The 97,503-nt window shown below is 59.1% G+C and carries 87 protein-coding genes (1 of these 87 only partly in view); 56 read left to right on the top strand and 31 right to left on the bottom strand.

The window, feature by feature from the left end; all coding sequences use genetic code 11:
• Positions 1-566: 566 nt before the first annotated feature.
• The 29 genes from rpmH (at position 567) to ACA072_RS29145 (ending at position 29,753) form a co-directional block, all read left to right on the top strand.
• Positions 567-701: a 50S ribosomal protein L34 gene (gene rpmH, locus ACA072_RS29285; protein WP_003213577.1), complete on the top strand. Its 135-nt coding sequence runs from the start codon at positions 567-569 to the stop codon at positions 699-701.
• A 16-nt stretch (positions 702-717) separates the two neighbouring features.
• Positions 718-1,119, top strand: coding sequence for a ribonuclease P protein component (gene rnpA, locus ACA072_RS29280; protein ID WP_497625056.1), 402 nt, complete (start codon positions 718-720; stop codon positions 1,117-1,119).
• Positions 1,112-1,357 carry a membrane protein insertion efficiency factor YidD gene (gene yidD / locus ACA072_RS29275; RefSeq protein ID WP_010465488.1) on the top strand — a complete coding sequence of 82 codons (246 nt, stop codon included), beginning with the start codon at positions 1,112-1,114 and terminating at the stop codon, positions 1,355-1,357. The genes rnpA and yidD overlap by 8 nt, the downstream gene beginning before the upstream one ends.
• 2 nt (positions 1,358-1,359) lie before the next feature.
• The gene (yidC, locus tag ACA072_RS29270; protein ID WP_497622270.1) at positions 1,360-3,045 is read left to right on the top strand and encodes a membrane protein insertase YidC; all 1,686 of its coding nucleotides are present in this window, start codon (positions 1,360-1,362) and stop codon (positions 3,043-3,045) included.
• A gap of 79 nt (positions 3,046-3,124) precedes the next feature.
• A complete protein-coding gene (gene mnmE, locus ACA072_RS29265) occupies positions 3,125-4,495 on the top strand; it encodes a tRNA uridine-5-carboxymethylaminomethyl(34) synthesis GTPase MnmE (RefSeq protein WP_497622268.1) in 1,371 nt (456 codons plus the stop codon).
• A 551-nt stretch (positions 4,496-5,046) separates the two neighbouring features.
• Positions 5,047-6,945, top strand: coding sequence for a tRNA uridine-5-carboxymethylaminomethyl(34) synthesis enzyme MnmG (gene mnmG / locus ACA072_RS29260; RefSeq protein WP_497622266.1), 1,899 nt, complete (start codon positions 5,047-5,049; stop codon positions 6,943-6,945).
• Complete coding sequence (rsmG, locus tag ACA072_RS29255) at positions 6,942-7,586, top strand: 16S rRNA (guanine(527)-N(7))-methyltransferase RsmG (RefSeq protein WP_102594524.1); 645 nt, start codon at positions 6,942-6,944, stop codon at positions 7,584-7,586. Before mnmG ends, rsmG begins: the two co-directional genes overlap by 4 nt.
• A gap of 18 nt (positions 7,587-7,604) precedes the next feature.
• The gene (locus tag ACA072_RS29250) at positions 7,605-8,402 is read left to right on the top strand and encodes a ParA family protein (protein WP_090177596.1); all 798 of its coding nucleotides are present in this window, start codon (positions 7,605-7,607) and stop codon (positions 8,400-8,402) included.
• A gap of 9 nt (positions 8,403-8,411) precedes the next feature.
• Entirely contained in the window at positions 8,412-9,284 is an 873-nt protein-coding gene (locus ACA072_RS29245; protein WP_008027541.1) for a ParB/RepB/Spo0J family partition protein, read from the top strand.
• Positions 9,285-9,432: 148 nt separating this feature from the next.
• Entirely contained in the window at positions 9,433-9,840 is a 408-nt protein-coding gene (locus ACA072_RS29240; protein WP_497622263.1) for a F0F1 ATP synthase subunit I, read from the top strand.
• 16 nt (positions 9,841-9,856) lie between these two features.
• Positions 9,857-10,726 carry a F0F1 ATP synthase subunit A gene (gene atpB, locus ACA072_RS29235; RefSeq protein WP_162437614.1) on the top strand — a complete coding sequence of 290 codons (870 nt, stop codon included), beginning with the start codon at positions 9,857-9,859 and terminating at the stop codon, positions 10,724-10,726.
• A gap of 133 nt (positions 10,727-10,859) precedes the next feature.
• Positions 10,860-11,117 carry a F0F1 ATP synthase subunit C gene (gene atpE / locus ACA072_RS29230; RefSeq protein WP_002555987.1) on the top strand — a complete coding sequence of 86 codons (258 nt, stop codon included), beginning with the start codon at positions 10,860-10,862 and terminating at the stop codon, positions 11,115-11,117.
• A gap of 56 nt (positions 11,118-11,173) precedes the next feature.
• Entirely contained in the window at positions 11,174-11,644 is a 471-nt protein-coding gene (locus ACA072_RS29225; RefSeq protein ID WP_131059033.1) for a F0F1 ATP synthase subunit B, read from the top strand.
• A gap of 12 nt (positions 11,645-11,656) precedes the next feature.
• Positions 11,657-12,193, top strand: coding sequence for a F0F1 ATP synthase subunit delta (locus tag ACA072_RS29220; RefSeq protein ID WP_109626976.1), 537 nt, complete (start codon positions 11,657-11,659; stop codon positions 12,191-12,193).
• 21 nt (positions 12,194-12,214) lie between these two features.
• Positions 12,215-13,759: a F0F1 ATP synthase subunit alpha gene (atpA, locus tag ACA072_RS29215; protein WP_008007884.1), complete on the top strand. Its 1,545-nt coding sequence runs from the start codon at positions 12,215-12,217 to the stop codon at positions 13,757-13,759.
• A gap of 50 nt (positions 13,760-13,809) precedes the next feature.
• Complete coding sequence (gene atpG, locus ACA072_RS29210) at positions 13,810-14,670, top strand: F0F1 ATP synthase subunit gamma (RefSeq protein ID WP_109626974.1); 861 nt, start codon at positions 13,810-13,812, stop codon at positions 14,668-14,670.
• 27 nt (positions 14,671-14,697) lie between these two features.
• On the top strand, positions 14,698-16,077 hold the full coding sequence (atpD, locus tag ACA072_RS29205) for a F0F1 ATP synthase subunit beta (RefSeq protein ID WP_008155715.1): 1,380 nt from the start codon (positions 14,698-14,700) through the stop codon (positions 16,075-16,077).
• A 45-nt stretch (positions 16,078-16,122) separates the two neighbouring features.
• Complete coding sequence (locus ACA072_RS29200) at positions 16,123-16,548, top strand: F0F1 ATP synthase subunit epsilon (RefSeq protein WP_497622259.1); 426 nt, start codon at positions 16,123-16,125, stop codon at positions 16,546-16,548.
• A gap of 116 nt (positions 16,549-16,664) precedes the next feature.
• Positions 16,665-18,032 (top strand): bifunctional UDP-N-acetylglucosamine diphosphorylase/glucosamine-1-phosphate N-acetyltransferase GlmU, encoded by a 1,368-nt coding sequence (glmU, locus tag ACA072_RS29195; RefSeq protein ID WP_497622258.1) that lies wholly within the window; start codon positions 16,665-16,667, stop codon positions 18,030-18,032.
• Positions 18,033-18,245: 213 nt separating this feature from the next.
• Positions 18,246-19,025 (top strand): DeoR/GlpR family DNA-binding transcription regulator, encoded by a 780-nt coding sequence (locus tag ACA072_RS29190; protein ID WP_497625055.1) that lies wholly within the window; start codon positions 18,246-18,248, stop codon positions 19,023-19,025.
• Between the two features lies 1 nt (position 19,026).
• Positions 19,027-20,859, top strand: a complete 1,833-nt coding sequence (gene glmS, locus ACA072_RS29185) for a glutamine--fructose-6-phosphate transaminase (isomerizing) (protein WP_497622257.1) — start codon at positions 19,027-19,029, stop codon at positions 20,857-20,859.
• A gap of 774 nt (positions 20,860-21,633) precedes the next feature.
• The gene (locus tag ACA072_RS29180) at positions 21,634-22,380 is read left to right on the top strand and encodes a response regulator (RefSeq protein ID WP_497622255.1); all 747 of its coding nucleotides are present in this window, start codon (positions 21,634-21,636) and stop codon (positions 22,378-22,380) included.
• A complete protein-coding gene (locus tag ACA072_RS29175) occupies positions 22,377-23,441 on the top strand; it encodes an ATP-binding protein (protein ID WP_497622254.1) in 1,065 nt (354 codons plus the stop codon). Before ACA072_RS29180 ends, ACA072_RS29175 begins: the two co-directional genes overlap by 4 nt.
• Positions 23,442-23,921: 480 nt before the next feature.
• Positions 23,922-24,626, top strand: coding sequence for a glycosyltransferase family 25 protein (locus ACA072_RS29170; RefSeq protein ID WP_497622253.1), 705 nt, complete (start codon positions 23,922-23,924; stop codon positions 24,624-24,626).
• Positions 24,627-24,759: 133 nt separating this feature from the next.
• On the top strand, positions 24,760-25,110 hold the full coding sequence (locus tag ACA072_RS29165; RefSeq protein ID WP_497622252.1) for a YceK/YidQ family lipoprotein: 351 nt from the start codon (positions 24,760-24,762) through the stop codon (positions 25,108-25,110).
• A gap of 40 nt (positions 25,111-25,150) precedes the next feature.
• Entirely contained in the window at positions 25,151-26,053 is a 903-nt protein-coding gene (locus ACA072_RS29160; protein WP_497622250.1) for a LysR family transcriptional regulator, read from the top strand.
• A 130-nt stretch (positions 26,054-26,183) separates the two neighbouring features.
• The gene (locus ACA072_RS29155) at positions 26,184-26,810 is read left to right on the top strand and encodes a glutathione S-transferase family protein (RefSeq protein ID WP_497622248.1); all 627 of its coding nucleotides are present in this window, start codon (positions 26,184-26,186) and stop codon (positions 26,808-26,810) included.
• Between the two features lie 63 nt (positions 26,811-26,873).
• Positions 26,874-28,904 carry a pyridoxamine 5'-phosphate oxidase family protein gene (locus ACA072_RS29150; protein WP_497622246.1) on the top strand — a complete coding sequence of 677 codons (2,031 nt, stop codon included), beginning with the start codon at positions 26,874-26,876 and terminating at the stop codon, positions 28,902-28,904.
• A 471-nt stretch (positions 28,905-29,375) separates the two neighbouring features.
• On the top strand, positions 29,376-29,753 hold the full coding sequence (locus ACA072_RS29145) for a DUF6124 family protein (protein WP_497622244.1): 378 nt from the start codon (positions 29,376-29,378) through the stop codon (positions 29,751-29,753).
• 99 nt (positions 29,754-29,852) lie between these two features.
• On the opposite strand, the gene ACA072_RS29140 is transcribed toward ACA072_RS29145, so the two are convergent.
• The 8 genes from ACA072_RS29140 to ACA072_RS29105 are packed head-to-tail and all read right to left on the bottom strand — an operon-like array spanning position 29,853 to position 38,839.
• Complete coding sequence (locus ACA072_RS29140) at positions 29,853-30,983, bottom strand: glycosyltransferase family 4 protein (RefSeq protein WP_497622242.1); 1,131 nt, start codon at positions 30,981-30,983, stop codon at positions 29,853-29,855.
• A 1-nt stretch (position 30,984) separates the two neighbouring features.
• Complete coding sequence (locus ACA072_RS29135; RefSeq protein ID WP_497622240.1) at positions 30,985-32,115, bottom strand: glycosyltransferase family 4 protein; 1,131 nt, start codon at positions 32,113-32,115, stop codon at positions 30,985-30,987.
• On the bottom strand, positions 32,099-33,466 hold the full coding sequence (locus ACA072_RS29130) for a glycosyltransferase family 4 protein (RefSeq protein WP_497622238.1): 1,368 nt from the start codon (positions 33,464-33,466) through the stop codon (positions 32,099-32,101). Before ACA072_RS29130 ends, ACA072_RS29135 begins: the two co-directional genes overlap by 17 nt.
• Positions 33,463-34,713, bottom strand: a complete 1,251-nt coding sequence (locus ACA072_RS29125) for an ABC transporter ATP-binding protein (protein ID WP_497622236.1) — start codon at positions 34,711-34,713, stop codon at positions 33,463-33,465. Before ACA072_RS29125 ends, ACA072_RS29130 begins: the two co-directional genes overlap by 4 nt.
• Positions 34,713-35,510 (bottom strand): ABC transporter permease, encoded by a 798-nt coding sequence (locus tag ACA072_RS29120; protein WP_497622234.1) that lies wholly within the window; start codon positions 35,508-35,510, stop codon positions 34,713-34,715. Before ACA072_RS29120 ends, ACA072_RS29125 begins: the two co-directional genes overlap by 1 nt.
• On the bottom strand, positions 35,511-36,953 hold the full coding sequence (locus ACA072_RS29115; protein ID WP_497622232.1) for a mannose-1-phosphate guanylyltransferase/mannose-6-phosphate isomerase: 1,443 nt from the start codon (positions 36,951-36,953) through the stop codon (positions 35,511-35,513). It lies immediately after the preceding gene.
• A gap of 3 nt (positions 36,954-36,956) precedes the next feature.
• Complete coding sequence (gene gmd, locus ACA072_RS29110; protein ID WP_109626923.1) at positions 36,957-37,928, bottom strand: GDP-mannose 4,6-dehydratase; 972 nt, start codon at positions 37,926-37,928, stop codon at positions 36,957-36,959.
• The gene (locus ACA072_RS29105) at positions 37,925-38,839 is read right to left on the bottom strand and encodes a GDP-mannose 4,6-dehydratase (protein WP_497622230.1); all 915 of its coding nucleotides are present in this window, start codon (positions 38,837-38,839) and stop codon (positions 37,925-37,927) included. The genes gmd and ACA072_RS29105 overlap by 4 nt, the downstream gene beginning before the upstream one ends.
• Positions 38,840-39,267: 428 nt before the next feature.
• Here ACA072_RS29105 and ACA072_RS29100 point away from each other — a divergent pair, with 428 nt between their 5' ends.
• From ACA072_RS29100 to ACA072_RS29075, 6 genes are all read left to right on the top strand, one after another.
• A complete protein-coding gene (locus ACA072_RS29100) occupies positions 39,268-40,845 on the top strand; it encodes a glycosyltransferase (protein WP_497622228.1) in 1,578 nt (525 codons plus the stop codon).
• Positions 40,839-42,137: a glycosyltransferase gene (locus tag ACA072_RS29095; RefSeq protein ID WP_497622226.1), complete on the top strand. Its 1,299-nt coding sequence runs from the start codon at positions 40,839-40,841 to the stop codon at positions 42,135-42,137. The genes ACA072_RS29100 and ACA072_RS29095 overlap by 7 nt, the downstream gene beginning before the upstream one ends.
• Positions 42,138-42,189: 52 nt before the next feature.
• Positions 42,190-43,347, top strand: coding sequence for an acyltransferase family protein (locus ACA072_RS29090; RefSeq protein ID WP_497622224.1), 1,158 nt, complete (start codon positions 42,190-42,192; stop codon positions 43,345-43,347).
• A complete protein-coding gene (locus tag ACA072_RS29085; protein WP_497622222.1) occupies positions 43,341-44,168 on the top strand; it encodes a class I SAM-dependent methyltransferase in 828 nt (275 codons plus the stop codon). The genes ACA072_RS29090 and ACA072_RS29085 overlap by 7 nt, the downstream gene beginning before the upstream one ends.
• A gap of 170 nt (positions 44,169-44,338) precedes the next feature.
• Complete coding sequence (locus ACA072_RS29080; protein ID WP_497622220.1) at positions 44,339-45,535, top strand: DUF3142 domain-containing protein; 1,197 nt, start codon at positions 44,339-44,341, stop codon at positions 45,533-45,535.
• On the top strand, positions 45,522-47,642 hold the full coding sequence (locus ACA072_RS29075; RefSeq protein WP_497622218.1) for a hypothetical protein: 2,121 nt from the start codon (positions 45,522-45,524) through the stop codon (positions 47,640-47,642). Before ACA072_RS29080 ends, ACA072_RS29075 begins: the two co-directional genes overlap by 14 nt.
• A gap of 3 nt (positions 47,643-47,645) precedes the next feature.
• Here the strand turns inward: ACA072_RS29075 and ACA072_RS29070 are convergent, their stop codons facing one another.
• The gene (locus tag ACA072_RS29070) at positions 47,646-48,275 is read right to left on the bottom strand and encodes a LysE family translocator (RefSeq protein ID WP_497622216.1); all 630 of its coding nucleotides are present in this window, start codon (positions 48,273-48,275) and stop codon (positions 47,646-47,648) included.
• Between the two features lie 145 nt (positions 48,276-48,420).
• On the opposite strand from ACA072_RS29070, the gene ACA072_RS29065 reads away from it, so the two are divergent.
• Positions 48,421-48,894, top strand: a complete 474-nt coding sequence (locus tag ACA072_RS29065) for an Lrp/AsnC family transcriptional regulator (protein WP_497622214.1) — start codon at positions 48,421-48,423, stop codon at positions 48,892-48,894.
• A 121-nt stretch (positions 48,895-49,015) separates the two neighbouring features.
• On the opposite strand, the gene lpdA is transcribed toward ACA072_RS29065, so the two are convergent.
• Positions 49,016-50,416 carry a dihydrolipoyl dehydrogenase gene (gene lpdA / locus ACA072_RS29060; RefSeq protein WP_497622212.1) on the bottom strand — a complete coding sequence of 467 codons (1,401 nt, stop codon included), beginning with the start codon at positions 50,414-50,416 and terminating at the stop codon, positions 49,016-49,018.
• Between the two features lie 217 nt (positions 50,417-50,633).
• Between lpdA and hflK (ACA072_RS29055) the strand changes: the two genes are divergently transcribed.
• The 5 genes from hflK (ACA072_RS29055) to cfaB all read left to right on the top strand — a co-directional run bounded on the left by hflK (ACA072_RS29055) (position 50,634) and on the right by cfaB (position 57,978).
• Positions 50,634-52,592 carry a protease modulator HflK gene (gene hflK / locus ACA072_RS29055; protein ID WP_497625054.1) on the top strand — a complete coding sequence of 653 codons (1,959 nt, stop codon included), beginning with the start codon at positions 50,634-50,636 and terminating at the stop codon, positions 52,590-52,592.
• A complete protein-coding gene (gene hflC, locus ACA072_RS29050; RefSeq protein WP_497622211.1) occupies positions 52,589-53,629 on the top strand; it encodes a protease modulator HflC in 1,041 nt (346 codons plus the stop codon). The genes hflK (ACA072_RS29055) and hflC overlap by 4 nt, the downstream gene beginning before the upstream one ends.
• Positions 53,626-54,684: a protease modulator HflK gene (hflK, locus tag ACA072_RS29045; protein ID WP_497622208.1), complete on the top strand. Its 1,059-nt coding sequence runs from the start codon at positions 53,626-53,628 to the stop codon at positions 54,682-54,684. The genes hflC and hflK (ACA072_RS29045) overlap by 4 nt, the downstream gene beginning before the upstream one ends.
• The gene (locus tag ACA072_RS29040) at positions 54,681-56,591 is read left to right on the top strand and encodes a cation-translocating P-type ATPase (protein WP_497622206.1); all 1,911 of its coding nucleotides are present in this window, start codon (positions 54,681-54,683) and stop codon (positions 56,589-56,591) included. The genes hflK (ACA072_RS29045) and ACA072_RS29040 overlap by 4 nt, the downstream gene beginning before the upstream one ends.
• 205 nt (positions 56,592-56,796) lie before the next feature.
• Positions 56,797-57,978 carry a C17 cyclopropane fatty acid synthase CfaB gene (gene cfaB / locus ACA072_RS29035; RefSeq protein WP_497622205.1) on the top strand — a complete coding sequence of 394 codons (1,182 nt, stop codon included), beginning with the start codon at positions 56,797-56,799 and terminating at the stop codon, positions 57,976-57,978.
• Here cfaB and cls read toward each other — a convergent pair.
• Positions 57,975-59,414 carry a cardiolipin synthase gene (gene cls / locus ACA072_RS29030; protein WP_497622204.1) on the bottom strand — a complete coding sequence of 480 codons (1,440 nt, stop codon included), beginning with the start codon at positions 59,412-59,414 and terminating at the stop codon, positions 57,975-57,977. The genes cfaB and cls overlap by 4 nt on opposite strands.
• Positions 59,415-59,545: 131 nt before the next feature.
• Here cls and ACA072_RS29025 point away from each other — a divergent pair, with 131 nt between their 5' ends.
• Positions 59,546-60,067, top strand: a complete 522-nt coding sequence (locus ACA072_RS29025) for a DUF3617 domain-containing protein (protein ID WP_497622202.1) — start codon at positions 59,546-59,548, stop codon at positions 60,065-60,067.
• 77 nt (positions 60,068-60,144) lie between these two features.
• Here the strand turns inward: ACA072_RS29025 and ACA072_RS29020 are convergent, their stop codons facing one another.
• The 7 genes from ACA072_RS29020 to folE2 are packed head-to-tail and all read right to left on the bottom strand — an operon-like array spanning position 60,145 to position 66,292.
• Positions 60,145-61,050 carry a His/Gly/Thr/Pro-type tRNA ligase C-terminal domain-containing protein gene (locus tag ACA072_RS29020; protein ID WP_497622200.1) on the bottom strand — a complete coding sequence of 302 codons (906 nt, stop codon included), beginning with the start codon at positions 61,048-61,050 and terminating at the stop codon, positions 60,145-60,147.
• A gap of 30 nt (positions 61,051-61,080) precedes the next feature.
• Positions 61,081-62,418 carry a dihydroorotase gene (locus tag ACA072_RS29015; protein ID WP_497622199.1) on the bottom strand — a complete coding sequence of 446 codons (1,338 nt, stop codon included), beginning with the start codon at positions 62,416-62,418 and terminating at the stop codon, positions 61,081-61,083.
• A 2-nt stretch (positions 62,419-62,420) separates the two neighbouring features.
• Positions 62,421-62,981 (bottom strand): gamma carbonic anhydrase family protein, encoded by a 561-nt coding sequence (locus ACA072_RS29010; protein WP_109626881.1) that lies wholly within the window; start codon positions 62,979-62,981, stop codon positions 62,421-62,423.
• Entirely contained in the window at positions 62,978-63,853 is an 876-nt protein-coding gene (locus ACA072_RS29005) for a metal ABC transporter substrate-binding protein (protein ID WP_497622198.1), read from the bottom strand. The genes ACA072_RS29010 and ACA072_RS29005 overlap by 4 nt, the downstream gene beginning before the upstream one ends.
• An 11-nt stretch (positions 63,854-63,864) precedes the next feature.
• Entirely contained in the window at positions 63,865-64,731 is an 867-nt protein-coding gene (locus tag ACA072_RS29000) for a metal ABC transporter permease (RefSeq protein ID WP_497622197.1), read from the bottom strand.
• Positions 64,731-65,399 carry a metal ABC transporter ATP-binding protein gene (locus ACA072_RS28995; RefSeq protein WP_497622195.1) on the bottom strand — a complete coding sequence of 223 codons (669 nt, stop codon included), beginning with the start codon at positions 65,397-65,399 and terminating at the stop codon, positions 64,731-64,733. The genes ACA072_RS29000 and ACA072_RS28995 overlap by 1 nt, the downstream gene beginning before the upstream one ends.
• Positions 65,396-66,292 (bottom strand): GTP cyclohydrolase FolE2, encoded by an 897-nt coding sequence (folE2, locus tag ACA072_RS28990; RefSeq protein ID WP_497622193.1) that lies wholly within the window; start codon positions 66,290-66,292, stop codon positions 65,396-65,398. The genes ACA072_RS28995 and folE2 overlap by 4 nt, the downstream gene beginning before the upstream one ends.
• Before the next feature lie 85 nt (positions 66,293-66,377).
• Between folE2 and ACA072_RS28985 the strand changes: the two genes are divergently transcribed.
• Positions 66,378-67,574 carry an N-acetylmuramoyl-L-alanine amidase gene (locus ACA072_RS28985; protein WP_497622191.1) on the top strand — a complete coding sequence of 399 codons (1,197 nt, stop codon included), beginning with the start codon at positions 66,378-66,380 and terminating at the stop codon, positions 67,572-67,574.
• On the opposite strand, the gene ACA072_RS28980 is transcribed toward ACA072_RS28985, so the two are convergent.
• The gene (locus ACA072_RS28980) at positions 67,571-67,948 is read right to left on the bottom strand and encodes a glutamine synthetase (protein ID WP_497622189.1); all 378 of its coding nucleotides are present in this window, start codon (positions 67,946-67,948) and stop codon (positions 67,571-67,573) included. The two genes, ACA072_RS28985 and ACA072_RS28980, sit on opposite strands and share 4 nt — an antisense overlap.
• A 99-nt stretch (positions 67,949-68,047) precedes the next feature.
• On the opposite strand from ACA072_RS28980, the gene zigA reads away from it, so the two are divergent.
• On the top strand, positions 68,048-69,256 hold the full coding sequence (gene zigA, locus ACA072_RS28975) for a zinc metallochaperone GTPase ZigA (RefSeq protein ID WP_497622188.1): 1,209 nt from the start codon (positions 68,048-68,050) through the stop codon (positions 69,254-69,256).
• Positions 69,256-69,906: a DUF1826 domain-containing protein gene (locus ACA072_RS28970; RefSeq protein WP_497622187.1), complete on the top strand. Its 651-nt coding sequence runs from the start codon at positions 69,256-69,258 to the stop codon at positions 69,904-69,906. The genes zigA and ACA072_RS28970 overlap by 1 nt, the downstream gene beginning before the upstream one ends.
• On the opposite strand, the gene ACA072_RS28965 is transcribed toward ACA072_RS28970, so the two are convergent.
• Positions 69,903-70,259, bottom strand: coding sequence for an NADH:ubiquinone oxidoreductase (locus tag ACA072_RS28965; RefSeq protein WP_497622186.1), 357 nt, complete (start codon positions 70,257-70,259; stop codon positions 69,903-69,905). The genes ACA072_RS28970 and ACA072_RS28965 overlap by 4 nt on opposite strands.
• Before the next feature lie 27 nt (positions 70,260-70,286).
• Here ACA072_RS28965 and ACA072_RS28960 point away from each other — a divergent pair, with 27 nt between their 5' ends.
• The gene (locus ACA072_RS28960; protein WP_497622185.1) at positions 70,287-71,252 is read left to right on the top strand and encodes a CobW family GTP-binding protein; all 966 of its coding nucleotides are present in this window, start codon (positions 70,287-70,289) and stop codon (positions 71,250-71,252) included.
• Here the strand turns inward: ACA072_RS28960 and ACA072_RS28955 are convergent.
• Entirely contained in the window at positions 71,249-71,662 is a 414-nt protein-coding gene (locus ACA072_RS28955; RefSeq protein WP_497622184.1) for a DUF3301 domain-containing protein, read from the bottom strand. The two genes, ACA072_RS28960 and ACA072_RS28955, sit on opposite strands and share 4 nt — an antisense overlap.
• A gap of 118 nt (positions 71,663-71,780) precedes the next feature.
• Between ACA072_RS28955 and pdxY the strand changes: the two genes are divergently transcribed.
• Entirely contained in the window at positions 71,781-72,653 is an 873-nt protein-coding gene (gene pdxY, locus ACA072_RS28950) for a pyridoxal kinase PdxY (protein ID WP_497314605.1), read from the top strand.
• A gap of 117 nt (positions 72,654-72,770) precedes the next feature.
• On the opposite strand, the gene ACA072_RS28945 is transcribed toward pdxY, so the two are convergent.
• The gene (locus tag ACA072_RS28945; protein WP_010465381.1) at positions 72,771-73,253 is read right to left on the bottom strand and encodes an acyl-CoA thioesterase; all 483 of its coding nucleotides are present in this window, start codon (positions 73,251-73,253) and stop codon (positions 72,771-72,773) included.
• Positions 73,254-73,457: 204 nt separating this feature from the next.
• On the opposite strand from ACA072_RS28945, the gene ACA072_RS28940 reads away from it, so the two are divergent.
• Positions 73,458-75,221 (top strand): cation:proton antiporter, encoded by a 1,764-nt coding sequence (locus ACA072_RS28940; protein ID WP_497622181.1) that lies wholly within the window; start codon positions 73,458-73,460, stop codon positions 75,219-75,221.
• 159 nt (positions 75,222-75,380) lie between these two features.
• On the opposite strand, the gene ACA072_RS28935 is transcribed toward ACA072_RS28940, so the two are convergent.
• From ACA072_RS28935 to uvrD, 3 genes are all read right to left on the bottom strand, one after another.
• Entirely contained in the window at positions 75,381-75,788 is a 408-nt protein-coding gene (locus ACA072_RS28935) for an SMI1/KNR4 family protein (protein WP_007943369.1), read from the bottom strand.
• A gap of 271 nt (positions 75,789-76,059) precedes the next feature.
• The gene (locus ACA072_RS28930) at positions 76,060-76,932 is read right to left on the bottom strand and encodes a Tim44 domain-containing protein (protein WP_497449524.1); all 873 of its coding nucleotides are present in this window, start codon (positions 76,930-76,932) and stop codon (positions 76,060-76,062) included.
• Between the two features lie 312 nt (positions 76,933-77,244).
• Positions 77,245-79,428 carry a DNA helicase II gene (uvrD, locus tag ACA072_RS28925; protein ID WP_497622179.1) on the bottom strand — a complete coding sequence of 728 codons (2,184 nt, stop codon included), beginning with the start codon at positions 79,426-79,428 and terminating at the stop codon, positions 77,245-77,247.
• Between the two features lie 258 nt (positions 79,429-79,686).
• On the opposite strand from uvrD, the gene ACA072_RS28920 reads away from it, so the two are divergent.
• The 3 genes from ACA072_RS28920 (at position 79,687) to ACA072_RS28910 (ending at position 84,168) form a co-directional block, all read left to right on the top strand.
• A complete protein-coding gene (locus ACA072_RS28920; RefSeq protein ID WP_497622178.1) occupies positions 79,687-82,560 on the top strand; it encodes an EAL domain-containing protein in 2,874 nt (957 codons plus the stop codon).
• Between the two features lie 280 nt (positions 82,561-82,840).
• Positions 82,841-83,707 (top strand): transcriptional regulator HexR, encoded by an 867-nt coding sequence (gene hexR / locus ACA072_RS28915; protein WP_008027445.1) that lies wholly within the window; start codon positions 82,841-82,843, stop codon positions 83,705-83,707.
• A 251-nt stretch (positions 83,708-83,958) separates the two neighbouring features.
• Positions 83,959-84,168, top strand: a complete 210-nt coding sequence (locus tag ACA072_RS28910) for a PA3496 family putative envelope integrity protein (RefSeq protein WP_401361616.1) — start codon at positions 83,959-83,961, stop codon at positions 84,166-84,168.
• Here the strand turns inward: ACA072_RS28910 and ACA072_RS28905 are convergent.
• Positions 84,110-85,072 (bottom strand): LysR family transcriptional regulator, encoded by a 963-nt coding sequence (locus ACA072_RS28905; protein WP_497622176.1) that lies wholly within the window; start codon positions 85,070-85,072, stop codon positions 84,110-84,112. The two genes, ACA072_RS28910 and ACA072_RS28905, sit on opposite strands and share 59 nt — an antisense overlap.
• A gap of 190 nt (positions 85,073-85,262) precedes the next feature.
• Between ACA072_RS28905 and ACA072_RS28900 the strand changes: the two genes are divergently transcribed.
• Both ACA072_RS28900 and oadA read left to right on the top strand, forming a co-directional pair.
• Complete coding sequence (locus ACA072_RS28900) at positions 85,263-86,678, top strand: acetyl-CoA carboxylase biotin carboxylase subunit (protein WP_462032624.1); 1,416 nt, start codon at positions 85,263-85,265, stop codon at positions 86,676-86,678.
• Positions 86,679-86,689: 11 nt separating this feature from the next.
• Positions 86,690-88,498 carry a sodium-extruding oxaloacetate decarboxylase subunit alpha gene (gene oadA, locus ACA072_RS28895; RefSeq protein WP_497622174.1) on the top strand — a complete coding sequence of 603 codons (1,809 nt, stop codon included), beginning with the start codon at positions 86,690-86,692 and terminating at the stop codon, positions 88,496-88,498.
• A 96-nt stretch (positions 88,499-88,594) separates the two neighbouring features.
• Here the strand turns inward: oadA and ACA072_RS28890 are convergent, their stop codons facing one another.
• On the bottom strand, positions 88,595-90,823 hold the full coding sequence (locus tag ACA072_RS28890; RefSeq protein ID WP_497622173.1) for an autotransporter outer membrane beta-barrel domain-containing protein: 2,229 nt from the start codon (positions 90,821-90,823) through the stop codon (positions 88,595-88,597).
• 198 nt (positions 90,824-91,021) lie between these two features.
• Positions 91,022-93,985 (bottom strand): autotransporter outer membrane beta-barrel domain-containing protein, encoded by a 2,964-nt coding sequence (locus tag ACA072_RS28885; protein ID WP_497622171.1) that lies wholly within the window; start codon positions 93,983-93,985, stop codon positions 91,022-91,024.
• A gap of 207 nt (positions 93,986-94,192) precedes the next feature.
• On the opposite strand from ACA072_RS28885, the gene ACA072_RS28880 reads away from it, so the two are divergent.
• Positions 94,193-94,471 carry a helix-turn-helix domain-containing protein gene (locus tag ACA072_RS28880; protein WP_497622170.1) on the top strand — a complete coding sequence of 93 codons (279 nt, stop codon included), beginning with the start codon at positions 94,193-94,195 and terminating at the stop codon, positions 94,469-94,471.
• A 380-nt stretch (positions 94,472-94,851) separates the two neighbouring features.
• Positions 94,852-95,121: a hypothetical protein gene (locus tag ACA072_RS28875; protein ID WP_497622168.1), complete on the top strand. Its 270-nt coding sequence runs from the start codon at positions 94,852-94,854 to the stop codon at positions 95,119-95,121.
• Positions 95,122-95,262: 141 nt separating this feature from the next.
• Here ACA072_RS28875 and ACA072_RS28870 read toward each other — a convergent pair whose 3' ends face one another.
• Genes ACA072_RS28870 through ACA072_RS28860 form a run of 3 tightly spaced genes read right to left on the bottom strand, consistent with a single transcriptional unit; the run spans position 95,263 to position 97,031 of the window.
• The gene (locus ACA072_RS28870; RefSeq protein WP_497622166.1) at positions 95,263-95,934 is read right to left on the bottom strand and encodes a GNAT family N-acetyltransferase; all 672 of its coding nucleotides are present in this window, start codon (positions 95,932-95,934) and stop codon (positions 95,263-95,265) included.
• Between the two features lie 17 nt (positions 95,935-95,951).
• Entirely contained in the window at positions 95,952-96,398 is a 447-nt protein-coding gene (locus tag ACA072_RS28865) for a GNAT family N-acetyltransferase (protein WP_497622165.1), read from the bottom strand.
• Between the two features lie 9 nt (positions 96,399-96,407).
• Positions 96,408-97,031 carry an FMN-binding negative transcriptional regulator gene (locus ACA072_RS28860; RefSeq protein WP_497622163.1) on the bottom strand — a complete coding sequence of 208 codons (624 nt, stop codon included), beginning with the start codon at positions 97,029-97,031 and terminating at the stop codon, positions 96,408-96,410.
• Positions 97,032-97,121: 90 nt separating this feature from the next.
• Between ACA072_RS28860 and pdxR the strand changes: the two genes are divergently transcribed.
• Positions 97,122-97,503, top strand: partial view of a MocR-like pyridoxine biosynthesis transcription factor PdxR gene (pdxR, locus tag ACA072_RS28855; RefSeq protein ID WP_497622161.1) — the 5' portion only. It continues 1,169 nt past the right edge of the window; the window shows 382 of its 1,551 coding nt (coding positions 1-382); it begins with the start codon at positions 97,122-97,124; its stop codon lies beyond the right edge, outside the window.

Below are 97,503 nucleotides of genomic sequence, written 5' to 3'. Positions count from 1 at the left end.
GGATATCCCCTAAGTTGAAAGCCGGTGAGGCAAAAACAAGCGGCCATTGTAGCGACCAGACGTCCACTTATCCACATGCAGGTTGCGCACAGACCATGAATTATCAACGCTTTAACCATAAAAAAGACGACCAATGGTATGTGCATAAGCTCTGTGGATAACCGCCCATGAGGGCACTGGACAAGTGGGGGTGAAACTCGGTGGATAACCTGCCTGTGGATAACCAGCCATTCCACACACAGCTTATCCGACAGCGCAGCACAGGCTGCCCCCCGTTTTCCACCGTAGTTGTCATTCTCTGTACAGTGCGAGATAGAAGGGCTCAAGGTAGTTATCCACAGATGATCGCCTCCCTAGCTTTTATAAGCTTTACAGAAAAGCTTTAAATAACTTCCTTCTTTATTTCTATATCTAGCGAGCACCTGCGGACGAGAAATCACCTGGAGATCTATTTATAAGGAAACGCTGGTTGGAAATTGACCTAGAGGCTTGCTTTCTCTAGAATCCCCGGTCTCTTAAAACGGGGGCCATTCCGGCCCGTTGTGGACGAACCAGGTAACACGACAATGAAACGTACTTTCCAACCAAGCACTATCAAACGCGCTCGTACCCACGGTTTCCGTGCTCGCATGGCTACCAAGAACGGTCGTGCCGTCCTGTCGCGTCGTCGCGCCAAAGGTCGTGCGCGTCTGGCAGTTTGATAATCCGGCACTGGAGGTGAGTCAGGACTTCAGTCGGGAAAAGCGTTTGCTTACCCCCCGGCATTTCAAGGCAGTCTTTGACTCCCCTACCGGCAAGGTTCCGGGGAAAAATCTCCTGCTCCTTGCGCGCAACAACGATCTCGATCACCCCCGTCTCGGGCTGGTTATCGGGAAAAAGAGCGTAAAGCTCTCCGTCGAGCGCAATCGCCTCAAACGTCTGATGCGCGAATCGTTTCGCCTGAACCAGGATTCACTGGTCGGATGGGACATCGTTATCGTCGCGCGCAAAGGTTTGGGTGACGTAGAAAACCCCGAATTGATTCAGCATTTCGGCAAACTCTGGAAGCGTCTGGCACGTAGCAAGCCGGTACCAGCAGTCAAAAACGAAACTGTAGGGGTAGACAGTCCCGATGCGTAAACTGGCACTCGTTCCGATCCAGTTCTATCGCTATGCCATTAGTCCTCTGATGGCCAGTCACTGTCGTTTCTACCCCAGTTGTTCCTGCTACGCGTATGAAGCCATAGAAAATCATGGCCTTCTGCGCGGTGGCTGGCTGACCTTTCGTCGTTTAGGTCGCTGTCATCCGTGGAATCCCGGTGGTTATGACCCGGTTCCACCTATCCCTACCTCCCGTTCTTCTTCGATGGCCGAGTAATCATGGATATCAAACGCACGATCCTGATCGTCGCCCTGGCAATCGTGTCCTACGTTATGGTTCTTAAGTGGAACCAGGACTATGGCCAGACTGCCCTGCCGACTCAGAATGTTGCTTCCAGTACTACCGCACCGGGCCTACCGGACACGGCGACTGGCAATAATGCTTCTGTCAGTGACGACATTCCACGCGCCGCAAGTGATACCAGTGCAACTGCACCTACTGAAGCACCCGTAGCTGCAAGCAAGGATCTCATCCAGATCAAAACGGATGTGCTCAACCTGGCTATCGATCCACAGGGTGGTGATGTTGCCCAGCTGACGTTGCCGCTGTATCCACGTCGCCAGGACCATCCGGAAATTCCATTCCAGTTGTTCGATAACGGCAACGAGCGGACTTATCTGGCCCAGAGCGGTTTGATCGGCACCGACGGTCCGGACGCAAGTCCAGCCGGTCGTCCGGTTTACTCCTCGGAGAAGAAGATTTACCAACTGGCTGACGGTCAGGACCAATTGGTCGTAGACCTCAAGTTCAGCAAGGACGGCGTCAACTACATCAAGCGTTTCACCGTGAAACGTGGCCTGTATGACGTAACCGTTTCCTACCTGATCGACAACGAAAGCGCCAAGCCTTGGTCGGGTGCGATGTTCGCCCAGCTGAAGCGTGATGCCAGCGGCGATCCTTCCTCAACTACCGCCACCGGCACCGCCACTTACCTGGGCGCTGCCCTGTGGACAAGTAACGAGCCGTACAAGAAAGTGTCCATGAAGGACATGGACAAGGCGCAGTTGAAAGAAACCGTCAGTGGTGGTTGGGTTGCCTGGCTGCAACACTACTTCGTCACCGCATGGATTCCGGCCAAGGGCGAAAACAACGTCGTCCAGACCCGTAAAGACAGCAAAGGCAACTACATCATCGGTTATACCGGCCCGGCAATGAGCGTTGCGCCAGGTGCAAAAGCCGAAACCAGCGCTGTTCTCTACGCTGGTCCGAAAAGCCAAGCCGTGCTGAAAGAGTTGTCCCCAGGTCTGGAACTGACCGTCGACTACGGCATTCTGTGGTTCATTGCCCAGCCAATCTTCTGGCTACTGGGACACATCCACGCCATCGTCGGTAACTGGGGCTGGTCGATCATCTTCCTGACCATGCTGATCAAAGGGATTTTCTTCCCGCTGTCGGCTGCCAGCTACAAATCCATGGCGCGCATGCGTGCAGTGGCACCGAAACTGGCTGCGCTGAAAGAGCAACATGGCGATGACCGGCAGAAAATGTCGCAAGCCATGATGGAGCTGTACAAGAAAGAGAAGATCAATCCGCTGGGTGGTTGCTTGCCAATCCTCGTGCAGATGCCGGTTTTCCTTTCGCTGTACTGGGTTCTGCTGGAAAGCGTTGAAATGCGCCAAGCGCCGTTCATGCTGTGGATTACTGACTTGTCGATCAAGGATCCGTTCTTCATTCTGCCGATCATCATGGGTGCAACCATGTTCATCCAGCAGCAGTTGAACCCGACTCCTCCGGATCCGATGCAGGCCAAGGTCATGAAGCTGATGCCAATCATCTTCACCTTCTTCTTCCTGTGGTTCCCGGCTGGTCTGGTGCTGTACTGGGTAGTGAACAACTGCCTGTCCATCGCCCAACAGTGGTACATCACGCGTAAAGTCGAAGCGGCTACTAAAGCAGCTGCCTGATTTACACTGTGGATAACCACTCAAAACGCCCCCTAGTGGGGCGTTTTGCTATCTGTCACTTTTGTCTGGATACCGGTTTATGAGCGTTCCTCGGGAAACCATCGCAGCTGTCGCCACCGCTCAAGGTCGTGGCGGTGTGGGCATCGTCCGTATTTCCGGGCCGTTGGCGAGCATTGCCGCCAAGGCGATCAGCGGTCGCGAGCTGAAACCCCGATTTGCCCACTACGGCCCCTTTCTCAATGAAAACGAAGAGGTGCTGGACGAAGGCATCGCGCTGTATTTCCCGGGACCGAACTCTTTCACCGGCGAAGACGTGCTTGAGCTGCAGGGACATGGCGGGCCGATTGTTCTGGATATGTTGCTCAAACGTTGCCTGGAACTGGGCTGTCGTCTGGCACGGCCAGGTGAATTCAGTGAGCGCGCCTTCCTCAATGACAAACTCGACCTGGCCCAGGCGGAAGCCATCGCCGATTTGATCGAGGCCAGTTCTGCACAGGCCGCGCGCAACGCGCTGCGCTCCTTGCAGGGCGCTTTCTCCCTGCGTGTGCATAACCTCACCGAGCAGTTGATCGGCCTGCGCATCTACGTCGAGGCGGCCATCGATTTCCCAGAAGAAGAGATCGACTTCCTGGCTGACGGCCACGTACTGGCGATGCTCGATAAGGTGCGCGATGAACTATCCACAGTGCTTCGCGAAGCAGGGCAAGGTGCCTTGTTGCGCGATGGGATGACCGTGGTCATCGCCGGCCGTCCGAATGCCGGCAAGTCCAGTCTGCTGAATGCCCTGGCCGGTCGAGAGGCCGCGATCGTGACCGAGATTGCCGGCACCACCCGGGACATTCTTCGTGAACATATCCACATCGATGGCATGCCGCTGCACGTGGTCGACACCGCCGGTTTGCGGGATACCGATGACCAAGTGGAAAAAATCGGCGTCGAGCGGGCGTTGAAAGCCATCGGCGAGGCAGATCGCGTACTGCTGGTAGTCGATGCGACCGCGCCTGAAGCACTTGATCCGTTCGCGTTATGGCCGGAGTTCCTGGAAACACGCCCGGATCCGGCAAAGGTTACGCTGATCCGTAACAAGGCTGACCTGACGGGAGAAGCGATTGCCCTGGAAGTCAGCGACGATGGCCACGTCACCATAAGCCTTAGTGCGAAATCCGCCGGCATGGGACTGGAACTCCTGCGCGAACATCTCAAGGCCTGCATGGGCTACGAGCAGACCTCGGAAAGTAGCTTCAGTGCTCGCAGGCGTCACCTTGAAGCCTTGCGCCATGCAAGCGCGTCCCTTGAGCATGGCCGAGCACAGCTGACCCTCGCGGGTGCCGGTGAACTGCTGGCTGAAGATTTACGCCAGGCTCAGCACTCGTTAGGTGAAATCACCGGTGCATTCAGCTCCGATGACCTGCTGGGGCGCATCTTTTCCAGCTTCTGCATCGGTAAATAGCCTTTCCGTTGTCCACAGACAGGCCATTTGCGCCTGTCTGTTCCCTCCCTTTTCTTAGACCTTCCTCCAGTGCCGAGCGGATTTTTTCTGCTTGAGCGAATTTTTCGTGCCCGAGATTTGTTAGATCCCGGCTTTTCTGTGGATTAAGCCCTGTGAGTAACTGCCTCTAAGGGCAGTTGATAACAGGGCCTGAAAACTGAAGATAACCGTCCCTGTGGATAACCAGCACTTTCATCCACAGGCTTAAGCCAGTTATCCAAGGGCCTCCCTGGCACATGACCACAGGGTTTTGAATGTCTGTACATATTGAATTTAAAGGTCTGTAGCGATCTATCCACAGAAAGGTGCCTCAGTAGAAATAAACATAAAAACAAAGATTTAATAAATTTCTCTCTTTTTAATTTCTATAAACCCGACTTCTCCACAGCTGGTTAAATTTTGTGCAAAGGGTTCTTTAGGAAGGGCGAAGTCCCTATACTTGCCGACCAGGTATAGAAACCTGAGCTCAAACTATTCCTGATTACCTGACTGAAGCAGGCACGAGGTGCGTGGTGGATTTCCCTTCCCGTTTTGAAGTGATCGTCATCGGCGGCGGTCATGCCGGTACCGAGGCAGCACTGGCCTCAGCACGCATGGGTGCAAAAACCCTGTTGCTGACGCATAACGTGGAAACCCTCGGTGCCATGAGTTGCAACCCTGCGATTGGCGGGATCGGCAAAAGCCATCTGGTCAAGGAAATCGATGCCCTCGGCGGCGCGATGGCCATGGCTACCGACAAAGGTGGTATTCAATTTCGCGTATTGAACAGCCGTAAAGGCCCGGCCGTGCGTGCTACTCGCGCTCAGGCAGACCGGGTTCTGTACAAGGCCGCTGTCCGCGAAGCATTGGAAAACCAGCCGAACCTGTGGATATTTCAGCAAGCCGCTGATGACCTGATCGTCGAACAGGAACAAGTGCGCGGTGTTGTCACCCAGATGGGCCTGCGTTTCCTCGCGGATTCCGTGGTGTTGACCACTGGCACCTTCCTCGGTGGACTTATCCACATCGGCATGCAGAATTATTCCGGTGGCCGCGCGGGTGATCCGCCATCGATCGCCTTGGCTCACCGTCTACGTGAATTGCCGCTGCGCGTTGGTCGTTTGAAAACCGGTACACCACCGCGTATCGACGGACGTACCGTGGATTTCTCGGTGATGACTGAGCAAGCAGGCGATACACCGATCCCGGTCATGTCGTTCATGGGTTCCAAAGAGCAGCATCCGAAACAGGTGAGCTGCTGGATTACCCACACCAACGCCCGCACACACGAAATCATTGCCGCCAACCTTGATCGTTCGCCGATGTATTCCGATGCAGGGCAGATCGAAGGCATCGGCCCGCGTTATTGCCCGTCGATCGAAGACAAGATCCACCGCTTTGCCGACAAGGAAAGCCACCAGGTCTTCATCGAGCCGGAAGGTTTGACCACGCACGAGCTGTACCCGAACGGGATTTCCACATCCTTGCCGTTCGACGTGCAATTGCAGATCGTGCAATCGATCCGCGGCATGGAAAACGCGCACATTGTTCGTCCGGGTTACGCCATCGAATACGACTACTTCGACCCGCGTGACCTGAAGTACAACCTCGAAACCAAAGTCATCGGCGGTCTGTTTTTCGCCGGGCAAATCAACGGCACCACCGGTTACGAAGAAGCCGGGGCCCAGGGTTTGCTGGCTGGCGCCAACGCTGCACTGCGTGCACAGGGCAAAGACGCCTGGTGCCCGCGTCGCGACGAGGCGTATATCGGGGTGTTGGTCGACGACCTGATTACCCTCGGTACTCAAGAGCCGTACCGGATGTTCACGTCCCGCGCCGAGTACCGTTTGATCCTGCGTGAAGACAACGCCGACCTGCGCCTGACTGAAAAAGGTCGCGAGCTGGGACTGGTCGATGACGCGCGTTGGGCTGCGTTCTGCAAAAAACGCGAAAGCATCGATCTCGAAGAGCAACGCCTGAAAAGTACCTGGGTCCGCCCGGGTACCGAGCAGGGCGATGCGATTTCCGAGAAGTTCGGCACGCCGCTGACCCACGAATACAATTTGCTCAACCTGCTGAGCCGTCCGGAAATCGACTACGCTGGTCTGATCGCCGTGACCGGTGGGGGCGCAGAAGATCCACAAGTCGCCGAGCAGGTCGAAATCAAGACCAAATACGCTGGTTACATTGATCGTCAACAGGATGAAATCGCTCGTCTGCGGGCCAGTGAAGATACAAAATTGCCTGTGGATATCGATTACACAAACATTTCGGGTCTCTCCAAAGAGATCCAGAGCAAGCTCGGTGCGACCCGTCCAGAAACCTTGGGCCAGGCGTCACGTATCCCGGGCGTCACGCCGGCAGCGATTTCGCTGTTGATGATTCATTTGAAAAAACGCGGCGCGGGCCGTCAGTTGGAGCAAAGCGCTTGAGTTCGTTGGTCACCTCGCAACATGCCGAAGAGTTATCCACAGGTGCTCGCCAGCTCGGTGTCACACTGACAGAAGCCCAGCACGCGCAGCTGCTGGGTTACCTGGCCCTGTTGATCAAATGGAACAAGGCTTACAACCTGACTGCCGTGCGGGATCCGGACGAAATGGTCTCCCGTCACCTGCTCGATAGTTTGAGCGTGATGTCGTTTGTCGAAAACGGTCGCTGGCTGGACGTTGGCAGCGGCGGCGGCATGCCGGGTATACCGTTGGCCATCCTGTTTCCAGAGTCGCAAGTGACCTGCCTGGACAGCAACGGCAAAAAAACCCGCTTCCTGACCCAGGTCAAACTCGAACTCAAACTCGATAATCTGCAAGTTATCCACAGCCGTGTCGAAGCGTTTCAGCCTGCCCAGCCGTTCAACGGGATCATTTCCCGGGCATTCAGCAGCATGGAAAACTTCAGTAACTGGACTCGCCACTTGGGTGATGCCGATACACGCTGGCTGGCAATGAAGGGCGTTCATCCGGCCGATGAGCTGGTAGCATTGCCGGCAGACTTCCACCTCGATAGCGAACACGCCCTGGCCGTACCTGGTTGCCAAGGCCAACGCCATCTGCTGATACTGCGCCGCACGGCATGATTGGGAACACAAGCAAGAATGGCTAAGGTATTCGCGATAGCGAACCAGAAAGGTGGTGTGGGTAAAACCACCACCTGCATCAACCTCGCAGCTTCCCTGGTCGCTACCAAGCGCCGGGTGCTGTTGATCGATCTCGATCCACAGGGCAACGCCACCATGGGTAGCGGTGTGGATAAACACGGGCTGGAAAACTCGGTCTATGACCTGCTGATCGGCGAGTGCGACCTGGCCCAGGCCATGCACTACTCCGAGCATGGCGGTTACCAGTTGTTGCCGGCCAACCGTGACCTGACGGCTGCGGAAGTTGTTCTGCTGGAAATGCAGATGAAGGAAAGCCGTCTGCGTAGCGCGCTGGCGCCGATCCGTGAAAACTACGACTACATTTTGATCGACTGCCCGCCGTCATTGTCGATGCTCACATTGAACGCATTGGTCGCGGCTGACGGGGTCATTATCCCCATGCAGTGCGAGTACTTCGCGCTCGAAGGCTTGAGCGACCTTGTGGATAACATCAAGCGCATCGCTGAATTGCTCAACCCGAACCTGAAAGTCGAAGGCTTGTTGCGGACCATGTATGACCCGCGCCTGAGCCTGATGAACGACGTGTCGGCGCAGCTCAAGGAACACTTCGGCGAGCAGCTGTACGACACCGTCATCCCCCGCAACATCCGTCTGGCCGAAGCACCCAGTTACGGCATGCCGGCACTGGCTTACGACAAAGCATCGCGTGGCGCTATCGCCTATCTGGCATTGGCCGGCGAGCTGGTTCGTCGTCAACGCAAAAACTCACGCACCGCCGCCGCTCAGGCAACTTAAGGAATCCCCATGGCCGTCAAGAAACGAGGTCTCGGACGTGGACTGGATGCACTGCTGAGTGGTCCGACTGTCAGCTCGCTGGAAGAACAAGCGGTGCAGGCCGATCAGCGTGAGCTGCAACACCTGCCCCTGGACCTGATCCAGCGCGGCAAGTATCAGCCGCGTCGGGACATGGATCCTCAGGCGCTGGAAGAGCTGGCACAGTCGATCAAGGCCCAGGGTGTGATGCAGCCGATCGTGGTTCGTCCGATCGGTAGCGGTCGCTTCGAAATCATCGCCGGTGAACGTCGCTGGCGTGCCAGCCAGCAGGCTGGCCAGGAAACCATCCCGGCGATGGTTCGCGACGTGCCGGATGAAACCGCGATCGCCATGGCGCTGATCGAGAACATCCAGCGCGAAGACCTCAATCCGATCGAAGAAGCCGTGGCCCTGCAGCGTTTGCAGCAGGAATTCCAGCTGACTCAGCAACAAGTGGCCGAAGCCGTGGGCAAATCCCGCGTAACCGTGGCCAACCTGCTACGCTTGATCGCGTTGCCGGAAGTTATCAAAACCATGCTGTCGCACGGTGACCTGGAAATGGGTCATGCCCGTGCTTTGCTCGGTTTGCCGGAGAATCAACAGGTTGAAGGGGCGCGACATGTTGTCGCACGGGGGCTGACGGTGCGCCAGACTGAGGCACTGGTTCGCCAGTGGTTGAGTGGCAAACAGGAGCCTGCCGAACCGGTCAAACCGGACCCGGATATCGCCCGACTCGAGCAGCGCCTGGCTGAACGCCTAGGCTCTGCGGTGCAGATCCGCCACGGAAAGAAGGGGAAAGGGCAGTTGGTCATTGGTTACAACTCCCTTGATGAGCTTCAAGGTGTGCTCGCGCACATTCGCTGAAACATTTCCTCATGTAGCGTGCAGTCGGAAATCACTACCTGACAGTTGAATAGGGGCAGAACCGCCCCTATACTCTGCGCGCATTTTGTCGGCACAAATTATGCCAAGTTATTGAATTCTGGCAGCCGATCATTGGGGAGCAAAAACGATGGAGAGCCGCACGCTAAACCGCTTGCCGTTCCATCGCCTGGCAGTTTTTCCGGTATTACTGGCTCAATTTGTCGTTTTGGTACTGGCCGCTTTGGCGCTTTGGTACTGGCATGGAGTCGTAGCCGGGTACTCGGGACTTTGCGGAGGCCTGATAGCCTTGCTGCCCAATGTTTATTTCGCTCACAGGGCCTTTCGGTTTTCCGGCGCCCGAGCAGCTCAAGCCATCGTCCGGTCTTTTTATGCCGGTGAGGCGGGCAAACTGATTTTGACGGCAGTGCTCTTTGCATTGACGTTCGCAGGTGTGAAGCCATTGGCGCCGCTAGCTGTATTCGGCGTCTTCGTGTTGACCCAACTGGTCAGCTGGTTCGCGCCCCTGCTGATGAGAACAAGACTTTCGAGACCTTAGGGCGTTTGAGGCAACCATGGCAGAGACAACCGCTTCGGGCTATATCCAGCACCACTTGCAGAACCTGACCTTCGGTCAGCACCCAACTGGCGGGTGGGGTTTTGCCCACACCGCAGCAGAAGCCAAAGAAATGGGCTTCTGGGCTTTCCACGTCGATACCCTCGGCTGGTCGGTCGCGTTGGGTCTGATCTTCGTTCTTCTTTTCCGCATGGCGGCAAAGAAGGCGACTTCCGGTCAGCCTGGTGCTTTGCAGAACTTCGTTGAAGTATTGGTCGAATTCGTCGATGGCAGCGTGAAAGACAGCTTCCATGGCCGTAGCCCGGTGATTGCACCGTTGGCACTGACCATCTTCGTCTGGGTCTTCCTGATGAACGCCGTCGACCTGATCCCGGTCGACTGGATTCCTCAGCTGGCCATCCTGATCACTGGCGATGCGCACATTCCATTCCGTGCCGTATCGACTACTGACCCGAACGCTACCCTGGGCATGGCCCTGTCGGTGTTCGCGTTGATCATTTTCTACAGCATCAAGGTCAAGGGCATCGGCGGCTTCATCGGCGAACTGACCCTGCACCCGTTCGGCAGCAAGAATATCTTTCTTCAAGCCCTGCTGATTCCGGTGAACTTCCTGCTGGAGTTCGTGACACTGATCGCCAAGCCTATCTCGCTGGCACTGCGTCTGTTCGGCAACATGTACGCCGGCGAACTGGTCTTCATTCTGATTGCTGTGATGTTCGGCAGCGGTCTGCTCTGGCTTAGCGGCCTGGGCGTAGTTCTGCAGTGGGCGTGGGCTGTGTTCCACATCCTGATCATCACCCTGCAGGCGTTTATCTTCATGATGTTGACCATCGTTTACCTGTCGATGGCGCACGAAGAGAACCATTAAGACCAGTCTCGACTAGTCTGATGTCCCACCCGGTCAAACGGGTGGGTGCCCGAACAGGGCTATGAAACGATTTGTTTTACCGCTTTAAAATCTAAAAAACCTAAACCATACGACGTAAAAGTCGGGAGGAAAGATGGAAACTGTAGTTGGTCTAACCGCTATCGCTGTTGCACTGTTGATCGGCCTGGGCGCACTGGGTACCGCAATTGGTTTCGGCCTGTTGGGCGGCAAGTTCCTGGAAGGCGCAGCGCGTCAGCCAGAAATGGTTCCAATGCTGCAAGTTAAAATGTTCATCGTTGCCGGTCTGCTCGACGCCGTAACCATGATCGGTGTTGGTATCGCTCTGTTCTTCACTTTCGCGAACCCATTCGTTGGTCAACTCGCTGGCTAATTACTCGAACCTTCGAGTAATTGGTGTGATGTGCAACGAACGAGCGAGGTGTTGGCGTGAACATTAATGCAACCCTGATTGGCCAGTCCGTTGCGTTCTTCATTTTTGTACTGTTTTGCATGAAGTTCGTGTGGCCTCCGGTCATCGCGGCTTTGCACGAACGTCAGAAGAAGATCGCGGATGGACTGGACGCTGCCGCCCGAGCAGCTCGCGACCTGGAGCTGGCCCAAGATAAAGCGGGTCAGCAACTGCGCGAAGCTAAGGCTCAGGCAGCCGAAATCATTGAGCAAGCCAAGAAACGCGGTAACCAGATCGTTGAAGAGGCTGTTGAAAAAGCCCGTATCGACGCTGACCGTGTGAAGGTTCAGGCTCAGGCCGAGATCGAGCAGGAACTGAACAGTGTCAAAGACGCGCTGCGTACCCAACTGGGTAGCCTGGCAGTCTCTGGCGCCGAGAAGATCCTGGGTTCCACAATCGATCAAAACGCGCACGCGGAGCTGGTAAACAAACTGGCTGCTGAAATTTAAGCGAGGGCGATCATGGCAGAATTGACCACGTTGGCCCGACCTTACGCTAAGGCAGCCTTCGAGCACGCCCAGGCCCACCAGCAACTGGCCTCTTGGTCAGCCATGCTCGGCCTGGCTGCAGCAGTGTCGCAAGACGACACTATGCAGCGCGTGCTCAAGGCCCCGCGACTGACGAGCGCAGACAAGGCCGCCACGTTTATTGACGTGTGCGGCGACAAGTTTGATGCCAAGGCACAGAACTTCATTCACGTCGTTGCCGAAAACGACCGTCTCCCGCTTCTGCCGGAGATCGCCGCTCTGTTTGACCTGTACAAGGCCGAACAAGAGAAATCGGTAGACGTTGAAGTGACCAGTGCTTTTGCATTGAACCAAGAACAGCAAGACAAACTCGCCAAGGTTCTCAGTGCACGACTCAACCGGGAAGTGCGCCTGCAAGTCGAGGAAGACAAATCCCTTATCGGGGGCATTGTCATCCGCGCCGGCGACCTGGTTATCGATGGCTCGGTTCGCGGCAAACTCGCGAGCCTTGCCGAAGCATTGAAATCTTGAGTTTGAAGGGGCAGCAGAGCAATGCAGCAACTCAATCCTTCCGAAATAAGTGAAATTATCAAGGGCCGCATCGACAAGCTCGATGTGACCTCCCAAGCCCGTAACGAAGGCACTGTCGTCAGCGTATCTGACGGTATCGTGCGGATTCACGGTCTGGCCGACGTCATGTACGGCGAGATGATCGAGTTTCCGGGCGGTGTCTTCGGTATGGCTCTCAACCTGGAGCAAGACTCCGTAGGCGCCGTTGTATTGGGCTCTTACCAGTCTCTGGCTGAAGGCATGAGCGCCAAGTGCACCGGCCGCATCCTCGAAGTTCCGGTTGGTAAGGAACTGCTGGGTCGCGTAGTCGACGCACTGGGTAACCCAGTTGATGGCAAAGGTCCGCTGAACAACACCGAGACCGATGCGGTCGAGAAAGTTGCTCCAGGCGTGATCTGGCGTAAGTCGGTAGACCAGCCTGTACAGACTGGCTACAAGGCTGTCGATGCCATGATCCCTGTCGGCCGTGGCCAGCGTGAGCTGATCATCGGTGACCGTCAGATCGGTAAAACCGCTCTGGCGATCGACGCGATCATCAACCAGAAAGACAGCGGCATTTTCTGCGTCTACGTAGCAATCGGTCAGAAACAATCGACCATCGCCAACGTAGTTCGCAAGCTGGAAGAAAACGGCGCACTGGCTAACACCATCGTCGTGGCAGCGAGCGCTTCGGAATCTGCAGCACTGCAATTCCTGGCACCGTACTCCGGTTGCACCATGGGTGAATTCTTCCGCGACCGCGGTGAAGACGCGCTGATCGTTTATGACGATCTGTCCAAGCAAGCAGTGGCTTACCGCCAGATTTCCCTGCTGCTGCGCCGTCCACCAGGCCGTGAAGCTTACCCAGGCGACGTGTTCTATCTCCACTCCCGTCTGCTGGAGCGCGCATCCCGCGTTTCGGAAGAATACGTAGAGAAGTTCACCAACGGCGCAGTGACCGGCAAAACCGGTTCCCTGACCGCACTGCCGATCATCGAAACCCAGGCTGGCGACGTTTCCGCGTTCGTTCCGACCAACGTGATTTCCATCACCGACGGTCAGATCTTCCTGGAATCGGCCATGTTCAACTCCGGGATCCGTCCTGCTGTGAACGCCGGTGTTTCGGTATCCCGTGTGGGTGGTGCCGCTCAGACCAAGATCATCAAGAAGCTCTCCGGTGGTATCCGTACCGCTCTGGCTCAGTACCGTGAACTGGCGGCATTCGCCCAGTTCGCTTCTGACCTGGACGAAGCGACCCGTAAGCAACTTGAGCATGGTCAGCGCGTTACCGAGCTGATGAAGCAGAAGCAATACGCACCAATGTCGATTGCTGACATGGCGCTGTCGCTGTATGCCGCTGAGCGTGGGTTCCTGACTGACGTCGAAATCGCCAAGATCGGCAGCTTTGAACAAGCGCTGATTGCTTTCTTCAACCGCGATCACGCCGATTTGATGGCGAAGATCAACGTGAAGGGTGACTTCAATGACGAAATCGACGCTGGCATGAAAGCCGGTATCGAGAAGTTCAAGGCCACCCAAACCTGGTAAGCCGCAGCGGGGGCCGAAAGGCTCCCGCTTGCTAACCTGATAGGTGTTACATGGCAGGCGCAAAAGAGATTCGCAGTAAGATTGCGAGCATCAAAAGCACGCAAAAGATTACCAGCGCCATGGAAAAAGTGGCGGTCAGTAAAATGCGCAAGGCACAAATGCGCATGGCTGCTAGCCGTCCTTATGCGGAGCGCATCCGCCAGGTTATTGGCCATCTGGCCAACGCCAACCCGGAATATCGCCACCCGTTCATGCTCGACCGCGAAGTAAAGCGCGTCGGTTATGTCGTGGTGAGCAGTGACCGTGGTCTGTGTGGTGGCTTGAACACCAACCTGTTCAAGGCTTTGGTCAAGGACATGGCGGTAAACCGCGAAAACGGCGTCGAGATTGATCTGTGTGTTGTTGGTAGCAAGGGTGCGGCTTTCTTCCGCAACTTCGGCGGTAACGTCGTAGCCGCTATCAGCCACCTGGGTGAAGAACCGTCGATCAATGACCTGATCGGCAGCGTCAAGGTGATGCTGGATGCCTACCTGGACGGCCGTATTGACCGCCTGTCCGTGGTGTCCAACAAGTTCGTCAACACCATGACGCAAACGCCTACCGTGGAGCAATTGATTCCACTGGTGGCAACCCCGGATCAGGAACTCAAGCACCACTGGGATTATCTGTACGAACCGGACGCCAAAGAGCTGCTTGACGGCTTGATGGTCCGTTACGTGGAGTCGCAGGTCTACCAGGCGGTGGTCGAGAACAACGCGGCTGAACAAGCTGCGCGGATGATCGCGATGAAGAACGCTACCGACAACGCCGGTGATTTGATCAGCGATTTGCAGCTGGTCTACAACAAGGCGCGTCAGGCTGCGATCACCCAAGAGATCTCGGAAATCGTCGGCGGCGCTGCCGCGGTTTAACGGTTCAAATATTCAGAGGATCCAGCTATGAGTAGCGGACGTATCGTTCAAATCATCGGCGCCGTTATCGACGTGGAATTTCCACGCGACAGCGTACCGAGCATCTACAACGCGCTGAAAGTAGTGAGCGCGGCTGAAACCACCCTCGAAGTTCAGCAACAGCTGGGCGACGGCGTGGTTCGTACCATTGCGATGGGTTCCACCGAAGGCTTGAAGCGCGGTCTGGAAGTCACCGACTCCGGCGCAGCCATCTCCGTACCGGTCGGTAAAGCGACGCTGGGCCGGATCATGGACGTACTGGGCAACCCGATCGACGAAGCTGGTCCGATCGACACCGAAGAGCGCTGGGGCATTCACCGTCCTGCGCCAACCTTCGCTGAACAAGCGGGCGGCAACGACCTGCTGGAAACCGGCATCAAGGTTATCGACCTGGTTTGCCCGTTCGCCAAGGGTGGTAAAGTCGGTCTGTTCGGTGGTGCCGGTGTAGGCAAAACCGTAAACATGATGGAACTGATCCGTAACATCGCCATCGAGCACAGCGGTTATTCCGTGTTCGCCGGTGTGGGTGAGCGTACTCGTGAGGGTAACGACTTCTACCACGAGATGAAGGATTCCAACGTTCTGGACAAAGTGGCACTGGTTTACGGTCAGATGAACGAGCCGCCGGGTAACCGTCTGCGCGTAGCACTGACCGGCCTGACCATGGCCGAGAAGTTCCGTGACGAAGGTAACGACGTTCTGCTGTTCGTCGACAACATCTATCGTTACACCCTGGCCGGTACTGAAGTATCCGCACTGCTGGGCCGTATGCCTTCCGCAGTAGGTTACCAGCCGACCCTGGCCGAAGAGATGGGTACTCTGCAAGAGCGTATCACTTCGACCAAAAACGGTTCGATCACCTCGATCCAAGCGGTATACGTACCTGCGGATGACTTGACTGACCCGTCGCCAGCGACCACCTTCGCCCACTTGGACGCCACCGTCGTTCTGTCCCGTGACATCGCTTCCCTGGGTATCTACCCGGCGGTCGATCCACTCGACTCGACTTCGCGCCAGCTGGACCCGAACGTAATCGGCCAGGACCACTACGACACCGCTCGCGGCGTACAGTATGTTCTGCAACGTTACAAAGAACTGAAGGACATCATTGCGATCCTGGGTATGGACGAGCTGTCGGAAGCCGACAAGCAGTTGGTAAACCGTGCTCGTAAGATCCAGCGTTTCTTGTCGCAGCCGTTCTTCGTGGCTGAAGTCTTCACCGGTGCATCGGGTAAATACGTTTCCCTGAAGGACACCATTGCTGGCTTCAAAGGCATCCTCAACGGTGACTACGACCACCTGCCAGAACAAGCGTTCTACATGGTCGGCGGCATCGAAGAAGCGATCGAGAAAGCCAAGAAACTGTAATCCCGGCGCCCGGCAACGGGCGCTAATTTAGGTTGAGGCAATCAGATGGCTATGACAGTCCATTGCGATATCGTCAGCGCGGAAGGGGAAATCTTCTCCGGCCTGGTCGAGATGGTGATTGCGCACGGTGCACTGGGTGATCTTGGTATCGCCCTGGGCCACGCGCCGCTGATCACTAATCTCAAGCCTGGCCCGATCCGCCTGGTCAAGCAGGGCGGGGAAGTGGAGGTGTATTACATCTCCGGTGGTTTCCTCGAGGTTCAGCCGAACATGGTCAAGGTTCTTGCCGACACCGTGCAACGTGCTGCCGACCTGGATGAAGCTTCTGCTCAGCAAGCCGTTCAGGCTGCCGAGAAAGCCTTGCATGAACGTGGCGCCGAGTTCGATTACGGTTCTGCTGCTGCACGTCTGGCCGAGGCGACAGCTCAGCTGCGCACCGTCCAGCAGATCCGCAAGAAGTTCGGCCACTAACAGGCCATCACTTGTTGCGCGATTGATTAAAAAGGGTAGCCTCGGCTACCCTTTTTTCTTTTCCGACTTTCATAACCTGGTCGCAGCCGCTGACCACCCAGGATTGGTAGCCAGTCATGTCTCTTGAAATCGTTATCCTCGCTGCCGGCCAAGGCACTCGCATGCGTTCGGCGTTGCCGAAAGTGCTGCATCCGATTGCCGGCAACTCGATGCTTGGTCATGTTATCCACAGCGCCCGGCAACTTGATCCACAGCGCATCCACGTCGTGATCGGCCATGGCGCCGAAGCGGTGCGCGAGCGTCTGGCGGCGGACGATCTGAATTTCGTGCTGCAGGACAAGCAGCTGGGTACCGGTCACGCGGTGGCTCAGGCCGTGCCGTTCATCGAGTCCGACACCGTTCTGATCCTGTACGGTGACGTGCCGTTGATAGAAGTCGAAACCCTCCAGCGTCTGCTCAAGAAAGTCGCCCCGCAGCAACTGGGCTTGCTCACTGTCGAGCTCGATGACCCAACCGGTTATGGCCGCATCGTCCGCGATGCCGCCGGCAAGGTCACGGCCATCGTCGAGCAGAAAGACGCCAACGAAGCCGAGCGCACGATCACCGAAGGCAACACCGGCATTCTGGCGCTGCCTTTCGCGCAACTGGGTGGCTGGATGAGCCGTCTCTCCAACAACAATGCCCAGGGCGAGTACTACCTGACCGACGTGATTGCAATGGCGGTCAGCGATGGTCTGGTGGTGGCCACCGAGCAACCCCACGACGCCATGGAAGTGCAGGGTGCCAACGATCGCAAGCAGCTCGCCGAACTCGAACGTCATTATCAGTTGCGCGCCGGTCGCCGTTTGATGGCTCAAGGCGTGACCCTGCGTGACCCGGCACGTTTCGACGTGCGCGGTGAAGTCACCGTCGGCCGCGACGTGCTGATCGATATCAACGTGATCCTGGAAGGCAAGGTCGTCATTGAAGATGACGTGGTGATCGGTCCGAACTGTGTGATCAAGGACAGCACCCTGCGCAAAGGCGTGGTGATCAAGGCCAACAGCCATATCGAAGGCGCGATCCTTGGCGAAGGCAGCGATGCCGGTCCATTTGCACGCTTGCGCCCGGGTACGGTGCTTGAAGCGCGCGCGCATGTGGGTAACTTTGTCGAGCTGAAAAACGCTCATCTGGGTGAAGGCGCCAAGGCAGGTCATTTGACCTATCTGGGCGATGCCGAGATCGGCGCGCGCACAAACATTGGCGCGGGCACCATCACCTGCAACTACGACGGCGCCAATAAGTGGAAAACCGTGTTGGGTGAAGATGTGTTCATCGGTTCCAACAACTCGTTGGTGGCGCCTGTGGATATCTCTTCCGGTGCCACGACGGCGGCCGGTTCGACGATTACTCAGAATGTGGATAACGCACAGTTGGCGGTGGGTCGCGCGCGTCAGAAGAATATCGATGGCTGGAAACGGCCAGTGAAGATCAAGAAGAGCTGAGTTATCCACATAGCGTATTCAGGTTTTAGTTATACACAGCCTGATTGATCGTCATCGCGGGCTAGCCCGCTCCCACAAGGATTTCGCGACCTTGTGGAAGCGGGCTTGCCCGCGATGCGTTTATCCACAGATATTTTTTCTTACACCCGCTTGACGAAGTTTCGCCGATAGGTTTTGATTGCTTACGTTATCTTTCGAATCGAAACTTACCCGATCATGTCGAAACGCAATACACCCCAACGCCGCCACAACATCCTCGCCTTGGTCAACGAGCAGGGCGAAGTCAGTGTGGATGAACTGGCCAAGCGCTTCGAAACTTCGGAAGTTACGGTTCGCAAGGATTTGGCCGCCCTTGAAAGTCATGGTTTGCTGCTGCGCCGCTATGGCGGAGCGATCACCATGCCTCAGGAGCTGGTCGCCGACATCGGCCAGCCAGTCTCCAAATACAAGCAAGCCATCGCTCGCGCCGCTGTAACGCGGATTCGCGAGCATGCGCGGATCATCATCGACAGCGGTAGCACCACCGCCGCCATGATCCCGGAACTCGGCCAGCAGCCGGGCCTGGTGGTGATGACCAATTCCCTGCATGTGGCCAATGCTTTAAGCGAACTCGAACACGAGCCGGTGCTGTTGATGACCGGCGGCACCTGGGACCCGCATTCCGAGTCCTTTCAGGGGCAGGTCGCCGAGCAAGTACTACGCTCTTACGACTTCGACCAGCTGTTCATCGGTGCCGATGGCATCGACCTGGTTCGCGGTACCACCACCTTCAATGAATTGCTGGGGTTGAGCCGGGTCATGGCTGACGTCGCCCGCGAAGTGATCGTGATGGTGGAGGCCGACAAGATCGGCCGCAAGATTCCCAACCTGGAACTGCCCTGGAGCAGCGTCCATACCCTTATTACCGATGAACGCCTGCCACTCGCGGCACGCGATCAGATTCAGGCCCGCGGCATCAATTTGATTTGCGCGGCTGTCAGTCAGGAGAAATAGCATGTGTGGAATTGTCGGCGCAGTCGCAGAACGTAACATCACCGCCATCCTGCTCGAAGGCCTCAAGCGCCTGGAATACCGTGGCTATGACAGCGCCGGTGTGGCGGTCTTCACCAACGACGAAACGCTTGTGCGCATGCGTCGTCCGGGCAAAGTCAGTGAGCTGGAACTGGCCCTTGAAGCCGAGCCGCTGATCGGTCGCCTCGGCATCGCCCACACCCGTTGGGCAACCCACGGTGCACCGTGCGAGCGCAACGCCCACCCGCATTTCTCCGGCGACCTGGCGGTGGTGCATAACGGCATCATCGAGAACCACGAAGCCCTGCGCGAACAGCTGAAAGCCTTGGGTTATGTGTTCACCTCGGACACTGACACTGAAGTCATCGCTCACTTGCTGAACCACAAACTCAAGGACCTGCGCGATCTGACCGTAGCCCTCAAAGCCACCGTTAAAGAGTTGCACGGTGCTTATGGTCTGGCCGTTATCAGCGCCGATCAACCTGATCGCCTGGTAGCAGCGCGCAGCGGCAGCCCGTTGGTGATCGGTCTGGGCCTGGGTGAAAACTTCCTCGCGTCCGACCAGTTGGCCCTACGCCAGGTCACCGACCGTTTCATGTACCTGGAAGAAGGCGATATCGCCGAGATCCGTCGCGACAGCGTGCACATCTGGGACGTTAACGGCCAAGCCGTCGAGCGCGAAACCGTGCAGTATCGCGACGGCGCCGAAGCGGCTGACAAGGGCGAGTTCCGCCACTTCATGCTCAAGGAAATCCACGAGCAACCAGCCGTGGTTCAACGCACCCTCGAAGGTCGTTTGAGCCCGAACGGTGTGCTGGTACAGGCGTTCGGGCCACAGGCTGCCGAGCTGTTCGCCAAAGTGCGCAACGTGCAGATCGTTGCCTGCGGCACCAGCTACCACGCCGGCATGGTTGCCCGTTACTGGCTGGAAGAACTGGCCGGCATCCCGTGCCAGGTCGAAGTCGCCAGCGAATTCCGCTACCGCAAAGTCGTGGTCCAGCCAGACACCTTGTTCGTGACCATCTCCCAGTCCGGCGAAACCGCCGACACCCTGGCCGCCCTGCGCAACGCCAAGGAACTGGGTTTCCTCGCCAGCCTGGCGATCTGCAACGTCGGCATCAGCTCGCTGGTGCGAGAGTCCGACCTGACCCTGCTGACCCAGGCCGGTCGCGAAATCGGCGTGGCCTCGACCAAAGCGTTCACCACCCAATTGGTCGGCCTGTTGTTGCTGACCCTGTCCCTGGGTCAGGTTCGCGGCACTTTGGCCAAAGGCGTCGAAGCCACCCTGGTCGAAGAACTGCGCCGCCTGCCAACCCGTCTGGGCGAAGCCCTGGCCATGGACAGCACCGTGGAGAAAATCGCCGAGCTGTTCGCCGAGAAGAATCACACGCTGTTCCTCGGTCGTGGCGCGCAATTCCCGGTTGCGATGGAAGGGGCCCTGAAACTCAAGGAAATCTCCTATATCCACGCCGAAGCCTACCCGGCGGGCGAACTGAAGCACGGCCCGTTGGCGCTTGTGGATAACGACATGCCGGTGGTGACTGTGGCGCCGAACAACGAACTGCTGGAGAAGCTGAAGTCCAACCTCCAGGAAGTTCGCGCCCGTGGCGGCCAGTTGATCGTCTTCGCAGACGAAAAGGCTGGCATGACCAACGGCGAAGGCACCCACGTGGTGCAAATGCCGCACATCCACGACATCCTGTCGCCGATCCTCTACACCATCCCGTTGCAGTTGCTGTCGTACTACGTGGCGGTGTTGAAAGGTACGGACGTTGACCAGCCGCGGAACCTGGCGAAGTCGGTGACGGTGGAATAAGTTATCCACAGCTGACTGGCCGAAACCCCCGTATTTACGGGGGTTTCCTTTTTTTGGCTGAGCTGTCTTCCAGATTCTCCGTGTGTGAGTTTCGGAAGATGTTGTGCAGATGCGCGCGCAGTATCTATTGCCGCCACGAGAAGTGCTCAAGCAATCGCTAGCTCTATCGGAGTGCGATCCCCCAGATATCCAAAGACAGTATTTCCTTGCGTTATGACCACGGATTTTTTATTAACAATAAAAAAACCGATGGCAGTTTCAAATCCGTAACGGTTATTACGCCCCCTACCCCGTTCTTAGCAAAAAATCCTCATCTCCACCGTATCTCCACGAAACCTCCCGCAAAACAACATGATCCCCTGCACACAATACAACCCGCTGCAGAAATGCTTGAGACGGGGTTTCTCCGTTGTCAATCGATAACGGCAAGAAATGGAGCAAGTATGTCTTTTAATGGCCCAAGCAGCCTCTATGCAGCCAGCAGAAAGTTGTATGTCACCGGTAATCATATTGCGAACGCTGCAAATACTGGTTTCAAATTCTCGCGCGTAGAAAACGCGGACGTATACTTTGCGAAAAAACCGGGAAGCGGCAGCACCGGTCATTTCTACCGCGAACGAGATGTTAGGCACTCTTTCGCAAGCGCTTCAACCAACTGCATGCCGTACACGCAGTCGCCGGAAAATCTGTAGTTGATTAACGTGCGCGAATTCTGATGGCAGCCACCGTGGGATTACGTGCGCGACAGACGACTTTAAATTCATCGAGCACAATATGAATGACTTCTCTGCTCTATCCCACCTGACGAGAAATGCCAGAGAAACGCACGCACTCATTTTGATTGCGGAAGACGACCCTGATATAGCGGACATTCTGATTGCCTATTTGAAACGCAGTGGCTTTCGCACGGCCCATGCGCTCGACGGGAAACGTGCCCTGCAGATGCATCAGACTCTCAAGCCTGACCTGATGCTACTGGATGTACTGATGCCGAATCTGGACGGCTGGATGGTGCTGGCGGAGGTTCGCCATCGAGGCAACACACCGGTGATCATGCTGACGGCGCAGGATCAGGACGTCGACAAACTGATGGGGCTGCGTATCGGCGCCGACGATTACATTGTCAAACCGTTCAACCCGGCAGAAGTGGTTGCCCGGACCCAGGCAGTGTTACGGCGCTCCATCGATTACAAGTATGGCAGCGGCACGAGCGTGCTGCGGGTGGATGCATTTGAAATCGACATCGAAAGCCATGAAGTTACCGTGTGCATTGACGGTAACAAGGTGCCGCTTGTATTGACGGCAACGGAATTCAAGTTGCTGGTTCAGTTGGCAAAGGCTCCGAAAAAGGTACTCAGTCGGGCAGAGCTTTTAGCCACCAGTTCTCCTGAGAGTGACAGTCTTGAACGTACTGTCGACAGTCACATCAGCAAGTTGCGCAGAAAAATCGAAGATTTGGGTTTACAGGGTGTACCAGCCAGTATCCGAGGCGTTGGCTACCGATTCGGGAGTATCGCGTGAAAATGCTCAATGGCTTGAGCGGCCAGATCATTTTGTCCATGTCAGCCGTGGTGTTGTGCGTTATCACCCTGGCGGTGATCGGCTCGTATGTATTTTATGCATTGTTATGGACGTTCTGGCCGCTCTCCAACGAAGAGCTTGATCAATGGATGCCTTCAAATATTGAATGGGTTTGGATGGGCCTGACCACCTTTGTCAGCCTGGCCGTGGGATGTATCGTTGCCGTGAAGTTATCTCGACGAATTCTCATGCCGTTGAACTCGGTCGCCGCGAGCCTTCGAAAGTTGGCAAATGGCGATCTTGAAGTACAGGCCGTTGCCGGTGATCAATCAATAGGCGAAGCGGCCTTGTTAGTCGATGACTTTAATAGCATGGCCAAGCGATTGAAACGCATGGCGGAAGAACAGGCTTTTTGGAATGCGGCTATTGCACACGAACTGCGCACACCCCTCACTATTTTACGCGGCCGTCTGCAGGGGCTGGCTGAAGGGGTATTCGAATCGGACACTTCGCAGTTCTGCAGCCTGTTGAATCAGGTGGTGGGCTTGACCCGGTTGGTGGAAGACCTTCGGGTGGTCGGCTTGGCGGACAGCGGTTATCTGGAGCTGAACCTGTGCGAAGCCAACTTGGCGAGCGAGATAGAAGACGATATCCGGTTGTTCGAGCCAAGCCTGCAGGCAGCTGGTTTTGTCCTGCAACTGTACCTGCAAAGACGCCCCGTCCGATGCGACCCGGCGAGAATCCGCCAAGCACTATTGGCACTGCTGGACAATATTCGACGGCACGCGACACCAGGAAACGTCGTCGTTCATCTGTCCACCCGAAATCAGATCAATTACCTGAGAGTCAGAGATGACGGCCCCGGCATTGATGAGCACTGTGCCATGCATATATTTGAAGCATTCAAGCGCGGTGACAACTCGCGCTCCCGGGCTCAGTGTGGCAGTGGATTGGGTCTGGCGGTAGTGCGCGCCATCGCCCTCGCACACGGAGGAACCGTTACCTGCCGAAACGTGGAAAACGGAGGAACCTTGTTCGAGCTTAGCTGGCATGCCAGATAATGAAAAAGTACATCTTTATTTTTAGATTCAAGAGAAGAGTCAATTATCGACACTTTGCCTTGCTGGACCCCGATGGTGTTTGTATTGCACTAATGAGCTGTGGCACTAAGCCAAAAAATGGGTACTGGGTAGAAGTCAAAGGCGTCAATCTAACTTGGTTGGGCCGAGCTCTCCCCAGCAAATCCTCGATAGTTTAGGAATTGCGGGAAGTCGAGCAATGGTTGCCGCGCGTCAACGCTAATATTTCATCTCCATCGTATCTCCACACACTCTCCCATAAAAATCCATCTTCTTTCAGCACAATCAACATGTCTATCACCGACCATTACATCAGGTATCTACGTCGGTTATTGACCCTCCGCAAATAAGTGGCGGACACAGGTGATGCGACAGCCGCTCCCCCTTCACAACCAAATCCCGGCTTTTAGCTGAAACAGCACGATCAGGACTTGCTATGTCTTTTAAAACTGGAGCTTTCTCATGAACGCAGTTATTGACAACGGATTGCCGAAAACGAAGGATTTGAGTCAATTGCAAATTGATGGCGTTTTCTGCATCAGTCTTCGGAAGCGGGCTGATCGCCGTGTGCTGTTGAGTCTCCAGTTCGAAGGAAGTGGACTGGACATTGAGTTTGTGGTTGTCGACCGTGACGACGAAAATCCAGAACGAGGCTGTTTTGAATCCCACATCAAATGCGCGACCTTAGCGCTGCAGCGAAACTACCGGCGCGTGCTGATTCTCGAGGATGATGCAACGCTGGTTTCATTTAACCAGAGTCAAGTAAAGCAGATGAACGCGTTTATGAACCTGCGCGAGCCCGAGTTGCTCTACTTGGGCGCGAACCTTGGGAAAGTTTGGTTAACCTGGAAAAGAGGAATTGCACGAGTCCGGGCAAAGGGAACACATGCCTACATTCTGTCCAATAGGGGATGCCGACATCTGTTAGGACACGCCCCCTATACTGGCATCGCGATCGACAACGTTTATTCCAAAAATTTTAAGGCCTATATGGCGTTCCCGATGCTGAGCCAGCAGCAGCCCGGGGAAGTTGTTTCAAGCGACGTACAAGTTCAATCCGCAGATGGGAAGTCTCCCTCTGCAGCCTACTGGCGGGAGAACTGGCGGAAGCAGTACACACAGGCATTCAAAAATATCGGGAAGACGATATTGTTCCATAAACTTTGAACTGACATGGACGTGGTTGTCGATACTGTAGACACAGGCGAGGTAGTTGAACGTTGGCGTAATAAGCGTCCACTGACTGAGCTATCCCAGCTCACATATCGCACCGCATTAAACTATGGGTTCCTGCTTATAGATGGAGTTGAGCATCATAAATACACGTAGCATGTTACTCGTCGCTATAGGTTTGGTTCTTTCGGGGTGCGGTACAATCAATACGGTTTTTCGTTCGGATGAGGTGGCGGGGCTTAATCTCAAAGAGTGGAAAACAAATTGTGACTCCATTCCGCGCGTTTACAGTGGTTTTTTTTACGACTTTTGTGTTCTGAATGGCCCACCTGATGTGGATGAGAGGGATCCCGCCGCGCCTGCATTGATTCCGTTACAGCTGATAGATTTTATACCGTCTGTTATTTTTGACACACTTGTCCTGCCTTATACGATTTATCGTCAGAATGCGGATGGAAATATAGAAATTCCTAATTAGAGATGATCTGGTATCAACTCCCTCCCACTAGGACTTTGCCATGGATCGATTCCAGGAAATGCAGGTCTTCGCCGCCGTCGCTCAGGACCAAGGCTTCTCTGCGGCAGCACGGCGTTTGGGGATGTCGGCGGCCAGTGTCACCCGGGCCGTGGCGGCGCTGGAGAAGCGCATTGGCACGCAGTTGTTGACGCGTACCACCCGCAGTGTGCATTTGAGCGAGGCGGGGCAGCGTTTTCTGGAGGACTGTCGGAGGATTCTCGCCGAGGTGCAGGAAGCGGAAGATTCGGCGGCGGGCAGTCACGCCCAGCCCCGTGGGCAACTGACGATCACCGCACCGGTATTGTTCGGTGAGTTGTTCGTCACTCCGCTGACGGTCGGTTACCTCAATCAGTTTCCTGAAGTCACCGTCAATGCGTTGCTCGTAGACCGGGTGGTGAGCATGGTCGAGGAGGGCATCGATGTAGCGGTGCGCATTGGTGAATTGCCTGACAGCAACCAGCATGCGATTCGTGTGGGCGAGGTACGGCGGGTGATTTGCGCTTCTCCGGCGTTCCTGGCGAAGCGCGGCAAGCCCCGGCACCCTGATGATTTGAATGGGGCGCCGGTTATCGCCACCTCGTCCATTGGCCAACTGAGAACCTGGCCGTTCCTTGAGGCGGGGGAGCTGCTGAGTGTCCGCCCCGAACCGCGGCTTGTGGTCACGGCCAATCAGGCAGCCATTACCGCTGCGTGCCTGGGCCTGGGCCTGACCCGAGTCCTGTCGTATCAAGTGGCAAGCAAGATTGCTTCCGGTGAGCTGGAAATCGTTCTGGCTGACTACGAATTGCCGCCATTGCCCATTCATGTGGTCTACCAAGGAGGACGCAAGGCTCCAGTACGGGTTCGCAGCTTTGTGGACTTCGCGGTGAAGGCGTTGCGTGAGCACCCGGCCCTGCACAGCTGACGGTTTATTGCGTTGGTTGAAATAATGGATTGCGTTTGCTGGTTATTCTGTTGTTTTGGTTGATGACGGAAGATAGCTCCCATCGGCGCTGATCTTTCCTGAACGGCGCCACTACTAAGCGGAGTCGACCATGCAAGCCATCAAACTCTACAACTTCCCTCGCTCTGGCCATGCTCACCGTGTGGAGCTGATGCTGTCCCTGCTGCAACTGCCGACCGAGCTGATCTTCGTTGATTTGGCCAAGGGCGCGCACAAGCAGGCGGATTATCTGGCACTCAATCCGTTAGGTCAGGTGCCCGCGATTGATGATCAAGGCGTGGTGCTGGCCGATTCCAACGCGATTCTGGTGTACTTGGCGCAGAAATACGGCAACGGTCGCTGGCTGCCAGCCGATCCGGTCGGTGCGGCCAGAGTTCAGCGCTGGTTGTCGATCGTCGCCGGGCCGATTGCCTTTGGCCCGGCAAGAGCCAGGTTGATCACAGTGTTTGGCGCGTCTTACAACGCCGAAGAAGTGATCGCCTACTCCCACACCTGGCTCAAAGCGATCGATAAGGAACTGGCCGCCACGCAATACCTTGTCGGCAACGAGCCAACCATCGCCGATGTCTCGGCCTACAGCTACATCGCCCATGCTCCCGAAGGCAACGTGTCGCTGGAGGACTACGCCAACATCCGCGCCTGGCTGGCGCGCATCGAAGCTTTGCCAGGGTTTGTCGGCATGCCGCGCACCGTCGCCGGTTTGCAAAAAACTGCCTGAGGTTTACGGCCCGACTGAGTCGGGCCGTTTTTGTTGCGCGATGAGCGCAGGGGAGAAGCCGTTATGGACCGTTCACCTTGGCACGCTGGCGAGAAACAGTTGCAGGCTCACGTGGGTGTGGCCGAGCGAATGGACACATTAGGTCGTAGGGTGATTCGCGGCGAGATGCCGGATCAGCACCGCCTGTTCTATCAGCAACTGCCGTTCATGCTGTACGGCGCGGTGGATGCCGACGGCAACCCTTGGGCCAGCATTCTTGAAGGGCCGCCAGGGTTTGCTCATTCTCCAGCACCTGCGTTGTTGCAGTTCGCCAGCCTGCCCGGCAGCGACGACCCTGCGCAATTGCAAGAAGGCGCGGCGATCGGTCTGCTCGGCATCGAGCTGCACACCCGGCGTCGCAATCGTATGAATGGCCGAGTCGGCGCTGTTACGGCGAACGGCTTCGGGGTGGCGGTGGAGCAATCTTTCGGCAATTGTCCGCAATACATCCAATTGCGCCAGTTCCGTTCGGTGCCCTTGGCGGATCCGGCGACCCGTGTCGCGCAGCACTTCGATGGGCTGGATGAAGCGGCCCAAGCGATGATCGCCGGCGCCGATACCTTCTTTGTCGCCAGTTATGTGGACGTCGATGGCCAACGCTCGGTGGACGTTTCTCATCGGGGTGGCCAGGCCGGTTTCGTACAGGTGGAAGGCAATCGCCTGACCATTCCGGACTTCGCCGGCAACCTGTTCTTCAACACCTTGGGCAACCTGCTGATCAATCCTCGGGCCGGTTTGCTGTTCATCGATTTCAATACGGGCGACCTGCTGCACCTCAATGGTCGCGCGCAAGTCATCCTCGAAGGCCCGCAGGTCGAAGCCTTCCAAGGAGCCGAGCGGCTGTGGACCTTCGACGTGGAGCGTGTGGTGCGTCGGCCTGCGGCGCTGGCCTTGCGCTGGCGCTTTGACGGCGTGTCGCCCACCAGTTTGCTGACCGGCACCTGGGCCCAGGCCAACGCTCGTCTGCAAGCCAAGGCCCTGGGCGATCACTGGCGGCCGTTGCGGGTGGCGCGCATCGAACGGGAAAGCCACAACATCCGTTCGATTTATCTGGAGCCTGCCGATGACGCTGGGTTGCCGGTGTTTCAGGCCGGACAGCATCTGCCCCTGCGATTCAACATTGCCGGCGATGTGCATATCCGCACGTACAGCCTGTCGAGCGCGCCGTCCGATGACTTTTTCCGTATCAGTGTGAAGCGGGACGGGGTGGTGTCTTCGCATTTGCATGACCAGATCCGTGTCGGCGATGTGTTGGAAGCCCGGGCGCCTCAGGGGCATTTCACCGTGGCAGCCAATGAGCGTCGGCCGCTGGTGCTGCTGGCCGCCGGCGTCGGTATCACGCCGCTGCTGTCGATGGTGCGCGAAGTGGTTTATCAAGGCCTGCGCACGCGGGGCATCCGCCCGACCTGGTTTTTCCAGAGTTCGCGAACCTTGGCCGATCAACCGTTTCGTCCTGAGCTGGACCGCTTGCTTGATGGTCTCGGTGACGCGGTGCGCGTGCTGCGGTTGCTCAGTCAGCCGGAGCCGGATGCCCGCGAGGGTGAAGATTTTGACCTGACAGGGCGGATTGACGGCGACCTGCTCAAGACGATGCTTGCGGTGGAAGATTACGACCAGGTGGACTTCGTCCTCTGCGGCCCGGGCAGTTTTACCCAGGGGCTGTACGACACCCTTCGGGATCTGGACATTCGCGACTCGAGGATTCATGCCGAAACCTTTGGGCCTTCGACGTTGCGTCGCACGCCGGACCCGGACGCGGTGGTCATCGAGCAACCACCGGCCGCCACGGTTTCGGTGCCCGTGGTGTTCCAGCGCTCGGCCAAAGAGGCGCGCTGGCAGCCGGAGGGCAGGAGTTTGCTGGAGTTGGCGGAAAGCCGCGGATTGCGCCCGGAATTCAGTTGTCGCGGTGGTTCCTGTGGCACCTGCAAGACCCGCCTCATCAGCGGCGCAGTGAATTATCCACAGCCCCCGGCGGAGGTGCCTGATGCGGGAGAGGTGCTGATTTGTTGTGCGGTGCCGGCGCAGGGTTCGCAGCCGTTGGTGCTGGATCTGTAACCAATCCGGAAAGCACAGGAGATCCCCTGTGGGAGCGGGCTTGCTCGCGAAAGCGATGCGTCAGACAACTTCCATGTTGAATGTTAAACAGCCTTCGCGAGCAAGCCCGCTCCCACATTGGGACCGATGTCGGGCTGAAATTTACTGCGAACGTCCTACAGACTTGAGCGTTCCTGGGGATGATTCCGACACGTTCTAGCGGTTGTTGTGTCGGAAGCCTGAGGGATAGGCTTTGGGTGTCGCTGCACATCAGCGATCGGGTCTGGAAAACCCGAGGAATGGGATCAAAGCACATGACATAATGCGGCGCTTTTTCAGCTCCGCACTTGAGTTATGGCGGCTGTACGTGGGAGACCTTCGGGTCTGCCGGGTTTTGATCCTTTTCTCGGTTTTTCCAGTCCGCGTACAGCTGCCACCCTTATCGTCTGGAAAACGAAAAGTGGCAGTTCCTCAACCTTAAGGATCTTTGCCATGATTAAAGAAACACCAAATCCCCCGGAAACCGACGACGTTTCCCCCTACGAATCCCTCGATTCCAAAAAACTCAACGATGCCGCCGAACGCGCGCTCGATCACTACCTAAACCCCGCAGCCCTCAAATCCCCTGCCATCCGCAAACCCAGCACGATGTTTGTGATTGCACCGGACATCAAAGACGAAGACCTGCTGGCCCACACCTGTGAATCGTTGGCCCAGGCGAGTGTGATGGCGAGTGATTTTGCGGGGTATCTGGAAGGGCCGCACCGGCACACGGCGATGGCGATTCAACAGATCGTCATGCTGGCCGAGCTGGCGGTGAACCGGATGCTGGATAACGTCGCCGTACCAAACTCCGCGCCACACCGCTGACCCCTTGTAGGAGCGGGCTTGCTCGCGAAAGCGGTGCGTCATTCTGCATTAATGCCGACTGAACCACCGCCCTCGCGAGCAAGCCCGCTCCCACATTGGTTACGCGTAAGACAGGGATTTTTCTTCCAGCAGTTCTTCGTACAACGCCGTCCACTTGCGGCCCATTTCATCGGCTGTGAATAACTGCCGATACCGTGCCTCAGCCTTCACGCCCATTTCTGCCGCACGCGTCGGGTTTTCCCACAACGTACGCATCGCTTCACGGAACGCCTGTGGATTACTCGGCGGCACCACCAGCCCGGTTTCGTTGTGGATGTTGATGTAGCTGGTGCCGGTGCCGATTTCGCTGGAGATCATCGGTTTGCCGTACATCGCGCCTTCGAGCAGCGAGATGCCGAACGCTTCCGAGCGCAGGTGCGACGGAAACACGACGGCGTAACTCAACTCCAGCAAGGCCACCTTGTCCTCGTCACCCAAACGCCCCAGGAAGTGCAAATTCTGCAAGCCCAAGGCCTTCGCCTGAGCATGCAGTTCGACTTCCAGCGGTCCGGCACCGACGATGACCACCGGATAATTCAGCCCTTGCATCGCGTCCAGCAGAATATGCAGCCCTTTGTAGTAGCGCATGACGCCGACGAACAGGAAGAACCGGTCGCCCACCTGTTTGCGCCAGCGTTCGGTGCGTTCAGCGTCGGGCTGTGGATAACCTGACTTGTCCAGCCCGTAGGTGATGACGCGGGTTTTCTCGCGGTACTCCTGAAGCACATCACTGGTATGAAAGTAGTTGGGGGAGGCTGCGACGATTCGGTCGGCGCTGTCCAGAAAACGACGCATCAAGGGACGGTAGAGTTTGAGCAAATGGCGCTGGCGAATGATGTCCGAGTGGTAACTCACCACGCAGGGTTTTTTAGTGGCGCTGAGAAAATGCACCAGGTCCATGAAGGGCCAGGGGAAGTGGTAGTTGACCACGTCGGCCTCAGCCGCCAACTCACGAAATTGCTTGAAGACGCTGTAGGAAAAACCGGTGGAGGCCATCTGGAAATCCATTCTGGCCTGATGAACCTGATGCTGACGGATCTGTATCGCGCCAGGCGCGGGATTGTTGCTCAACGTCAGTACCGTGCTGTCGACCGAGTGGCGCGCGCCACTCTCGCAGAGTTGGAAAATGACCTGTTCGATGCCACCCATCGAATCCGGCAGGTAGGTCTTGTAAAAGTGCAGTACGCGCATATCAGTCTCCCATAGCCTGGCGGTAAGCGCGGGCCGTGGCCTTCGCGCAACGCTCCCAGGAAAAAAGCTTCGCTTGTTGCAAACCGGCTTCGCGACAGAACTGCCAATGCAGCGGGTCGTCGATGAGCCGGCTCATGGCATCGCGCAAGTTGTCCGGATCCTCCGGTGCCATGTAGTTGCCAGCGGCGCCCGCGACTTCCGGCATGGCCGAATGCCGGGTGAGGATCACCGGCGTGCCGCTGGCCATGGCTTCCAGGACGGGCAAGCCGAACCCTTCGTACAACGAGGGAAAGATCAATGCCCGGGCACCGGCCAGCAGGTGTGCCAGCGCTTCATCGGGCAGATACCCCAGCAGGCACACATCGCCGGTGGCCAGGGCTGCGCGCAATTCATCACTGAACTGTTCGCCCTGCCAACCGGCCATGCCGGCGATTAGCAGTGGAAAACGCTGGCGAACGGCTTCCGGCAATCGGGCATGGGCGCGCAGGGCCAGCGTCAGGTTCTTGCGCGGCTCCAGGGTGCCGACGCACAGGAAGTATTCCCGCGCCTCGACGCCGTGGGCCTTGAGCACTGCGTCGATGGCTTCAGGTTCCCGCGGATGGAAACGTGCGGCCACGCCCAGCGGCGCGACGACAAAACGCTCGGCCGGCAGCGCGAAATACGCCTGGGCTTCGTCGGCAATGTACTGCGAGTCGGTGAGAATCAGACTCGCCCGCTGCACGCCGTCGGCCAGCCGGCGCTCGATTTCCCGCAAACGCGAAGGTGGCTGCGTCTCGGGGTAATGCAGGTGCGTCAGGTCATGCAGGGTGATGACCGTCGGGCCGTCGAACGACAGCGGCCACAGGCTCGGTTCGTGATAGAGGTCGATGGTCTTCGAGCGACCCTGGTCGAAGCGTTTCTGCTCCAGCCAGCGCCGCGCCTGATAAGCGCCCGGAATCTGTCGCAGCAACGGCGTCAGTCGCGAATAACCCGGCATGGCGGCTTCCGGCAAATCCGAACTCCAGCCCCAGCCGTGGAACAACGCCAGCTCGACATCGGGCTCATCAGCAAGGGCGCTCGCCAGTTCGGCGACGTAATGGCCGATGCCGGTGCGCGGGGCTTGCAGGATCCGGGCGTTAAGGGCAATTCGCATGTTGCCTCTCTTGCTCGACCGGCGCCTCTACAAGGTTGCGCAGGGTTCGTTCGGCCAGTTGCGCACTGGCTTCACGCCAGCCGATCCACTGCCAGTCCGCCACGCTGCGAGCGGCCGGGAATTGCCCGGAACGTTCGAAACCGGTGACCAGGTCCGCCAGGCTTTGCGGCTCGGCCAGGTCAAAGTAGGCCATGAACTCGCCGCCGATTTCACGGAAGATCGGAATGTCGCTGCCCATCGCCGGTAAACCGCGTTGCATCGCTTCGACCAGGGGCAGGCCGAAGCCTTCGACCCAGGACGGAAACACCAGTGCGCTGGCGTGGGAATAGGCGTGTTCGAGGCTGGTGTCGCTCAGGTCGTTGAACATGAACAGGCGTTTGTTCAGCTGCGGGTGGTTGCGTACGCGGGCGAGCAGGGCGCCGCACTTCCAGCCGATGCGCCCGGCGATGCACAGCCTGGCGTGCGAACCCGAGGCCCAGGCGCGTTCGAAAGCGTCGAGCAGGTAATCGTGGTTTTTACGGGGCTCGATGGTGCTGACCATCAAAAACACCGGTTCCGGTGTTTCGAATACGCGCGTCAGTCGTGGCTCGACGGCAGCGTTGGCTTCGCTCAGGTCCAGCTCGGAACCGAGGTGAAAATAATCGAACCACAACGTATTGGCTTTGGCCGGACCCAGCCGACGCTGCAGTTCTTCACGCACCTGATCGCGCACCGTGGCGGAGATCGCTACGTAGCCATCGGCGGTTTGAGTGACCCAGTTGAACCACTCGTTGAAAATCTGCACCAGCCGCGTGTCGTAGAACTGTGGGTGAGTCAGCGGGATGAGGTCGTAGATCACCGAAACGATGCCCACGCCTTCACGCTTGAGTTGTTCGGCAAACGGGAAGAAATCGCTGTGCCAGGAAGAGTCCAGCAACACCAGTTGATCGCCCGGCTGATGTTGCAGCGGCGAGCAGCGTTTGGGCAGTTGATACTGGTTGATGGCCTCGATCAGCCGTATCGGCAGGCTGAAACAGGTAATGGCCGTGAGGCGGTAGACCACGTGCAGCAGGCGTTTGATCACTCGCGAGTTGCTGCGATTGTGCAAGCGCTGATGCAGTTGCCAGAAGCGATGAGCCAGCCGTCCCAGGCGTCCGCCGAAGGTCATCAAGCCATCGAAAAACGGGATGTTCAACGCGCCGAGTTTCAGCACTCGGTAGAGTTTGCCCTTGAGCATCACGACCGGAATGCACTCGACACCGTCCACACTGTCCGGCAGCTGATTGATGACGTTGCGCACCACCCGCTGAATGCCCGAATTGACCTTGGGGTGCTGGAATACGTGGGTGCATTCGACCAGGAGGCGGGTCATGGCGTGCGCTCCGAAACAATCGACTCGGCGCGGGTAATGGTGGTTTTCGCCGCCAGCCACGAGCAGCCGACGAAGTCTTCATGCCGGTTGTTGATCACGTGGAACACCAGCCCGTAATCGCGCCATTCGTAGTTGCGATCCAGGTGCGAGTCCAGCCGCGACAGGCTCAGGGACACGGAATAGTTGCCCTTGCCCAGGCCCATGACGAAGGAAAAACGGTACGTGTAGCGTTCACCGGCGTGTAGATCGGTCAGGGCCTTGTCCTGACGATGAGTGTTGATGCCATACATCATCTGACCCAGGCGGTCCTTGAGGATGAAGCCGAGCACCAAGCGCTCGATGTCCTGACGGACTTCGACCTGGACTTCCAGCACCACGGGCTGACCGACCTCGGCGGCGTCGATGGAACGATCATTCTCGTCCAGCAACCGCACACTGAGGATGCCCGCTTCACCGGTGCCGGAAATGGTTTGCACTTCTCCGTCCGCAAGCATTTCCTGACGCACGATCTGGCCTTCACGCTCGGCCATCATGGCGTTGTAATAGTCGAGGACCGCTTCGGGTTTGCCGTGCATGGCCATGCGGCCGTCCTTGAGCAGGATCGCCGAATCGCAAATTGCCTGGATGGCCGAACGGTCGTGGGACACGATCAGCAAAGTGGTGCCGGCCTTGCGGAAGCTGCGGATGCGTTCGAAGCTTTTGTGCTGGAAGTAGGCATCGCCCACGGACAGGGCTTCGTCGACGATCAGGATGTCCGGACGCCGTGCGGTGGCCACGCTGAACGCCAGGCGCATCTGCATGCCGCTGGAGTAGGTACGCACCGGATGGTCGATGGCGTCGCCGATTTCCGCGAAATGTTCGATCTCGGGCATCAGCGCTTCAATTTCATCGACCTGCATGCCCAGCAATTGCCCGGCCATGACTGCGTTCTGTCGGCCGGTAAAGTCCGGGTGAAACCCCATGCCCAGTTCCAGCAGCGCCGCTACCCGGCCTTCGAGCTCGATCGTGCCGCACGTAGCCTGGGTGGTGCCGGTGATCATCTTCAGCAAGGTGCTTTTGCCCGCGCCGTTGACCCCGACGATGCCCACCGCTTCACCGGGGGCAATCTCGAATTCGACGTCTTGCAGCACCCAGTGCTGGTGGTGGCGCAGGGGCGAAAACGGGATCAGCCACTCGGCCAGTCGGCTCCAGCGGGTCGGGTATTGCTTGTAGGCCTTGCCCAGGCCGGTGACGCGAATATGCCCCATCAGAGTTCATCCACCATTTCGCCGACGCGCTGGCGAAACAGCCGCAGCCCGATCAGACAGAACACCACGCCGGTGACAAAAATCGGCAGCAGCGAACTCCAGACCGGCCATTGCCCATACAGAAACATGTTTTGATAGCTGACGATCAGGTTGGTCAGGGGGTTGAGTTGCAGCAGGCGCTGAACCCAGTCCGGCAGGATGCTCATCGGGTACACGATGGGCGTCAGCCAGAACCAGAATTGCAGGCAGATGCCGAAGAGCTGTCCGACATCACGAAAGAATACGTTCAGCACGCCGAGTACCATCCCCAGCCCGGCACAGAACATCATTTGCAACGCCATCAGCGGTATTAACGCCAGCAATGCCATGCCCGGCCAACGACCAGTAAACAGCAGAAAAACCAGGAAAAGGCCGATGATGATCGCGAAGTTGATGCCCGCGTTGATCAATACAATCACCGGCAGGCAGACCCGCGGGAAGCTGATTTTCTTCAACAGGTTGGCGTTTTCCAGAAACATGTTCTGGCTGCGCAGGGTGATTTCCGCAAACAGCCCCCAAGCGAGCAAACCGGCACACAAGTAAACGCTGTAGGCCATGCTGTCATCCACACCCGGCAGGCGGGCGCGCATGATGTGCGAAAAAACCACGGTGTAGACGATGATCATCGACAGCGGATTGAGCACGGGCCACAGGGCACCGAACAGCGAATTGCGATAACGCGCCTGAAACTCTCGCTGGACGCTACCGAGGATGAACCCTCGATGGCTGCACAGTGAGCGGTATAGGGAAAGCAGCATTCAAACCGTCCTGCCGTATTGGTCTTCGAAGCGAACGATATCGTCCTCCCCCAGGTATTCGCCGCTTTGCACTTCAATGATCACCAGGTCGATCACGCCCGGGTTTTCCAGGCGATGCTTGTGACCGGCGGCAATGAAGGTCGATTCGTTCTTGGCCACCAGGTGGGTGCCGGTGCCGTTGTTGGTGACCTTGGCCATGCCTTCGACGACCACCCAGTGTTCATTGCGGTGGTGGTGCATTTGCAGCGACAGCTTGGCGCCGGGCTTGACCACGATGCGCTTGATCTTGAAGCGCGGGCCTTCCTCGAGCACGGTGTAGGTGCCCCAAGGTCGGCTGACCGTGCGGTGCAGGCGATAGGCCTCGTGCTTTTTATCCTTGAGCTGCTTGGCCACCCGGCGCACATCCTGCGCACGATCGGCGTGGGCCACCAGCACCGCGTCGGCGGTGTCGATGATGATCAAGTTATCCACACCCACCGCCGCCACGAGCCGGTCTTCACTCTGGACAAAATTGTTGTGGCTGTCGATGAACACCGCGTCACCGCTGGCACGGTTGTTTTGCGCGTCCGCCGGCACCAGCGCGGCCACCGCGCTCCAGGAGCCGATGTCGCTCCAGTCGAAACCGGCGGGCACCACGACCACTTTGTCGGAGCGTTCCATCAAGGCGTAGTCGATGGAAATATCCGTGATCTCGGCAAACAACGACGGGGACAATTCCTGTTGCAGGCACCCGGCCGTTTCCACGGGGGCGCTTTGCGCCATGCAGGTTTGCGTCTGCTCCAGCAGTTCGGGGGCATGAATCTGCAATTCGGCCAGCACGGTCGCGACCGAGAAGCAGAACATTCCCGAGTTCCACAGGAATTTGCCGCTTTCCAGGTAATGGGTGGCGGTTTGCAGATCCGGTTTTTCAACGAAGCGCTGCACCTTCGTGGCGCCTTTTCCATCCAGCGCCGCGCCGGTCTCGATGTAGCCGAAACCGGTTTCCGGGGCAGTCGGCACCACGCCGAATGTCACCAGGAATCCATCCTTGGCCAGTGCCACGGCGTGTTCGACCGCCGTTTTCAAAGCGTCTTCGTTGAGGATCAAATGGTCGGCGGGCATCACCACCATGATCGCTTCATCGCCGTGCAAGGCTTGCAGCGACAGGGCCGCGGCCGCGATGGCCGGGGCCGTATTGCGGCCTGTCGGCTCAAGTAGAAAGTGCCCGCGATGGCGACTTAGCTGCGCCTCCTGATAGTGATCCTTGCTCTGGAAGTAGTAGTCGCGGTTGGTCACCGTGACGATATCGCCCCAGCCATCGAGCAAACCGGCCGCACGCCGATAGGTCTTGCCCAGCAGCGACTGACCGTCGGGCAGGGTCATGAACGGCTTGGGATGGCCCTCGCGGGACACCGGCCACAAGCGAGTACCGGCACCGCCGGAGAGAATCACAGGAATCAGCATGGCCTACTCCTTGGCAACGCGTTTCATGTCCGCATCCATCATCATGCGGATCAAGGTATCCAGATCGGTTTTTGGCTTCCAGCCCAATACACGCTGGGCTTTGGCCGGGTTACCGAGCAGCACTTCGACTTCGGCCGGGCGGAAGAACGCCGGGTCGATCTTGACGAAGTCGCGGTAGTTCAGGCCCACGTGGTCGAAGGCGATGCGGCACATCTCGCGCACGGTGGTGGTCACGCCGGTGGCGACCACGAAGTCGTCAGGCTTGTCCTGTTGCAGCATCAGCCACATGGCTTCGACGTAGTCGCCGGCAAACCCCCAGTCGCGTTTGGCGTCGATGTTGCCCAGGCTCAGCTCCTGCTGTTTGCCCTGCTTGATGCGGGCGGCGGCGTCGGTCACTTTGCGGGTCACGAACTCGATACCGCGCAGGGGCGATTCGTGGTTGAACAGGATGCCGCTGCTGGCGTGCAGGTTGAAGCTTTCGCGGTAGTTCACGGTGATCCAGTGGCCGTACAGCTTGGCCACGCCGTAAGGGCTGCGCGGGTAGAACGGCGTGTTCTCGTCCTGTTGCTCGGCCTGGATCAGGCCAAACATTTCGCTGGTCGACGCCTGATAAAAACGCGTGTGCGGACTGAACTGGCGGATCGCTTCGAGCAGATGCGTCACGCCCAACCCATCGACGATGCCGGTGGTGACCGGTTGATCCCAGGAGGCCGCGACAAAGCTTTGTGCCGCCAGGTTGTAGATTTCGTCCGGGGCGGATTTGATCACCGCGCGCTGCACCGAGCAGGCATCGGCCATGTCGCCGTCCAGGTAAACGATGTCGCCCTCGACCCCCATCTCGCGCAGGCGCCAGCGCGCATCGCTGCTGCGCCGTGCCACCAGGCCGTGGACCTTGTAGCCCTTGTCGAGCAGCAGTTTGGCCAGATACGCGCCGTCCTGACCGGTGATCCCCGTGATCAATGCACTTTTTGTCATTCTTCTTTTACTCGTTTCTCCCAGTCGGACAGGATCGCCCGCAGGGATTGTTGTGTTGTGATTTCAGGCGTCCATCCTGTGGTCTGGGCAAGCTTGGCATGGCTGCCACAAACGCGACGCTGATCCGCGCGGCGAAGACGCGCCGGATCCTGAATCAATTGCATGTCGACCTGGGCGAGGTCCCCCAGTTGTTCGATCAGACTGCGGATGCTCTGCTCGCGCCCCGAGCAAATGTTGTACACCTGCCCCGGCGTGCCCTTTTCCAGCAGCGCCAGATAGGCCGACACCACGTCGCCCACATCCAGGAAATCACGTGTGACATCGATGTCACCGACTTCTAGTTGCGGGGCTTGCAGGCCTTGTTTGATGCGGTTGATTTGCCGTGCGGCGCTGGCGATGACGAAGCTGTCTTTCTGACCGGTGCCGATGTGGTTGAACGGGCGCGCGACCAATACCGGCCAGCCTTCGCTCAAGCCCCATTGCAGGCTCAGGAACTCGGCCGACAGTTTACTCACGGCATAGGGATTGCGCGGGCAGGGTGGCTGAAGCTCGGTAATCGGCAGGTGTGATTCGGTCACCTGGCCATAGACATCGCCGGAGCTGACATACAGGAAGGTCCCGCTGAAGCCGCGTGCCTTGAGTGCCTGAAGCAGGTTCAAGGTGCCGAGCAGGTTGATGTTCAGCGTGCGTGCCGGGTCGCGGAAGGCTTCGGGAACGAAGGTCTGGCCGGCCAGGTGAATGACTGCGTCGGGCATCTCGGGCCAGAGGCCGTCGAGGGTGCCGGGCTCACCGAGATCGTAGCGGGAGGCGACAGGCAGAAGCTCCCATTCCGAGGCATCAGCCTTCAGGCGAGATTGGATGTGTTGTCCTACGAATCCACTGAGACCCGTAACGAACAGACGCTTTTTCAAACAGCGGCCCCTTGGTCATGCATTTCGTCCATTCCCCACAGGCTTTATGGAGATGTCTGACAGACCGGGTGGATTCCTTGGTCGAAAGACAGGCGAAACGTTTGTTGTAGTTGTTTGGTAGCCAATCTGTGCCAATTGCGCGGCAATTTCAACAGGTCCCACCGTGACCGGTCAGTTCTCGTTAGCGTAGCCCGATTTATTCTCGCCGGGCGGTTCACGAATCCTCAGCGGATGTGTTTAGAATGCCCCTCGTCACGATTACCCAGGGTTCGGCCGGGTGGTATTCACACCCCGCGAAGCTGACCATTAAAACAAGAACGTAGACGGGCAAGAAGACGATGGACGACGACCGGCAACCCCCGGGTCGATCCGTGGCTTTGCCGTCATAGAGTGAGGCTGCCGGGATGGCGGTTTCATCGTGGGATGCCATGAATTTCATTCTTTACTCGGACGTCAACGACAGCTCCATCAGCCAGAGCCTCGGTCGTCCTGAATACAGTTATTACTTCGTGCTCAAGGCGTATCGCCCGGTGCTCGAAAGCCTCGGGCGGGTGCATGTGGTGTCCTCCACCGCCGAGGTCGATCCTCTTTATCGACAATTGTTGGCCTCCGGCGAAGACAGCCTGTTCCTGTCATTCACCCCGCCGCAGAAAACCCCGAACGACCTTGAATGCCCGACGATCTGCGTGGTGGCCTGGGAATTCGACTCGATTCCTGATGAACAGTGGGACAACGACCCGCGCCAGGACTGGACGCGGATGCTGGCGCGCCAGGGCCGGGTCATCACGCTTTCCAGCCACACCGCCCGGGCAATTCGGCGGGCCATGGGCGAAGACTTCCCCGTGCTGGTTTTGCCCACACCGGTGTGGGAAAACTTCGCCGCCATCCGCAGCAGCCACACCAGCGTCCCGGTCAATGCCGGTTCGACACTGGAGATCAAGGGCTGCATTTTCGACACTCGTACCCTCGGGCTCAGCGCCGACGCACTGATCCCTGTCGTGCCTACGGCCGAAGAAATTGCCGCGCGAGAGGCTGCAGCGGAAGCAGCGAAGCCACCGCCGCTGACCTTGAAACGCCGTTTCGTCATTGCTCGCCACTACCTGCACATGTGGCGCCGGGACATGGGCAAAACCCTGCCCGTCCCGGTGCATCGCACGCACTTTCTGAGCCAGTGGTATTGGGAAGGCATTCGCGACCTTCTTTCAGAGACCGCCCATGAACGGCTTGCCGGATTTTTGCCGGCCATCGCTGGCCCGCAGACGATGGCCGTGCACGAGCCTGAACCGCGCCAATGGCCGGACACCACCGCCCAGGTCGAGACTCAGGTTGACGGCGTGGTTTACGTCACGGTGTTCAATCCACGTGACGGCCGCAAGAACTGGCATCAACTGATCACCGCCTTCTGCTGGGCTTTCCGCGAAACGGATGACGCCACGCTGGTGCTGAAGATTACCCAGAGCGATCTGTCGTCCTACTACGACGAGCTGATGACCTTGCTCGCGCAACTGTCGCCGTTCGCCTGTCGGGTGGTGGTGATGCACGGCTACCTGGACGATCCGCAATACAGCCGGCTGTACGAAGCGGCCAGTTTTTACGTCAATGCATCGCGCTGCGAGGGGCTGTGCCTGCCGTTGATGGAGTTCATGGCCAGCGGCAAACCGGTGATCGCCCCGGACCACACCGCCATGGAGGATTACATCGATGAGCGTGTGGCGTTTGTGGTCAAGTCCAGCGAAGAGCTGACCATCTGGCCGCAGGACACCCGGATCATCTACCGGACCCTGCGTTACCGGCCGGACTGGGGTTCGCTGAAAATCGCCTACGAAAACAGCTACCGGATGGCCAAGGAGCAACCGCTGGAATACCAGCGCATGTCTCGCGACGCGGTCGAGCGCATGCACGACTACTGCGCCTTCGCCCCGGTGCAGAAGCGCCTGGCGGATTTTTTCGGGCTGACGCCGCAGGCTTTGCCGGCAGCCGCCGTGACGGATAACGCCTCATGCTGATCATCATTCATTCGGAAACCAACCAGCACACGATTGCCCAGAACCTCGGCCGTTCGGAGTACAGCTATTACTTCGTGCTCAAGGAGTACCGGCCGGTGCTGGAACGCCTTGGGCGCGTGGTGGAAGTCAGCGACCCGCAGACCGAAGTCGATGCCTTTTACCTCGATGCGCTGTCCCGTGGTGAAGACTGCGTGTTCCTGTCGTTCTCGCCGCCGCATTGCACGCCCGTACATTTCGCCTGTCCGACCTTGCCGGTGTTCGCGTGGGAATTCAGCACCATTCCCAACGAACCCTTCGCCGGTGAGCCGCGCAATGACTGGCGCACGGTTTTGCGTGCTTCAGGCGCGGCGATTACCCATTCCGGCTACACCGTTAACGCGGTGCGCGAGGCGATGGGTGCCGACTATCCGATCGTCGCGGTGCCGGCGCCGGTATGGGACCGATTCTCGGCGCGGGGCGCGCAGTTGCAACGTCAACCGCTGGCCAGCCAGGTGCATCTGAAGATCAAAGGCCTGGTAGCGGACAGCCGCACGCTCGACCTGCGGGCCTTTGGGCCGGCGCAGTTGCGAGAGGGCGAGGGGATCGATTTTGAAGCACCGCCCCGTGAGCACGAGCTGGTGCTCGACGGCGTGATCTACACCTCGGTGTTCAACCCGGGTGACGGGCGCAAGAATTGGGAAGACATGCTCAGTGCCTTCTGCGTGACGTTCCGCGAGGTGGATGACGCGACGCTGGTACTCAAACTGACCCACCACGACGCCGAAGCAGCGCTGACCGACATCCTTCATCATTTGTACAAAAACCAGTCTTATCGCTGCCGCATCGTGCTGATTTACGGCTACCTCGCGGATGCGGATTACGAGCAACTGGTGCAGGCGACCAGCTACGTCGTGAATACGTCCTACGGTGAAGGCCAGTGCCTGCCGCTGATGGAATTCATGTCCTGCGGCAAACCGGCGGTGGCGCCACGCACCACAGCGATGATCGATTACCTGGATGCCGATAATGCGTTCCTGATCGACTCCACCGACGAGCTGACAGCCTGGCCCCATGACCCGCGCCGGGCGTTCCGAACCCTGCGTTACGTCACCAACTGGGCGTCGTTGTGCCGCGCTTATCAGGCCAGCTATGACGTCGCCAAAAACGATGCCGGGCGTTATTCGCAGATGTCCGCGCACTCGGTAGCCAGCCTGGAAAAATTCTGCAGCCAGGCCATCGCCGAGCAACGACTGAAAGCCTTTTTCGCGCAGCTCCTTGAACCCCGCGTCGCTTTGGAGAGCCCCGAAGCATGATCCGCGCAGGATGGAATCGGGTGGATAACGGAGCAGCGTCCAGGAGGACGACATGAGTAACGACCGACGGATCATGGACATCGAGTTGCTGCGCGGCATTGCGGTGCTCGGCGTGTTGTTCCATCACCTGCAAGACAGCCTGTTTGCGGCCCCGGTGCCGCTGTTGCAAGCCATCACCGCGTGGGGTCAGCCGTGGTGGGGCGTGGATCTGTTTTTTGCGATCTCCGGTTTTGTCATCGCACGCAGTTTGATCCCGGCGTTGCAGGGTTGCAGCACACGTCAGGAGTACTGGCAGCAGACGCGCAACTTCTGGCTGCGGCGGGCATTTCGACTGTTGCCGTCGGCGTGGTTGTGGCTGGCGCTAATGTTGCTGGGCTGCCTTTTTCTCAATCGCTCCGGGGCGTTCGGGACGCTGCACGCCAACCTGCAAGCGACCCTGGCCGGGGTCGCTCAATATGCCAACTTCCGCTTCGCCGACAGCTTCTATAACTACGAGTACGGCACCAGTTTCGTGTACTGGAGCCTGTCGCTGGAGGAGCAGTTCTACCTGCTGTTTCCGCTGCTGATTCTGATCTGTCGCAAGCACCTGGTCTGGGCCTTGCTGGCGCTGGTCGCGGTGCAGTTATTCACATTGCGCACGCCGATCCTGATGGTGGTTCGCACCGATGCCCTGGCACTCGGCATCCTGTTGGCAATGTGGAGTGTGCAACCCTCATACCTGCGCTGGGAACCGACGTTTTTGCGCCGCCCATGGGCCGGTGTGACGGCGCTGGTCGCGCTGTCGCTGGTGCTCAGTTTCATGGCGACGGATCGCTTCACTTTCACTAATTACCGTATCGGCGCGATTGCCGTGTTGTGCGCCGTACTGGTGTGGATCGCTTCTTACAATCGCGATTACCTGTTGCCACGGGGCGTGTTCAAAGACCTGATGACGTGGGTCGGCAGTCGTTCCTACGGGATCTACCTGATCCACATTCCGGCGTATTTGCTGGTGCGCGAATTCACCTTCCGCTTGCAGGGCGCCGGTCTGCCCAATCCGGGCGGCCATCCGATCCTGACGTTGATAATTGCTGGCGGCTTGATCGCCTTGTTGAGCGAACTCAACTTCCGCTTTATCGAAATGCCCATGCGCAACCGCGGCGCCTCGCTGGTCAAACGCCTGGGCACGTCCCGAACAGCCGCCCAAACCTCTGGAGCTACCTCATGCTGAGCCTTTTGAAGAAACTCACGGCGGGTACGCCCGCTCCCGTGGCGCCTGTGGCGGACAAGGTCGAGAAGGTCGATCCGTACATGCTCGGCCTGCACGACGCGATGCTCAGTGGCTGGTTCAATCAGCAAACCGGCGAGCTGTTCACCGGGTTCCCGGTCACTGCCGAGGACACGTTGCTGGACGTGGGCTGTGGTGACGGCGGCAACGTGCATTTCTGCGGCATGCGCGGGGCGAAGATCATCATCGCCGACATCGACGCGGCCAAGGTCGAAGCCACCCGCCAGCGCCTGAGCGACACGCCGGCGCGCGAGGTCGAGTGCCACGTCACCGACTGCAATCCGCTGCCGATTGCCGATGCAACGGCCACCCGCGTGGTGTCCACCGAAGTCATCGAACACGTGGACGATCCGGCGCAATTCCTCGATGAATTGGTTCGTGTCGGCAAACCGGGCGCGTTGTATTTGCTCAGCGTCCCGCACCCAAGCTCCGAAGACCTGCAAAAAGACATCGCCGCGCCCGAGTATTTCCAGAAGCCTAACCACATTCGCATCATCAGCGATGAGCAGTTCAAGGCGATGGTCAGCGACGCCGGCCTGGAAGTACTCAGTCACAGCCAGTACGGGTTTTACTGGTCGATGTGGATGCTGTTGTTCTGGGAAGCCAAGGTCGATTTCAGCAATCCCGACCACCCGTTGCTCAACCACTGGGCCGACACGTGGCAGGCCATCCTGGCATCGCCGCGGGGTGCGCAGATCAAGCAGGCGCTGGACGGGGTTGTGGCGAAAAGTCAGGTGATCATTGCCCGTAAGCCTTTGGTCTAGGCACTCTCTGTAGCAGCTGCCGAGCAGCGCGAGGCTGCGTTCGGCTGCGAAGCAGTCGTAAAATCGGGCGCCGCGGTTTTTCAGGTAAATCGTGCATTCTGGTTTCACGACTGCTACGCAGCCGAACGCAGCCTCGCGTTGCTCGGCAGCTGCTACAGAGAAGGGGATTCATGGATTTTTTTGTTCGACTGGCGGCGGTGCTTGCCGCGCTGGTGCTGCTCAGCGGTTGCGAGCAAAAGGACGTGCCAGCGCTCGATCAGCAACTCTATGTGTGGCAACGCCAATGGACGTCGGCCCATGACGCCGCGCTGCAAGACAGTCGCGATGACTTCTCCACTTTGCGGGTGCTGGCCTTGCAGGCTTTTCCCCTGGCGGGCTGGAGCCGGGCGCGGGTCGATCCGGCGCTGCTCAAACGTGATGGCCGACCGCTGATTGCGGTGATTCGTCTTGATGGCCAACTCAAGGCGCTGGATCAGGGCGACGTCACATTGCAAATCCAGCAAGTGCTCAGCGATTGGCAAGGGCAGGGGCTGACGCTCTCCGGTGTGGAAATCGACCACGATGCCGGCAGCGCCCGGCTACCGACTTACCGCGAATTTCTCACGCACCTGCGCGCGGCTTTGCCCACTTCGTTGCCGTTAAGCATCACCGCATTGCCGGCCTGGCTCGACAGCCCCGAGTTGCCGGCGCTCCTGGCGACTGTCGACAGCAGCGTACTGCAGGTGCATGCGGTCAGCGATCCGCGTCGTGGTCTGTTTGATCCGGACCAAGCCAGGCAATGGGCCAAGGCCTGGAGCCGCATCACCTCGAAACCCTTTTACCTGGCGCTGCCGGCCTATGGCGTGGCCCTGTTACCGGGGGCCAGTGGTGCGCCCGTCATTGAAAGCGAAGTGCCCATCGAGCGCACCGGCAAACGTCGGGAATTGCTGGCAGACCCCTTGCAGCTGAGCACACTCGCCGCCGAACTGCGTGCCGATCCACCGGCGCATCTGGTCGGCCTGATCTGGTTTCGCCTGCCGCTGGCGGGTGATCGTCGAGCCTGGAGCCTGAACACGCTGAGGGCCGTCGCTCGCGGAGATTCCCTCGACAGTCGCTTGAGTGTGAAACTCATCGCGCAAGACCACCTCTATGACATCAGCGTCAACAATCAAGGCAACCTCGACAGCGCCTGGCCCGAACGCGTAACGCTGGCGGTCCGGGGCTGCGAGGGCGCCGATGCGCTGGCCGGTTATGCGTTGCAACAAAGCCCGGATCTGCTTACCTTCACCCGCCTGCGCGACGGCCGGATACCGGCCGGCGAGCAGCGCGCCATCGGTTGGGCACGCTGCGCACACATTGATCAAGGAGGTTCGAATGTTCACCCGTAACTGGCCCCGCCATTTGCTTTGCCTGAGCCTCAGCCTGCCGCTGGGTTCGGCGCTCGCCTGTGGGCCGGACTTCCCGATGCGCTTGCTGGACAACCGCGCCCAATCGCTGGCGGAGCTGCCGGAAGGCAACTTCCAGTTCGAGATCAACCGCCTCGGGCACATGATCGCAGGGCTCAAGAACGTCGAGGCGTCCCCTTACAGCATGGAGGCGACCGACTACGCAGCGCAGCGGGACAAGGCCGAGCAGGCCGGTTTGACGGTGGAGCAGCAAGCGCTGGCCAAACAACTGCGCGCGCTGACCGATGCCCATCAAGTTGACATCGACGGCGCGAGCCTGCCTGCCGAGCTTCGGTTTTATCTGGCGGGTGCCGTGGCGTTCAACGCCGGTGATCACGCACTGGCCGCCGAATACTTCCAGAAAGTGCTGGCGCTGCCGGCGGATCAACGCGCCTTGCGCAGCACCTGGGCAGCGTATTCGCTGGGTCGGGCGCTGTTTGCCATGAGCGCCGAAGCAGACGCAACGCCCGACCTGCTGGGGCAGTCGCGAAAGGCTTTTGAGCAGACCCGTCAGCTGAGCATCGACGGCTTCAGCGACCCGCTGGAGCTGGGTGTCGCCAGCCTCGGCGAAGAAGCCCGCGTGGCGCGCACCGCTGGCGATTGGAACAGCGCCATCAACCTGTACGCCACGCAAAATCGTCACGGCTCGGCGGTGGGTTACACCTCGCTGAAGCTGTTGATGGCGGATCTGCTGGCGATGCCTGAAGATCAGTTGACCGAGTTGCTCAAGGGCAAACCGGTGCAGCAACTGGTGACGGCGTCGCTGATCAGTCGCTTGGGCTGGTCATTCGGTGATCAGCCGCCGAACGAACTGAAACTGATCAAACTGCTGCAAAGCAGCACGCGCGGCAGTCTGGATAACGCTGACCGGTTGGCGGCGATGAATTATCAACAGGGCGATTACACCAGCGCCAAGGCGTTCCTTGAACACGCCGGGGACGGCGGCCTGGCGTGGTGGCTGCGGGCGAAACTGGCGCTGCGTGAGGGCGACAAAAACGCAGCGGCTGCGGCGTATGCCAAGGCAGCCCAGGCCTTCCCGCAGAACGAGTCGTGGGGCGAGCGACGCACGCCGGATTACGATTTCGAAAGCCTGCAGCCCAAGTGCCGGGTTGAGGGTGAAAGTGCGATCCTGGCGCTGCAACGCGGCGATTATCTGCAAGCGTTCGATCAGCTCTATCGCAGCCAAAGCATCTATTGGTTCGATGCCGCGACCGTCGCCGAGCGTGTGCTGACCGTCGATGAGCTCAAGCATTACGTCGACACCCAGGTGCCGGCGCCGCCAGTGCTGAGCCAGCAGGATCGTGACAACTACGTGCCGTTGCCGGTGGCGGCACAGCTGCGCAATTTGCTCGGACGGCGGTTGCTGCGCGAAGAGCGCTACGACGAAGCGCTGGCGTATTTCGACAATCCCGATCTACAAAAAAAAGCCCGGTTGTATGCGCAACAGCGGCAGTTGGCCGATGCGGCTTGGTGGCCGACGAAACGTGCGTCTGCTCTGTTCAACGCAGCCTGGACGGCACGCGAGTGGGGCATGGACATTCTCGGTTATGAAATGGCCCCGGACTACGCCACGTTTGGCGGCAATTACAGTCTGGAGACGGCTGAGCTGAAGGTTGGCCCATTGGTGGCCGAAGGTGAAGTCCAGCGCCAGCAAGCCAGCGCCGCGAAGCCCGACGAGCGCTATCACTATCGATTCGTCGCGACGGCCTTGGCCAACCGCGCCGCCGATAACCTGCCTCACACCAGCCAGGCCTTTGCGGCGGTGTTGTGTTCGGCGGCGGGGTGGAACAGCAGCCTTGAAGACCAAAGTGCGCTGTACCAGCGCTACGTCAAAGAGGGCCCCTACGTGGATTGGGCGGTGGATTTCGGCCACCAATGCCCGTATCCCGACTTCGAGAATGCCAGCAAACGTTATGTGACCCAGGCGACTGATGCCACACGTTCGGCGCTGCGGCCGTACAAGTGGCCGTTGCAGATCGGCGGGGTCATTGCGGTGGCGGCAGCGGCGCTGTTGTTGATCAACCGGCGCCGCCGTCGTAAGGCGCAATAAGGTTCAGGCCTGTTGAACAAAGGCCAGCCGCACGGCAAAACCGATCAACAGGCTGCCGAACAACCACTGTTGCAGGCGCTGGGCCGAAGGACTGCGTTGCAGCCAGCGGCCCAGTGCAGCGCCGGTCAAGGCGTAGGCGCTGTCGAACAGCAAACCGACGCCGACCAGCAGCACGCCCAATACCGCAAACTGCGCGAGTACCGGTCCGGCGTGAGGGTTGATGAACTGCGGCAGCAACACCGAGCAGAACAGCAACGCCTTGGGGTTGAGCAGGTTGGTCAGCAAGCCACGCTGGATCGCGTCCTGCCAGCGAGGTTTTTCGAGGGCGGCGTCGCTGCCATTCAGGTTCGGCAACATCGTGGTTCGCAGGCACTGAATGCCGATCCACAGCAGGTACGCGGCCCCCGCCAGGCGCACCACGTCGAAGGTCCACGGCGCGGCTTTGAACAACGCAGCCAGCCCCAACGCGGCCAACGCCACATGACAACCACGAGCAATGCCCAGACCCACCGCCGTCGCCAATGCCGCGCCTTTGCCCTGACGGGCGCCGGTCTGCAGCAGCAGGATCATGTCCGGGCCGGGCAACAGATACACCACCGCCAGCGCCATGAAAAACAGCCAGAGTCCTTCCACGTTGCACCCCATTCGTTGTCGATTCGGTAGCGCCAGTCTAGGGTAGAAGGGTGCGGCATGTGCTTGCGTAGTCAGCTTCTAAATGATCGATATTTGGCATAACCTGCCACTTCGTCACGATCAAACCATCAGGATCTGCCAAACCATGAAACTGGACGCCTACGACCGCAAGATTCTCGCAGCCCTGCAACGGGACGGTCGCCTGAGCAATGTGCAATTGGCCGATGAGATCGGTTTGTCCGCTTCGCCGTGTTTGCGCCGGGTGCGGATGCTGGAGGAGGCCGGCGTGATTCGCGGTTATCAGGCCAATCTTGATCGGGATGAAGTGGGGCTTGGGCTGACGGTGTTTGTCGGGGTCAAAGTGGAGCGCCACAACGATGAACAGGCCGAAGCCTTTCGCCAGGCCGTGACGGCACTGCCGGAGGTGGTTTCGGCGTTTCTGGTATCAGGGGAATCGGATTTTCTGTTGCAAGTGGTGGTACCGGATTTGCGCGGATATGACCGTTTTCTTACGGAGCGATTGCTGAAATTGCCGGGGGTGAGTGACATCCGCAGCAACTTTGCGATTCACACGGTGAAGACACCGGGGGCGTTGCCGTTGGGGCATCTACCAGGTTGAGACCGAGTTGACCGCATCGCGAGCAGGCTCACTCCCACAGGGGATTTGTGGCGTTCACAAAACCAGTGTGGGAGTGAGCCTGCTCGCGATAGCGATAGTCCAGACTCCATCACTCTAAGGCTTACATCTGCGTCGCCATCCCCTCAACATTCATCGCCGCCTGACGCAATGCCTCGGACCGCGTCGGATGCGGATGGCACGTCAGCGCAATGTCTTCCGCCGAAGCGCTGAATTCCATTGCCACGCAATACTCGCCAATCATTTCACTGACACTCGGCCCCACAAGGTGTACGCCGAGAATCTCGTCGGTGCGCTCATCGGCCAGCACTTTGGCGAAGCCTTCGGTCTCGTGGTTGATCTTCGCCCGGCTGTTGGCGGTGAAGGGAAACTTGCCAACTTTGTACGCCCGACCTTCATCCTTGAGCTGTTCTTCAGTCTTGCCGACGCTGGCCAGTTCAGGCTTGGTGTAAATGACGTTGGGGATCAGGTCGTAGTTGACCTCGCCCGCCTTGCCGACGATCTGCTCGATGCAGGCCATGGCTTCATCCTCGGCCTTGTGCGCGAGCATCGGCCCGGAGGTAACGTCGCCGATCACCCATACGCCAGCCGCTTCAGTGCGGTGACCCTTGTTGGCGAGCATGCCGCGTTTGTCGGTGCTGAGGCCGACGTTTTCCAGACCCAGACCTTCGGTGTAAGGCCTACGCCCGATAGAAACCAGCACGTAATCGGCTTCGAGCAACTCGGCGGTACCGCCAGCCGCCGGTTCAACGCTGAGCTGAACGCCATTTGCCGAGGTCGTGGCGCTGGTCACTTTCGAGCTCAACTTGAAGCTGATCCCCTGTTTGCTCAGCGAGCGCTGCAGGGTTTTGCCTGCTTCACCGTCCACCCCGGGGCAGATCCGGTCGAGAAATTCGACAACGGTCACTTGAGCGCCGAGGCGTCGCCACACCGAGCCCAGTTCCAGGCCGATTACACCGGCACCGATCACCACCAGGTGCTTCGGCACTTCGGCCAGTGACAGCGCGCCGGTGGAATCGAGGATGCGTTTGTTATCGATCTCGACGCCTGGCAGGGGAGTGGGCTCGGAGCCGGTGGCGATGATGATGTCCTTGGCACTCAGTTCGGTCTTGCCACCCTGGCTGTCGGTCACCGTCACTTTGCCCGGCCCGTCGATGTGGCCCCAGCCTTTGATCCAGTCGACTTTGTTTTTGCGAAACAGAAATTCGATGCCCTTGGTCAGCCCGGTCACGCTTTCATCTTTCTGCTTCATCATCTGGGCAAGGTTGAGGGTCGGTTTGACCTCGATCCCCAGGTTGGCGAATTCCGTGCCCATGGCCGCGTCGTAGAGTTCCGAGGCATGCAAAAGCGCCTTGGATGGCATGCAACCGACATTAAGGCAGGTCCCGCCGAGCGTCGCCCGGCCTTCCACGCACGCTGCTTTCAGCCCTAGCTGACCTGCACGGATTGCTGCGTTGTAACCGCCGGGGCCACCGCCCAGAATCACGACGTCATAAGTGCTCATGGATGTACTCCTGGACTGAAAGGGAAGTGGGCTGGGTAACCGTAGCCTTTGATTAAAATTACGAACGTAATATGTGCGTTTATGGCTATTTCGGTCAAGGCTTCAGCAAGGCGACAGGTTGAGCGTCTTTAGATAGAGCGAATTAGTACAAAAATTTCACTGCTTTCGTTATATCGTAACGAATTGCGATGTGGCCAATGATAAGTACTGGGGTGGTATGCAAGTCGATCTCGAAGTCGATGGAACGCAGGTAGCAGGGCTGCTGCGCTTTCAGCAGGCGGTTTTTCAAGGGCGGCGATTGCGTCAGTTCGCCATCGGCCTGAGCGCCTTGGCGGCGGTCGGTCTGGTGCTGGCGTTTTTCGTCGGGCTGTTTGCGCCGCTGTCGCTGTGGGCTCCGTTGCTGGTCAGTCAGAGTGCCGGTTTGCTGGTGCTGATTGCCGCTCTGCAATCGGCGTGGTGGGTGACTCAGTGGCGTGCTCGGGCAATGAGTCCGCCGCCGCCGGTGGTGGTGGCGGACGACACCGTTGCCCCGGAAGGCTGGTATGATCGATTGCTGGAGCGACTCAGTCAGCGCTGGGTGCGCATGCTCGGGCAGATCGGCGCACCGACGCTCTGGCTCGCCGGCTGGGCGCTGTTGACGATCTTCAGCATCAGTCAGTTCTGGAGCCTCGCGTTGCCGCCCGCTGCGTTGGGCCTGTCGGCGAGCGTCGGCGCCGCGCTGTCGTTATTGCTGGCCTTCGGTTTGCTGGTGCTTGAGCGTCAGCTCGCCCAGGAAAACGTCGCCCAATGGCCAGAAGCGGGGCAGTTGGCGCAGATGAGCCGGGTGGCAATCATTTGCCTGGTGCTCAGCGCGTTGTGTTTGTTGTTCGGCAGCGAAACTTCGGTCTGGCCGGTGCGGTTGGCGGTGCTGATCGGCTTGTTGCCAGGGCTGGTCGCGGCCGAGTTGTTGCTGCGCGCGGTCCTGTCGCTGTTCAGTCCTCGCCGTGAACAACTTGAACCGACGTTGCTGGCGCGTAGTTTTGTCGCCGACATGCTGCGTTGGCCGCCACAACCGTTGTTGGCGTTGCAGCACGAACTGCATAACCGCTTCGGCATCGACCTGCGGCAAATTTGGGCCTTCACCTACATGCGCCGAGCGTTTTTGCCGGTGATGGCGGTGGTGGCAATCGTCGGGTGGTCGCTCACCGGCATTCACGAAATACCGCTGCAAGGGCGGGGCATCTACGAGCGTTTCGGCAAACCGGTGGAAGTGTTCGGCCCGGGATTGCACGCCGGTTTGCCGTGGCCTTTGGGCCGGGTGTTGAGCGTTGAAAACGGCGTGGTTCATGAGTTGGCGACCAGCGTTGGCGAAACGTCGGCGCCGGTCGTCCTGGAGCCTGCGGAAGGCCCGGCGCCGGCGATTGCCAATCGCTTGTGGGACGCCAGCCATGTGAACGATAAATCCCAGGTCATCGCCAGCAGCCGTGCCGACAAACAGAGCTTTCAAATCGTCAACATGGACGTGCGTTTTGTCTATCGCATCGGTTTGACCGATCAAGCGGCGTTGGCCGCGACGTACAACAGCGCCGATGTACCGACGCTGATTCGCAGCACCGCCAGCCGGATTCTGGTTCATGACTTCGCCTCGCGGACCCTCGATGGTTTGCTCGGCGAAGACAGGGTAGGGCTGGCTGAAGAGATTGGTCGCGCCGTGCAGGCTGATTTGCACAAACTGGACAGCGGCGTGGAAATTCTCGCCACGGTGGTTGAGGCCATTCACCCGCCGGCCGGAGCGGCGAACGCTTATCACGGTGTTCAGGCGGCGCAGATTGGTGCCCAGGCATTGATCTCCCGCGAGCGCGGTGCGGCAGCGGAGGCGACCAATCAGGCGCAATTGCAGGCCAGCATTGCTCGCGATCAAGCGACAGCCAGTGCGCATGAAATCAATTCCACTGCTCAGGCGGCGGATCTGAAATTCACCGCTGAGCAAAAAGCGTATGCCAGTGCCGGACAGGCGTTCGTGCTGGAACAGTATTTCAGCCAACTGACCCAAGGCCTGACCAACGCCAAGTTGCTGGTTCTCGATCATCGCCTGGGCGGCAGCAGCAATGCGCCGACCATCGACCTACGTACTTTCACGCTGCCGGCCGATCCTGCGTCGCCGCGCAATAGCGCTCAGCCAGGAGCTGCCAATTGAGCCAGTCGCACACTCACGATCACGACGACCACGCGGGCCACGATCACGGCCATGGCGGACATCACCACGGTCACCACCACCATCATCACGGTGATCCACAAGAAGCCGGCCCGTTCCCGTGGCGGCGCATGGGCTGGGCGGCATTGCTCGTGGCATTTGCCATCGCGGCGGCGAGTCTGGTGCAAGTGCGCTCGGGGGAGGCCACGGTGATCACTCGCTTCGGCAATCCGTCGCGGGTGTTGCTGGAGCCGGGTCTTGGCTGGCGCTGGCCGGCACCGTTTGAAGCGGCCATTCCTGTCGACTTGCGCCTGCGGACCACCTCCAGCGGTTTGCAGGATGTGGGTACGCGCGACGGTTTGCGCATCATTGTTCAGGCGTACGTGGCGTGGCAGGTGCAGGGCGATCCGGATAACGTGCAGCGTTTTATGCGAGCCGTGCAGAATCAGCCGGACGAAGCGGCGCGGCAGATTCGTACGTTTGTGGGGTCTGCACTGGAAACCACCGCGAGCAGTTTCGATCTGGCCAACCTGGTGAACACCGACGCCAATCAGGTTCACATCGCAGATTTCGAGGCGCAGTTGCGTCAGCAGATCGATCAGCAGTTGCTGACCACGTATGGGGTTCGGGTGCTGCAAGTGGGCATCGAGCGTTTGACCCTGCCGTCGGTGACGCTCACCGCCACAGTCGACCGCATGCGTGCCGAGCGTGAAACAATTGCCACTGAACGCACCGCGATCGGCAAACGAGAAGCCGCGCAAATCCGATCCGCTGCCGAACGTGATGCGCGCATCGTGCAAGCCGATGCGACGGTGAAAGCGGCTGATATCGAAGCTCAATCCCGCGTTGAAGCCGCGCAGATTTATGGCCGTGCCTACGCCGGTTCGCCGCAGCTTTACAACTTGCTGCGCTCCCTCGACACCTTGGGCACGATCGTCACCCCGGGCACCAAACTGATTTTGCGCACCGATGCCGCGCCTTTCCGGGTGTTGGTTGACGGTCCACCGACCCTCGACAATAAGCCCGGGTCGCAGCCATGAATTTAGTTCCACGTGGAACACTTGAGTTAAGTAGCCCCTGGATTCAGGCTGGGCGATTGGCTTTTCTGGCGCTTTACGGCGTGACAATTCTCGCCGCGCTAGCTTGGGCATTCTCCAATGTGCGGCAGATCGATCCACAGAATCGGGCGGTCGTCCTGCACTTCGGTGCGCTGGATCGCATCCAGAATGCCGGGTTGCTGTTGGCGTGGCCGCGCCCCTTTGAGCAAGTGATTTTGTTGCCGGCGGCCGACCGGGTGATCGAACGTCGGGTGGAGAATCTGCTGCGCAGTGATGCTGCGTTGCAGGCCGACCGACTAGCGTCTTTCGCGACTCCGCTGAGCGATGCGCTTGCTGGCTCGGGTTATTTGCTGACCGGTGATGCGGGCGTGGTGCAACTGGATGTGCGGGTTTTCTACAAGGTCACTGAACCTTATGCCTTCGTGCTTCAAGGCGAGCATGTGCTGCCGGCACTCGATCGGCTGGTCACTCGCAGCGCCGTTGCACTGACCGCTGCGCGAGACCTCGATACCATTTTGGTGGCTCGACCGGAGCTTATCGGCACCGATAACCAGGCGGCCGAACGTCGCGAACGTCTGCGCGGTGACTTGGTGCAAGGCATCAATCAACGTCTTGCCGAGCTGACTGCAACGGGGCAGGGACTGGGCATCGAAGTGGCACGAGTCGATGTGCAATCGAGTCTGCCCGGTCCCGCGGTGAATGCGTTCAATGCGGTGCTGACCGCCAGCCAGCAAGCGGACAAAGCCGTCGCCAATGCACGCACTGAGGCTGAGAAACTGACCCAGACAGCCAATGAACAAGGCGACCGAACGCTACAAGTCGCCCACGCCCAGGCGAGCGAGCGGCTGGCGAAAGCCTCGGCCGATACGGCCACGGTGTTGAGCCTGGCCAAGGCGCAACAACAGGGTACCGACCCGCAAATGTTGCTGCGCATTTACCGTGAGCAGATGCCGAAGATTCTCGGTCAGGCCGGTTCGGTGACGACGGTCAACCCGAAAGACGATACCCGCCTGATCATTCAGGGAGCAACGCAATGACCGCCCAGACCGCCGCCGCACCGAGCCTGTTGTCCTCGGCTGAACAACGCAGCGCTGCACGCCAATTGACCCTGGCCATGCTCGCACTTGGCTTGCTCAGCCTCGGTTTGGTCTGGCGCTGGCTGTCTCCGGAACAGACGGGCGTCAGTCAATTGCTGTTGGGTTTTGCTTCCTTGCTGGTGGCCGTGCCGGTGATGCGCTCGGCGTGGTACAGCCTGCGGTATCCAAGCTTGCACGGGATCACCGATCAGCTGATCGCCCTCGCCATGCTCGGCGCCTGGGCGACGGGTGATCTGCTGACCGCCGCGTTGCTACCCATCATCATGATCTTCGGCCACGTACTGGAAGAGCGCAGTGTGATCGGTTCCCAGGAAGCGATTCGCGCCCTCGGCAAATTGACCCGTAGCCACGCACGTAAGGTTCAGGCGGACGGTGCCATCGTCGAGGTCGACAACGGCACACTTAAAACCGGCGACATTGTCGAAGTAAGAGCGGGTGATCGGGTGCCGGCCGATGGTCGGGTGTTGTCCGGTCAGGCGAGCCTCGACACGGCATCCATCACCGGTGAGTCGGTGCCTATCGAGGCGGGCGTTGGTATGCAGGTCTTTGGCGGGGCGATCAACCTCGACGGTCTGTTGCGCATCGAAGTGATGCGCACTGGCAGCGAGTCGACCCTCGGGAAAGTCATCGCCCTGATGCAAAGCGCCGAGCGTTCAAAGCCGCCGATCACGCGTTTGCTCGAACGCTACGCCGGCAGCTACATGGTGCTGGTGTTGCTGTTGGCCGCGGTGACCTGGTTTGTCACCAACGATGCCCAGGCGATGCTCGCGGTGCTGGTGGCGGCGTGTCCTTGCGCGTTGGTGTTATCGGCTCCGGCTACGGCGATTGCCGGCGTGGCGGTGGCGGCGCGGCACGGGATCCTGATCCGCAGCTCGGCCTTCCTGGAAGAGTTGGCGGACCTGACGTCGCTGGTGGTCGACAAGACCGGAACCCTGACGTTTGGCACCTTGCGCTTGCAGTCCATCGACAGCCCGCTGGAGGACCGCAGCCACGTGCTGAAACTCGCTGCCAGTCTTGGTTCGGCCAGCAGCCATCCGGTCAGTCGTGCGCTCGCCGGTCTGGTCACTCAGGAACATTTTCTGCTGCTCTCGGACATCCACGAGCGCCAGGGGCTGGGCGTGGTGGCGATGACGGAACAGGGCGAGGCAGCACTCGGTCGCCCGGAGTTGTTCGCGCAATTGGACATCGCCACGTCGGCCGTTCCTGAACACGACGGCCCGATTGCCGGGTTGGCGCTCAACGGTGAATTCCTTGCCTGGCTGTTGCTGGCCGACAGCGTCAAACCTGAAGCGCGATTTGCCTTGAGCGAATTACGTGAGTTGGGTTTGGGTCGCCAGTTGCTGCTCACTGGAGATCGGCACAGCGTCGCGCACACGCTGGCGCGTGATGTCGGCATCAGCGATGTTGAAGCGCAGGCCTTGCCTGAGGACAAACTCAACCGCGTGCTGACGGAGATCGACAATGGTTTCCGGCCGATGGTGGTGGGGGATGGCATCAACGATTCGCTGGCACTCAAGGCCGGCGTCGTTGGAGTGGCCATGGGCGCCGGAGGTGCGGACATCGCGCTGGCGTCGGCAGACATTGTGCTGATCGGCAGCGACCTGCGTCGCCTCGGAACTTGTGTTCGGTTGAGCCGCCAATGTCGGCAGACGTTACAGGTCAACGTGATCATCGGCCTGGGCTGGACCCTGGCGATTGTTGCCTTCGCTGCATTCGGCTGGCTCGGTGCGGCGGGGGCGATGATTGCGGCGTTGCTGCATAACCTTAGTACGTTGCTGGTGCTCGGAAACGCGGGGCGTCTGCTGCGCTTTCAGGAACCATTGTTGAAAATCAAAGACGAGCCTTGAAAGGCTCTAAACCAAGGAGATGAGGACAACACTAACTTTTTAGAACTGCGCTTCAAGTTCGTAGTCATCTAGGGTAAGGACCATCGCCCACGACGGCTGGTTACAGCGCCGCGAGTTATAGAAAAACGCTATTAAATCGATAGCCAGCTATTTTTCTAGGATGGTCTACCCTCACATCAGACGTCTGAAACAAGGGGGATTTTCCATGCTCGCGCAACTTCCACCGGCCTTACAGAATCTGCAGTTACCGCTACGCCTGCGACTCTGGGACGGCCATGAATTCAATCTGGGGCCGACGCCCAGCGTCACGATTGTGGTCAAGGACCCACAAATGGTTTCCCAGTTCACCCATCCAAGCCTGGACGCGCTCGGAGCGGCGTTTGTCGAAGGTAAACTTGAGCTCGAAGGTTCCATCAGCGACGTGATACGCGTCTGTGATGAGTGGAGCCAGAAATTGCTCGGTGACCAAGACAGTCAGCCATTGCGCACTGCCCATGACAAGGAAACCGACGCGAAGGCGATTTCCTACCACTACGACCTTTCCAACGCGTTTTATCAGCTGTGGCTCGACAGCGACATGGCGTATTCCTGCGCCTATTTCGAGACCGGCAGTGAAACGCTGGAGCAAGCACAGCAAGCCAAATTTCGCCACCTCTGCCGCAAGCTGCGGCTGCAGCCCGGTGAATACCTGCTGGATGTCGGGTGCGGTTGGGGAGGGCTGGCTCGCTTTGCGGCCCGTGAGTTCGGCGCAAAAGTGTTCGGGATTACTCTCAGTAAAGAGCAACTGGCCCTGGCCCGTGAAAGGGTCAGCGCCGAAGGCCTGGACGATCTGGTCGAGCTGCAACTGCTCGACTACCGCGACCTGCCTCAGGACGGGCGCTTCGACAAAGTGGTCAGCGTCGGCATGTTCGAACACGTCGGCCACGCCAACCTGGCCGAGTACTGCAAAACCTTGTTCGGCGCGGTGAAAGAGGGCGGCCTGGTGATGAACCACGGGATTACCGCCAAGCACACTGATGGCCGTCCGGTGGGGCGCGGTGTCGGGGATTTCATCGAGAAGTATGTCTTCCCCAACGGCGAGCTGCCGCACCTGTCGATGATTTCCGCCGAGATCAGCGAAGCGGGGCTGGAGATCGTCGATGTCGAGAGCCTGCGCCTGCACTACGCGCGCACCCTGGACCATTGGAGCGAACGCCTGGAGGACAATCTGGAGGCGGCTTCCAGACTGGTTCCGGAACAGGCGCTGCGAATCTGGCGGTTGTACCTGGCTGGATGCGCTTACGCGTTCGCCAGAGGCTGGATCAATCTGCACCAGATCCTCGCGGTGAAAGCCCACGCTGATGGCAGCCATGAACTGCCATGGACGCGAGACGACATCTACCTTTAGAGAATCGGTGAAATAAGCCGGGCGATCCGCATGCCGACCTGTTGCAGGCGGCGGGTCTCCCGGCTTTCTTCTTTGGCGATCTCGTGGGCCTGGGCGAAGTCATCGTTGAGCATCTGTTCTACCTCGGCGGCAAATGCGCTGTCGACGGTCAGCAGCATCACTTCGAAATTAAGCCTGAACGAACGGTTATCCATATTGGCGCTGCCAATGGCGCTGATTTCGCTGTCGATCAATACCACCTTCTGATGCAGGAACCCCGGCTGGTAGCGGAACACTCGCACGCCTGCGCGCACGGCTTCGAACGCATAGAGACTTGAGGCGGCGTAGACGATTCGGTGGTCCGGTCGTGAAGGCAGCAGTATCCGCACATCCACGCCGCGCAGCACCGCCAGTCGCAACGCTGCGAACACGGCTTCGTCGGGGATGAAGTAGGGGCTGGTGATCCATACCCGTTCTGTCGCGGCATGGATGGATTCGACGAAGAACAACGAACAGGTTTCGTAGGAATCGGCCGGGCCGCTGGCGAGTAGTTGGCAGAGCACTCCGTCGTCCGGATACTCGTCCGGCAGGATCAGCGGTGGCAACGATCGCGCTGCCCAGAACCAGTCCTCGGCAAACGACTCCTGCATACAGGCGACCACCGGGCCGCGTACGCGGACATGGGTGTCGCGCCAGGGCGCCAACGGTGGTTTCTCGCCCATGTATTCGTCGCCGACGTTATGCCCGCCGACGAAGCCCAGAATCCCGTCGACGACGACGATCTTGCGATGATTGCGGAAGTTGACCTGGAAGCGGTTGAGCCAGCCGCTGCGGGTGGCGAAGGCTTTGACCTCGACGCCGGCATCACGCAACGGTTGCACGTAACTGTGGGGCAGGGAATGGCTGCCGATGCGGTCGTACAGCAAGTGGATCGCCACGCCTTCGGCGGCTTTCTTCAGCAGCAGGGTTTGCAGGCGTTGGCCGAGGCGGTCGTCGTGGATGATGAAGAATTGAATCAGCACCGCTTCCTTCGCGTTGTCGATGGCTTCGAAAATCGCGTCGAAGGTGGCTTGGCCGTTGATCAGCAAGCGCACTTCGTTGTTCGCCAGGCACGGCATTCGCCCCAGTTTGGGCATGGCCCTCAAGGACGCGTAGGCACTGGAAGCGCGAGCGGTCAGCGCTTCTTCCACCCAGGGACGCCAGTTGAGCTCGGAGATTGCCTTGCGCATCTCTTCGTTGGCCTGTCGCCGCGCCTTGATGTAGCCATCGAAGGTGCTGCGACCGAAGACCAGATACGGAATAAGCGTGAGGTAAGGCATGAAGATCAACGACAGGGCCCAGGCGATGGATCCCTGGGCGGTCCGGACGGTGAGTACGGCGTGGATGGCTGCAATCAGGCCCAGCGTATGAAGCAGTGCAATCATGTAGCCGAAAATGTGCGGTCCAAAGTAATCCATGGGGCAGCCTTGCTCCTGAAGATTCAATGCTTAACAGACCATGTTCCGTGCAGAATGTCGCTATTTAATTGGCCCATGAACCGAAGCCATTGGCTGACGTCTAACGGCCACTACTGATCAGGAGTTACTCGATGAACGTTCGTCTGCTGGGTTTGGCCGTGGCTCTTGGTTTGGCACTTCCTGTGGCCGCTCAGGCACAGATGCTGCAGCCGGGTTTGTGGGAATTGACCACCAGCAACATGAAGGTCGATGACCAGAACCTGCCGGACTTGCAGTTGATCCTCGGTCAGTTGCAGGGCCAGATGACCCCGGAACAGCGTGCGCAGCTGGAGAAGCAGGGCATCACCATGGGCGGCAAAGGGATTCGGGCGTGTCTGACGCCGGAGCAAGTGAAGTCAGACAATATTCCGCTGACGGATCCGCAATCGGGCTGCAAACAGGAAATCACTGAGCGCAGCGGCAATCAGTGGAAATTCCGCTTCAGTTGTCCGAAAGCGCAGGGTTCGGGTGTCGCCACCTTCCTCAGTGATCGTGAGTTCACCACCAAGGTCAACGGCACGTTCAATGCGACCGGCATTCAGCAGAAGGGTAGCCTCGATACCCGTGCGGTGTGGCTGGGTCAGGATTGCGGGACCGTTAAGCCACGGGCCTAAAAACTTCGCTAGCAGGCTAGCTCCCACAGGGATGGTGTTTATCCTGCGGGAGCTAGCCTGCTAGCGATGGCGTCGCTTCAGACATCCGAAATGCCAGTCGACCTCAGCCAGTCACACACCGCCTCAACCGCCATCCGACCGAAATCTTCCCCCGTTCGGCTGCGCACACTGACAAACCCGCCTGCTTTTTCTTTCTCGCCAATCACCAACAGATACGGCACTTGCTGACTGTGTTCGCGGATCTTGTGGCGGACTTTCTCGTTGCGCAGGTCCGCACGAGCGCGTACGCCGGTTCGGCGCAAGGCCTCGGTCACGGACTGTGCGTAATCCGCCTGACGCTCGTCCATGCTGACGATGATCACGTGCGGCGGCGTCCGCCAGTCTTCCAGTTCCTGTTGGCAGGACCAGCACGTGCCGTAGATCCGCTGCGGCGCAATGCCGCTGATGTGATTGAGCGTGAATGCCTGCAACACTCGGGTGGCCGGAACATGCGGGCCCACTGACAGACACTCGAAGTCTCCAAAGAGGTAGGGCAATGACCTTTGCGCGGGCGTCGATCCGAAGGACGGCTTGCGGCGCCGGATCGAATGGTTGGTGGCTGCCAGCGTCCTCATGCGCGCTTCGATGGCGGCAAGGTCGACCAGGTTTAACAGACGCTCGAACGCAAACTCATAAAAGAAGCCATCACCCAGCGCCGATCCGCTCTGCAACTGCGCTTTTGGATAGAGTTGTTTGATAGCCACCGCCAGCATCAATGCGCAGGAACGTCGCAAGATCTCCAGCCCATCGGGCTCTTGAGGCGTGACGACGCTGACGCGGGCGTCGCCCTCGATCATGAATTCACAATCCACCAGAACGCCGTCCACCCGACCGGCCACGGCCGCTTTGGCCAGCCCGGCGCCAATGCTCGCGGCGAATTCATACACCGACAACGGTTGGTCGTACTCACGCAATGAACCATCGCTCAGGGTGATGTGAATCATGTGGGTGCTCTCGAGTGCAATAAACGCGCGTTAGCGCATAAACCGTAGGGGTAAACCCTGGCAGTTGTCATTAAGACGTTTGTCGTGCCAGGCAATTTGCCCCGATACGATTGTGGTGCTGACGCTGTGGCGAAAACGCTGTCGGGCGAAGGGCGTCCAGCCGCATTGCGACAAGACCGGCTGCCTGGAAATGGCCACGCCTTCCGGCTCGGGTTTGATCAGAACGAGGTCGGCCCAGTAGCCTTCGCGCAGATAACCGCGGTCGGGAATGGCGAACAGATCCGCCACGCGGTGACTGGTCTTGGCCACGAGGGTAGTTATCGGCAGGACTTCATCAATCACCAGTTCCATTAAAGCGGGCAGGGCGTGTTGCACCAACGGCAGACCGGAGGGGGCCTGGCTGTAGGGGCGTTGTTTTTCCGCCCAGGTATGCGGCGCGTGATCGCTGCCGATGACGTCCAGTCGATTGCCCAACAAGGCATGACGCAAGGCATCACGATCAGCCTGACTCTTGATCGCCGGATTGCACTTGATCAGGTTGCCGAGGGTCGGGTAGTCGCGATCATCGAACAGCAAATGATGCAGGCAGACTTCAGCGGTAATGCGTTTCTGTAGCAGTGGCTTGTCTTCGAACAGCGCCAGCTCGCGGGCGGTGGTCAGGTGCAAAACATGCAGTCTGGTGCCATGACGTTTAGCGAGGTCCACGGCCATCGAGGAGGAGCGAAAGCAGGCTTCGGCGTCGCGAATCAGTGGATGGACGGCGGCGGGGATGTATTCCCCGAAACGCTCGAGCACAGTTACGGCATTGGCTTCGATGCTGGGTGTGTGTTCGCAATGGGCCAGCAAAAGGGTTGGCACCTCGGCGAACAAACGTTCAAGTGTCCGCGGATCGTCAACCAGCATGTTGCCGGTAGAGGCACCCATGAAGACTTTTACGCCAGCCACTTCGCAGGGATTGAGCGCCGCGACGGTGTCGAGGTTGTCGTTGCTCACGCCGAAGTGAAAACCATAGTTGGCGACAGAATTGATCGCCGCTCGACGCTTCTTGTCAGCGAGTGCCGCGAGGGTCAGGGTGGCCGGGTTGGTGTTGGGCATGTCCATGAAACTGGTAATGCCGCCCGCCACGGCCGCCCGCGATTCAGTGTAAAAGCTGCCCTTGTCCGGCGCCCCGGGATCTCGGAAATGCACTTGGTCGTCGATCATTCCAGGCAACAGCCATTGCCCTTGAGCATCGATTTCGACGTGGGCATTTTCTCCGTCGATGCTGCTGGCGATCTTCACAATCCGGCCATTGCTCACCAGCAGATCGCCCTCGAATTCCCGACCTTCATTCACCAGTCTGGCATTGCGAATCAGCACGCTGCTCATGGTCAGAACTCGTTCTGCAGGGCTTTGTAGCCGCGCACCAGATCGACGTTAGTGCGCGCCACGTCTTCGGAAAATTCCGAAGCACTGACGCTCACCGGCGGGAACTGCGAGAGGTCTGTGTGGGGCCCGATGCGAGTGGTGGAGGGCACGTAGAAATCCTCAGGCAAGTCACGACCGTCGACCACCGAGTTGTGCCGCACCACGCTGCCATCACCGACCGCGCAGTTGAACAACACGCTGTTGAACCCGATGAACACCCGGTCGCCAACGGTGCACGGGCCATGAACGATGGAGCGGTGAGCAATCGAACTGAACTCGCCGATGGTCACCGCCGCGCCGGACTTGGAGTGAATGACCACGCCATCCTGGATGTTCGAATTGGCGCCGATGGTGATCGGCTCCATTTCGCCTGACGCATCCACTTCGTCGGCCCGGATGACTGCGTATGGACCGACGAACACGTTTTCGCCGATCACCACTTTGCCGCAGATGATCGCAGTTTTATCCACATAGGCGGACTCCGCAATCAGTGGCAAATCGCCTGAAGGGTTCTTGCGGATCATGGCTTGCTCAATGCGGCGTAGAGGGTGTTGAGGTTGTATTCGAACAGGCCGGCAAAGGTGCTCGCAGGACCGCTTGCGGCGAGGGCATCGGAGTACAGCGTGCCACCGATGTGCGCGCCGCTTTCGTCGGCAATCTGCTTGAGCAGACGCGCATCCTTGATGTTCTCCAAGAACACCGCTTTGACCTTGGCTTGGCGAATCTGGGTGATCAGCGCAGCGACTTCGGCGGCAGACGGTTCGCGCTCAGTGGACAGTCCTTGCGGTGCCATGAAGTCGATGCCGTAGGCCTGGCCCAGATAACCGAACGCATCATGGGAGGTGACGATCTTGCGGTTGCCCGGTGGCAGCGAGCCGAGCTTGGCCTTGGCTTCGGCGAGCAGGGCGTAGATCTGTTTCAGGTAAGCGTGGCTGTTGCGTTCGTAGTCGGCTTTATTCGACGGGTCGGCGGAGATCAGCGCCTTGGTGATGTTGCTGATGTACAGCTCGGTGTTGGCCAGGTTGTGCCAGGCATGAGGGTCTGGCACGGTCTCGCCGTCTTCATCCAGGGAACGCGGAATGACGCCGTGGCTTGCGCTGACAACTGAAGCTTTGGTCTCGGTGCTGGTCACCAGACGGTCCAGCCAGGGTTCGAAACCCAAACCGTTTTTGATGATGAGTCTGGCCTTGAGCAAGGCTTTGGCATCGTCCGGGGTTGGCTCGTACGTATGGGCATCGGCGTCAGGACCGACCATGTTGGTGATCTGGATATGGTCGCCGCCGACCTGATGGGTCATGTCGGCGAGGATGCTGAAACTGGTGACGACCTGAAGTTTTTCCGCAGCAGACAGCGACATCGACAGCATCAAACTGAACAGCACGAGTAAAGCGCGCATCGGAAAGTACCTCATTGGGATGAGAGCAAAGGCGGGCGGCGCAGCAAGCCGTGCACCGGACCGAACACCACGGACAGCACATACAAACCACCAGCCACCAGCACGATCGCCGGTCCGCTGGGCAGCGAGTAGTAGAACGACAGCAGCAAACCGAGCCACACCGAGAGGCAGCCGAGCAGAGCGGCGATCGCGATCAACACCGGCAAACGGCGACTCCAGAAGCGCGACGCGGCGGCGGGCAACATCATCAAACCGACCACCATCAATGCACCGATGGCCTGGAAGCCGATCACCAGGTTCAGCACCACCAAGGTCAGGAATACGCCGTGCGCCAACGGACCGAGGCGGCTGACGGTTTGCAGGAAAAGCGGGTCGAGGGTGTCCAGCAACAACGGTTTGTAGATAAGCGCCATGGCGATCAGGCTGAACCCGGTGACCCACAGCATGCCTGTCAGCGTCGGCCCATCGACTGCGAGTGCCGAGCCGAATAACAGGTGAAGCAGGTCCAGACGTTTGCCGGCGATGCCGAGAATCAGCACGCCGCTGGCGAGGGAAATCGGATAGATCGCGGCGAGACTTGCGTCTTCGCGCAACCCTGTACGGCGGGTGATCCAAGCGGCGAGTCCGGCCATGCTCAGGCCTGCGCCGAGGCCACCGAGGGTCAGTGCCGGCAGACTCAAACCGGCGAACCAGAAGCCGAGCGCTGCGCCGGGCAGGATACCGTGAGCCACCGCGTCGCCGATCAGGCTCATGCGCCGAAGGATCAGAAACACGCCCAACGGAGCCGTGCTGCAGGCCAGCACCAATCCACCAAGGAGTGCCCGGCGCATGAACACGAACTCGTGAAAGGGTTGCCAAAGATGAGCGGCAGCGAGCATCAGGCCACCTGCGTTTGCGGTTGTTGGTGGATCAACTCGGTGCTGGGTCCAAGGACGCAGCCGCTGCTTTTGATCAGCAAGCTTTGTGGAATGTGTTGGCGAACCGCGACCAGGTCATGACACACGACCACCAGGGTTCGACCTTCGGCGTGCCAGGCATGGAGGTGTTTCCAGAGTAGCGCTTGGCCCAGTTCGTCGAGCGCGGCGTGGGGTTCGTCGAGCAACAGCAACGGCGCCTCGGCGAGGCTCAGGCGGGCGAGCAGAGCGCGCTGTAATTCGCCGCCGGAGAGGGCCATCAACGGGCGCTGTTCGAGACCAGTGAGGCACCAGTTTTCCAGCACGGTGTTGAGGCGTTGGCTGCGTAGCAATGGTGATTGGTTACTGCCCCAGAAACCGGCGGCTACCAACTCCTGGAGGCTGATGGGGAATTGCCGATCCAGATGTTGTTGCTGGGGAAGAAAGGACAGCGAGCCCTTGCGTGGAACGTCGAGGATGATTTTTCCGGTCAGTGGCTTTTGCAGCCCTGCGATGACTTTCAACAGGCTGCTTTTACCCGAGCCATTGGCCCCGATCACGGCAGTCAGACTTCCTTTGGGCAATTCAATATCCACGGGCGGCGTGAGCGGTTGGCCGGGCGCACCCCAGCGCAACGCCTGGCAGCGGATCATGCGGCCTCCCAATTCCATCGGCTTTCGGCGACGGCATCGTGAGCGTGGAGGCTTTCGGCGTGGACGACGCGTATGTGGAAAGCGTTGATGCCGGGGGAGCGTTTCAGGGCCAGATTCAAGCGGCGTGCAGCGTCCTCGCAGAACATCAGATTTTGACCATTGGCTAGGGCGAAGGCCTGTTCGTCAGCGCGCTTTACAGCGGTTTGCACGGCGGTTCCCAGCGCCGCTTCGGCGTCGTTGATGAGCGCAATCAGCGGCAAGTCATCCAGATAGTCATCTAGCTGCAGCCGTAAAAGTGCATGGCTTCGTTGGCTGTGAGGTGTTGCCACGATGCCGTTTGTAGAACCTAGCCAGGCCAATACATCGGCGTGTTGCAGTGACTGGTTGGCGAAGTCGTCGACGAATTGTTGCTGAATCAACTGTCGTGACAGTGCGGCTGAACAGGGGCAGGTTGAGGAATATGGAACGTCGATTTTTAGTTCCACGTGGAACATTGCGTTTTTCAACCGCGCTTCGATGCTCACCGGATACGTTTTCCATCCGGTCAATGGGCTGATCAGCGCTGGCCTTTTGAGCAGTAAATCCGTATCAATTTTTAAGTAGGCGGTGTTGGATAGGCCTTCATGACTGCCGAGAAACCGTTGCAAGACTCGCCGCAAAAGCGCAGGTGTCAGGTTTTCCTGCTCCAGCATTTCCAGCGCCAAATACAGCCGGGACATGTGAATGCCGCGTGCTTCTCCATCATCGAGGCTCACACCTGCGTCAGCCTTTGCACTCAACCGTTGACCATCGAATAGAACTGGAAGAGCAATGCCGCACATGCCCACCCATTCGAGTGGCAAGGCTTGGCGTGAAGCCTGCGCGGCGATATCCGGCAGAGTCAGCGCATTCATGAGCAAGTCCATCGTGGGAATTGATATCACATGTTATGTTATTACATTAAAATCGACTACGCCTTTTTCACGAGCGGCTTTCAAAATGCACAGACGTCACTTGCTCAAATGGATACTGGCCAGCGCAGCCTTCGCTTTACCTTTCAGCGTTTTGGCCGCGCAGATTCGCAACGCGCGGCTCTGGCGTTCCGATGACAAGCTGCGGCTGGTATTCGATTTGAGCGGGCCGGTGCAGTACAAAACCTTTTCACTGAGCGCTCCCGAGCGGCTCATCATCGATCTGAATGGCGCCAGCCTCAGCGGCGACTTCAGTCAGCTGGCACTCGGCAATACGGTCATCCGTTCGATCCGCTCCGGGCATTTTGGCCAGGGTGATACGCGGATCGTCCTCGACCTCAGCGCTCCGGTGCAGCTCAACAGCTTTCTCCTGCCGCCGCAGGATGGCCAGGGCGATCGGCTGGTGCTCGATCTGAAGTCGGCAGCGTCGTTGCCCGTTGTAATTGCATCTGAGGCGAGCGTCGACAAGGGTCACCCCAAACGCGACATCATCGTGGTGGTCGACCCGGGTCACGGCGGCAAAGACCCTGGCGCGGTGGGCGCCAAAGGGGAGCGCGAGAAAGACGTCGTCCTGTCGATCTCTCAGCTTTTGGCCAAGCGACTGAAACGCGAAAAGGGCTTCGATGTGAAGCTGGTGCGCAACGACGACTTCTTCGTTCCGCTGCGCAAGCGTGTCGAGATCGCCCGCAAGCACAACGCCGATATGTTCATCTCGGTGCATGCGGACGCGGCGCCGCGTCTCACCGCTTCAGGTGCCTCGGTATATTGCTTGTCGGAAGGTGGCGCCACCTCGGCCACGGCGCGATTCATGGCGCAGCGGGAGAACGGCGCGGACTTGTTGGGCGCCACCAGTCTGCTCAATCTCAAGGACAAGGACCCGATGCTCGCCGGGGTGATTCTCGACATGTCGATGAACGCCACCCTCGCCGCAAGCCTGCAATTGGGCAGCACCGTCCTCAGCAGTTTGGCGGGCATCACCACGTTGCATCAGAAGCGCGTAGAGCAAGCGGGATTCGCAGTGCTGAAGTCACCGGACGTGCCGTCGATTCTGGTGGAAACCGGCTTCATTTCCAACGCCCGTGACAGCCAGCGGCTGGTGACCGCTCGCCATCAGCAGGCTGTGGCTGACGGATTGTTTGAAGGGTTGCAGCGTTACTTTCAGAAGAATCCGCCGCTCAACAGTTACATCGCCTGGCAACAGCAGCAGAAAAAAGCTCAGGCCTAGCAGCCGGCAATCCGGCTGCACGTAAACTTGGCGCTGCTGCCGCCGGAGCTGGAAAAACGATTGATCGTCGTCCATCCGACCCGCCGGTTGTAACCGACCCAGGCTTCGCCGTCGGAGGCGATACCGGTGAAGAAGGTGAGTTGTCCGTAGCGGCTGTTGGTCTGCGCCCAATAGCGTTTGCCCACTCTTTCGAAACCGCGCAAATAGAGCGTGTTGCCGACGGTGTTGACGCTGTAGGCATTGCCGCCGGCATCCACGCAGGCGAGCAGATTGGCGCTTCGGGTGCATGTGGCCAAGCTTGGGATTTGCGCCCAGGCATCTACGGCTAGCAACAGCGAAAAGCTTATCAGCGCTGATTTCAGGGCAATACGCATGGACATTCTCGCGGACCGGGCTGGCTTGATTGCATTGTTATACTATAACATTGAATTCAGCCCGGCACTGCGATCGGGCATCCCTGTGAGGAATTCCTGATGCCCAATCGTCTCCCCGTGACCGTCCTGTCGGGCTTTCTCGGCGCCGGTAAAAGCACGCTGCTCAACTACGTATTGCGTAACCGCGACAACCTGCGAGTCGCCGTAATCGTCAACGATATGAGCGAAATCAACATCGATGGCAGCGAGGTCCAGCGCGATGTCAGCCTCAATCGCGCCGAAGAAAAACTCGTTGAGATGAGCAATGGCTGCATTTGCTGCACCCTGCGCGAAGACCTGCTCGAAGAAGTCAGCAAGCTCGCCAGGGACGGGCGTTTCGATTACCTGTTGATCGAATCCACCGGCATCTCCGAGCCATTGCCCGTGGCGGAAACGTTCACCTTCCGTGATGAGCAAGGGCAGAGCCTGGCCGACATCGCGCGGCTCGACACCATGGTCACGGTGGTCGACGGCATGAACTTTCTGCTCGACTATCAGGCCGCCGAAAGCCTCGCTTCCCGCGGTGAAACATTGGGCGAGGAGGACGAGCGCTCGATCACCGATCTGTTGATCGAGCAGATCGAATTTGCCGACGTGATCCTTATCAGCAAGATCGATTTGATCAGCAGCCGCGAGCGCCAGGAATTGATCGCGATCCTTGAACGCCTCAACGCACAGGCGGAAATCATCCCGATGGTCATGGGCGAAGTCCCCTTGCAGAAAATCCTCAACACCGGTCGTTTCGACTTTGAGAAAGCGGCCCAGGCACCAGGCTGGTTGCAGGAATTACGCGGTGAACACGTGCCGGAAACCGAGGAATACGGCATCGCCTCGACGGCCTACCGAGCCCGCCGACCGTTTCATCCGCAACGCTTTTTCAGCTTCATCGATAGGCCGTGGGTGAACGGCAAACTGTTGCGCTCCAAAGGCTTTTTCTGGCTGGCCAGCAAGCACATGGACGCCGGTAGCTGGTCCCAGGCCGGCGGATTGATGCGCCATGGTTTCGCTGGGCGCTGGTGGCGTTTCGTGCCGAAAACCCAGTGGCCGCAGGACGAAGAAAGCACGGCCGGAATCATGGAAAACTGGACCGCCGCCACCGGCGATTGCCGCCAGGAACTGGTGTTCATCGGCCAGAACATCGACTTCGTGCAACTCACCGCCGAACTCGACAATTGCCTGCTGACCGATGATGAAATGGCCTTGGGTGTGGAAGGCTGGCGCTTGCTGGCAGATCCGTTCGGTCCTTGGCACGAAGAAGTGGCCGCCTGATGTTGGCGCCCAGTCTGAAACTGCGGCCGGTCGTTCATCAGGTCCAGGGTGAAACACCGCAAACGCTGACGCGAATCCTTGATGACGGCGTAAACCTCGCCGTCTGGCAACGCCAGCTACCAGCGCACATCAGTGATTTCGGGTGCTTGCTGCTGTCCCTGAACGAACCGCTGGCCGAGTCGCTGGTCCTGGAACTGTCCAGCGATGACGCCGAACCCGATCTGCAGGGATTGGCCTCAGGATTCAGCGATCTCGAAGGGTATGCCGGATTCATTGCCGACGTGTCCTGGCTGGTCAGCGCGTTCGCCTGTCTATTGGGCGCGAGGCGCATCGGTCTGCGCGTGCGGGTCCTGGACAAGGCCATGTGTCCACGGTTTCACGTCGACCATGTGCCGGTGCGGTTGATCACTACGTATTCCGGCATCGGCAGTCAGTGGCTGAAAGAAGGGGTGATGGATCGCCGGCAGCTGGGCAAGCCTGAAGCCGAACCCACCGTTGATTCGCTGATCGAGCAAATCGTCAGCGGCGACGTGGCACTGCTCAAAGGCGAGAAATGGCACGGCAATGAAGGTTTCGGCCTGATCCACCGTTCGCCGCACCCCGCGCCGGGCGAGCGCCGTTTGATCCTGACCCTGGATTGGCTGGCTTAAGGCTTGAGCCAGTTGCCCTGGCTCTGGCCTTCGCAAAACGGCTTCAGATACGCCGCGTCGGTCGCCACGCCGTAATAGTGAATATCCTGCCGGTAAGGCATATTGGCGACTTGGGCGTTGTTGCACACGCCGAACGCGCCGGTGGGGCATTGGTCGACGTATTGCACCTCGACTTTCTGCCCGGGAAGGTTCGGTTGGCAGAAACCGTCGGCGAAGAGCTTTTGCGGGATGTTGCGGTTCTGCTGGCAGACTTTTACGTCGAGTCGCTCGGCCGTGCTATGTACCACGCAAGCCTGGGCCAGCGCCTCGCCGGAACACAGCGCCAAGAGCATCGCCAATCCCATCAACCGCATCCATTACCTCCTCAGAAAACATCGACCATGTTGCAGAACATTCCCACTCACGTCATTACCGGCCCGTTGGGCGCCGGCAAGACCAGTCTGATCAAGCACCTGCTGGCTCAACGGCCAAGCGGCGAGCGCTGGGCGGTGCTGATCAACGAATTCGGGCAGATCGGCCTCGATGCAGCGCTGCTGACCCAGGACGCTGATGGTATCGCACTGGGGGAAGTGGCCGGGGGCTGTTTGTGTTGCGTGAACGGTGCGCCGTTTCAGATCGGCCTCGGGCGGTTGCTGCGCAAGGCGCGGCCGGATCGGCTGTTCATCGAACCTTCCGGTTTGGGGCACCCGGCGCAGTTGCTCAGGCAGTTGAGTGAGCCGCCGTGGCAAGGCGTACTGGCGGTACAGCCTTGTGTGCTGGTTCTGGATGCCCAGGCGCTCGCCGCTGGCAAGCCATTGCCCGACGCGCAACAGGAGGCGTTGAGCAGTGCCGGTTTGTTGGTGCTGAACAAGGCGGAAGGTCTCGACGTCAATGATCGCCAGCGAATCGCCGCGCAACTACCTGCTTGTCCTTTGTACTGGACGCAGCAAGCGATCTTGCCGTTGAGCAAACTACCGGGGCTTGGCGCTCAGGCGGTGGCGGGTGTGGATAACTTCGTCGTGCCCAAGGGATTGGCGCAAATGCCGGCCATCTGGACTGATCCTGCGCTGCCGATTTGCCTGAGTCAGGCGCAGGAGGGCGGCTGGAGCATCGGCTGGCGCTGGCACCCGACTCAGACTTTCGATGTGGCGCGCATTGGCCAGTGGCTTGAAAGCCTGGCCTGGCGGCGGGCGAAGCTGGTTATCCACAGCGTCGACGGTTGGGCGTCGGCGAATGGGCTGGATAACTCGGAACTGGAATGGCAGCCCAGCGAATGGCGCCAGGATTCGCGGATCGAGTTGATATTCAGTGAGGCGCAGGATGTTGAATTACTGCAAGGAGCGTTGGACGACTGCCGGTCGGGTTAAGGACGCCACTTGGTGTGTTCTTGCCGCCACTGACTCAGTTCGATCACTTCAGCACGAGGCTTCACGACGTCAGCCACAGCAGGCGTGTCGTCGAACGGCATCGGGTAGGGTGCCAGTTCGATCTGCGCACTGTGGGCGCCGAACTGGGTGATGGTGCCGTTGTGGCGGGTTTCGCCGGTCACGGTGAATTCGAAGTTATACACACGGGCCAGGCGCCGTCGGTCGTTGGCGTCTTTGATGAACGCGATCTTCTTCAACGCCACGTTGCCGTCCAGCAACTCGATGCCGAGCTTGGTGCAATGCAGTTTGACCCGTTCCAGCGCGCGCTCGCGCAAGCCGTGGTTGTGCCACAGCCATGCGCCGCCAGTGGCGAGCAGCATCAGCACGAAGATATTTCCGAGGGTCAGCATCAACAGGTTGCTCCAACAAGATAGTGCCAGCTTAACTGCGTCGCCGGTCTGTCGTACAGGCCGTGTTTCGTCGCATACTGCGCGGCTCGAATTTCAATCGTTTTACGGAACTCACCGCATGAAACGTACGCCCCATCTGCTCGCCATTCAGTCCCACGTGGTGTTCGGCCACGCTGGCAACAGTGCCGCGGTTTTCCCGATGCAGCGGGTCGGGGTGAATGTCTGGCCGCTCAACACCGTGCAGTTCTCCAACCACACGCAATATGGCCAGTGGACCGGTGAAGTGCTGGCACCGCACCAGATCCCCGATCTGGTCGAAGGGATCGCGGCGATTGGCGAACTGGGCAATTGCGATGCGGTGCTGTCCGGTTACCTCGGCAGTGCGGCCCAGGGCCGGGCGATCCTGACCGGCGTGGCGCGGATCAAGTCGATGAACCCCAAGGCGTTGTATTTGTGCGACCCGGTGATGGGCCATCCGGAGAAGGGTTGCAGCGTGCCGGCTGAAGTCAGCGATTTCCTGCTGGAAGAGGCGGCTTCGGTGGCGGACTTCATGTGCCCGAACCAGTTGGAGCTGGACAGTTTCTCGGGGCGCAAGCCGCAGTCGCTGTTCGATTGCCTGGCGATGGCGCGAGCGCTGCTGGCGCGCGGGCCGAAGGCGGTGTTGGTCAAGCATCTGGACTATCCCGGCAAACCGGCGGATGGCTTCGAGATGTTGCTGGTGACGGCTGAAGGCAGCTGGCACCTGCGTCGTCCGCTGCTGGCGTTTCCGCGTCAGCCGGTGGGCGTTGGCGACCTGACGTCAGGGCTGTTTCTGGCGCGTGTGCTGTTGGGCGACAGCCTGGTGGCGGCCTTCGAGTTCACGGCGGCGGCGGTGCATGAAGTGCTGCTGGAAACCCAGGCGTGTGCCAGCTACGAGCTGGAACTGGTGAGGGCGCAGGACCGGATTGCGCATCCGCGGGTGAAGTTTGAAGCGACTGCGATTAGCCTCTGAATCTGCGGTGAGCCCATTCGCGAGCAAGCCCGCTCCCACATTGACTCTGTGAACGACGCAGATCAAATGTGGGAGCGGGCTTGCTCGCGAATGGCTATCTGAAGTGGTTAACAGACTTCAGGCATCACCCTTAATTTCCTGATACCGCTTTTCCAGTTCCTGCCGAATCTGCCGACGTTGCTGGGCCTGCATGAAGCGGCGCTTGTCTTCGCTGTTCTGCGGTTGCAGCGGCGGAACGGCAGCCGGTTTGCGGTCGTCATCCACCGCCACCATGGTAAAGAAGCAACTGTTGGTATGGCGCACCGAGCGCTCACGGATGTTTTCGGTCACCACCTTGATGCCCACCTCCATGGAGGTGTTGCCGGTGTAGTTGACCGAGGCCAGGAAAGTCACCAGTTCGCCGACATGAATCGGCTCGCGGAAAATCACTTGGTCCACCGACAAGGTCACCACGTAGCGGCCGGCGTAACGGCTGGCGCAGGCGTAGGCCACTTCGTCGAGGTATTTGAGCAGGGTTCCGCCGTGAACATTGCCAGAGAAATTGGCCATGTCGGGGGTCATCAATACCGTCATCGACAGCTGGGCGTTTCCGGGTTCCATAGCGTTCTCACGGGTCAAGGCAGAATGTCGGAAGGGGCGGCACCTCTGCGGGTGCCTGGTCGGCTTTTTCAAACCACAGTTATCGGGACGCCGGGAGGGTGGTCGCCGTCACGCCGGATCGATCTGTTTCCATATATTGCACCGCCTTTCTGGCGGAAGTCGCGGTGTTAACCTCCGAAAGCCCACCTCAAGGAGACCCACACCATGCATGCCATCAGTTTTATTCAGGATCTGGCAGTGATCATGTTGGTCGCAGGTGTGGTGACCGTGCTGTTCCACCGCTTCAAACAGCCGGTGGTGCTGGGTTATATCGTCGCCGGCTTCATCATCGGCCCACACACGCCGCCGTTCAGCCTGATCCACGACGAAGAAACCATCAAGACGCTCGCAGAACTCGGGGTGATTTTCCTGATGTTCTGCCTGGGCCTCGAGTTCAGCCTGCGCAAGCTGTTCAAGGTCGGCGCCACAGCGTTTATCGCGGCGTTCCTGGAAATCGTGCTGATGATCTGGATCGGCTACGAAATCGGCCAATGGTTCGATTGGAACACCATGGATTCCTTGTTCCTCGGCGCGATCCTGGCGATTTCCTCGACCACCATCATCGTCAAGGCGCTCAACGACCTGAAGATGAAGAACGAGCGCTTTGCCCAGCTGATCTTCGGGGTATTGATCGTCGAAGACATCCTCGGCATTGGCATCATTGCCTTGCTCTCAAGTATCGCGGTCAGCGGCACCGTTAGTTCCGGTGAAGTGTTTTCCACAGTGGGCAAGCTCTCGCTGTTCATGATCGTTGCATTGGTCATTGGTATCTTGCTGGTGCCGCGATTACTGGCCTACGTGGCGAAGTTCGAGAGCAACGAAATGCTGCTGATCACCGTGCTGGGCCTGTGTTTCGGCTTCTGCCTGCTGGTGGTCAAGCTCGAATACAGCATGGTCCTCGGCGCGTTCCTGATCGGGGCGATCATGGCCGAGTCGCGGCAATTGCTGAAGATCGAGCGCCTGATCGAGCCGGTTCGCGACCTGTTCAGTGCAATCTTCTTTGTGGCTATCGGCTTGATGCTCGATCCAATGATCCTGCTGCAATACGCCTGGCCGATCGCGGTGATCACCGTGGCCGTTGTGCTTGGCAAAATGTTTTCCTGCGGCCTCGGGGCGTTTATCGCCGGCAATGACGGACGCACCTCACTGCGCGTGGGGATGGGACTTTCGCAGATTGGCGAATTCTCCTTCATCATCGCCGCGCTGGGCATGACGCTGCAGGTCACCAGCAACTTTCTCTACCCCGTCGCCGTGGCGGTCTCGGTCCTTACGACGTTGCTGACGCCGTATCTGATCCGCGCGGCTGATCCGCTATCGATCAAACTTGCCGCCGTGATGCCACAGAGACTGGGTCGAGTGTTGGGGATGTATGGCGAGTGGCTGCGTAGCATCCAGCCTCAGGGCGAGGGCGCGTTGCTGGCGTCGATGATCCGGCGGATTCTGTTGCAGGTCGGGGTCAATCTGGCGCTGGTGATTGCGATCTTCTTTTCGGGCGCGTACTTCGCCAAACGCATGTCCATTTACCTGCAAGACTGGATCAGTGATCCGAGCTGGCAGAAAGCGTTGATCTGGGGCGGGGCATTGCTGTTGTCGCTGCCGTTCCTGATCGCCGCCTATCGCAAGCTCAAGGCGCTGTCGATGCTGTTGGCGGAGATGGGCGTGAAGCCCGAGATGGCGGGGCGCCACACGCAGCGAGTGCGCCGGGTGATCGCCGAAGTGATCCCGATCCTCTCGCTGCTGGTGATCTTCCTGCTGCTGGCAGCCTTGTCGGCCAGTATCTTGCCGACCAACAAGTTGCTGGTACTGATCGCCGTGGTCGCCGCCGCGGTGGCGGCTCTGCTCTGGCGCTGGTTCATCCGCATACACACGCGGATGCAGGTGGCCTTGCTCGAAACGCTGGACAACCACAAGGAATCGTCCGGGCATTGAAATTGGACCTGTAGCAGCTGGCGTAGCCTGCGTCCGGCTGCGCAGCAGTCGCAAAATAAAGCAATGAAGTGTTTCAGACTAACCGAGTCGAGCATTTACGACTGCTGCGCAGCCGGACGCAGGCTACGCCAGCTGCTACAAAGTCGGCGTCAAGCCCGATCAGCTTTCCAGCCAGACGTCCCGTGCCCAATGCCACACCGATTCCCAGGTTTCTTCGGCAATCAGTTCTTCCTCGGCCTGCCACAGCACCACGGTGCCATCTTCTTCGACGAGGTAGTAATCGTCACCGTCCTGGCAGATCGGGATCATGCTGCGGTCAACGCCAGCGTCCCAGGCGTTGGCAGCAACGTCCGGCAGGTAGGTGTGGGATTGCGGGTCGGTGACGGTCACCGGCTCCAGGCTGCCGTAGACGACGTCGCTGACGGTCAGCAAAAACTCTCTGAAGACGAAGGGAATGTCGATGAACAGTTGTTCCTCGATTTCCACGATCTGGTCTTCGTCAGGCAACTCCAAGGGGACCGGTACCGGTTCGTTGGCTTCACGCAGTTGTTCGATGATTTCTTCCACGTCCGGGATCCTCTTGCTTGATGGCGCGGTTTAGTTGGGGCGGTTTATACAGTAGCTCGCTATAGATGCAACCGCGAAATAGAAAAACCCCGGCAAGCCGGGGTTTTCATTACAGCATGCTAGGTTCTGCCTGGAACGTGCCTGCGCGTCGATCATACTGCGTTAAAAACAAGCTCGGAATGCTCATTGACTAACGTCAACTCCGCTTCCTCGCTTGTTTTTGCCTTGTCTGATCTTAGCTCGGCACCTTCCAAACAGAACCGGGCGGTTATCAGCCGTTCTGGCGGATACCGGCCACCAGCCAAGGCTGGTTTTCGCCCTGCGGACGTTCCATGTTCCAGCTTTCGCTGAACACTTCGCCCTGGTCGAAACGTGAAGTCTTCGACACGCCGCTGAAGGTCAGGGTGGCGATGGTCTTGTCGGCACGATCATCCACGCCGTCCAGTTGAACATTGAGGTTATCAATGTAGGTGGACTGGAAAGCCTCGCCCAGGTCGGCACGTTCGCGCTTGAGGAACTCCAGCAGTTGCGGGGTCACGAACTCGGCGATCTTGTCCATTTCGTTGGCGTCCCAGTGTTGCTGCAGGGACTGGAAGTGGTTGCGGGCCGCTTCAATGAAATTCTGTTCATTGAACCAGGCCGGAGCGTTGATCACCGGACGAGCGGCAGCAGGTGCTGCCGAGCCGCCAAAGATCGAACCCATGCCTGCTGGCTTCTGCTCGAACACTTCACGCTGCATCGGCGCGCCGGCCGGAGCCAGGTGCTCCTGTTGCTTGCGACGACGAGCGGCGATGAAACGGAAGACCAGGAAGGCAATGACGGCCATGATCAGGATGTCGAAAATCTGCATCCCCTCGAAGCCGCCGCCCATGAACATGGAGGCCAGCAGGCCACCGGCAGCGATGCCGGCCAGAGGGCCGAGCCAGCGCGAAGCACCGCCGGCCTTGGCGGCAGCGCCAGCGGCACCGGCCGCACCCGCAGTGGCGGCAGCACCGCCAGCGGCAGAAGAAGGAGCCATTTGGCTGGTCTGGTGAGTCGGCGCAGCGCCGGAGCTCTTGCCGCCACCAAAGCGCTTGGCGTTGGCGTCGAGGCTCATCGTCAGGCCGATGCACAACGCCATGGCGATGCTAAGAAAACGTTTCATAAAGGGAATTCCCATTTGTGGATGGCACGCGCGCCATGTTGCACAGCTGAAGTGTTACTGGCTAGCGGCAGAGTGTTTCGGGCTTTTGCCTGACAGGTTGCGTTCAGCTTCAGTCAGCGCAATAAGGCCTGTTAACTTTGGTCTGTAAGACGAGTGGATAAGTTCTGTAGGAATAGGCCGCAAAGGGCGAAGCGCAGATAGATCGTTCCCACGCTCTGCGTGGTAACGCCGCCATGGACGCTCTGCGTCCACTGTGACGCGGAGCGTCACGGGATGCATTCCCACGCAGAGCGTGGGAATGATCAGGCCGTACTAAATGGCTTCCAGCTTGGCGTAACCGAGCATCAGCCACTTGCTGCCTTCGCCGAAGTTCACCTGCACCCGGGCCTGAGCACCGGCGCCCTCGAAGTTGAGGATCACGCCGTCGCCGAACACCGAATGGCGCACGGCCTGACCGAGGCTGAATCCGGTGTCCGGGATCTCGCTGCCGCCAAACAGGCTGCTGGAACTCTGTTGCTGACCCCCCCCGAACGGACGGCTGACGCTGTTGGACAGCCGCACTTCCTGGATCAGGCCTTTCGGCACTTCCCGTACGAAACGCGACACCTTGTTGTAGGTCTCGCTGCCGTACAGACGTCGGGTTTCCGCGTAAGTCATCACCAGGTTCTGCATCGCCCGGGTGATGCCGACGTAGGCCAGACGGCGCTCCTCTTCAAGACGGCCCGGCTCTTCCAGGCTCATTTTGTGCGGGAACAGGCCTTCTTCCATGCCCACCAGGAACACGTAAGGAAATTCCAGGCCCTTGGCGCTGTGCAAGGTCATCAGCTGAATGCTGTCTTCGTGCTCGTCGGCCTGAGTGTCCCCGGCCTCCAGCGACGCGTGGCCGAGGAATGCCGCCAATGGCGTCAGGTCTTCATCTTCTTCAGCGTTTTCGAAGTTGCGCGCGGCGCTGACCAGTTCCTCAAGGTTTTCTACCCGGGCCTGGCCTTTCTCGCCTTTTTCCGCTTCGTGATAGGCAATCAGCCCCGACTGTTCGATGACTGTCTGAGTCATCAGGTGCAGCGGCATTTCCATGCACTTGGCGGCGAGGTTTTCGATCAGCTCGATAAACGCACCAAGAGCGCCGGCTGCGCGACCGGTCAGGCCTTTATTGGCGACCAGCAATCGCATGGCTTCCCACATCGACACATCGCTGTGGCGTGCATGGTCGCGAATCGCTTCGACGGTTTTTTCGCCAATGCCACGGGCCGGGACATTAATGACCCGTTCCAGCGCCGCATCGTTGCCGCGACCTTCCAGCAAACGCAGGTAGGCCATGGCGTTCTTGATTTCCGCCCGTTCGAAGAAGCGCTGACCGCCGTAGATGCGGTATGGAATGCGCTCACGCAACAATGCTTCTTCCAAAACGCGGGATTGGGCGTTGGAGCGGTACAAAATCGCGATATCGCTGCGGGCCAAGCCGGTTTTCAGCGCGCTTTCGATGGTTTCCACCACGTAGCGTGCTTCATCGTGTTCGTTGAACGCGGCGTACAGATTGATCGCTTCGCCTTCGCCGCCGTCGGTCCACAGCTCTTTGCCCATGCGCCCGGTGTTATTGGCGATCAGGGCGTTGGCAGCCTTGAGGATGCCGGCGGTGGAGCGGTAGTTCTGCTCCAGGCGAATGGTCTCGGCATCCGGGAAGTCGTCGGAATACTGATAAATGTTCTCGATTTTCGCGCCGCGCCAGCCGTAGATCGACTGATCGTCGTCGCCCACCACCATCAAGCTGTCGCCGCCCTTCGCCAGCAAACGCAACCAGGCGTACTGCACGGCGTTGGTGTCCTGGAACTCGTCCACCAGAATGTGCCGGAAGCGCTTCTGATAGTGCGCCAGCAGGCCCGGATGATCGCGCCACAGGTCGAGGGCACGCAGCAGCAATTCGGAGAAGTCAATGACGCCGGCGCGCAGGCAAGCGGCCTCGTAGGCCTCATAGATGCTGCGCATGGTCGCCAGGAACAGGTCGCCGCTGGCTTGAATGTGTTGCGGGCGCAGACCTTCGTCTTTTTGCCCGTTGATGAACCACTGGGCCTGACGGGCCGGCCAGCGTTGCTCGTCCAGCCCCAGCTCGCGGATCACCCGCTTGACCAGCCGTTGCTGGTCGTCGCTGTCGAGAATCTGGAACGTCTGGCTCAGGCCGGCTTCCTGCCAGTGCGCCCGCAGCAAGCGGTGCGCCAGGCCGTGGAAGGTGCCGACCCACATGCCGGCCGGGTTGATACCCATCAGTTGCTCGATGCGATGACGCATCTCGGCAGCAGCCTTATTGGTAAAGGTCACCGACAGGATCGAGTGGGGCGAGGCGTTCTCGACCTGGATCAACCAGGCGATACGGTGCACCAGCACTCGGGTTTTACCGGAACCAGCACCGGCCAGGACCAACTGACGACCCACGCGGGCAGCTACGGCCTGGCGTTGGGCATCGTTGAGGGAGTTCAGCAGAAGGGAGAGATCATCGCGCATCGGGGCATTCTAGGGTGCGCCGTCACACCGGGCAAACCGAGCTTTGCATTAGCCGATGAAAGAAGCACGAATGACGACCGGTCGGTCACTGGCTGCAAGCGTTGGCGGGGCTCGCTCGAAGGGTTTTCAGGGGGCGGCGGGGGCCTGAAATTTTGTCGATTTTATGATCCGGGGCAGTTTGGTAAGGGCATTGGCTTGTGTATGCTCCGTCCACGTTTCGGGCTCATGCTCATCATTATAAGAACAAGAACATTGCCTATGACCCTCAGCTCCGACCTGTCGGGCCCCTCTGTGGAGCCTCGGGTTATCCGCAAGCAGTACGCCATGGAAATGGCGGTCGAGCGCACGCGCCTGCTTTACCAGGGCTCGCTGCTGCCTACGCTGTTCATGCTGATCAACGGTCTGGTCTGCGCCGGATTGCTCTGGAGTCCGCAGCGCTATTTCATCGTCAGCGTCTGGCTGATCTGGCTTTTATCGCTGGTGGCCTTGCGGGTGATTCAAGTCGCAGCGTTCGATTCGGCCATTCCCAACCGCCAGGCCCATCCGGTCTGGCGTCGTATGTTCCTGCTGGGCTCTGCCATGACGGGCCTGACCCTGGCCGGTGCCGGCATTGCCCTGGTTCCCGCCGACAATTTCATGCAACAAGCCTGGGTGTTTGGCCTGATCGGCGCCGCCGCACTGTCGGCCAGCGTCGCCTACGCGGTCAGCCTTCCGGCATTTCTGTCCTTTACCTTGCCCTGCCTGCTGCCTGCCATCGCCTATCTATTCTGGGGCGGCGATCAACAAAGCCAGGGTTGGGGCTGGTTCGGGCTAATTTTATTGGGTGCGTTGAGCGTGGTGGCCTGGCAAGTCAATCGGCTGATCGACAGCGGCTTGTTGCGACGCTTTCAGAATCAGGCCCTGATCGAACACTTGCAGCAGGCACAGAGTTGCAGCGACCAACTCAATCACGAACTGGCCAAAGAGATTGATCACCGCCGCTGCGCCGAAGACAAATTACGTGAAGCCCAGGTCGAGTTGGAAAACCGTGTCGCCCAACGCAGTCTTGAACTGGACGCGGCCAACCAGGCCCTGAGCAAGAGCGAAGCGCGGCTGGCGCTGGCGTTGAAGGCCAGTGAACTCGGGTTGTGGGACTGGAACCTGCAAACCGACGAAGTCCATCACACCCAGCTTCAAGAGTTGTTCGGCCTGGAGCCGGAATTCGTGACCGCGATGCTCAGCCACCTCAAGCCGCGTCTTCACCCCGAAGACTTGCCGTCGCTGCGCCGTGCCCTGGTCGAGCATTTGAAAGGCCGCAGCGAGGATTACCAGATCGAATACCGCGTGCGGCATGGCGACGGTCACTGGGTCTGGATCGAGGACCGCGGGCGAGCGGTCGAGCGCAGCGAAAATGGCCGGGTGATCCGCATGGTCGGCACCCGCCGCGACATCAGCGCGAGCAAGGGCCAGGAAGAACAGCGCCAACTGGCGGCGACCGTGTTCGAGGCGGCCAGCGAAGGCATCGTGATTTTCGACCCGAATTACGCGCTGATCGCAGTCAATCAGGCATTCAGCCGCGTCACCGGCTACGACATTGAAGACATGCTTGGGCGCAACGTCGTCGAATTGCCGTGCAGCCGCGATGCGCGCCGGCACTACGGCGCGATTCATCATGCGCTGGAACAGCACGGCACCTGGCAGGGAGAACTGGTGGAGACCCGCAAGAACGGCGAGCTCTATCCGCAGTGGCTGCAACTGAACGCTGTGCGAGATGCTCGGGGAAAGGTGAGCCATATTGTCGGCTTCTTCGCCGATCTGTCCGCGCGACGGGAATCCGAAGAGCGCATGCGTTACCTGACCCATTACGACGAACTCACAGGCCTGGCCAACCGTTCGCTGTTCCGCGAACGGCTGCGCGAGGCGCATCAGCGAGTGCGTCAGGGCGGGCGTCGCAGCCTGGCGCTGCTGCATATCAACCTGGATCGTTTCAAGCTGCTCAACGACAGCCTTGGCCATGAAGTCGCCGACCAGTTGCTGCAGAAAATGGCTCGGCGGCTGGTCAACGCATTGCCCGAGGCAGACACCATCGCGCGGCTGTCCGGTGACGAATTTGCGGTGATCTTCGATGCCTACGGCAACCTGTCGAGCCTGGCCCGCGTGGCGACCCGATTGTCGACCAAACTACGGCTGCCGATCACCGTCGATGGCCATGAGCTGGTGGTCAGCGCCTCCATGGGCATCAGCATGCTGCCGGACACCGCCCGGGAAATTTCCGCGCTGGTCAGCCAGTCGAATATTGCCATGCAACACGCCAAACATTTGGGCGGCAACAACTTCCAGTTCTATACCGAAAGCTTGCAGGCCAGCACCCTTGAACGATTGCAGCTTGAGAATCAGCTGCGCAAAGCCATCGAAGAAAAGCAGCTGCAAGTCTATTACCAACCCAAACTCTGTCTCGCGACGGGCCGCCTGAACGCTGCCGAAGCCCTGGTGCGTTGGGATCATCCGACCATGGGCCGCGTGCCACCGGGGGACTTTATCGGTCTGGCCGAGGAAACCGGCTTGATCGGTCCGATCGGCGAATTTGTGTTGCGCCAAGCCTGTTGGCAGGCCTGCGAATGGCAACGGCAGGGGCTTGAGCCGATTCGCGTGTCGGTCAATTTGTCGGTGCATCAATTGCGCCAGGGCAAACTGGTCAGCCTGGTGCGGCAGGTGCTGGAAGAAACCGGCCTGGCGCCGCACTACCTGGAGCTCGAACTCACCGAAAGCCAGTTGCTGGACAGCGTCGAGCACATCATCGCGACGTTCCAGCAGTTGCGGGATCTGGGCGTGAAGCTGGCGATCGACGATTTCGGCACGGGTTATTCGTCCCTGAGCTATCTCAAGCGCATTCCCGTTGATTACGTGAAGATCGATCAGGCGTTTATTCGCGGTCTGGGGCAGGGCAGCGAGGACGCAGCGATCACCCGGGCAATCATCGCCATGGCGCATGGCTTGTCGCTGAAAGTAGTGGCTGAGGGTGTCGAGCGGGCAGACCAGCTGGAATTCTTGAAAGCCGAGCGTTGCGATGAAGTGCAGGGTTATCTGATCAGTCGTCCAGTCGAGGCCGATGACCTGGCTGCACTTCTACAACACGACACAAAACCCTTGTAGCAGCTGCCGAGCAGCGCGAGGCTGCGTCCGAGGACGGAGTCCTCGCCGAACCTGTGCACGCGGTCTACCTGAAACACTGCGTTGTCTGAATTTACGATTGCTGCGCAACCGAACGCAGCCTTCGGCAGCTGCTACGCGGGCTGCAGTGCTACATGGAGCGCATGTGGCGTGGAATGGGGACATCGAGTTACGCATTGAGCAGGCAAAAAGCCGATTCATGTAGTATAACTACAAGCTTGCTACATATCCGGCCCCTGCCAATAACAAAGAGTCGACCCCTTTGAATCTGCTGCAACACATCGCCCAGTCACGCCACCTCTTACGCAAGTCGGAGCTCAAGGTCGCCGACCACGTGCTGCTTGATCCGGCGGCGGTGATGCACAGCTCCATGGCCGACCTGGCCCACAGCGTGGGCATCAGTGAGCCGACCATCGTGCGCTTCTGCCGCGCCATCGGTTGTTCCGGATTCCAGGACCTGAAGCTGAAGCTGGCGCAGAGCCTCGCGGCGGGCGCGAGCTTCGGCCAGTTTGCGATTCATGAAGACGATTCGGTTGCCGACTACAGTCTGAAAATCTTCGACACCACCCTGCACACCTTGATGGAGGTTCGCGAGAAGCTCGATCCGGTGGAGTTGCAGCGGGCTGTGTCGCTGATGTCCCAGGCACAGCGCGTCGAGTTCTACGGCTTTGGTGCGTCGGGCGCGGTGGCGGCGGATGCCCAGCACAAATTCTTCCGTTTGCTGCTGACCGCGGCGGCGTATTCCGACCCGCACATGCAGGCGATGTCAGCGGTCACCTTGAAACCGACCGATGTGGCGATCTGTATTTCCCAGTCCGGGCGCTCCAAGGATTTGCTGATCACGGCGAATCTGGTGCGTGAAAGCGGCGCCTCGTTGATCACTCTGTGCCCGAGCCAGACGCCGTTGGCCGAACTGTCGACCGTCAACCTGGCGATCGATGTGCACGAAGACACTGAAATCTACACCCCGCTGACGTCGCGTATCGCTCACCTGGTGGTGATCGACGTGTTGGCGATGGGCGTGGCCATGGCGCGCGGCCCAAGCCTGGTCAACCACCTCAAGAGCGTCAAACGCAGCCTACGCAGCTTGCGGCTGTCGCCCAAATCGGTGAAAGCGCTGGACGATTGATACTGATCCGAGATGGCTGGAAGGTCGTTCCGACCTTCATTCGCGGGCAAGCCCGCTCCCACAAGGATCGGCTGCGTTGCTCAAATTGAGTGAGCACCACCGAACCCTGTGGGAGCGGGCTTGCCCGCGAAGGCGTCCTCAAGAACACTACATCACCCAGCAATATTCACATCCCTGTAACGCGCAAGCCGCCAAACCGTCATCCCGCGCGCCTATCTTGAAACTCCCGTAATCGCCTTGGGAGACTCGAAATGGCCCAGCCCTACGAAGAACGCAACAGCGCCGTCAAAACCCGCCGTCAGCAAGAAGATCAGCGCCGCATGGAATTTCGCCGCGCCATCGAAGATCGCTGCGAACGCCGTCAGCTGCTGGCCGAGATCGGTGATTTTCCTGAGCTTGAGCTCAATTACTGGCAGGCAGCTCCCGCAACTTCCCGTCGAAACGCTCAACCAGCGCGCTGATCTGCACCCGCTCGCTGCGGATAAACGCAAGGAACGCGTGCGCCACCGGTGACAGCCGTTTTGCCTTGGCTTGCACCAGGCACCAGCTGCGATACAACGGCAGTTCTTCGACCGGTAACTCGATCAGTCCGCCGGTCGCCAACTCAAGGTTCAGGGCGTGGCGCGTCAACAGCGCGACGCCCAGACCCGCCAGTACACATTCACGCTGGGCTTCGGCCGATGCAACCTCCTGGGTCTGGTTGAAGTGCACGCGCTTCTCCTTGAAATACTCCTCGCACGCCATTCGCGTACCGGAACCGGGTTCGCGCAGCAACAGGGTGTAAGGCTCGAGGTCCTGCAGGCGCAGCGGCCCCATGTGGCACAGCGGATGGTCCGGCGGGGCCACGGCCACGATGGGATTGTTGAGGAACGGCAGGAACTCCAGACCCATGTCCTGCGGCACCATGGACATGATCACCAGGTCGTCGCGGTTGTCGGAGAGGCGCCGAATCACCTGCCCTCGGTTGACCACCGTCAGTTGCAGATTCACTTCCGGATGCTGGCGCTTGAACGCGGCAAACAGGTGCGGGACGAAATACTTGGCGCTGGATTCCACCGCCAGTTTCAGCTGGCCCTGCAATGATCCCTGCATGTCCGAGAGTTGCATGTCGAGGTTTTCCAGGCGCCCGAAAATGTCTCGACTGGCACGTTGCAGTGCTTCGGCGGCCTCGGTCATGTAGAGTTTTTTGCCGACGTAATCGAACAAAGGCTGACCAATCAGCTCTTCAAGTTGACGAATCTGCAGGCTCACGGCAGGTTGTGTGAGCGACATTTCGTCGGCCGCTCGGCTATAGGATCGCAAATCACAGACCTCATTGAAAATCTGCAATTGACGCAATGTCATACGCATCAATGACTTACGCATTATCTAGATGCTCCCGCCCCTGGCTGATGAATCAACTATAAGTCTTTACTTATGGCTAACCCAATTATTAATCATTTTTGTTAATCCCTTGTGGGGGCTAGTGTGGGGCTGCGACTAAATCGAAACATTTAGTCACGCGTCGACCTGGCCTAGCAGGTCGTGGGTACCACCGGCTCAAGGGAACCTCCAAGTGATAAAAAAGATCCTGATCGCCAACCGTGGTGAGATTGCCGTACGAATCGTGCGTGCCTGCGCCGAGATGGGCATTCGCTCGGTCGCGATCTATTCCGACGCCGACCGCCATGCCTTGCATGTGAAGCGTGCGGATGAGGCCCACAGCATCGGTGCCGAGCCACTGGCCGGTTACCTGAATGCGCGCAAGCTGGTGAACCTGGCTGTGGAAACCGGTTGTGATGCGTTACACCCCGGCTACGGGTTCCTCTCGGAAAACGCTGAACTGGCCGACATCTGCGCCGAGCGCGGCATCAAATTCATTGGTCCATCGGCTGAAGTCATCCGCCGCATGGGCGACAAGACTGAAGCACGCCGCAGCATGATCAAGGCCGGCGTGCCGGTCACGCCGGGCACCGAAGGCAACGTCGCGGACATCGCCGAAGCGTTGGTCGAAGGCGACCGTATTGGTTATCCGGTGATGCTCAAGGCCACTTCCGGTGGTGGTGGTCGTGGTATCCGTCGCTGCGACAGCCGCGAAGAACTCGAACAGGCTTTCCCCCGCGTGATCTCCGAAGCCACCAAGGCCTTCGGTTCCGCGGAAGTGTTCCTGGAAAAATGTATCGTCAATCCGAAACACATCGAAGCGCAGATCCTCGGCGACAGCTTTGGCAACGTGGTGCACCTGTTCGAGCGTGACTGCTCGATCCAGCGCCGCAACCAGAAACTCATCGAAATCGCGCCAAGCCCGCAGCTGACCCCGGAACAGCGCGCCTACATCGGCGACCTGTCGGTGCGTGCGGCCAAGGCTGTGGGTTACGAGAACGCCGGTACCGTGGAGTTCCTGCTCGCCGAGGGCGAGGTGTACTTCATGGAGATGAACACCCGGGTGCAGGTGGAACACACCATCACCGAAGAAATTACCGGCATCGACATTGTGCGTGAGCAGATTCGCATCGCGTCCGGCCTGCCGCTTTCGGTGAAACAGGAAGACATCCAGCACCGCGGTTTCGCACTGCAATTCCGGATCAACGCCGAAGACCCGAAAAACAACTTCCTGCCGAGCTTTGGCAAGATCACCCGTTATTACGCGCCCGGCGGCCCCGGCGTGCGCACAGACACGGCGATTTACACCGGCTACACCATTCCGCCGTACTACGACTCCATGTGCCTGAAACTGGTGGTCTGGGCGCTGACCTGGGAAGAGGCGATGGACCGTGGCTTGCGCGCCCTCGACGACATGCGTCTGCAAGGCGTCAAGACCACCGCCGCGTACTACCAGGAAATCCTGCGTAACCCGGAATTCCGTAGCGGCCAGTTCAACACCAGCTTCGTTGAAAGCCACCCTGAACTGACCAACTACTCGATCAAGCGCAAACCCGAAGAGCTGGCCCTGGCCATCGCCGCCGCCATCGCCGCCCACGCAGGCCTGTGAGGAATAAAACAATGTCCAAGAAAATCCACGTTACCGACACAATCCTGCGCGACGCCCACCAATCGCTGCTCGCGACCCGCATGCGCACCGAAGACATGCTGCCGATCTGCGACAAGCTCGACAAAGTCGGCTACTGGTCGCTGGAATGCTGGGGCGGCGCGACCTTCGATGCCTGCGTGCGCTTCCTGAAAGAAGACCCGTGGGAACGTCTGCGCCAACTGCGCGCCGCGCTGCCTAACACACGTCTGCAAATGCTGCTGCGTGGCCAGAACCTGCTGGGCTACCGCCACTACAGCGACGACGTGGTCAGGGCGTTCGTCGCCAAGGCCGCGGTCAACGGCATCGACGTCTTCCGCATCTTCGATGCGATGAACGATGTGCGTAACCTGCGCACGGCCATCGAAGCGGTGAAAGCGGCGGGCAAACACGCCCAAGGCACCATCGCGTATACCACCAGCCCGGTGCACACCATCGATGCGTTCGTGGCCCAGGCCAAACAAATGGAAGCCATGGGTTGCGACTCGGTGGCGATCAAGGACATGGCCGGCCTGCTGACCCCGTACGCCACCGGCGAACTGGTCAAGGCGTTGAAGTCCGAGCAGTCGCTGCCGGTCTTCATCCACTCCCACGATACCGCTGGCCTGGCCACGATGTGCCAACTCAAGGCCATCGAAAACGGTGCCGATCACATTGACACCGCGATCTCCAGTTTCGCCTCGGGCACCAGCCACCCCGGCACCGAGTCGATGGTTGCTGCCCTTAAAGGCAGCGAGTTCGACACTGGCCTGAACCTGGAACTGCTGCAAGAGATCGGCCTGTACTTCTATGCCGTGCGCAAGAAATACCACCAGTTCGAAAGCGAGTTCACCGCCGTCGACACCCGCGTTCAAGTCAACCAGGTACCGGGCGGGATGATTTCCAACCTGGCCAACCAGTTGAAAGAGCAGGGCGCCCTGAACCGCATGGCGGAGGTGCTGGCCGAAATCCCGCGGGTTCGTGAAGACCTCGGCTTCCCGCCGCTGGTGACCCCTACCTCGCAAATCGTCGGCACCCAGGCGTTCTTTAACGTGCTGGCCGGCGAGCGCTACAAGACCATCACCAACGAAGTGAAGCTCTACCTGCAAGGCGGCTACGGCAAGGCACCGGGCACCGTGAACGAAAAACTGCGTCGCCAGGCGATCGGTAGCGAAGACGTCATCGACGTGCGTCCGGCCGACCTGCTCAAGCCGGAGATGACCAAATTGCGTGCCGAAATCGGCACCGTGGCCAAGTCTGAAGAAGACGTGCTGACCTACGCCATGTTCCCGGACATCGGTCGCAAATTCCTCGAAGAACGCGCTGCCGGCACCCTGACTCCAGAGGTACTGCTGCCGATTCCTGAAGCAGGCGGCGTGGCCTCGGCCGGTGGCGAAGGCGTGCCGACCGAGTTCGTCATCGACGTCCACGGTGAAACCTACCGCGTCGACATCACCGGTGTTGGCGTCAAGGCGGAAGGCAAGCGTCACTTCTACCTCTCCATCGACGGCATGCCGGAAGAAGTGGTGTTCGAACCGCTCAACGAGTTTGTCGGTGGCGGCAGCAGCAAGCGCAAGCAAGCCTCGGCTCCGGGTCACGTCAGCACCACCATGCCGGGCAACATCGTCGACGTGCTGGTCAAGGAAGGCGACACCGTGAAAGCAGGGCAAGCCGTGCTGATCACCGAAGCGATGAAGATGGAAACCGAAGTCCAGGCAGCTATCGCCGGCAAAGTCGCCGCCATTCACGTGGCCAAGGGTGACCGGGTGAACCCGGGCGAAATCCTGATCGAGATCGAAGGCTGAGTTAACAGCCTCGATACACCGTTTTAAACCTCGGGGGGGCATGTGCTCCCCTTTTTTTTCGCCCGGAGTTTCGCGTTGGGGTTATTCAGTCTTGGATCAGAACGCCATCCGCCACTGACCCATTACGCCATGATTGCGGCTGTCAGTGCCGATCTCGCCGTTAAGGCCGACACCCAGCGTGTGTTTCGCTGACAGGCCAAGGTCCAGCCCCGCATCGACCAGCAGGCTGTCCCGGTCCAGCGGAGCACCGGAAACGGTGAAGTTCTTCCCGCCCGTTACCAGTCGTTGGCGAGTGTCACTGTAGATTTCCCCGTAGGTGTGTTTCCAGCCAGCACTGAACCGCGGCGTCAGTTGCATGCCGTTATCCAGTGTGTTGATCTTCGCCAGTCGCAGGCCGAACGTGCTGTTCAGGTTGTTCTGGGTTTGGCCGTGGACTTTCAGTGCTGCCGCGCCACCTTTTTCCGTATAGCCGTCGCGCTGATAGCGTTGGTAGCCAAGGCTGGCAAACGGTTCGATGCTGACATTGGCTCGCCCCAGGTTGTAACCCACTTCCGCGAAGGCCTGTTGGGTGCTGGCATCGTAATGACCCTCTGGGCGATCGCTGAAACCTTTGAAGGCAACCCGACGTTTAGTGCTGCCGTCGTGACTGCTGTAGGTCGCGCCCAGGCGCAGCGACACGGGGCCGTTTTGGCGCAGGGCATAGGCGCCGAGGTGCCAGCTATCGAGATCGCCGTCGAGTTCGCGACTGTCCAGCCGAGTGTCGGACTTGCCACCCATCACACCGATGCGCCATTCCTCATCGACGCTCCAATCCGCACCCAGGAGGAGACCCTTTGTGGACGTTTGCAGAGCGTCGTGGTCGCGATCCAGCGTTCCGCCATGACCCAAGGCTTGTAGCCAGACCCTGCCGTTTTTTTCGTTGCCGGCGGCCAGGCGTGGTGCGTTGGTTCGGTTGCCGGATTTGTTGTAGCCGCTGGCGCTGTCCAATTGGCGCATGGCCGAGAGCAGGGTGGCGCTGACGGGGCTGTCACTGTTCAGGGTTGCCTTGGCGAGGTTGGCGTTGTTGCCGCCGGCAAGTTGTTCAATTGCGTAGGAGGCGGTGACTTTGTCACTACCGAGCAGGGCTTTGACAGCGGCGTTTGCGGGGATGGTCGGTTTTGGTGCTGTGGCTACGGGATTGGTCGCTGATGATGGAGTTGTGGTTGTGGCAGGGTTGTTGTTGCTTGCCGGTGGATTAAGAGTTTCAGCGACAGGTAGTGAGTTCTCAAATGAGGCCTGTTTCTGCGGTATGTCCTGCGGCTCTACGATGCTTTGCGCGAGTTCCTTTCCGTTATCACTGACCGCGGCATTCTCGATGGGCACATCGTTACGGATGAAGATTAGGTCAACTTTCTTTTCTGCGTAATCGAGCTTAGGCGTTAAAAAGGCAAGATTGTTGAGAACTTTTCCAAATTCACCTTCGACTTTATTGGCAACAAGGATGGTGTTTTCGCTGATCACCGGGTAGTCACCGGGGGCTGCAACGATGTTCAGCGTGGCGTCACCAAGACTGGCGGTGCCACCGACTAATATCGCTGCACTTTTGCGATTGGCATCGACCTCGTAGGTCAGCTCTGCAGTTTTCGAAAGCGTTAAGTGACCTGATACTGTCGGGGCACCGTGCATTTTGTCTGAGGTGAACTTCCCGTTTACCTGTAGCGCACCGACTCGACCATTGCCAGCGAATGCACCTTTTTCATCAATGACGACGTCACCTCCAATGGCTCCCGAGTTTTTCAGGATGCCTCCGGATTGCACAGTCACGCCGCCGCCAATCTCGCCAGTGTTGACAAGCGTACCTTGAGCCAGCGCGCCTCCCTTGATATTTCCATCATTGATCAACGTTGCTTTGGGGCGGATCAGGACACCGGTATTGAAGTCACCGGAACCATTCAAGGTCCAGGTACTTCGTTTGAGCTCCAAGCCCTCGAAGCGACGAGTCTCGCCTAGCGTGCCGCCGCTCGCGGTGTCGAGTTGCAGAAAGTTGATACCGCCACCACCGTCAACTGCTCCGGTGAAGCTTCCGCGACTGGATACGATAACCAGATCATTTTCGTCACCAAGTTTGCGATTAACACCATCCGCTACCTTGCTGATCGGGATCTTGTTGGTGTCGGGATCGTTGATGAATGCTTCAAGAGCCGCAATGACCTGGTCTGGAGTTTCGGCCTCAGGCGCGACGGTTTCGGCAGAGATCTGTTGAGCAAGCGTGATTTCACTGCAACCCAACGCAAGCGCAATGGCCAGCGCCAGGTGTTTTGGGCGGAATTTGTGTTGAACGGGCATCGAATCTGACCTCTGTTGAAAAGAGGTCAAACTCTAAATAGAGCGCTTCAATGCCGATGTCAGCCGGTTCCGGCGCGTTTGCGGGCGGTGTCAGATCGTTGTGTAGAAAATAACCGCTCGATTGATCGATGGGATTTTTGGCCGTCCGATCGAAAGACCTTTCTTACAACTATTTAAGACGTCGCCTGCTATCGCAAATCAGAAACTCATCTGCCATTGCCCAATCAACCCATGATTGCGGCTGTTGCTCCCTATCTCCCCGCTGTAACCCACCCCCACCGAATGCCGCGCCGAAATGCCCAGGTCCAGCCCGGCCTCCAGCACCAGACTGTCACGATCCAGCGAGCTGCCATCGACACTGAACGCCGTTCCCCCGACCACAAATGCCTGACGCGTCGAGTTGCTGACATCGCCATACGTATGTTTCCAGCCGGCGGTCATGCGTGGGGTCAGGCTCATGCCGTTCTCCAGTGAACTCAGGTGCGCCAGACGCAGGCCGAAGGTGCTGCTGAAGTTGTCTTGTGTTTGTTCTTCGACCTGCAATGCGGCGGCGCCACCTTTTTCCTGGTAGCTGTCACGGTGATAACGCTGGTAGCCGAGGCTGGCAAAGGGTTCGGCGCTGAGGCGACCGCTGCCCATCGCGTAACCCAGCTCGGCGAAGGCCTGTTGGCTGTCGGCGTCGTAATTACCTTTTGGTCGGTCGCTGAAACCGTTGAAGGCCACGGTGCGTTTGCTTTCGCCTTGATGACCGCTGTACGCGGCGCCGAGACGCAAAGCGAAGGGACCGCTTTGGCGTAAGGCGTAAACGCCGGCGTGCCAGCTCTCGACGTTGCCATCGACCCCCGTGGCGTCCAGATTCGTCTTCGAGTAACCGCCGAGCACGCCCAGGCGCCATTGCGGGTTGAGCGCCCAGTCGGCCCCGAGCACGCTGCCCTTGGTGCGCTGTTCCAGACCGCTGCTGCCATGCTCGCCATCGAGCTTGCCGTAGCCGCCGATGGCTTGCAGCCAGAGTCGACCCTGGGCGTTCGGGTCGTTGAGGTTGCGCGCTTCGGACGGAACGCCAGTGGCGGCAAGCACCGGGGTGTCCCGCTGATCCAGGCCCACCAGCAATCCTGAACCGCCGCCCATTTGTTGCATCGCCGACAGCATGCTGCCGCCGATCTGGCTGCTGGCGCCGAGGGTGGCGCTGGTCAGGTTGGCGTTGCTGGCGCCGGCGAGTTGCTCGATCGCAGCGCCAGCCGTGCTGCTGGAGGTGTTGAGCAGTGCGTTGTAGAGCGCGTTGTTTTTGCCCATCGAGGCGAGGCTGTTGGCGGCGCTGCTGCCGTTGCCGGTGACCGCGAATTCGTTGAACGCGACGTCGTTGCGCGTGTAGGTCAGGTCGACCTGGGTCGGGGTGTACGCGAGGGTCGGCGTGAGGAATGCATAGTCGCTGGTGACCTTGCCGAATGTGCCGTTGATGCTCGCGGCTTGCAGCACGGTGTATTGGCTTTGCCACGGATAGGTGCCGCTGCCGGGGTTCACCGCCAGGGTGGCGCCGTTCAGGCTGGCCATGCCGCCGACCTTGGTCGGCGCGCTGCTGCCGTCGGCATTGACGCCGTAAGCCAAAGTCGCGCCGCTGCCCATGGTCAAGTTATGGGTGATGGTCGCCGTGCCGAGTTGAGTGTTGGTGCGCAAAGTGCCGTTGACCAGCAAATTGCCCACCGAACCACCGCCGGCATACACACCGCCCGCGTCGACGGTCAGGTTGCCGGCGATGCCACACTGGTTGATCAGCGTCGCGCCGTTGCGCACCGCGCCGCCATCGCTGAAATCACCGCTGCCGGTGAGCGTCCAGGCACCTTGCTTGATCTCTAGCCATTCGAAGTTGCGACTCGCGCCGAAGTTGCCGCCCGCGGCGTCGTCCATCACCACACGGTCGTTACCGCTTCCGCCGTCGACCACACCGACGAAGCGGCTGCCATTGCGCAATGTCAGGCTGTCGTTACCGGCCCCAAGATCCAGCGCCAGGCCGTTGCTGCCGCTGATCGTGCCGCCGTTGATCACGCTGTCGGCGAACTCACCGACGAACTTCACACCGAAACCGTCGAGGCCCTGAATGGTGCCGAAGTTCTCCAGAGTGGTCGCGGCCATGCCCGAACCGCCGCTGCCATCGTCCACCAGGATGGCACTGTTGGCGCCGCTGATCAGTGCGTCTTTGGCGTTCAACACGTAGCCGCCGCCCAGCGCGATGCCTTCACTGCCGTTGGCGAAGCCACCCTTGTCGACACCGCCGGCGCCGACACCCTGAATGGTGCCGTAGTTTTCGATGTGGGCGATTTTGTCGATGTCCACGCCATCGCCGTCGCCATTGGCTTGAAGGCCCGAGTACGCGCCGGTAATCGTGCCGTGGTTGATCACAGTGCCGTCGCCATCGGAGCCGAAGCCCGAGCCATTGCGACCGGTGATTTGGCCGTAGTTGGTCAGTGTCGCGCCAAGGTCGGTGGTAATGCCGTGGCGGCCGCCGGAAATGCTGCCGTAGTTGGTCACCGTCACGCCGGTCGCTGTGTCGATGTCGATACCGTCGAACTTGTCGTCAGCGGTTCGAGAGTCGCCGGTAGCGATCTCGCCATAGTTGGTGATCGTTGCGTTGGCGCCGGTCTTCATGCCATCGCTGGCATCCCCGCGAATCAACCCGCCCGCGCGGTTGATGATCGTCGTTTTTACCCCCGCACTGCGCAGCGCATCCAGATCCAGCCCTTGACCGGTGGTGGAGCGGATGATGCCACTGTTGTCGATCAGCAGACTGCCGCTGGCGAAGTTGCTGTCGATGCGCAACGCGTCGTTGAAGCCAAGGATCTGCCCGCCCGCGCGGTTATAAATGCTGTAGTTGCGAGCCTGGGTCAGGTCGCCGCTGCTGTCGATCGCCCGGCCTCCGGTCGAGATGATCTTGCCCGCGTTATCGATCACCACGCCAACACCGCTGGTGCTGTCTTTCAGGCTCACAGTCTTGCCAGCGTTGGTGATGCTGCCCGGCGCGGAGATCGTCAGGGTATCGCCACCACCGAGGGTTTGAGCGGCGGTGGTCGGCGTGGTGATTTGCACATTTTTGAACGGGGCTGCGTGGGCACCGGTGCTGATCAATAACGCAATGCTGAGTGCCAGGCGCTGGGGCGAGGAGGGCATGTGGGACGGCCTTTTTGTTATAAGCGGGCCGTCTTGTATAGCGGAGGGTTTTTACAGAATGATGTATTTGGACTAAGTGCAATCTTTTGCGTTTATTTGGATTAATCAACACATCTGTACGCAATTTAATGGCATGCAGACCTTTTTCAGGGAGCTGGATGCATTATTTTGCACATCGTGATGCTCATTGTGAATGTGGAGTGAAGGATGACGATGACAGTTAGGGAACGGATGATTCTGCTCGACAGCATCCACGAAAGTCTTGCCAATAATTCTCTTACGATTCCTCAGGCAGTTCGTCGCTTAAGGGTCGAGGTCACTGGCCTGCACCAAACCCAGTTCGCGAAGATGTGCAAAATTTCGGTACGCACGCTGCTCCATATCGAGCATGGAGAAGGGAATCCAACACTCAAATCGCTGAATGCAGTTTTCAGAACGTTTGGATTCAAGATGGGAGTGATGCGGATCCGCCCCGATTTAGGCTGATAGGCAACGAACAATGTGGAAGCTCGCGATGACAGTGTTGCTGCCGACCGAGTATTGAGTTCGTTACCTAATTCGATGGCTGATGTAGGACCGTTCTGAGATAAAGAAACGGGTTTTACTTCGCATAGGGGCTCGCCTATAGTTCGCCCGTCGCCGACGAATCGGTGATCGATCTTAGCCGGTCGAACAAAGAGTGCACGGGCGCCCCCTGAAAGGAGGCGCTTTTTGCTGCCTATGTTTTTATCTTTATGGCGGCTGTGCGTGGGACACCTACGGGTGTGCCGGAGTTCTCTTTGTCCGGTCGGCTAACCCGCGTACAGCTGTCACCTAATTTGCTTAGCCGCGAATGGTGGGAGCTCTTAACTCAAAGAGAAATCCCCATGTCCAAATACCACCCGCTTCAAGGCAACTTCAGCGTCGGTCCGACGTTGTATATCGACACGGAAGCTAAAGCTTCCGATCTTCTTGAGACCGCCACACACCGAATTAAAGCTGCGCGCAATTTGCTTAACAGCATCACTTGTTTGTGCGTGAAAGACGCTGAAGGTCATGACCTTGAGCATTTCGCCAATGCTGCGCATATGTTGATTCAGGACGGCTGTGACGCCCTGGATGCGTTGGGTTGGAAGCTGGATATAGCAGTGCGTTAACGAACACCAAAAGTTTCGCGAGCAAGCCGCTCCCACACTGGTTATGTATTGATCACAACAATGTGGTCAACTGAAAACCTGTGGGAGCGAGCCGGCTCCGGGCGGCGCTCCGACGGTCGCGGCAGTGCATTCGCTGACAAATTACCCGCGGCACTCCGCCAACGTGTTCACCTGCCCCGATCCCGCCTGGTTCTCATCACTAAGCCACCGCTCAAACCCCGCGCCAATCGCCGGCCATTCCGAATCCAGAATCGAATACCACGCGGTATCCCGGTTCTGTCCCTTGACCACCATGTGCTGACGGAACACGCCCTCAAAACTGAACCCCAACCGCTCCGCCGCGTACTTGGAGCGGGCGTTGCCGTTATTGCACTTCCACTCCAGACGCCGGTAGCCCAGCGCAAAGGATTCCTTGGCCAGCAAGTAAACCGCCTCGGTACTTTTCGGCGAACGCTGCATGGGGGCACCGAAGGTCACGTGGCCGATTTCGATACGGCCTTGCGCCGGAACAATCGACATCAGACTCAGGATGCCCTGCACCTCACCGCTGGCACGGTCGATCACGCTGAAGAAATACGGATCGCTGTTGGCCGCATGGTTGTTCAGCCAATCGTTGAAAGCGCTGCGCTCCGGAAAAGGACCGTACGGTAAATAGTCCCAGAGTTTCGGGTCCGATCCCGGGCCTTGCAGGGCTTTCCACAAACCCTCGGCGTGACGCGCCGGGTCGAGTTTTTCCAGGCGAATGAAACGCCCTTCGAGGGTTTGAACCGACGGCGCCGGGACGCCTTTCCAGTCTGCGAGTGAAGTCGACATAGTGTTCTCCTTGAACCTTAAAGGGCTTTGCGAAACTGGATGAAACCGGGGCGTTCGGCGATGCGCTCGTAGAGCTGGATCGCGGTGGCGTTGGTTTCGTGGGTCAGCCAGTGGACTTTGCAGCAACCGTCCGCTTTGGCGGTGGCGTACACAAATTCGATGAGCTGGCGGCCGATGCCGGTGCCGCGGGTTTCCGGCGTTACCAGCAGGTCTTGAAGGTAGCAGGAGTTTTCGATGCTCCAGTTCGAGCGATGGTAGATGAAATTCACCATGCCCACCGCTTTGCCATCGACCCACGCCAACGCCGAATGGATCGGTTCATTGCGGTCGAGCATGCGTTGCCAGGTGCTGTCAGTGACAGCCTCAGGCAACTCGGTGTTGTAAAAGCGCAGGTAGGCTTGCCACAGCGGCAACCAGGCAGCGTGATCGTCGGCGGTGACCTGGCGAATTTCAATCTGACTCATGTTCATTCCTTAACGCATCAAGTGGGCGAGGGCCTGGTCGTGCACATCAGGGCTGGCGGCGAGCCCCTCGCGCACACCGGCGATGTCTGCAGTGCTGCGGTTCTGGCTGAGCTTGCGTTTGCCTTGCAGGCGCTGGATCGGCAGGGCGAATCCGACGATGGCTTTGAGCATGCCGTCGATGTAGTCGGCGGGCGCATCAGCAACTTTCCACGGTTGCGCGCGGCCGGCTTCATGACGATCGGTCAACGCGCTGACCAGGCTGAGCAGGCGATCGGCATCGGTGAACACTTCGGCTGTTCCGTAAGCGTGCACCGCGACGTAGTTCCAGGTCGGCACGACTTTGCCGTGCTCGGCTTTGCTTGGATAAAACCCCGGGCTGACGTAGGCATCGGCACCGGCAAAAATCACCAGGGCTTCGGCACCGTTTTGCAGTTCCTTCCACTGGGGATTGCCCCGGGCGAAATGGCCGTAGAGGGTGCCATTCGGGCCCTGCTCAGGATCGAACAACAAAGGCAGATAACTGGCTTGCAGCCCTTGCTCGCCGTGGGTAACCACCATGGCGAGACGGGTGCCCATTATCTGCTCGTGCAGTTCATGCAAATCTTTGATGGCAAAGCCACTGGGGTTGTACATGGAAAAACTCCTTGGCGAATGCCTTCATCCTAGGCAGGCTATTGGTCTGTTGTAAGAGCCATTAATGACCAATTTCATAGGTCCATTGCCATGAGCGAAGCGCCGCTTTCCCTGTCATTCAACCCAGCCGGAATCGAACTCGACCGTCGCCAGGGCCTGAGTCGTCAGCTGTATCAGGCATTGCGCCTGCGGGTGCTCGACGGACGATTGGCCAGCGGCACGCGGCTACCGGCCAGCCGGGATCTGGCAGCCGCGTTGGCGATTTCCCGCAACAGCGTGGTCCGGGCCTACGATCAACTTTACGCCGAGGGTTTTATCGAGGGGCGTGTCGGCGACGGTACGTACGTGGCGCAATTGCCCCAAACCGCGCTGTCGGCGAAAAAATTATCCACAAAAGTGTCCACAGGGTTATCAACAGGGTTACCCACAGCCTTATCCACAAATTGGCTCGATTTACCTGTGTTTTCATCCA

This window comes from Pseudomonas sp. LBUM1656 (assembly GCF_059716065.1).
Note: the sequence above shows the minus strand (reverse complement) of the source record. Positions and strands in the feature narration are given on the sequence as shown.

Excerpts from the sequence above, each read along its gene's own strand:
- rpmH (WP_003213577.1), top strand. The coding sequence starts at position 567 with ATGAAACGTACTTTCCAACCAAGCACTATCAAACGCGCTCGTACCCAC.
- yidD (WP_010465488.1), top strand. The coding sequence starts at position 1,112 with ATGCGTAAACTGGCACTCGTTCCGATCCAGTTCTATCGCTATGCCATT.
- yidC (WP_497622270.1), top strand. The coding sequence starts at position 1,360 with ATGGATATCAAACGCACGATCCTGATCGTCGCCCTGGCAATCGTGTCC.
- mnmE (WP_497622268.1), top strand. The coding sequence starts at position 3,125 with ATGAGCGTTCCTCGGGAAACCATCGCAGCTGTCGCCACCGCTCAAGGT.
- ACA072_RS29250 (WP_090177596.1), top strand. The coding sequence starts at position 7,605 with ATGGCTAAGGTATTCGCGATAGCGAACCAGAAAGGTGGTGTGGGTAAA.
- ACA072_RS29245 (WP_008027541.1), top strand. The coding sequence starts at position 8,412 with ATGGCCGTCAAGAAACGAGGTCTCGGACGTGGACTGGATGCACTGCTG.
- ACA072_RS29240 (WP_497622263.1), top strand. The coding sequence starts at position 9,433 with ATGGAGAGCCGCACGCTAAACCGCTTGCCGTTCCATCGCCTGGCAGTT.
- atpB (WP_162437614.1), top strand. The coding sequence starts at position 9,857 with ATGGCAGAGACAACCGCTTCGGGCTATATCCAGCACCACTTGCAGAAC.
- atpE (WP_002555987.1), top strand. The coding sequence starts at position 10,860 with ATGGAAACTGTAGTTGGTCTAACCGCTATCGCTGTTGCACTGTTGATC.
- ACA072_RS29220 (WP_109626976.1), top strand. The coding sequence starts at position 11,657 with ATGGCAGAATTGACCACGTTGGCCCGACCTTACGCTAAGGCAGCCTTC.
- atpA (WP_008007884.1), top strand. The coding sequence starts at position 12,215 with ATGCAGCAACTCAATCCTTCCGAAATAAGTGAAATTATCAAGGGCCGC.
- atpG (WP_109626974.1), top strand. The coding sequence starts at position 13,810 with ATGGCAGGCGCAAAAGAGATTCGCAGTAAGATTGCGAGCATCAAAAGC.
- atpD (WP_008155715.1), top strand. The coding sequence starts at position 14,698 with ATGAGTAGCGGACGTATCGTTCAAATCATCGGCGCCGTTATCGACGTG.
- ACA072_RS29200 (WP_497622259.1), top strand. The coding sequence starts at position 16,123 with ATGGCTATGACAGTCCATTGCGATATCGTCAGCGCGGAAGGGGAAATC.
- glmU (WP_497622258.1), top strand. The coding sequence starts at position 16,665 with ATGTCTCTTGAAATCGTTATCCTCGCTGCCGGCCAAGGCACTCGCATG.
- glmS (WP_497622257.1), top strand. The coding sequence starts at position 19,027 with ATGTGTGGAATTGTCGGCGCAGTCGCAGAACGTAACATCACCGCCATC.
- ACA072_RS29180 (WP_497622255.1), top strand. The coding sequence starts at position 21,634 with ATGAATGACTTCTCTGCTCTATCCCACCTGACGAGAAATGCCAGAGAA.
- ACA072_RS29170 (WP_497622253.1), top strand. The coding sequence starts at position 23,922 with ATGAACGCAGTTATTGACAACGGATTGCCGAAAACGAAGGATTTGAGT.
- ACA072_RS29165 (WP_497622252.1), top strand. The coding sequence starts at position 24,760 with ATGGAGTTGAGCATCATAAATACACGTAGCATGTTACTCGTCGCTATA.
- ACA072_RS29160 (WP_497622250.1), top strand. The coding sequence starts at position 25,151 with ATGGATCGATTCCAGGAAATGCAGGTCTTCGCCGCCGTCGCTCAGGAC.
- ACA072_RS29155 (WP_497622248.1), top strand. The coding sequence starts at position 26,184 with ATGCAAGCCATCAAACTCTACAACTTCCCTCGCTCTGGCCATGCTCAC.
- ACA072_RS29150 (WP_497622246.1), top strand. The coding sequence starts at position 26,874 with ATGGACCGTTCACCTTGGCACGCTGGCGAGAAACAGTTGCAGGCTCAC.
- ACA072_RS29145 (WP_497622244.1), top strand. The coding sequence starts at position 29,376 with ATGATTAAAGAAACACCAAATCCCCCGGAAACCGACGACGTTTCCCCC.
- ACA072_RS29140 (WP_497622242.1), bottom strand. The coding sequence starts at position 30,983 with ATGCGCGTACTGCACTTTTACAAGACCTACCTGCCGGATTCGATGGGT.
- ACA072_RS29135 (WP_497622240.1), bottom strand. The coding sequence starts at position 32,115 with ATGCGAATTGCCCTTAACGCCCGGATCCTGCAAGCCCCGCGCACCGGC.
- ACA072_RS29130 (WP_497622238.1), bottom strand. The coding sequence starts at position 33,466 with ATGACCCGCCTCCTGGTCGAATGCACCCACGTATTCCAGCACCCCAAG.
- ACA072_RS29125 (WP_497622236.1), bottom strand. The coding sequence starts at position 34,713 with ATGGGGCATATTCGCGTCACCGGCCTGGGCAAGGCCTACAAGCAATAC.
- ACA072_RS29120 (WP_497622234.1), bottom strand. The coding sequence starts at position 35,510 with ATGCTGCTTTCCCTATACCGCTCACTGTGCAGCCATCGAGGGTTCATC.
- ACA072_RS29115 (WP_497622232.1), bottom strand. The coding sequence starts at position 36,953 with ATGCTGATTCCTGTGATTCTCTCCGGCGGTGCCGGTACTCGCTTGTGG.
- gmd (WP_109626923.1), bottom strand. The coding sequence starts at position 37,928 with ATGACAAAAAGTGCATTGATCACGGGGATCACCGGTCAGGACGGCGCG.
- ACA072_RS29100 (WP_497622228.1), top strand. The coding sequence starts at position 39,268 with ATGAATTTCATTCTTTACTCGGACGTCAACGACAGCTCCATCAGCCAG.
- ACA072_RS29095 (WP_497622226.1), top strand. The coding sequence starts at position 40,839 with ATGCTGATCATCATTCATTCGGAAACCAACCAGCACACGATTGCCCAG.
- ACA072_RS29090 (WP_497622224.1), top strand. The coding sequence starts at position 42,190 with ATGAGTAACGACCGACGGATCATGGACATCGAGTTGCTGCGCGGCATT.
- ACA072_RS29085 (WP_497622222.1), top strand. The coding sequence starts at position 43,341 with ATGCTGAGCCTTTTGAAGAAACTCACGGCGGGTACGCCCGCTCCCGTG.
- ACA072_RS29080 (WP_497622220.1), top strand. The coding sequence starts at position 44,339 with ATGGATTTTTTTGTTCGACTGGCGGCGGTGCTTGCCGCGCTGGTGCTG.
- ACA072_RS29075 (WP_497622218.1), top strand. The coding sequence starts at position 45,522 with ATGTTCACCCGTAACTGGCCCCGCCATTTGCTTTGCCTGAGCCTCAGC.
- ACA072_RS29065 (WP_497622214.1), top strand. The coding sequence starts at position 48,421 with ATGAAACTGGACGCCTACGACCGCAAGATTCTCGCAGCCCTGCAACGG.
- lpdA (WP_497622212.1), bottom strand. The coding sequence starts at position 50,416 with ATGAGCACTTATGACGTCGTGATTCTGGGCGGTGGCCCCGGCGGTTAC.
- hflK (WP_497625054.1), top strand. The coding sequence starts at position 50,634 with ATGCAAGTCGATCTCGAAGTCGATGGAACGCAGGTAGCAGGGCTGCTG.
- hflK (WP_497622208.1), top strand. The coding sequence starts at position 53,626 with ATGAATTTAGTTCCACGTGGAACACTTGAGTTAAGTAGCCCCTGGATT.
- ACA072_RS29040 (WP_497622206.1), top strand. The coding sequence starts at position 54,681 with ATGACCGCCCAGACCGCCGCCGCACCGAGCCTGTTGTCCTCGGCTGAA.
- cfaB (WP_497622205.1), top strand. The coding sequence starts at position 56,797 with ATGCTCGCGCAACTTCCACCGGCCTTACAGAATCTGCAGTTACCGCTA.
- cls (WP_497622204.1), bottom strand. The coding sequence starts at position 59,414 with ATGGATTACTTTGGACCGCACATTTTCGGCTACATGATTGCACTGCTT.
- ACA072_RS29025 (WP_497622202.1), top strand. The coding sequence starts at position 59,546 with ATGAACGTTCGTCTGCTGGGTTTGGCCGTGGCTCTTGGTTTGGCACTT.
- ACA072_RS29020 (WP_497622200.1), bottom strand. The coding sequence starts at position 61,050 with ATGATTCACATCACCCTGAGCGATGGTTCATTGCGTGAGTACGACCAA.
- ACA072_RS29015 (WP_497622199.1), bottom strand. The coding sequence starts at position 62,418 with ATGAGCAGCGTGCTGATTCGCAATGCCAGACTGGTGAATGAAGGTCGG.
- ACA072_RS29010 (WP_109626881.1), bottom strand. The coding sequence starts at position 62,981 with ATGATCCGCAAGAACCCTTCAGGCGATTTGCCACTGATTGCGGAGTCC.
- ACA072_RS29005 (WP_497622198.1), bottom strand. The coding sequence starts at position 63,853 with ATGCGCGCTTTACTCGTGCTGTTCAGTTTGATGCTGTCGATGTCGCTG.
- ACA072_RS29000 (WP_497622197.1), bottom strand. The coding sequence starts at position 64,731 with ATGCTCGCTGCCGCTCATCTTTGGCAACCCTTTCACGAGTTCGTGTTC.
- ACA072_RS28995 (WP_497622195.1), bottom strand. The coding sequence starts at position 65,399 with ATGATCCGCTGCCAGGCGTTGCGCTGGGGTGCGCCCGGCCAACCGCTC.
- folE2 (WP_497622193.1), bottom strand. The coding sequence starts at position 66,292 with ATGAATGCGCTGACTCTGCCGGATATCGCCGCGCAGGCTTCACGCCAA.
- ACA072_RS28985 (WP_497622191.1), top strand. The coding sequence starts at position 66,378 with ATGCACAGACGTCACTTGCTCAAATGGATACTGGCCAGCGCAGCCTTC.
- ACA072_RS28980 (WP_497622189.1), bottom strand. The coding sequence starts at position 67,948 with ATGCGTATTGCCCTGAAATCAGCGCTGATAAGCTTTTCGCTGTTGCTA.
- zigA (WP_497622188.1), top strand. The coding sequence starts at position 68,048 with ATGCCCAATCGTCTCCCCGTGACCGTCCTGTCGGGCTTTCTCGGCGCC.
- ACA072_RS28970 (WP_497622187.1), top strand. The coding sequence starts at position 69,256 with ATGTTGGCGCCCAGTCTGAAACTGCGGCCGGTCGTTCATCAGGTCCAG.
- ACA072_RS28965 (WP_497622186.1), bottom strand. The coding sequence starts at position 70,259 with ATGCGGTTGATGGGATTGGCGATGCTCTTGGCGCTGTGTTCCGGCGAG.
- ACA072_RS28960 (WP_497622185.1), top strand. The coding sequence starts at position 70,287 with ATGTTGCAGAACATTCCCACTCACGTCATTACCGGCCCGTTGGGCGCC.
- ACA072_RS28955 (WP_497622184.1), bottom strand. The coding sequence starts at position 71,662 with ATGCTGACCCTCGGAAATATCTTCGTGCTGATGCTGCTCGCCACTGGC.
- pdxY (WP_497314605.1), top strand. The coding sequence starts at position 71,781 with ATGAAACGTACGCCCCATCTGCTCGCCATTCAGTCCCACGTGGTGTTC.
- ACA072_RS28945 (WP_010465381.1), bottom strand. The coding sequence starts at position 73,253 with ATGGAACCCGGAAACGCCCAGCTGTCGATGACGGTATTGATGACCCCC.
- ACA072_RS28940 (WP_497622181.1), top strand. The coding sequence starts at position 73,458 with ATGCATGCCATCAGTTTTATTCAGGATCTGGCAGTGATCATGTTGGTC.
- ACA072_RS28930 (WP_497449524.1), bottom strand. The coding sequence starts at position 76,932 with ATGAAACGTTTTCTTAGCATCGCCATGGCGTTGTGCATCGGCCTGACG.
- uvrD (WP_497622179.1), bottom strand. The coding sequence starts at position 79,428 with ATGCGCGATGATCTCTCCCTTCTGCTGAACTCCCTCAACGATGCCCAA.
- ACA072_RS28920 (WP_497622178.1), top strand. The coding sequence starts at position 79,687 with ATGACCCTCAGCTCCGACCTGTCGGGCCCCTCTGTGGAGCCTCGGGTT.
- ACA072_RS28910 (WP_401361616.1), top strand. The coding sequence starts at position 83,959 with ATGGCCCAGCCCTACGAAGAACGCAACAGCGCCGTCAAAACCCGCCGT.
- ACA072_RS28905 (WP_497622176.1), bottom strand. The coding sequence starts at position 85,072 with ATGCGTAAGTCATTGATGCGTATGACATTGCGTCAATTGCAGATTTTC.
- oadA (WP_497622174.1), top strand. The coding sequence starts at position 86,690 with ATGTCCAAGAAAATCCACGTTACCGACACAATCCTGCGCGACGCCCAC.
- ACA072_RS28890 (WP_497622173.1), bottom strand. The coding sequence starts at position 90,823 with ATGCCCGTTCAACACAAATTCCGCCCAAAACACCTGGCGCTGGCCATT.
- ACA072_RS28885 (WP_497622171.1), bottom strand. The coding sequence starts at position 93,985 with ATGCCCTCCTCGCCCCAGCGCCTGGCACTCAGCATTGCGTTATTGATC.
- ACA072_RS28880 (WP_497622170.1), top strand. The coding sequence starts at position 94,193 with ATGACGATGACAGTTAGGGAACGGATGATTCTGCTCGACAGCATCCAC.
- ACA072_RS28875 (WP_497622168.1), top strand. The coding sequence starts at position 94,852 with ATGTCCAAATACCACCCGCTTCAAGGCAACTTCAGCGTCGGTCCGACG.
- ACA072_RS28870 (WP_497622166.1), bottom strand. The coding sequence starts at position 95,934 with ATGTCGACTTCACTCGCAGACTGGAAAGGCGTCCCGGCGCCGTCGGTT.
- ACA072_RS28865 (WP_497622165.1), bottom strand. The coding sequence starts at position 96,398 with ATGAGTCAGATTGAAATTCGCCAGGTCACCGCCGACGATCACGCTGCC.
- ACA072_RS28860 (WP_497622163.1), bottom strand. The coding sequence starts at position 97,031 with ATGTACAACCCCAGTGGCTTTGCCATCAAAGATTTGCATGAACTGCAC.